Source organism: Rathayibacter sp. AY1C4, assembly GCF_002932195.1.
GTDB lineage: Bacteria > Actinomycetota > Actinomycetes > Actinomycetales > Microbacteriaceae > Rathayibacter.
This window is the reverse complement of sequence record NZ_PSWE01000003.1, coordinates 1-115343: the sequence shown is the minus strand read 5'-3', so window position 1 is coordinate 115343 and position 115343 is coordinate 1. Positions and strand designations below refer to the sequence as shown.

Here is a 115343-nt window from a genome sequence, read left to right as displayed (position 1 = left end):
CTGCCGCCGCAGATGCTGCGCCCGCTGGTCGACCTGGCGCAGCGTGCAGGGGACACGCTGCCGAAGATCGCGGCGGTCGTCGACGTCCGCGGACGCGACTTCTTCGAGGACCTCGGCGACATCGTCCGCGAGCTGCGCGCCGGGGTCGACCTCCGAGTGGTGTTCCTCGAGGCCACCGACGCCGCGCTCGTCCGCCGCTTCGAGCAGGTGCGCCGTCCGCACCCGCTGCAGGGCCGGGGGACCCTCCTCGACGGCATCTCCGCCGAGCGGACGCGCCTCGCTCAGCTGCGGGAGTCGGCCGACATCGTCATCGATACCTCGGACCTCAACATCCACCAGCTGGCCACCAGCATCACCGAGCGCTTCGCCGAGGCCGGCCGCGCGGGCCTCCAGGTCACGGTGATGAGCTTCGGCTTCAAGTACGGGCTGCCGACGGACGCCGACATGGTGGCCGACGCGCGGTTCCTGCCGAACCCGTACTGGATCCCGGAGCTGCGTCCGCACACGGGTCTCGACGAAGAGGTGAGAGACTACGTGCTGGCCCAGCAGGGCGCCGAGGAGTTCATCGACTCCTACTCCCGGGCCCTGCGCCCCGTGCTCGACGGCTACCAGCGCGAGAACAAGCGCCACGCGACCATCGCGATCGGCTGCACGGGAGGCAAGCACCGCTCCGTCGCGGTCGCGGGCCGTGTCGCGGCCCGTCTGGCCGAGCTGCCGGGCGTCGCCGTCAACGTGGCGCACCGCGACCTCGGCCGAGAATGATCCCCGCGCGCTCAGCCGCGCACCCGACGTAAGGAAGACTCCGTGGCCCTCACCGCAGACGTCAAGGGCGAACTGGTCGCGATCGTCTCGCGCAAGAACACCGTCCGTGCCGCCGAACTGGCGACCATCCTCCGCTTCTCCGGAGGACTGCACATCATCTCCAACCGCCTCGCGGTCGAGGTCGAGCTCGATTCCGCCCCGCTCGCGACCCGCGTGCGCCGCGACCTCGCCGAGCTGTACGGCGTCCGCAGCGAGGGCAGCATCGTCTCGGCCGGCGGATCCCGGAGGACCACGAGCTGGCTGGTGCGCGTCGTCGAGGGCGGGGACACCCTCGCCCGGCAGACCGGCCTCCTCGACCAGCGGGGCCGGCCCGTCCGCGGCCTGCCCAACCGCCTCACGACCGGCTCCCGCGAGGAGCTCGCCGCCCTGTGGCGCGGCGCCTTCCTCGCCCAGGGCTCGCTGACCGACCCGGGCCGCTCCGCGGCGCTCGAGATCATCTGCCCCGGCAACGAGGCGGCCATGGCGATCGTCGGAGCCGCCGGACGCCTGGGAGTCCAGGCCAAGTCCCGCGAGGTGCGCGGCGTCCACCGGGTCGTCATCCGCGACGGCGAGAGCATCAGCGCGATGCTCACCCTGATGGGCGCGACCGCGACCGTCGCGAGCTGGGAGGAGCTGCGCCAGCGCCGCGAGGTGCGGGCGACCGCGAACCGCCTCGTCAACTTCGACGACGCGAACCTCCGCCGCTCCGCCCAGGCCGCCGTCGCGGCGTGCGCCCGCGTCGAGCGCGCGATGGAGATCCTGGGCGACGACATCCCCGAGCACCTTCGCTACGCCGGGCGCCTTCGCCTCGCGCACCGCGACGCGAGCCTCGACGAGCTCGGCCACCACGCCGATCCGCCGATGACGAAGGACGCCGTCGCCGGCCGCATCCGCCGCCTCCTCGCGATGGCCGACAAGCGCGCGTCCGACCTCGACATCCCGGGCACCGACGCGAACCTCCCGGCCGAGCTGCAGGACCTGTAGGCCCGGCCGCACGGCGCGCCCCGCCCGGCGAACGCTGAGTGTCTCCTGGTCGAACAACGCAAGCCCTCCGAATGCGGAGGGGCCCCCTCGCTAGACTGATCGGGTCGCTCAGGACACTCCCGGCCCTCCTCCTCCGCCTCGCGGAGGACGCCGAGACGCCGGCGGGTCGCACGGGAGCGACGACCACGAACAGGAGATCGCACATGGCTGACTACACGCTCGCCGAACTGCCCTACGACTACTCGGCCCTCGAGCCGAACATCAGTGGGCGGATCATGGAGCTCCACCACGACAAGCACCACGCGACGTACGTGGCCGGGGCGAACACCGCCCTCGCCTCGCTGCAGGAGGCTCGCGACAGCGAGAACCTCGCGAACGTGAACAAGCTCCAGAAGGACCTCGCCTTCAACCTCGCCGGTCACGTGAACCACACCGTGTTCTGGAACAACCTCTCGCCGGACGGCGGCGACAAGCCCGTCGGCGAGCTCGCCGCGGCCATCGACGACAACTTCGGGTCGTTCGACAAGTTCCGCGCCCACTTCACCGCCTCGGCCCTCGGCATCCAGGGCTCCGGCTGGTCGATCCTCGCCTGGGACTCGCTCGGCGAGAAGCTCATCATCGAGCAGCTCTACGACCACCAGGGCAACCTCGCCGCGGCGACCGTCCCGGTCCTCCTCCTCGACATGTGGGAGCACGCCTTCTACCTCGACTACGTCAACGTGAAGGCCGACTACGTCAAGGCGTTCTGGAACATCGTGAACTGGGCCGACGTCTCCGCGCGCTTCGAGAAGGCCCGCGAGAAGACTTCGGGCCTGCTGCTACTGTCGTAGCGATCTCGGCGTCCCGGGCCCCGTGTCCGGGACGCCCTGTCGTCGGCTTCCACCCCTCCACTGCACCGTCGAGGTGCCTTTCCTCACCAGGAGATATCTGTGTCCGTCAAGATCGGCATCAACGGCTTCGGCCGTATCGGCCGTAACTTCTTCCGTGCAGCCCTCGCCAAGGGCAGCGACCTCGAGATCGTCGCGGTCAACGACCTCACCGACAACAAGGCCCTCGCGCACCTCCTGAAGTACGACTCCATCACGGGCCGCCTCGACGCGACCGTCGAGCTCGACGGCGACCGCATCGTCGTCAACGGCAAGCCGATCATCGTCCTCGAGGAGCGCGACCCCGCGAACCTCCCCTGGGGCGAGCTGGGAGTCGACGTCGTCATCGAGTCGACCGGCCGCTTCACCAAGTCGGAGGACGCGCGCAAGCACATCACCGCGGGTGCCAAGAAGGTCATCGTCTCCGCTCCCGCCACCGGCAGCGACGTCGCGACCCTGGTCCTCGGCGTGAACGAGAACACCTACGACCCCGCGACGCACGACATCATCTCGAACGCGTCCTGCACCACGAACTGCCTCGCGCCGCTCGCCAAGGTGCTGCTCGACAACTTCGGCATCGAGCGCGGCCTGATGACCACGGTCCACGCGTACACCGCCGACCAGAACCTCCAGGACGGCCCGCACAGCGACCTGCGTCGCGCCCGCGCCGCCGCCGTCAACATCATCCCGACCTCGACCGGTGCCGCCAAGGCGCTCGGCCTGGTCATCCCGGAGCTCGTCGGCAAGCTCGACGGCTACGCCCTCCGCGTCCCGGTCCCGACCGGCTCGATCACCGACCTCACCGTCGAGCTGACCAAGCCCGCCACCGTCGAGGAGATCAACGCGGCGTACAAGGCGGCCTCCGAGGGAGACCTCAAGGGCATCCTCAAGTACACCGAGGACCCGATCGTCTCGAGCGACATCGTGACCGACCCGCACTCGTCGATCTTCGACGCGGGCCTCACGAAGGTCATCGGCAGCCAGGTCAAGGTCGCCTCCTGGTACGACAACGAGTGGGGCTACTCCAACCGCCTCGTCGACGTCACCGAGTTCGTCGCCGGCAAGCTCTAAGGGCTGCGCGCAGTGACGCTCCGCACTCTGGACTCACTGGGCTCCCTCGCAGGCAAGCGCGTCGTCGTCCGCTGCGATCTGAACGTCCCCCTGAAGGACGGAACGATCACGGACGACGGCCGCGTGCGCGCGTCGGTGCCCACGCTCCAGCGTCTGGTCTCCGAGGGCGCCCGAGTCGTGGTCGTGAGCCACCTCGGGCGCCCCGAGGGGAAGCCCGAGGCGAAGTACAGCCTCGCTCCCGTCGCCGCCCGCCTCGGCGAGCTGCTCGACGCTCCGGTGGCCTTCGCCGAGGACACCGTCGGGGAGGCGGCCTCGGCCGCCGTCGACGCCCTCGAGGACGGCCAGGTCGTCGTCCTCGAGAACCTCCGGTTCAACGCCGGCGAGACGAGCAAGGACGAAGCCGAGCGCCGCACCTTCGCCGAGAAGCTGGCCGTCTACGGCGACGCCTTCGTCTCCGACGGGTTCGGCGTCGTGCACCGCAAGCAGGCGAGCGTCTACGAGCTCGCCGAGCTTCTCCCCAGCGCCGCCGGCACGCTGATCGCGGCCGAGCTCGAGGTGCTGGAGCGGCTCACCGAGAAGCCCGAGCGCCCCTACGCGGTCGTCCTCGGCGGCTCGAAGGTCTCGGACAAGCTCGGCGTGATCGAGCACCTGCTGCCGAAGGTCGACTCGATCCTCATCGGCGGCGGAATGCTGTTCACCTTCCTCAAGGCCCAGGGCCACGAGGTCGGCGCCAGCCTGCTGGAGGCGGACCAGGTCGACACCGTGCTCGGCTACCTCGCGAAGGCGAAGGAGCTGGGCGTGGAGATCGTCCTGCCGACGGACGTCGTCGTGGCGTCGGAGTTCGGCCCCGACGCCGAGCACCAGGTCGCCTCGGCCGACGCAATCGAGGGCACGCCCTTCGGTGAGAAGGGCCTCGGCCTGGACATCGGACCGGACACCGCCGCGCACTTCGCCGAGATCATCGCGGCGTCCGAGACGGTGTTCTGGAACGGCCCCATGGGCGTCTTCGAGCTCGAGCCGTTCGCGGCGGGCACCAAGACCGTCGCGCAGGCGCTCACCGAGGTCGACGGCCTCAGCGTCGTCGGCGGAGGCGACTCCGCCGCGGCCGTCCGCGCCCTCGGGTTCCGCGACGACCAGTTCGGCCACATCTCGACGGGAGGCGGAGCGAGCCTCGAATTCCTCGAGGGCAAGCGCCTCCCCGGACTGGAGGTCCTCGGATGGTAGACACCGCCGCCCGCACCCCGCTCATCGCCGGCAACTGGAAGATGAACCTGGACCACCTCCAGGCCATCGCCTTCGTGCAGAAGCTGGCGTGGAGCCTCAAGGACGCCGACCACGACTTCGACGGTGTCGAGGTCGCGGTGTTCCCGCCCTTCACGGACCTCCGGCCCGTGCAGATCCTCGTCGACTCGGACAAGCTGCCGCTCAAGTACGGCGCGCAGGACGTCTCGAAGTTCGACAGCGGCGCCTACACCGGTGAGATCTCGGGCCAGTTCCTGAAGCAGCTCGACTGCGACTACGTGATCGTCGGCCACTCGGAGCGTCGCACGCTCCACGGCGAGACGGACGCGGACATCGCCGCCAAGTCGGCCGCGGCCGTCAATCACGGCGTCGCTCCGATCATCTGCGTCGGCGAGACCGCGGAGGACCTCGAGAAGCACGGCCCGTCGGCTGTGCCGGTCGCCCAGCTGAAGGAGGCCCTCACCGGCCTCCCCGCGGACGCCGACCTCGTCGTCGCCTACGAGCCGGTCTGGGCCATCGGCTCCGGACAGGCCGCGACGCCCGAGCAGGCCCAGCAGGTCTGCAAGGCGCTCCGCGGAGTCGTCGCCGACGTCCTCGGCGCCGACACCGCCGCGAAGACCCGCATCCTCTACGGCGGCTCCGTGAAGTCCGGAAACATCGCCGGCTTCATGCGCGAGCCCGACGTCGACGGAGCACTCGTCGGAGGCGCCAGCCTCCAGGTCGACGAGTTCGCGGCGATCGCGCGATTCCGGAACCACGTCGGGGTCTGAGCTGCTGCGACGAGAGGGCGGGCCCATCGGGCCCGCCCTCTCGTCGTCCACGCCGCTCCCCGCGCGGCTTGGCGCGGTCGGCTTCGCGACGGGGCGCGGTTCCGAGAGCGGGATGCGTTCGGCTACGGAGATCCGCTGGGACGCGGATCGCCGGTTCGCCTCGCTTCGTCCACGCCGCTCCCCGCGCGGCGTGGCGCGGTCGGCTTCGCGACGGGGCGCGGTTCCGAGAGCGGGATGCGTTCGGCTACGGAGATCCGCTGGGACGCGGATCGCCGGTTCGCCTCGGAGATCCCACACCGGCTTCGCGCGTTGGCCGGTCCGGGGCTGTCGGCTCGTCGCGGGGTGTCGTCCGAGAGCGTGGCGCGTTCGGCTCGATCGATCCGCTGGTACGTGGATCACAGGCTCGCGGTCCGGCGACTGAAGAGGTTGTCGAGGGCACCGCGACGAGGCCACCCGCTCCGCCCCTCGACGGACACTCGTATACATCGCCCCGAACACGGGACGACGCATTCCTCGCGGATTCGCAGGCGCCGTTATACTCGTCGGGGCGCGCAACGCGCCAGAACTTCGAAAGGTACCGCGTGGACATCCTCCAGGTCGTGCTCCAGGTCATCCTGGGCATCACGAGCCTCCTGCTCACCATGCTGATCCTGCTCCACAAGGGGCGCGGCGGCGGACTGTCCGACATGTTCGGGGGCGGAGTCACCTCCAACCTCGGCGCGTCGGGCGTCGCCGAGCGCAACCTCAACCGCATCACCGTGATCCTGGGCGTCGTCTGGCTGGCCTGCATCGTGGTGCTCGGACTCATCACCAAGTTCACCACCGGAGCATAGGGGTACTCGCAATGGCATCAGGCGGCAGTGCAATCCGCGGTTCGCGCGTCGGCGCAGGACCCATGGGCGAGCAGGACCGGGGCTTCCACGCGGAGCGCGTCGCGGTCTCCTACTGGGACGCTCTCGGCAACGAGACGGTGCGCCACTTCTCGGCGGCCCTCCCCGAGGACGAGATCCCCGAGGTGATCGACTCGCCGCAGTCCGGTCTCCCCGCGGGCCGCGACCGGGCGAACCCGCCGCAGGTCGCGAAGACCGAGCCCTACAAGACGCACCTCGCCTACGTGAAGGAGCGCCGCACCGAGGCCGAGGCGGCTCAGCTCCTCGAGGAGGCGCTGCAGCAGTTGCGCGCCCGACGAGGCACCGCGACCCCGTCCTGATCCTCACCGGACGACGAACGACGGAAGGCCCGCCCCCTCGGGGGACGGGCCTTCCGTCGTTTCCGGACCGGGCTCAGTAGCTCGGAGCGATGAGCGACTCGGGGACCTCAGCCGCTGCCTCCTGGTCGACGAAGAACACCGTGCGCTTGCGACCGAACGCGCCTGACGCGGGCACCTCGTTCGTGCTGGCACCCGCGAGCGCGAGGCCCAGGGCTGAGGCCTTGTCGGCGCCGGCGAGCACCATCCAGATGCGGTCCGACTGGTTGATCAGCGGCAGCGTGAGGGTGAGGCGCTCGGGCGGCGGCTTCGGAGAGTTGCGGACGGCGAGGACGCCGGGCGTCGTGGAGCGGATCGCGGAGCGCTCGGGGAACAGCGACGCGATGTGCCCGTCCGGCCCGACGCCGAGGAAGGTGATGTCGAAGCGCGGGTAGTCGCGCCCCTCGGAGGCGTGCTCGCGCAGCTCCGCGTCGTAGGCAGCGGCGGCGCCGTCGAGGTCCAGGCCCTCGTCCGAGGCCGGGTAGGAGTGCACGTTCGCCGCCGGCACATCGAGGACGCTGAAGAGGTCCCCGGCCTGGACGTCGTTGCGGTCCTCGTGGCCGCGGGGCACCCAGCGCTCGTCGCCCCACCAGAAGTGCACGCGCGACCAGTCCACGTTGCCGGCGGCGGAGGAGGAGCCGATCTCCTTGAGCGTGGCGGCTCCCATCGTCCCTCCGGTGAGCACGACGTTCGCCGAACCCAAGTCGTCGAGGACGTCGATCGTCTTGGTGAGGAACCGGGCGGCGACCGAGCCGGCGAGGGTCTGCTTGTCGCGGTGGACCAGCACGCGGCGTTCGGTGGTCATCTCAGGGGACTCCTTCGGGTTCGGGTGCCGATCGGCGGGGTTCGGCTCCGTGTCGGGAAGCTCTGAGGTGCGGGCGCCCTGGACGGGCGCCCACACCTCAGGAGGCGCTGCGGGCCTCGGCCTTCTCAGTGAGCATGTCGACCCCGCGCGAGATCACTTCACCGTACAGGTCATCCGGGTCGAGCCGGCGCAGCTCCTCCGCCAGGCAGTCCCGGAGGCTGCGGCGGGGGAGCGAGATGTCGTGGACCGGCTGATCGGGCTGCGTGAGCGTCGCGACGTTGGGCACCGAGCGCTCGAGCTCGATCACTCCGGAGTCGCGGATGAGCCGCACGCCGTGGATCCCGCTGGACCCGGTGGCGCTGATCGTGAGCTCGTGGTCGACGGGGATGTCGAGCTCGAGCTGCAGCCAGGCGGCGAGCAGGATCGTCGAGGGCGAGTCGGGCGCGCCCGAGACCTCGACGGCCGTGATCGGCTCGTAGGGCGGCTGGTCGAGCACGGCGGCGAGCTGCGCGCGCCAGAGGGTGAGGCGGGTCCAGGCGAAGTCGGTGTCGCCGGGGGCGTAGGTGGAGGCGAGGTGGTGCAGCGCCTCCGCCGGGTTCGACTGGGCCGACGCGTCGGTGATCCGCCGGGTGGCGATCCGGCCGATCGGGGACGCGGAGGCGTTGTCCGGAGCGCTGTTCGGCCACCAGGCCACGACGGGGGCGTCGGGGAGGAGGAGGCCCGTGACCAGGCTCTCCTCGTCCTCGGCCGCGTCCCCGTAGGGACGGAGCACGACGACCTCGCTCGCGCCGGCGTCGCCTCCGACCCGGATCTGCGCGTCGACCCGCGCCGTCGCGTCGACCGGGACCGTGGTGGTGCCGTCGTCCTTCGAGACCACGATGACGCGCATCGGGTGCTCGCGGGACGCGTCGTTCGCGGCTTCGATGGCCTCCTCCTCGTGACCCCGGGAGGTCGCGATGATGAGGGTGAGGACGCGGCCGAGGGCGACGGCGCCGCCCTCCTCGCGGATCTTGACGAGGGTCTTCGAGACCTCGCTCGTCGTGGTGTCGGGCAGATCGACGATCATGGACGCCTCCAGGTGCGGCCGTCGCGGGCGAGGAGCTCGTCGGCGGAATCGGGGCCCCATGTTCCGGGGCGGTACTGCTCGGGCTGGCCCTGCGTGGCCCAGAACTCCTCGATCGGGTCGAGGATCTTCCAGGACAGCTCGACCTCCTCGTGCCGGGGGAAGAGCGGCGGCTCGCCCAGGAGGACGTCGAGGATGAGGCGCTCGTAGGCCTCGGGACTCGCCTCGGTGAACGCGTGGCCGTAGCCGAAGTCCATCGTCACGTCGCGCACCTGCATGCCGGCGCCGGGCACCTTCGAGCCGAAGCGCATGGTGACGCCCTCGTCGGGCTGGACCCGGATGACGAGCGCGTTCTGGCCCAGCGACGTGGTCTGGCTCTCGGCGAAGAGCTGCTTCGGTGCCCGCTTGAACACGACCGCGATCTCGGTGACGCGGCGGCCGAGGCGCTTGCCGGCCCGCAGGTAGAACGGCACGCCGGCCCAGCGTCGGGTGCCGATGTCCAGGCGCATGGCGGCGTAGGTCTCGGTGGTCGAGGTGGGGCTCATGCCGTCCTCCTCGAGGAAGCCGAGCACCTTCTCGCCGCCCTGCCAGCCGCCGGCGTACTGCCCGCGGGCGGTAGAAGTGGAGAGGTCGGCGGGGAGGCGGACGGCCGCGAGGACCTTCTCCTTCTCCGCACGGAGGTCGGCCGCGTCGAACGAGATCGGCTCCTCCATGGCGGTCAGGGCGAGCAGCTGCAGCAGGTGGTTCTGGATGACGTCGCGCGCCGCTCCGATGCCGTCGTAGTAGCCCGCGCGCCCGCCCACGCCGATGTCCTCGGCCATGGTGATCTGCACGTGGTCGACGTAGTTCGAGTTCCAGAGCGGCTCGTACATCATGTTGGCGAAGCGGAGGGCCAGGATGTTCTGGACCGTCTCCTTGCCGAGGTAGTGGTCGATCCGGAAGACGGAGTCGGGCGGGAAGACCGACTCGACGACGTCGTTCAGCTCGCGAGCCGTCTTCAGGTCGCTGCCGAACGGCTTCTCGATGACGACGCGGCGCCACTGGCCGTCCTTCTGCTCGGCGAGGCCGGAGCTGCGCAGCTGCTCGGTGACCTGCGGGAAGGACTTCGGGGGGATCGAGAGATAGAAGGCGAAGTTGCCGTTCGTGCCGCGCTCGCGGTCGAGGTCGTCGACGGTCGTCTTCAGGCGGGCGAACGCCTCGGGGTCGTCGAACTCGCCCTGCACGAACCGGATGCCCTGCGCGAGCTGCGCCCAGACCTCCTCGTGGAACTCGGTGCGGGCGTGCTTCTTCACGGAGTCGTGGACGACCTGCTCGAAGTCCTGGTCGTCCCAGTCGCGCCGGGCGAATCCGACGAGGGCGAAGCCGGGAGGCAGGAGGCCGCGGTTGGCGAGATCGTAGACCGCGGGCATGAGCTTCTTGCGGGAGAGGTCGCCGGTCACGCCGAAGATGACGAGGCCGCTGGGCCCGGCGATCCGGTTCAACCGGCGGTCGAAGCTCAACCTCAGCGGGTTGAACTCGGGGGTGATGTCCACAGACATGTGCAGTGTCCTTCTGTGTGCCGGTGGGACCGGCGCACTGCTATCGGTGAGGGAGGGGGAGGAGCGGGCGGGCCCGGCTGCTGCCCCGGGAAGTGGTCGCGGGACGACCGCGGGCACGCCGCCGCGCGCTCGAGAGCGCAGCGGCGGCGTGCCCGTCGGATCAGGTGTTGAGGGCCTCGAAGAGCGCCTCGAGGTCGGCCTCGGGGTCGGTCAGCGTGAGGGTCAGCACCGGCCGGCCGTGCTCGGCGAGCACGCTCGCGTCGCCGGCGGCCTGCGCCAGGATGAGCTGGCCGAAGGTGAACGGGCTGTCCGGGATCTCGAGGTCCACGTCGGAGCGCTCGGTGATCTGGAGGAACACGCCGGTCGGCGCCCCGCCCTTGTGGTACTGCCCGGTCGAGTGCAGGAAGCGCGGGCCCCACCCGAAGGTGACGGGGCGCTGAGCCTGCGCGGCGAGGAGGTCGCGCACGCCCTCGAGCTGCGGGAGTGCGAGGCGGTCGACGTACGCCTGGATCGAGACGTAGCCGCCGTCGCCCAGCTGCGCGAGGAGGCGGTCGACAGCGGCGGCGACGGTCGAGACGCCCTCGGTGACGCTGCTGCTGCCGGTGACCTCGATGCCCGCGTCGCTGAACGCGGGCGCCTCGGGCTCGGGGCGCTTCTCGAGCAGGGCCCGGGTCGCGACCTTCGCCGACTCGACGTCGGGCTGGTCGAACGGGTTGATGCCCAGGAGGCGACCCGCGACGGCGACGGCGTACTCCCACGTCAGCATCTGAGCGCCGAGCGAGCCGGAGAGGAGGATCTCGCCCTCGTGGCGGTCGCGCGGGAACAGGTGCAGCGCCGTGGCGTCCTCGACCAGGCGGACGACCTGCACGTCGGGCAGGTCCTCCGAGAGCTCGGGGGCCAGCGTGCCGAGGACGACGGGGAGGATGCCCGTGCCGTCCTTGCCGGTGGACTCGGCGATGAGCTGCTCCGCCCAGTCGGCGAAGCCGACGATGTCGGTCCCGTCGGCGACGATCGCGAGCTTGTCGCGGCGCGGGCTGGTCGCGGCGATCGCCGCTCCGAGGATCAGGCCCGGGTTCTCGGGGGAGTCCACGGCGAGCCCGAGGGAGGCCTCGGCCGCCTCGTCGAGGAGGGCCTCGATGTCGGCGCCGGCGAGCCCGGACGGCACGAGGCCGAACGCGGAGAGCGCCGAGAAGCGCCCGCCGATGTTCGGGTCGGCGTTGAACACGCGGTAGCCGGCCTCGCGGGAGGAGGTGTCCAGGGGCGAGCCCGGGTCGGTCACGATGACGATGCGGTCGAGCGGATCGATGCCCGCCTCCGTGAACGCCCTCTCGTAGGCCTTCTTCTGGCTCGCGGTCTCGACGGTCGAGCCGGACTTCGAGGAGATGACGACCGCGGTCGACGCGAGCCGATCGTTCAGGGCCGCGAGCACCTGGCCGGGCGCCGTCGAGTCGAGCACGGTGAGCTCGACGCCGGCGGTGCGGGTGATGACCTCGGGCGCGAGCGAGGAGCCGCCCATGCCGCCGAGGACGATGTGGTCGACGCCCTTGGCCTGGAACTCCTCGCGCAGAGCGAGGATCTGGGGGATCAGGGGGCGGGAGACGGTGGTCGACTCGGTCCACCCGAGGCGCTTGGCCGCCTCCTCCTCCGCCGCGGCGCCCCACAGGGTGGGGACCTGGGCGGTGATGCCGGACGCGACCTCGTCGGCGACGAGCTCCGGGACGACGCGGTCGACGGCCTTCTCGGCGTCTCCGCTGACGTGGATCTGGATGGCCATGATCAGGCCTGCGCCTTCGCGCCCTCGAGCGCCGCGGTGACGGTGTCGAGCAGCTCGTTCCAGGAGACGATGAACTTCTCCACGCCCTCCTTCTCGAGCAGCTCGGTGACGTCGGCGTACGAGACGCCCTGCGCCGCGACGGCGTCGAGGACGGCGTTCGCGTCGGCGTACGAGCCCGTGACGGTGTCGCCGGTGATGACGCCGTGGTCGAAGGTCGCCTCGAGGGTCTTCTCGGGCATCGTGTTGACCACGCCGGCCGCGACGAGCTCGGTCACGTAGAGGGTGTCGGGGAGGTCGGTCGACTTGACGCCGGTCGAGGCCCAGAGGGGGCGCTGGCGGTTGGCGCCGGACTCCTGGAGCAGCAGGGCGCGCTCGGTGGCGAACGCCTCGACGAAGACCTCGTAGGCCAGCTGCGCGTTGGCGACGCCGGACTTGCTCTTGAGGGCGCGGGCCTCGTCGGTGCCGACGGCCTCGAGGCGCTTATCGATCTCGGTGTCGACGCGCGAGACGAAGAACGAGGCGACGGAGTGGATGGTCGACAGGTCGATGCCGGCGTCCTTGGCCTTCTCGAGGCCGGCCAGGTACGCGTTGATGACGGCGCGGTAGCGGGCGAGCGAGAAGATCAGGGTGACGTTCACCGAGATGCCGGAGCCGATGACCTCCGTGATGGCCTCGAGGCCCTCGACGGTCGCGGGGATCTTGATCATCGCGTTGGGGCGGTCGACCTTGGCCCAGAGGGCCTTGGCCTGCTCGATGGTGCCCTGGGCGTCGTGCGCCAGGCCGGGCTCGACCTCGATCGACACGCGGCCGTCGTAGCCGTTGGTCGCGTCGTAGATCGGGCGGAAGATGTCGGACGCCGCGGCGACGTCGTCGGTGGTGATCTCGAAGACGGCGTCGGTCACCGAGGTGCCGGCGGAGGCGAGCTCGCGCACCTGGGCGTCGTAGGACTCGCCGTTGGTCAGAGCCGCGGCGAAGATCGTGGGGTTCGTGGTGACTCCGACGACGTTCTTCTCCTCGATGAGCTTCTGCAGCCCTCCGGTGGAGATGCGCGAGCGGGAGAGGTCGTCGAGCCAGATGCTGACGCCGGCGGCGGAGAGCTCTGCGGTGGGGGTGTTCTCGGTCATGTCTCTTCTTCTTCTGCGTAGGTGGTGCGTGGTGTGAGGGGGAGCCGCTGCTCCGACGGCGAAGGCCGCGTCCGTGGTGGACGCGGCCTTCGGGTCAGGAGGCTGCGAGCGACTCCTTGGCGGCGGACAGTGCCGCCTCGGTGGTGATCCCGAACTCGCGGAACAGGGTCTTGTAGTCGGCCGAGGCGCCGAAGTGCTCGATCGAGACGGAGCGGCCGGCGTCGCCGACGTACTTCTGCCAGCCCAGGCTCAGGCCGGCCTCGATCGAGACGCGCGCCTTCACCGAGGAGGGCAGGACCTTCTCGCGGTACTCGGCGTCCTGCTCCTCGAACCACTCGAGGGACGGAGCCGAGACGACGCGGGCGTTGACGCCCTCGCTCCTCAGGGCCGCGCGCGCCTCGACGGCGATCTGGACCTCGGAGCCGGTCGCGATGAAGATCACGTCCGGGGTGCCGCCCGGCGCCTCGGCCAGGATGTAGGCACCGCGGGCGACGTTCGCGGCGGAGGCGAAGGTCTCGCCCTCCGCGTCGCCCTCGCCGCGCTCGAACACCGGGATGTTCTGACGGGTGAGCGCGAGGCCGGCGGGGCCCTCGCGGCGCTCGAGGATGGTCTTCCAGGCGTAGGCGACCTCGTTCGCGTCGCCGGGGCGGACGACGTCCAGGCCCGGGATCGCGCGGAGGGTCGACAGCTGCTCGACCGGCTGATGCGTCGGGCCGTCCTCGCCGAGCGCCACGGAGTCGTGGGTCCAGACGTAGATGGCCGGCGCCTTCATGAGCGCGGCGAGACGGACCGCCGGGCGCATGTAGTCGGAGAAGATCAGGAAGGTGCCGCCGAAGGGGCGGGTGTTGCCGTGCAGGACGATCCCGTTGAGGATCGCGCCCATGGCGTGCTCGCGGATGCCGAAGTGCAGCACGCGGCCGCCCTTCTTCCCGGTCCACTCGTGGGTCGAGAACTCCGTCGGGACGAAGGAGCCGGCTCCCTCGATCGTCGTGTTGTTCGACTCGGCGAGGTCGGCGGAGCCGCCCCACAGCTCGGGGATCACGCCGGCGAGGGCGTTGATGACCTTGCCGGACGCGGCGCGGGTCGAGACCTCCTTGCCGGGCTCGAAGACGGGGAGCGCCTCCTGGACGCCCTCGGGCAGCTCGCCCGAGAGGACCCGGTCGAGCAGCTCCTTCTTCTCGGGGTTCGCGGACGCCCAGGCGGCGAGCTGCTCGTCCCACTCGGCGTGCTGGGCCTGGCCGCGCTCGACGGCCTTGCGGGTGTGCTCGATGACCTCGTCGGCGACGTCGAAGGTCTTCTCGGGGTCGAAGCCGAGCACCTCCTTGAGTCCGCGGAGCTCGTCGGCGCCCAGGGCGGAGCCGTGGATCTTGCCGGTGTTCTGCTTCTTCGGCGACGGCCAGCCGATGATGGTGCGCAGGATGATGAGCGACGGCTTGTCGGTCTCGCCCTTCGCGGCCTCGATCGCGGCGTGCAGCTCGGCGACGTCCTCGTGGTACTCGCCGGTCTTCTTCCAGTCGACGACCTGGACCTGCCAGTCGTAGGCCTCGTAGCGCGCCTTGACGTCCTCGGTGAAGGCGATGTTGGTGTCGTCCTCGATCGAGATCTGGTTGGAGTCGTAGATGACGACCAGGTTGCCGAGCTTCTGGTGGCCGGCCAGGGAGGAGGCCTCGCTGGTGACGCCCTCCTGCAGGTCGCCGTCGCCGGCGATCACGTAGACGAAGTGGTCGAACGGGGAGGTGCCCGCGGCGGCCTCCGGGTCGAACAGGTCGCGCTCGAAGCGCGAGGCGTAGGCGAAGCCCACGGCGGAGGCGAGGCCCTGGCCGAGCGGTCCGGTGGTGATCTCGACGCCGTCGGTGTGGCCGTACTCCGGGTGGCCCGGGGTCTTCGAGCCCCAGGTGCGCAGCGCCTTGAGGTCGTCGAGCTCGAGTCCGTAGCCGCCCAGGTAGAACTGGACGTACTGCGTCAGCGAGGAGTGGCCGACCGACAGGATGAACCGGTCGCGGCCGATCCAGGTCGCGTCGGACGGATCGCGGCGCATGACCTTCTGGAACAGGAGGTAGGCGGCGGGCGCGAGGCTCATGGCGGTTCCGGGATGGCCGTTGCCGACCTTCTCGACCGCATCCGCGGCGAGAACCCTCGCCGTGTCGACTGCCTTCTCGTCAATGGATTCCCATTGCAGTTCTGACACTTGGTACTGACCCTTCTCGAGACGTGGGGCAGACGGGGACCGTCCGCCCTCTCGCATGGTGGAGCACGCCGCATGACGACTTCGACACGATGCTCCGGCGACGGCCCTCTCGGCCCCGTGCCGACGATCGTCGGGCGGGCTCGGGTGCGTGCCGGGCGCTCTGGCGAGCAGTCCCGAGTATACGGAGGGGGGTGCGCCGCCGACCGGGGGTTGCGTGGTCGCATATGTCTGCGTCCGATTGGACAAGCGTGCACGCCGGGCCCGGCTCCCGGACGGGCGCATTACACTCGTTCGGGATCATCGAATCGTTAGAGGAGCAATGGACGCAGTCGTGGAGACCACCGCCGTCGAGCGGGACGGGGCGTCGCCGACGACCCTCTCGCGCAAGGTGAAGGCCTTCGTCGCTCTGACGAAGCCGCGCGTGATCGAGCTGCTCCTCGTGGTGACCGCTCCGACGATGATCCTGGCGCAGGGCGGGATCCCGAACCTGCTGCTGGTCCTCAACGTCCTGATCGGCGGCGCTCTGAGCGCCGGGTCCGCGGGCGCGTTCAACTGCTACTTCGACCGCGACATCGACCGGATCATGAACCGGACGAAGAACCGGCCGCTCGTGACCGGGGAGATCTCGGACCGGGCCGCGCTCGTCTTCGCGACCACGATCGGCGTCCTGTCGATCGTCTGGCTCGGCCTCACGGCCAACTGGCTCTCCGCGGGCCTCTCGCTCGCCGCGATCCTGATCTACGTCGTGTTCTACACGCTCTTCCTCAAGCGCCGGACGCCGCAGAACATCGTGTGGGGCGGCATCGCGGGCTGCATGCCTGTGCTGATCGGCTGGGCGGCGGTCACCGGCTCGCTCGACTGGGCCCCCGTCATCCTCTTCTCCGTCATCTTCCTCTGGACGCCGCCGCACTACTGGCCGCTGTCGATGAAGTACCGGGACGACTACCAGGCCGCCGGCGTGCCGATGCTGGCCGTCGTGCGCGGGCGCACGATCGTCGGGCTCCAGGTCATCCTCTACGCCTGGGCCACCGTCGCCTGCTCGCTCCTGCTGATCCCCGTCGCCGGAATGGGGGTGCTCTACACGGTGGTCGCGCTCGGCAGCGGAGTCTGGTTCATCGCCGAGACGCACCGCCTCTACAGCCTCGCGATCCGCCACGAGCACGTCTCGCCGATGCGGGTGTTCCACGGGTCCATCGGATACCTCACCCTGCTCTTCCTCGCCGTCGGCATCGACCCGCTGCTCCCCTTCTGATGGTGACGCCGTTCTCCTTGCTCGCCGAGCGGGTGACCCTGGGTCCGCGCGCACTGCGCTGGGGGACCACCGCGGCGCTCGTCGCGAGCATCCTGATCATCTTCTTCGGGGGCGTCGTCCGGCTGACCGGCTCTGGCCTCGGCTGCCCCACCTGGCCGGCGTGCGAGCCGGGCTCGCTCACCTCGACCCCCGAGCTCGGGATCCACGGCTTCATCGAGTTCACGAACCGCGCGTTCACCGGCGTCCTCGTGGTCGCGGTGGGCTGGGCGATCACGGCCGCGCGCCTGCAGAAGCCGCGCGACCGCACCATGACCCGGCTCGCTTGGTCGCAGTTTTGGCTCGTCGTCGCGAACGCCCTCGCGGGCGGCGCGACCGTGCACTCGGGCCTCAACCCGTACATCGTGGCCGGGCACTTCGTTCTCGCCATCGCCCTCCTCACCACCACCGCACTGACGTGGCACCGCGCCCACCGCTCGCAGTCCGTGGCCTTCGAGCCCGACCGCGCGACGCGGGCGCTCAGCATCGGGCTCGTCGGCCTGACGCTCCTCGTGATCCTCGTGGGGACCCTCGTGACGGGGACCGGCCCGCACGCCGGCGACTCCGCGGAGGTGCCCCGCATGCAGTTCCACTGGGAGAGCGTGACCGTCGTCCACGGCGTGCTCGGCACGGCGGTGCTCGTCGTGGGCGCCGCGCTGCTCCTGCGCCTGTCGCGGGCGGCGGGCTCGGAGCTCGCCCGGCGGCGCGTGATCGCCTTCCTCGTGGTCGTCGTGCTGCAGGCGCTGGTCGGGGTCGCGCAGTCGCTCACCGCGCTGCCCGAGACGCTCGTCGCGGTGCACCTCCTCGGCTCGGCGCTCATCTGGGTCGGCGCGGTCCGCGTGCTGCTCGACGTGAACCCGAGGCTGTTCACCGTGCGCGCCCAGCGCCGGGACGCCGCCCAGGAGCTCCAGCCCGCCGCCTGACCGCGGGCTCCGGCTCGGCGGAGAGCAGGTGCCGCCGGAGGCGCAGGAGCACGCGGGGGAGCGCCCGCAGCGGGAGGTCGGCCGCGATCGCGCGGGCGAGAGGGCCGAATGCCCGTGCGGGTCCGGCCGGCAGGCGGGCGCCCACCAGTGCGGTCACGAGTCGGGCGGGGATCGGGGTCGATGCGTTGTTCGTCATGGCGGAACCGAATCACGGACCACCGACACCGGTATGGCCATGCCCGTGTGGAGGTGCGCCGCCGGCGCCCGGCCGACACCCAGGTGCGGAGGTTCCGCTGAACGGCGGACGCCGGTAGAATGAGAAGCTGGTCACGGTTCGACGCACCCTGCGCACGTGATCCGCACACGGCCCGATGGAGCGCCGACGCACACCTCCGGAATCCAGGGACGCACATCATCCGCTCCGCGCATCAGATCGATCGCGCGACCGGCCGGAGAGCACCCGCGGGCCACCCCCGGGGGAATGACTCCGGGACCCGACCGGTTAGCAGTGGGTAGGAAACGAGGTACACATGTCAGACATCCTGATCGACCGCCCCGAGCTCGAGAGCCTGGGCGTCTACGAGTTCGGCTGGTCCGACTCGGACTCCGCCGGAGCCTCCGCGCGACGCGGCATCTCGCCCGAGGTCGTCTCCGACATCTCCGCGCTCAAGAACGAGCCCGCCTGGATGCGCGACCGCCGCATGAAGGCCCTGAAGCTCTTCGAGCGCAAGCCCATGCCGACGTGGGGCGCCGACCTGTCGGACATCGACTTCGACAACATCAAGTACTTCGTCCGCTCCACCGAGAAGCAGGCGCAGACCTGGGACGACCTCCCGGACGACATCAAGAACACGTACGAGAAGCTCGGCATCCCGGAGGCGGAGCGCCAGCGCCTCGTCGGCGGCGTCGCGGCCCAGTACGAGTCCGAGGTCGTCTACCACCAGATCCGCGAGGACCTGGAGGAGCAGGGCGTCATCTTCATGGACACCGACACGGCGCTGCGCGAGCACCCCGAGATCTTCGAGGAGTACTTCGGCACCGTCATCCCCGCGGGCGACAACAAGTTCGCGGCGCTGAACACCGCGGTCTGGTCCGGCGGCTCCTTCGTGTACGTCCCCAAGGGCGTCCACGTGGACATCCCGCTGCAGGCCTACTTCCGGATCAACACCGAGAACATGGGCCAGTTCGAGCGGACCCTGATCATCGCGGACGAGGACAGCTACGTCCACTACATCGAGGGCTGCACGGCTCCGATCTACAAGTCGGACTCGCTGCACTCGGCCGTGGTCGAGATCATCGTGAAGAAGAACGCCCGCGTGCGCTACACGACGATCCAGAACTGGTCGAACAACGTCTACAACCTCGTCACCAAGCGCGCGATCGCGCACGAGGGCGCGACGATGGAGTGGATCGACGGCAACATCGGCTCCAAGGTCACGATGAAGTACCCGTCGATTTTCCTGGTCGGCGAGCACGCCAAGGGCGAGACCCTCTCCGTCGCGTTCGCGGGCCCCGGCCAGCACCAGGACGCCGGCGCGAAGATGGTCCACATGGCGCCGTACACGCAGTCGTCGATCGTCTCGAAGTCGATCGCCCGCGGCGGCGGTCGCGCCGGATACCGAGGCGAGGTCCGGGTGGACGCGAACGCGCACCACTCGGCGAACACCGTGCGCTGCGACGCCCTCCTGGTCGACACCATCTCGCGCTCCGACACCTACCCGGCGATCGACATCCGTGTCGACGACGTGCAGCTCGGCCACGAGGCGACGGTGTCGAAGGTCAGCGAGGAGCAGCTCTTCTACCTGATGTCGCGCGGCCTGCCGGAGGACGAGGCGATGGCCATGATCGTCCGCGGCTTCATCGAGCCGATCGCGCGCGAGCTGCCCATGGAGTACGCCCTCGAGCTGAACAAGCTCATCGAGATGGGGATGGAGGGCAGCGTCGGTTGACGCCCGCCTCCCCCCTCGAAGGGGCGCCCGGACGGGGCGCCCCGCACCCATCGAAAGGAACCACCGCCAGATGACGGTCCCCACGAGCGCCGCGACCCCCGAGATCGACGGCGCGGCCGCCGCTGAGCGCCTGGGCATCAGCGCCCACTCCGACGGGGCGTTCACGCCCGTGCAGACGCGCTCCGAGCGCTTCGCGTCGGCCGACGTCGAGGCCTTCGAGGCCGTCACCGGCCGCGAGATCGCCTGGAAGCTGACGCCCGTCGCCCGCCTCGGCGATCTGATCGACGGCGCGCTCGACGGCTCGCCCGCCCCCCTCGAGCACGCGGCGGTGGACGGTGTGGACGTCTCGTGGGTCGGCCGCGACGACCAGCGGATCGGCACCGCCGGCCTCCCCGAGGACCGCGCCGCCGCGAACGCCTGGTCGAGCTTCGAGAAGGCCCTCGCCGTCCGCGTGACGGGCGAGGACGAGAAGGTCGCCACCCTCGTCCGCTCGGGCCTCGGCTCCGCACCCCGCGCCGCGCACACGATCATCGAGGCGGCGCCCTACGCCCGCGCCGTCGTCGTGCTGCAGAACGAGGGGGAGGCCTCCCTCGCGGAGAACGTGGAGATCCTCGTCGGCGAGGGCGCGCAGCTCACCGTCGTCACCGTGCAGGAGTGGGCGGATGACGCCCGGCACCTGGCCAACCACTTCGTGCGGGTCGGACGCGACGCGAAGGTGAAGCACATCGTGGTCACCCTCGGCGGCTCCATCGTCCGGGTGAACCCCTCGGCGCACCTCGTCGAGCGCGGAGCGGACGGCGAGCTCTTCGGCCTGTACTTCGCCGACGGCGGCCAGCACCTCGAGCAGCAGGTGTACGTCGACCACGACGCCCCCGACACCCGCAGCCGCGTGACCTACAAGGGCGCGCTGCAGGGCGAGGGCGCGCGCACCGTCTGGATCGGCGACGTCCTGATCCGCAACAGCGCCACCGGCACCGACAGCTACGAGCAGAACCGCAACCTGGTCCTCTCGGACGGCACGCGCGCCGACTCCATTCCGAACCTCGAGATCGAGACCGGTGACATCGCCGGAGCGGGGCACGCCTCGGCGACCGGCCGCTTCGACGACGAGCAGCTCTTCTACCTGCAGTCCCGCGGGATCCGCGAGGACGAGGCGCGACGCCTGGTCGTGCGCGGGTTCCTCAGCGAGATCGTGCAGCAGATCAAGGTCGCCGAGCTCGAGGACCGCCTGCAGCTCGCGATCGAGGCGGAGCTCGCCGGCAGCGCCGGCCAGACCGGCTCCTCCCGCGGAGCGGCGGTCAGCGCATGAGCAACGCCGCGATGATCTGCTCGGTCTCCGAGCTGATCCCCAACCAGGCCATGCGGGTCGAGGTCGACGGAGTCGCGATCGCGGTCGTGCAGGACTCCGCCGGCGAGATCCACGCCATCGGCGACACCTGCACCCACGGCGAGATCTCGCTCTCCGAGGGCTTCGTCGAGGGCGACAGCCTCGAGTGCTGGGCGCACGGCTCCCAGTTCTCCCTCCGCACCGGCACCCCGCTGAACCTCCCGGCCTACGAGCCGGTCCCCGTCTTCGTCGTCGAGATCATCGACGGCGACGTCTACATCGACCCGACCGTCACGAAGGAAGTCTGAATGTCCGTTCTCCAGATCAGCGATCTCCACGTCAGTGTCGAGACCGAGCAGGGGACCAAGCAGATCCTCCGCGGTGTCGATCTCACCATCAACCAGGGTGAGATCCACGCGATCATGGGCCCCAACGGGTCCGGCAAGTCCACCCTCGCGTACACGATCGCGGGACACCCCAAGTACCACGTCGACGGCGGCTCGATCACCCTCGACGGCGTCGAGGTCCTCGACATGTCCGTCGACGAGCGCGCCCGCGCGGGCCTCTTCCTCGCCATGCAGTACCCGGTCGAGATCCCCGGTGTGACCAACACCAACTTCCTCCGCACCGCCAAGACCGCGATCGCCGGAGAGGCGCCCGCGATCCGCACGTGGACGAAGGACGTCAAGTCGGCGATGGCGAACCTCCGCATGGACTCGTCCTTCGCGGCGCGCAACGTCAACGAGGGCTTCTCGGGCGGCGAGAAGAAGCGCAACGAGATCCTCCAGCTCGAGCTGCTCGCCCCGCAGTTCGCCGTCCTCGACGAGACCGACTCCGGCCTCGACGTCGACGCGCTCAAGATCGTGTCGGAGGGAGTCAACCGCGCCCACCAGAGCACGGGTCTCGGCGTGCTGCTGATCACGCACTACACGCGGATCCTGCGCTACATCCAGCCCGACTTCGTCCACGTCTTCGTCGCCGGCCGCGTCGCCGAGCAGGGCGGCAAGGAGCTCGCCACCCGGCTCGAGGACGAGGGCTACGACCGCTTCCTGACCTCGGCGACGGTCTGATCATGGCGGTCACCACTCTCGAGCCGAAGCTCTTCGACCAGGTCGAGGAAGCCCTCAAGGACGTCATGGACCCCGAGCTCGGGGTCAACGTGGTCGACCTGGGACTCATCTACGACCTGGGCTGGGACGACGAGAACGACGCCCTCGTCATCCACATGACCCTCACCTCGGCGGGCTGCCCGCTGACCGACGTGCTCGAGGAGCAGACCGCCGAGTCGCTCGACGGCATCGTCGAGGCGTTCCGGATCAACTGGGTCTGGATGCCGCCGTGGGGTCCCGACCGGATCACCGAGGACGGGCGCGACATGATGCGCGCACTCGGCTTCTCGATCTAGCCGCTGCACACCGACGCCGAAGGGCCGGGAGGAGTCGTCCTCCCGGCCCCCCCGGCGTTCCTGTCGTCTTCAGCCTGTCGCAGTCCGTCGTGGAGTCGGAACGGCCGGGCGGGACGGCTCCGGAGTCCGGGGCCGTCGTCGTCCCCGCCGGTCGAGTCGGTGGAGGTGCCCACCGAGGTCGAGCAGGAGGACCGGGCGGCTCGACCTCTGCCGGACGCCCGAAGGGCCGGGAGGAATCGTCCTCCCGGCCCTTCGGCGTCCGTGCGACCGCTCAGCGCGAGCGTCGCGAGAGCATCGCCCAGGTGGTGGGGAGCAGCGCGGCAGCGACCAGCGCCTTGAGCGCGTCGCCGACCAGGAAGGGCACGAGTCCCGCGGAGAGGACGGAGCCGAGGTCGGCTGGCAGCCCCAGCGAGGCGAGGGCGGCGGCCAGCCAGGGCAAGCCGACGAGGTAGATGGTGGCGGTGCCGGCGAGGAAGGTCACCAGCGTGCCGAGGACGCGACGGTCCCACTGCCGCTGGGCGAGCCACCCGGTGACGATCGACGCGAGGACGAAGCCGACGATGTAGCCGCCGGTGGGACCCGCGAGGACCGCCCAGCCGTGCGAGCCCTCGGTGAAGACCGGGGCGCCGAGAGCGCCGACGAGCGCGTACACGAGCATGGACAGCGCGCCGCGGAGTGCGCCGAGCGTCGTGCCGACCAGAAGGACCGCGAAGGTCTGGCCCGTGAAGGGGACCGGCCACATCGGGATGAACAGCTGCGCCATCGCTGCGGTGAGACCCGCACCCGCGAGCACCAGCAGGGCGTCGGTCGCGACGGAGCGAGTGACGAGCCGGTCGGCGAGGACCGGGCGCGGGAGGGCGGAAGAGGAAGGGGACATGGGTGATCTCCGAGAGTCCTGGTCGCCCGAGAGCGAGGAGCGAGCGCGTCCGCGGTGAGCGGACGTGGATCCGCCCCGCGGCTCAGGAAATATACTAGGGGGCTGCCGCATCGCGGCCCCTTGCCCCACTCCTCCCGAACCGAACGCCATTTCTTGGCGGGAACGGACAGCACTGTGCTCAGCGTGCACGACCTCGAACTCCGAGTCGGCGCCCGACTCCTGATGGAGAACGTCTCCTTCCGGGTGGGCGACGGCGACAAGGTCGGCCTCGTCGGCCGCAACGGGGCGGGGAAGACGACGCTGACCAAGGTCCTCGCGGGCGACCTCATCGCCTCGAAGGGCACGGTCGACCGCGGCGGCGAGATCGGCTACCTCCCTCAGGACCCGCGCTCCGGCGACCCGGAGGAGCTCGCGCGCACCCGCATCCTCGACGCCCGCGGGCTGGGGCAGCTGGTGCTCGGCATGCAGGAGGCGACGGTCGCGATGTCGAGCAGCGACACCTCCGTGAGCGAGGCCGGCATGAAGAAGTACGGCAACCTCACGGATCGCTTCCTCTCCCTGGGCGGATACGCGGCTGAGGCGGAGGCCGCGTCGATCGCGAGCAACCTCAACCTCCCCGACCGGATCCTCGACCAGCCGCTCAAGACGCTCTCCGGTGGCCAGCGGCGCCGCATCGAGCTCGCGCGCATCCTCTTCTCCGACGCGAGCACGCTGATCCTCGACGAGCCGACGAACCACCTCGACGCCGACTCCGTCGTCTGGCTCCGCGAGTTCCTCAAGAACTACCGCGGCGGCTTCATCGTGATCAGCCACGACATCGACCTGGTCGGCGAGACCGTGAACCGCGTCTTCTACCTCGACGCCAACCGCCAGGTCATCGACGTCTACAACATGAACTGGAAGAACTACCAGCGCCAGCGCGCCGCCGACGAGGAGCGCCGCAAGAAGGAGCGGGTCAACGTCGAGAAAAAGGCCGGCGCCCTCCAGCTGCAGGCCGCGAAGTTCGGCGCGAAGGCCTCGAAGGCCGCAGCGGCGCACCAGATGGTCGCGCGTGCCGAGCGCATGCTCAGCGGGCTCGAGGAGGTCCGCGCGGTCGACCGCGTCGCGAAGCTCCGGTTCCCGACCCCGTCCGCCTGCGGTCGCACCCCTCTGCAGGCTCAGAACCTGTCGAAGAGCTACGGCTCGCTCGAGATCTTCACCGCCGTCGACCTCGCGATCGACCGCGGCTCCAAGGTCGTCATCCTGGGGCTCAACGGAGCGGGCAAGACGACGCTCCTGCGCATCCTGGGCGGCGTGGACCAGCCCGACACCGGAGTGATCGAGGCCGGGCACGGCCTCCGGATCGGCTACTACGCGCAGGAGCACGAGACGATCGACGTCAAGCGCTCGGTGCTCGAGAACATGGTCTCCTCCAGCCCGAACCTCACCGAGACCGAGGCGCGCCGGGTCCTCGGCTCGTTCCTGTTCACCGGGGACGACTCGCACAAGCCGGCCGGGGTCCTCTCCGGCGGAGAGAAGACCCGTCTCGCCCTGGCGATGATCGTGGTCTCGGGCGCGAACGTGCTCCTGCTCGACGAGCCCACCAACAACCTCGACCCCGCGAGCCGCGAGGAGATCCTCGACGCGCTCGCGCACTACGAGGGCGCGGTCGTCCTGGTCAGCCACGACGAGGGAGCCGTCGAGGCGCTGAACCCCGAGCGCGTCCTGATCATGCCGGAGGGCACCGAGGACCACTGGGCGGCCGACTACCTCGACCTGATCACGCTCGCCTAGCGGGCGTCGAGCAGCTCGTCCTCGACCTCGGAGTCGCTGCGGCCGCGGCGTCGACGGCGCTCCTCGCGCCGCTCCTCGGCCGCCACGACCTCGGGGTCGTCGGCGTTGCGGATGCGGTACTCGTGGCGGATCGCCCAGCCGAGCCCGCCGAAGCCCATGACGGCGAACAGCACCCACTGGACGGCGTAGCTGATGTGCAGGCCCTCGTCGGCGACCGGCTTGATCGCGGCCAGCGGGGGAGCGTCGACCGGCGCCGGCGCCTCGGCGACCAGCAGGCCGTACGCCGAGGTCCGCAGGGGCTCGTCCAGCTGCGCCGACAGGTCGTCGAGCTGGATCGTGGCGATCTGTCCGGCCGGTGCGGAGCGTCCGTCGATCCGTCCCTCCGCGGGCTTCAGGCGGGCGACGACGGTCACCTCCCCCTCGGGCGGCGCGGGGATCGCGTCGGGGGAGTCCTGGGTCGAGCCGACGGGGACCCAGCCGCGGTCGACGACGAACACGCTGCCGTCGTCGAGCCGCAGCGGCGTCAGGACCTCGAAGCCGGGGTTGCCGTTGTAGGGCCGGTTGCGGACGAGGGTCTGCCCCTGCGTCTCGTAGACGCCGGTGATCTCGACCGGGCGGTACTCGAGGGCGTCGTCCCACGTGGAGTCGGCGGGGAGCAGCCCGTCGAGCGCCACCGGGTCGGCGGTCCAGTTCGCCGTGACCAGCCGGTTGGTCGAGGCGGCCTGGTCGAGCCGCGCGACCTGCCAGCGCGAGAGCAGCACGCAGGCGACGGCGAAGACGATCGCGAGAGCGAGGTAGCCGAACCAGCGTCGCGAGAAGACGAAGCGCCAGGAGGGACGGGGCGCGTCGCCGCTCATCGTTCCGCTCCGCGATCGACCGTGTAGAGCGGCTTCACCTCGAGCGGGAAGTCGCGGGCGAGGAGGAACTCGCGCAGGAACTCCCGGTGCTCGCCGCAGGCCAGCCAGGTCTTCCGACGGTCCTCCGCGTGGATCCTCGGGTTCCGCCACTCGATCGCGAATGTCGCCGTCCGCGGGCAGCCCGCTCGGGAGCAGGCGTGCGCGTCGGGGACCCGGCCGAGCGGGATCACGGCCGGTCTCCCCGCGGGTCGCCGCCCTCGGGGCCGGTCGGCGCCTCGGAGTCGGGGGCGGGGGGCGGCGGGACCGGCCGGGAGAGGACGATCGCACCCGGCCGCTCGACGTTGCCGCGCTCGCCCGCACTGCCGACGTTGGCCAGCACGACGGCGAAGTAGGGCAGGACCACGGCGCCGATGGCGAAGAACAGCAGCCACCAGCCGTGGGCGAAGAGCAGGCAGATGACGCAGAGCATCCTGATGCCCATGGCGATCGAGTACTTGATCGCGCGGGAGCGCCGCTCGGCGCTCGGCGACGGCGGTAGGGAGGTGAGTGTCTCGCGTGGTTTCACAGCTCTGCAAGCCTACGTCGCGGCGGGCGGGTGCAGGCCGGGAGGGCCTCATCCCGGAATCTGTTGCGCGACGCGCCTCTAGGATGTACGGGTCGCCCGGCGCCGCACGAGCGCCGGCAGGAGGGACACCATGACCACGCCGCGCACCGTCCTCGTCACCGGGGGCAACCGGGGGATCGGCTTCGCCATCGCCCAGGAGTTCGTGGCCGCCGGTCACCGGGTCGCCGTGACCGCGCGCTCGGGCTCCGGTCCGGAGGGCTCCCTCACCGTCGTCGCGGACGTGACCGACGCCGCCTCCATCGACGCCGCGTTCACGCAGGTCGAGGCCGAGCTGGGCCCGGTCGAGATCCTGGTGGCGAACGCGGGCATCACCCGCGACACCCTGCTGCTGCGCATGACGGAGGAGGACTTCACGTCCGTCGTCGACACGAACCTCACCGGGGCGTTCCGCGTCGTCAAGCGCGCATCGAAGGGGATGCTCAAGCAGCGCTTCGGCCGCGTCGTCCTCATCTCCAGCGTGGTCGGCCTCTACGGGTCGCCGGGCCAGATCAACTACTCCTCGTCGAAGGCCGCCCTCGTGGGCTTCGCCCGCTCGCTGACCCGCGAGCTCGGCGCCCGCAACATCACCGCCAATGTCGTCGCTCCCGGCTTCATCGAGACCGACATGACCGCGGAGCTCTCGCCGGAGCAGCAGGCGGAGTACCGGAAGAGCATCCCGCTCGCCCGCTACGGCACCGCTGCCGAGGTCGCGAAGGTCACGCGCTGGCTGGCCGGCGACGAGGCGGCGTACATCTCGGGTGCCGTGATCCCGGTCGACGGCGGCCTCGGGATGGGCCACTGACCGATAAGCCTTGGGCTTATATCCGACGGATATAAGCTCTAGGCTTATGCGATGACCTCCTCCGATGTCGTCGCCGTGCTCCTGGACCTGGTGACCTCCCGCTCCCTCGTCGACCGCGCGGGTGCTCAGCGCGAGATCGAGCGGGGCTTCGCCGAGGTGGAGGCCGCGGTCCCGGCGATCCAGCCCCTGCACCCGACGGTCGGCGACGAGTTCCAGGCGATCTACCCCTCCGTCCACGCCGCGCTCCGGGCGACGCTGCAGGCGCGCCTCTCGCTCCCGGCCGGCGTCGACTGCCGCGCGGGCATCGGCCTGGGCGAGGTGCGGGTGGTCGGGTCGGGGATCGCCGGGGACCTCGAGGACGGGTCCGGCTGGTGGCGCGCGCGCGAGGCCATCGATCGCGCCCATGCGCTCGAGGACGGTGCCGTGCCCACGGCCCGCGGATGGTTCGTCGCCGGGGACGCCGACGGGGACTCCGGCGAGGCGGCCGTCAACGCCTACCTCCTCTCCCGCGACGCGCTGGTCGGAGCGCTCAGCGCGCGCGATCGCCGACTCGTGCTGGGGAGCCTGCGCGGAGCGTCGCAGAAGGAGCTGGGCGAGCAGGAGTCGATCTCGCAGCCCGCCGTCTCGCAGGCGCTGCGGCGCGCGGGAGCGGGCGCCCTCCTCGCCGGCGCGCGCCTGCTGGAGGAGACGTGCTGACGGCGCTGCTGCTCGCCGTGATCGGCCTCGGCGACCTCGCGCGCACGCACCTCCGCCGCCGTGGGGCCCTCCTCGCGATCCCCGTGCTCGCCGCCGCAGCCGTGACCGCAGCGCTCCTCGCCGGAGCCCCGCCGCTCGGTGCGGCGATCGTCGTCGTCCTGGCCGGAGCCTGGCTGCTGACGACCACGACCGTCGAGAACGCGCGGCCGCCCGGGGGTCTGCGTCCGGCCGTCGCCCTCGTCGCGGCGGTCCTGGTGCTGACCGCTGTCGACCGCGCCGTCGGCATCCCGACGGGGCCGCTCGCGCCGACCATCGTCGCGAGCACGCTCCCTCCGATCGAGCAGCTCGCTCTGGCGGTCGGAGCCGGGCTCTTCCTGCTGGAGAGCGGCAACGTGATCGTGCGGGCGGCACTGTTCCGCGAGCTCCCGCAGGCCGAGCCCGCGCCGCGTCCGCGCTGGAGCGAGCGGTTCGCGCGTCGGGAGCCGGCCGACGCCCGCCTGCCGGACCTCCAGGGCGGGCGCACGATCGGACCGCTGGAGCGGCTGCTGATCGCCGGCCTCACGCTCGCCGGAGCGATCGGCCTCGCCGGTGCCGTGCTCGCGGCCAAGGGGATCGTGCGCTTCCCCGAGATCTCCCGCGACGGCGGCAGCGGCGAGAAGGCGGAGTACTTCCTGGTGGGCTCGCTCGTCAGCTGGGCGCTGGCGCTCGGCTGCGCCGGACTCGTCGCGATCGCGGGCCGCTGACCTTCCTGAGGCCGGGGGAGGCGGGCCTCAGCCGCGGAGGCCGAGGACAGGCAGCAGCTGCGACAGGTCGAGGCCGCCGACGACGAGGTCGGCGCGCTCGCGCACCAGGGGCTTGGCGTTGAAGGCGACCGCGAGGGAGGCGACCGCCATCATCCCCAGGTCATTCGCACCGTCGCCGACGGCGATCGTGCGCTGCGGCGGGACGCCCGAGACCGCCGCCCACTCGCGGAGCGCCTCCGCCTTGGCCGCGGCGTCGATGACCGCCCCGTCGACCGCTCCGGTCAGCAGGCCGTCCCCGCAGCAGAGGCGGTTGGCCCGGACGAAGTCGAGGCCGAGCGCACCGGCGACCGGGTCGAGGACCTCGTGGAACCCTCCGGACACCACACCGACGCGGCCGCCGGCGGCGTGGACGCCGGCCACGAGCTCGGCGGCGCCGGGCGTGACGCGGACGCCCGAGCTCACACCGGGGAGCACCGACTCCGGGACCCCGGCGAGAGTGGCGACCCGCTCGCGGAGGCTCTCGCCGAAGTCGAGCTCGCCGCGCATCGCCCGCTCCGTGACGGCGGCGACGCGCTCCTCGGAGCCGGCGTGCACCGCGAGGAGCTCGATCACCTCGTCCTGGAGGAGGGTGGAGTCCGCGTCGAGGACGACGAGGAAGCGGGCAGGCGTCGCAGGACGCTCACTCATGGGCCGGTCCGATCGGTCGGGTGGGCGCGCCGGGGCGCAGAGCTCGACCCGCGGGGGTGCTACGGGTGGACGACGACGCCCTTGCCGACGACGGTGATGCCCGACTCGGTGACGGTGAACCCGCGCTCGCGATCGCGGTCGTGGTCCACGCCGACTCGAGCACCGGGCTCGACGACGACGTCCTTGTCGAGGATAGCGCGGACGACCAGCGCGTCCGGGCCGATGCGGACCTTGTCGAAGACCACCGAGTCGGTGACCGTCGCGTTCGACTCGATGACCGTCCAGGGCCCGACGACGCTGCGCTCGATGTGCGCGCCCGAGATCACGGTGCCGAGCGAGACGACCGAGTCGACCGTCGATCCCATGTTGCCCTTGCCGTCGCGGACGATCTTGGCCGGAGGGGAGTTCAGCTGCGACGAGAAGATCGGCCACTGCTGGTTGTAGAGGTTGAAGACCGGCAGCGCCGAGATGAGGTCCTGGTGGGCCTCGAAGAAGGAGTCGATGGTGCCGACGTCCCGCCAGTAGTAGCGGTCGCGGTCGGTCGAGCCGGGGACGTCGTTGAGCTTGAGGTCGTAGACGCCGGCCTCGCCGCGCGCGACGAAGTCCGGGATGATGTCGCCGCCCATGTCGTGGTCCGACGTGGAGGACTCGCCGTCGCGGATGACCGCGTCGATCAGGGCGTCCGCGTCGAAGACGTAGTTGCCCATGGAGGCGAGGACCTCGTGCGGGGAGTCGGCCAGGCCGACGGCGTCCTTGGGCTTCTCGAGGAACTCGGAGATCATCGTCGGGACGATGCCGTCGCCCGCCTCGTCACCGGCGAGCTGGATGACGCCGAACTGGTCCGCGAGCTCGATCGGCTGGCGGATGGCCGCGACGGTCGCCTTCGCACCGGACGTGATGTGCGCGTCGATCATCTGCGAGAAGTCCATGCGGTAGACGTGGTCGGCGCCGACCACGACGACGATGTCGGGCTTCTCGTCGCGGATCAGGTTGAGGCTCTGCAGGATCGCGTCGGCCGAGCCGCTGAACCAGCGCTTGCCCAGGCGCTGCTGCGCGGGGACCGAGGCGACGTAGGAGTTCAGGAGCCCGGAGAGGCGCCAGGTCTGCGAGACGTGGCGGTCGAGCGAGTGCGACTTGTACTGCGTCAGCACGACGATCTGGGTGAGACCGGAGTTGATCAGGTTGGACAGCGCGAAGTCGATCAGCCGGTACTGCCCGCCGAACGGCACCGCGGGCTTGGCCCGGTCCGCCGTGAGGGGCATGAGGCGCTTTCCCTCGCCGCCGGCGAGGACGATGCCGAAGATCTTCTTTGACTGCATGGCACCACAGTAGGGGCTCGGGCTTCCCCGTGGACCCCGGCTGTCGCCGGGGGAGCGCCCTGTACTACGGTTCGGGGGTGCGAGTCGATCTGCTGACCAAGGAATACCCGCCCGAGGTGTACGGGGGAGCCGGTGTCCACGTGGCCGAGCTCACCAAGGCGCTGCGCAGCGACCTGGAGGTCGTGGTGCGCTGCTTCGGCGCGCCGCGCGAGGAGGAGGGCACGTTCGCGTACTCCGTCCCCGCGGAGCTCGCCGAGGCGAACGGCGCGCTGCAGACCCTCGGGGTCGACCTGCAGATCGCGCAGGACGCGGCGGGGGCCGACCTGGTCCACTCCCACACCTGGTACGCCAACGCCGCGGGGCGTCTCGCCCAGCTCCTGCACGGCATCCCGCACGTGGTCTCGGCGCACAGCCTCGAGCCGCTGCGTCCGTGGAAGGCCGAGCAGCTCGGCGGCGGCTACCGCGTCTCGAGCTGGATCGAGCGGGAGGCGTACGAGAACGCCGACGCCGTGATCGCGGTGTCCGGCGGCATGCGCGAGGACATCCTCCGCTCCTACCCGGCCCTGGACCCGGCGAAGGTCCACGTGGTCTACAACGGCATCGACCTCGACGCCTGGCACCCGGTCGAGGACGAGGCCGTCCTCGCCGAGCTGGGCATCGACCCCTCGCGCCCCTCCGTGGTCTTCGTCGGCCGCATCACCCGGCAGAAGGGCCTGCCCTACCTGCTCCGCGCCGCGGCGACCCTGCCTCCCGAGGTGCAGCTCGTGCTCTGCGCGGGCGCCCCCGACACCCCCGAGATCATGGCCGAGGTCACCTCCCTCGTCCGCAGCCTCCAGGAGGAGCGCACCGGCGTCGTCTGGATCGACCGGCACCTGCCGCGCCACCAGCTCTCCGCGGTCCTGACGAACGCGACCACGTTCGTCTGCCCCTCGATCTACGAGCCCCTCGGCATCGTCAACCTCGAGGCGATGGCCTGCGGTGCGGCGGTCGTCGGGACGGCGACCGGCGGCATCCCGGAGGTCGTCGACGACGGCGTGACCGGCCGTCTCGTCCCGATCGAGCAGGTCACCGACGGCACCGGCACCCCCGTGGACCCGGAGCGCTACGTCGCCGACCTGGCCGCCGCCCTCGCCGAGGTCGTCGCCGACCCGGAGACGGCGAAGCGGATGGGCGCCGCGGGCCGCGAGCGCGCGCAGAGCCACTTCAGCTGGACGCAGATCGCGCGGGACACCCGGGCGATCTACGACTCGCTCGTCTGAGCCTCCCGGCCGCCTCCTTTAGAATGGCTCCCATGCCCAGCGTTGTCTCGTTCGTCGATGTGTCCTTCGTCCGGAACGGCAAGCGGATCCTCGACCACGTGTCGTGGGACGTGGCCGAGGACGAGCGCTGGGTGATCCTCGGCCCCAACGGGGCGGGCAAGACCTCGATCCTGCAGATCGCCGCCGCGCAGAACTACCCCTCGACCGGTGCCGCGCACCTGCTCGAGGAGACCCTCGGCCGGGTCGACGTGTTCGAGCTGCGCCCGCGCATCGGCTACGCCTCGACCGCAATGGCGCGCCGCCTCCCGGCCGGCGAGAGCGTGCTCGACGTCGTGATGACCGCCGCCTACGCCGTCACCGGCCGCTGGAACGAGGGCTACGACGCGATCGACGAGCGCCGCGCCCGCCGCGTGCTGTCCGAGTGGAAGCTCGAGCACCTCGCCGAGCGCACCTTCGGGACGCTCTCGGACGGCGAGCAGAAGCGCGTCCAGATCGCCCGCGCGATCATGACCGACCCCGAGCTGCTCCTGCTCGACGAGCCGGCCGCGAGCCTCGACCTCGGCGCCCGCGAGGAGCTCGTCCAGCTGCTGGGCGGCTTCGCGAAGGACCCGGCGTCGCCCGCGATCGTGATGGTGACCCACCACGTCGAGGAGATCCCCGACGGCTTCACCCACGCCCTGCTCCTCCGCGACGGAGCGGTGGTGGCGGCGGGCCCGCTGGCCGAGTCCCTGACCGAGGCGACGCTCGCCGAGACCTTCGGGCTCGACATCGCTCTCACCCGCGAGAACGGGCGCTTCTCGGCCCGCGCCCGCGGCTGACCCCGGCTGCGGGGTCCGGGCGCGGCGCGACTTCTGCGCGCGCTGCCGGTCTGGTATTCTCGGTAGCTGGTTCGGGCCCGTTCGCGGTGCGCCCGCCCTCATCCACCCGTTCCCGTCGACGACAGGTGCGGTTCAGGACCATCGACGACAGGACACGACCATGAAGACCGACATCCACCCCGAGTACTCCGCGATCGTCTTCCGCGACCTCGCGTCCGGTGAGACCTTCCTCACCCGCTCGACCGCGAAGAGCAGCAAGACGATCGAGCTCGACGGCGTGACCTACCCCGTCATCGACGTCGAGATCTCCTCCGCCTCGCACCCGTTCTACACGGGCAAGCAGCGCATCATGGACTCGGCCGGCCGCGTCGAGAAGTTCAACAGCCGCTACAAGAACTTCGGCAAGTAGCACTCCTCGAAGGGCCCTCGACCGCACGGTCGGGGGCCCTTCGTCGTTCCCGCGGGGCGGTCCTCAGTAGCGGTAGAAGCCCTCTCCGGTGGCCGTTCCGAGGCGGCCGCGATCGAGGTACTCCGTCTTCAGGTGGGCGGCGAACGCCTGGGAGGCCTCGTCCGGGGCCGCGGCGGCGATGTTGTAGGCGGTCCGCAGACCGACGACGTCGAAGATCTGGAAGGGTCCGAGAGGGGCGCCGGTGCCGATCCTCCAGGTCTTGTCGATGGTCTCGTGGTCGGCGTAGCCGCCCATGAGCAGACCCGACGCGGCGTTGAGGAGCGGCACCAGCAGCGAGTTCAGGACGTAGCCGGCCTTCTCCTTCTGCAGCCTGATGGGCTCGAGGCCGCTGGAGACGGCGAACTCCACGACGGCGTCGACCACGGCGGGGTCCGTGTCCGCCGTCCCCATGATCTCGGCCGTGTTCTGCGCCCAGACGTGGTTGGCGTAGTGCAGCGCGAGGAACCGGTCGGGTCGGCCGGTCGAGGCCTTCAGGTCGCTGGGGAGCAGCGTGGACGAGTTGGTCGCGAAGACCGTGCGCTCGGGAGCGAGCGCACCCAGGCGGCCGTACAGCTCCTGCTTCAGGCCCAGGTCCTCGGGGACGGCCTCGATCACGAGGTCGGCGTCGGCGACAGCCTCCGCGAGGTCGGAGGTGAGGCGGAGGGAGTCGAGCGCCTCCTGCGGTCCGCCGGCGACGCCGCCAGGCACCGACTCGTAGACGCCCGCGAGACCGCGGAGCCGCTCGCGCGCCGACTCGAGGACGTCGTCGGAGAGGTCGTAGACGGTGACGGCGAAGCCGTGGAAGGACGACTGGAAGGCGATCTGGGAGCCGAGCACTCCGCTGCCGAGGACGGTGACCGTGCGGATCGTGGGCATGACTTCTCCTTGCGAGAGAGGGGAGGGGGAACACGTGCTCACCCGATCCCACAGCGCCGCGGTCCGCGGAGCGAGGGCTTGCGCCGACGGGCGGGCCGTGGCCGTCGGGGAGCCGGCGCGGTAGCGTCCCGGCATGGTGTCCTTCGCCGACAAGCCGATCCTGCCGTTCACGACTCCTGAAGAGTGGGACGCCTACCTCCGCGGCGAGCCCGACCCGGACGGAGTCCGGCTGAAGCTGCGGAAGAAGGCCGCCGTCGATCCGGGGATCACCTACGCCGAGGCGCTCGACATCGCGCTCTGCCACGGCTGGATCGACGGTCAGGCGGGAGCCTTCGACGAGCAGTTCAAGCTCCAGGCCTTCACCCCGCGGCGTCGCGCGAGCCCGTGGTCCAAGGTCAACCGCGATCATGTCGCACGGCTGCTGGCGGAGGGTCGGATGCTGCCGGGCGGGCTGGCCGAGGTCGAGCGGGCACGTGCCGACGGGCGCTGGGACGCGGCCTACCGGCAGCGCGATGCGGAGGTGCCGGACGACTTCCAGCGGGCGCTCGACGCGGATCCGCAGGCGCTGGCCTTCTTCGCGACCGTCGGCGGGCAGAGGCGCTTCGCGTTCCTCTTCCGCCTCTCGCAGCTGAAGCGGGCGGCGACGCGGGAGCGGCGGATCGCGGAGTACGTGGCGCTCCTGCGCGAGGGGCGCACGCTGACCTGAGGGGTCAGTGGCGGACCGGCCAGCCCCCGTCGGCGACGAAGGACTCGTCGCGGACGCGGCGCATGTACTCCTGGAAGGACTCGGCCTGGGTGCGGCACCAGTCGACCTGGAGCGCGTGCAGGGCCTCCGCGCCGACTCCGAGCTCGTCCGCGAAGGCGCGGCCCAGCGCCTGGGCGACGCGGCCCGCCGCGATCGCGTCCGCGCCCGCGTCGTGCGCCTCGGTGAGGGCGACGCCGTAGTGCTCGGCGGCGAGGGTCAGGGTGCGCTTGCCCTTGCGGTAGCGGTCCACCGCCTTGTCGATCACGAGCGGATCGACGACGGGGCTCGGGTCGAGCAGCACGGGCACGCCCCAGCGGCGCGCCTCGTGGGCGAGAAGTGAGAGGTCGTAGGGGGCGTTGTAGACGACGACCGGGATGCCGCGGGCGAGGAGCGAGCGCAGCGCCTCGGAGATCTCGGCCACGACCTCGCCGGCGGGGCGGCCGTGCGCGCGGGCGTGTTCGGTGCTGATCCCGTGGACGGCGGAGGCGCCGGCCGGGATCTCGACCCCGGGATCGGCGAGCCAGGTCGTGCCCTCGATCGGCTCGCCCGCCGCGTCGATCACGCCGACGTGCGCGGTGACGATGCGGCTCGTGCGGACGTCGATGCCGGTGGTCTCGAGGTCGAACACGGCCAGCAGGTCGAACCACCGCGCCCCTTCGGAGGGGACGAGCTCCTGCTCGGCGTCGTCGAACAGCATCGGCTCGGTCTGCGTCTCGGTCGTTCCGGTGGTGCTCACGCCGACAGCCTAAAGGGGGCCTCCGACATCGGCCGGAGGCCCCTCGGCGTGCTGCCGGGTCAGCGGGCCTCGTGCGCCTTGGCGACGTGGAGCCAGAAGAAGCCCTGCGTGCCGAGCGTCATCGTCAGCGTGCCGTCGTCCGAGAATCCGGGGAAGCGGCCGCCGCCGAACAGGTCGCTCAGCGTCGATCCGGGATTCTCCGGGTCGGTGATCGTGACCGAGACCGGGTTGTGGTTGAAGCTGAAGACGCAGAGCACCTCCTCGGGCTGGTCGCCCATCTCGGAGCCCGAGCCGGCGTAGTCCCGCACGAAGGCGAGCACCGACTCGTGGTCCGTCTCGAGGACGCGCATCGACCCGAGGCCGAACGCCGGGTGGCCGCGGCGCACGTGCAGGACGTTCCGCATCCAGTGCAGCAGGGAGCGGGACTGCGCCAGCTGCGCCTCCACGTTGACCTGGTTGTAGTGGTAGACGAGCGACTGGACGATCGGCTGCACGAGCTTGCCGGGGTCGGCGGCCGAGAAGCCGGCGTTGCGGTCGGGCGTCCACTGCATCGGCGTGCGCGACGCGTCGCGGTCGTTGAGCCAGATGTTGTCGCCCATGCCGATCTCGTCGCCGTAGTACAGGAACGGGCTGCCGGCGAGGGAGAAGAGCAGGGCGTTGATCAGCTCGAGCTCGGCACGCGAGTTGTCCAGCAGCGGCGCGAGCCTGCGGCGGATGCCGATGTTCGAGCGCATCCGCGGGTCGTAGGCGTACCAGCCGTACATGGCCTGGCGGTACTCCTCGGACACCATCTCGAGCGTGAGCTCGTCGTGGTTGCGGAGGAACACGCCCCAGGCGGCGCCGCTGGGGATGTCGAACGTCTCGGAGAGCACCTTCTTCAGCTCGTTCGCCGTCTGCGCGCGGAGGGAGTAGAAGATGCGCGGCATGACCGGGAAGTCGAACGCCATGTGGCACTCGGGCTCCTCCTCCGTGCCGAAGAACGCGGCGACCTCTCGCGGCCACTGGTTCGCCTCGGCGATCAGGATGCGGCCGGGGTAGTCGCGGTCGACCATGGTGCGGAGGTTCTTGATGAACTCGTGGGTGGGCGGCTCGCCCTCTCCGTTGCCCTCGTCGGACTCGTAGAGGTAGGGGATCGCGTCGAGCCGGATGCCGTCGACGCCGAGGTCGAGCCAGAACTTGACCACGTCGTGGATCGCCTCGTGCACGGCGGGGTTCTCGAAGTTGAGGTCCGGCTGGTGGGAGAAGAAGCGGTGGAAGTAGAACTGGCGGCGCTCGGCGTCGAAGGCCCAGTTCGAGTCCTCGGTGTCGACGAAGATGATGCGGATGTCCGGCCACTTGTCGTCGGTGTCGTTCCAGACGTAGAAGTCGCCGTAGGGGCCCTCGGGGTCGGACCGGGACTGCTGGAACCACTCGTGCTGGTCGCTGGTGTGGTTGAGCGGGAAGTCCATCACGATGCGCATGTTGCGCTCGTGGGCCTTCCGGACGAGGTCGCGGAAGTCCTCCATCGTGCCGAACTCGGGGAGGATCGCCTTGAAGTCGGAGACGTCGTAGCCGCCGTCGCGCAGAGGCGACATGTAGAACGGCGGGAGCCAGAGGGCGTCGATCCCGAGCCACTGCAGGTAGTCGAGCTTGGAGGCGAGCCCGTTGATGTCGCCGGCGCCGTCGCCGTTGGAGTCGTAGTACGACCGGATCATCACCTCGTAGAACACCGCCCGGCGGTACCACTGGGGGTCGAGTGCGAGTCCGGGGAGTTGGATCGGCGACGTGAAGCTCACGGTGCTCCTTCTGCTGCTGCCTGAGCGGATGACCGTCTCGCGAGACGGGTGGGCGGTGCGCCGTGTTGCGAGCGCGTGATCATGCTCCCGGCTCGGATCGAGGCCACGCAAGGCGTTGCGGCCAGATCTTCGACGGGCTTTCCCTACGATAAGGAACGCGATGACCACTCCCTCCCCCTACGCCTCCGATCTCGGCCGTGTCCCCGTCCGCGAGGCCGCGGTGGACGTCGCCGGATCCCGCACCGCCTACTGGACCTACGGCGCTCCGGACGCCTCGAGCGTCCTCGTGCTGGTGCACGGGTTCCGCGGCGAGCACCACGGCCTCGAGCCCGTCGTCGCCCGTCTGCTCGCCGGGGGAGCGGACGTGCGGGTCGTCGCTCCCGACCTGCCCGGCTTCGGCGCCTCGACCCCCATGACGCGCCTGCCGCACGACGTGGACGGCTACGCCTCCTGGCTCGGCTCCTTCCTCGACGCGCTGGGGCTCCGCGGTGAGGCGGCCGTCCTCGGCCACTCCTTCGGCTCGATCGTCGCGGCCGCGGCCGTCGCGGACGGGCTGCCCGCTCCGCTCCTGGTGCTGGTCAACCCGATCGGCGCGCCCGCCCTGCAGGGTCCCCGCGGCGTCCTGACCAGGCTCGCCGTCCTCTACTACCGGCTCGGCGCGCTCCTGCCGGGGCCCCTCGGACGCCGCCTGCTCAGCGACCCGTTGATCGTGCGGGTGATGAGCCTGGCGATGGTGAAGACGAAGGAGCCGGCGCTGCGACGCTTCGTGCACGACCAGCACGACCGCTACTTCAGCGCCTTCGCCTCCCGCGACACGGTCCTCGAGGCGTTCCGCGCCTCCGTCTCGCACGACGTCGGCGAGTACGCCTCCCGGATCGGCGTGCCGACCCAGCTGATCGCCGCGGCGCAGGACGACATCACTCCGCTCCCGGCGCAGTACCGCCTGCTCGAGAGGCTGCCGCACGCCCGCCTGCACGTCATCGACGGAGTCGGCCACCTGATCCACTACGAGACGCCGGACGAGGCCGCCGCCGTGCTGCGGACGGCCCTCGAGGAGGGGATCGACCGATGAGGATCGTCGTCGACTGCCGGTACACCCGGCTCGAGCGGCACGACGGGATCAGCCGCTACACCGCGGAGCTCGTCCGCGAGCTCGCGAAGCTGCACGACGTGACCATGCTGATCAGCGACCGCCGCCAGCTCGCGATGCTCCCGTCGCTCCCGTGGGAGCGCGTGACCGGGCCGACCAGCCCGTTCGAGCCGTTCGTCGCGCTGCTGGTGAACCGGCTGCGGCCCGACGTGGTCTTCTCGCCGATGCAGACCATGGGCTCGCTCGGCCGCCGCTACCGGCTCGTCCTGACCGTGCACGACCTCATCTACTACCGCCACCGCACTCCGCCGCGCGACCTGGCCGCTCCCGTGCGCGCGCTCTGGCGGCTCTACCACCTCGCCTGGTGGCCGCAGCGGAGGCTCCTCCAGCGCGCCGACGCGGTCGTCACCGTTTCGGAGACGACCCGCGACCTGATCCGCTCCCACCGCCTCACCACCCGGCCGGTGGTCGTCGTCCCGAACGCGGCGACCGAGCCCGACGAGGCGAGCGCCGCTCTGGCGGGATCGCTGCCCGACCGGTCGGCCGCGCGCTCGCTCGTCTACATGGGCTCGTTCATGCCCTACAAGAACGTCGAGACGCTCGCGCGCGCGATGCGGCTGCTGCCCGACTACGAGCTGCACCTGATGAGTCGGGCGAGCGACGAGACCGTCGAGACGCTCCGGGCCCTGGCGCCGACCGCGAAGCTGGTGTTCCACCAGGGGGCGCCGGACGCGGAGTACCGCGCGGTGCTCGCGCGGGCGACCGCTCTCGTGACGGCGAGCAGGGACGAGGGCTTCGGGATCCCGCTGGTCGAGGCGATGGCGCTCGGGACGCCGGTCGTGGTGAGCGACATCCCGATCTTCCGCGAGATCGCCCAGGACGCCGCCGTGTACGTCGACCCGTCGAGCGCGAAGGGCATCGCGGACGGTGTGCGGTCGCTCGAGGACGGCGCCGTGTGGCGGACGCACTCGGCCCGGGCGAGGGAGCGGGCCGCGGCCTTCTCCTGGCGCGACTCCGCCCGGGTGCTCTTCGGGCTCCTGCACGACCTCGGCCGGCGCTGACGCGGTCCGGCGACCGGACCGCCTCCGGGAGGCGGGCCGTCAGGCTCCCGGGGCCGGGCTGAGCACGTCGTCGAGGTCGACGTCCGCCACGACCACGTCGCCGGAGTCGTCGACGCCGACGATGCGCAGTGCCCCGTCGACGATCGCGAAGTCGTGCCGGGAGCCGTTGCCGACCGAGACGCCGTGCACGGGGAGGTCCTCGCTGCTGAGCGCGCGGATCAGGCTGCCGATGACCGCACCGTGCGTGGCGACGACGACGGACGCGTCGGGGAAGCGCTCGGCCACCTCGAGCAGCGCGGCGGTCGCCCGCTCGACGACCTCGGCGCGGGTCTCGCAGCCGGGGATCGGCGCGCGCTCGATGCCTCCGGGGAAGCGCTCGGCGAGCTCGGGACCGGTCATCCCCTCCGCCTCGCCGTAGGCGCGCTCGGCCAGGCCCGGCACCGCCAGCGGCTCGTCGAGGCCGAGACCGCGCGCGATGATCGCTCCGGTGTCGAAGGCGCGCTGCAGCGGACTGGCGACCACCGCGTCGAAGCGCCGGTCGGCGAGCAGCCGCGCCGCCGCCCGCGCCTGGGCGCGCCCGGTCGCGTTGAGCGGGATGTCGCTCCTGCCCTGGATGCGCCGGGCGGCGTTCCAGTCGGTCTGGCCGTGGCGGACGAGGGTGAGCTGGGTCACAGGGGCCTCTCGGGAGGTCGGGTGCGGAGCGGGCGGGAGCTCAGAGGGCGGCTTTGCGGCGCGCGGGCAGGCGCTCGGCGAGCTCGCGGAGCACCTCGCTGGTGCCGCCGTCGATCTTGATGCTTGCCCGCGAGTCGCCCTTGGTGGTGCCGCGGTTGACGATCACGATCGGCATCCGGGCGCGTCGGGCGATCTCGAGGAAGCGGATGCCGGAGTTGACCACGAGCGACGAGCCGGCGACGAGCAGGGCGTCGGCGCCCGCGACGATGGCGCGCGCCTCCTCGAACCGCTCGGTCGGGATGAACTCGCCGAAGAAGACGATGTCCGGCTTCAGGATCCCGCCGCAGACCGTGCACTCGGGGACGGTCATCGCCGAGACGTCGTGGACCTCGGCGTCGCCGTCGGGGTTGAGGGAGGAGACGTCGGGGTCGTCGAGCCAGGGGTTGAGCGCCTCGATCCGCTCGGCCACCGCGTCGCGGGCGAAGTACTGGCCGCAGGTCATGCAGCGCACACGGTCCGCCGAGCCGTGCAGATCCACCACGCGGCGCGAACCGGCTCGGACGTGCAGGCCGTCGACGTTCTGCGTGACGACGCCCGTGAGCAGGCCGCGCTCCTCGAGCCGGGCCAGGGCCCGGTGGCCGTCGTTGGGGCGCGTGCTGGTGAAGCGGCGCCAGCCGAGCTGGCTGCCGGCCCAGTACCGGCGGCGGTAGTCGGGATCGGCGACGAACTGGGAGTAGGTCATCGGGCTGCGCACCGGTGCCCCGGCTCCGCGGTAGTCGGGGATGCCCGAGTCGGTGCTCATGCCCGCGCCGGTGACGGCGGCGATGCGGCGCCCGCTGAGGAGTTCGACGGCCTGCTCGACCGCGAGCGCCTCGGGGCCCTCGGCGACCGGTGTCGGACTCGACTCCATCCGCGCCTCCTTCGAGGGCCGTTCGAGCGGCCCCTGGACGAGTTTAGTCCGCGCCGTGCCCTAGATTGCCGGGATGCCGATCGTGCACATCACCGACCTCGACCACCCGCTCCTCGCCGACTACCACCGCCTCACCGACGTGGCGCTGCGGCGGGTGCTGGAGCCGGAGGGCGGTCTGTACATCGCCGAGTCGGCCAAGGTGATCGAGCGGGCGCTCGACGCCGGGCACCGTCCCCGCTCGGTCCTGGTGCAGGAGAAGCGGCTGCCGGACGCGGCCGGGGTGCTCGAGCGTCATTCCGAGGTGCCGGTCTTCGTGGCGCCGGATCCGCTGATCGAGGAGCTGACCGGGTTCCACCTCCACCGCGGAGCGCTCGCCTCGATGCACCGTCCGCCGCTGCGGCCGATGGCCGAGCTGCTGGAGGGCGCGCGCCTCGTCGTGATCCTGGAGGACCTGGTCGACCACACCAACGTCGGCGCCGTCTTCCGCGCCGCGGCCGGCATGGGCGCGGACGCGGTTCTCGTGACGCCGCGCTGCGCGGACCCCCTGTACCGTCGCAGCGTCCGGGTGAGCATGGGCACGGTCCTGCAGGTGCCGTGGACGCGCACCCCTGAGTGGGCACCGGCTCGCCGCGCTCTGGAGGAGGCCGGGTTCTCGGTCGCCGCGCTGGCGCTCGCTCCGGACGCGGTGCCGCTCGACGAGTACGCGGCGGCTCGCCCCGAGCGCGTCGCGATCGTCCTGGGCGCCGAGGGGGACGGCCTCAGCCGCGCGGCGCTGGACGCATCGGACACCGTCGTCACCATCCCGATGCTGCACGGCGTCGACTCGCTCAACGTGGCCTCGGCGAGCGCCGTCGCACTGTGGGCGCTGACCCGCGGGCGCTGACCGCCCGGCTCCGGCGCTCGGCGGCCCCGCGGTGACCTGCTGCTGACGCTCCCGCCGCTGGATCGGGGTCGGTGCCGCGCGTCACCCGCCGCGTCCGACGACGGGGCGGCGTCCGGGACGGGTGAGAGGCCCGCCCGTACGATGACGGGGTGACCTCCCCGACCCGATCCGACGACGCCCTCGACCTGTTCGGGGAGCCCGCCGCGCCGGAGCCGCGACCGCGTCGACGGCGCGGGGCGGTCGTCGCCGGTCTCGTCGCCGCGACCGTGCTGGTCGGTGGAGGCGGTGCCTACGCGACCAACGCGGCGACCGCGGAGCTGCCGACGGCGAGCGCCGTCGCGGTGGACCCCGTCTCGAGCACCGTCGACGCGCCCGCTCCGGCCTGGCCGGCCTACGGCTCCGGCGCCGTGGCGGCCGTGGGCATCGACGGGACGGAGGAGGACGGGCTGCTCGCCCGCTACGGCTCCACCGGAACCGTGCCGACGGGGAGCATCGCCAAGGTCGTCACCGCTCTCGTCGTCCTCGCGGCGAAGCCGATCGCAGAGGGGACGGACGGGGAGACCATCACCTTCACGAGCGCGGACGTGCAGTACTACAACGACACCCTGGCCGAGAACGGCTCGAACGCTCCGGTCACCGCGGGTCTGCAGCTGACCGAGCGGGAGGCGCTGACCGCCATGATGCTCCCGTCCGCGAACAACTACGCGAAGTCCCTCGCGATCTGGGCGTACGGCTCGGAGGACGCCTTCCTCGCCGCGGCGCGCGGCTGGCTCGACGGGCAGGGGCTCGAGCGGACCTCCCTCGCCGACACCAGCGGGCTCTCGCCGGCGACGGTCAGCACGACGGCCGAGATGGTGCGCCTGGGCGAGCTGCTGATCGCGGACCCGGTGCTCGCTCCGATCGTCGCGACGCCGACCGCGGTCATCCCGGGGGTCGGCGAGGTCGACAACACCAACTCGATCCTCGGCCGCTCGGGAGTGGACGGGATCAAGACGGGGACGACCGACGAGGCGGGCTCGTGCCTGCTGTTCTCGCTCGACGCGACCGTCGAGGGCCGGCCGGTCACCCTGGTCGGCGTGGTGGTGGGCGCGCGCACGCATCCGCAGCTCGCCGCGGACGTGCTGACCCTCGTGCCGACCGTCGAGGCGGGCTTCCGGACCGTCCCGCTGACCGTCGAGGGCCAGGACTACGGCACCCTCACGAGCGCCTGGGGGGAGACGGCGACGGCCGAGACCGCGGAGGCGCGGTCCGTGCTGGTGTGGGGTGCGGTCTCGACGTCGACCACGGTCGCCCTCGATCCGCTCGAGACCGTCGCCGACGGCGAGCGCGTGGGGACCGCGACCGTCGACGTCAACGGCACCCCGTACGAGCTTCCCCTCGTCGCCGACGGGTCGATCGAGGACCCGGGCTTCGCCTGGCGCCTCGGCCACCCGGCCGAGCTGTTCGGCTGAGCGCGGGGCGAGCCGCCGCCTCCCGGGAGCGGATCAGGCCAGGGGATCCGCGGCCCGGTCGCCGACGATCCGCACGCCGGCGGTCGCGATGTCCTCGGCGACCTCCTCCGGCGTCGCGTTGCCCGGCACGACCGAGCCCGGCTCCGAGGCCCCGGGATCGGTGCTCCAGCGCTCGGCGGAGGGCCGCTTGGCGGTGATGAAGTCGCCGGAGGACTGGTGGCGGACTCGGCGCAGCACCCACGGCACGAGGTACTCCCGCGCCCACTGGATGTCCTCCGTGCGGGCGGCACGCCAGGTGCGGGCGTGCAGCGGCTCCGGGGCGAGGGGGCGCAGGTCGTTCTCGACGTTCAGCGACTCGAGGACCATGCGCGCGACCTCGTGGTGGCCGTGCGGGTTGAGGTGCAGGCGGTCCGGCGCCCACATCCGCACGTCCTGGATCTCCTGGAGGGACCACTGGTCGGCGACGATGCAGTCGTACCGCTTGGCCAGCGCCCGCAGGTTCTCGTTGTAGATCGCGACCTTCCCGCGGATCCGCCCGAACACGGGGGAGAAGCCCACATCCACTCCGGTGAAGAGGACGACGGTCGCCCCGTCGGAGCGGAGCCGGGCGAGGCCCGACTCGAAGCGGGACGCGATGTCGTCGGGGTCGGTCCCCGGGCGGATGACGTCGTTCCCGCCCGCGGAGATGGTGATGAGGTCGGGGCGCAGCTCCAGGGCGGGCTCGACCTGCTCATCGACGATCTGCTGCAGGAGGCGGCCGCGGACCGCCAGGTTGGCGTAGGCGAAGTCCTCGTTCTGGCTGCCCAGGACCTCCGCCACGCGGTCCGCCCAGCCGCGGTGCCCGCCGGGGCTGCCGGGCTCGGGATCGCCGATCCCCTCGGTGAAGGAGTCGCCCAGGGCGACGTAGCGGGACCACGGATGACGCTGCTCGACCATCCCTCCATCATGCTCCGCACCCGGCCGCCGGTGGCACGGCGCGACACGCCGTGCGCCTCCCGGCGGGCCGCGGAGACCGAGCCGCTGTCGGAGGCGTCGGCTAGATTCGGTCCACGTGAACAGTCCCTCGAGCTTCGGTCATCAGGTCGGCACCTCCGCCGCTGAGCACCTGTCCCCGTCGTTCCCGGGCAGGGCGCCGTGGGGTACCGCGAACAAGCTCCGCGCCTGGCAGGCGGAGGCGCTCGAGGCCTACTTCCAGCACGAGCCGCGCGACTTCCTGGCCGCCGCGACCCCGGGCGCGGGCAAGACCACCTTCGCGCTGCGGCTGGCCGCCGAGCTGCTGCACAACCGCACGGTCGACCGGATCACCGTGGTCGCGCCGACGGAGCACCTCAAGCGCCAGTGGGCCGAGGCCGCGCACCGCGTCGGCATCCGCCTGGACCCGACCTTCACCAACCGCATGGGCCGCCACGCCCGCCACTACCACGGCGTCGCCGTCACCTACGCGCAGGTCGCCGTCCGCGCCGAGCTCCACCGCGAGCTCACCCTGTCCGGGCGCACCCTCGTCATCCTCGACGAGGTGCACCACGCCGGCGACGCGCTCAGCTGGGGCGACGCGGTGCGCGAGGCCTTCGAGCCCGCCGTCCGCCGGCTCTCGCTGACCGGGACGCCGTTCCGCTCGGACACGGCAGCGATCCCGTTCGTCAGCTACCTGCCGGACGAGGAGGGCATCCGCACCTCGCTCACCGACTACGCCTACGGCTACGGCCGCGCGCTCGCGGACGGCGTCGTCCGGCCGGTGCTGTTCATGGTCTACGCCGGGCAGATGTGCTGGAAGTCGAAGGCCGGCGACGAGATGGAGGCGCGGCTCGGCGAGGGCAACACCAAGGACATCACCTCGCAGGCCTGGCGGACCGCGCTGGACCCGAAGGGCGACTGGATCCCCTCTGTCCTCCGCGCCGCGAACACCCGCCTCACCGAGGTGCGGCGCGCCGTGCCCGACGCCGGCGGCCTGGTCATCGCGACCGACCACTACACCGCGCGCGCCTACGCCGCGATGCTCCGCGAGATCAGCGGCGAGACCGTCACCGTCGTGCTCTCCGACGAGAAGGAGGCGAGCGACCGGATCGAGGAGTTCGCGAAGGACACCAGTCGCTGGATGGTCGCGGTCCGCATGGTCTCCGAGGGCGTCGACGTGCCGAGGCTCGCCGTCGGCGTCTACGCGACATCGGCGTCGACTCCTCTGTTCTTCGCCCAGGCGATCGGCCGCTTCGTGCGCGCGCGGCGCCGCGGCGAGACCGCCTCGGTGTTCCTCCCGAACGTGCCCGGCCTGCTCGCGCTGGCGGGCTCGATGGAGCTGCAGCGCGATCACGCCCTCGACCGCAGGACCTCCGACGACGAGGAGTACCCCGAGGCCGACCTGATGGCCGACGCCGAGCGCAGCGACAAGGCGTCCTCCGATCTCCTGGAGGAGGGCCGCTTCGAGTCGATCGGCTCGGCCGCCACCTTCGACCGCGTCGTCTACGAGGGCGCCGAGTTCGGGATGGAGGTCGAGGTCGAGAGCGAGGAGGAGCTCGACTTCATCGGCCTGCCGGGGCTCCTCGAGCCCGACCAGGTGCGGGAGCTCCTCCAGCACCGGCAGCAGCGGCAGGCCAAGCGCGCCGGCAGCCGCGCGGGGGCGGCGGCCCCGGCCGAGCCGGTGAGCGAGATCCCGGCACCGCTCTACCGCACGCTCAAGGAGCAGCGCAGCCTGCTCAACTCCCTGGTCGGCCTGTGGGCACGGGGGACGGGCGAGTCGCACGGCCAGGTGCACACCGAGCTGCGCCGGCTCTGCGGCGGACCCGCGGTGGCGCAGGCGAGCGTGACCCAGCTGCAGGCGCGGATCGACCTCCTGCGGCGCAGGCTCGGCTCGCACTGATCGCGGTGCGGCGCCCCGGTCCGTGGCGACGTGGCCCTGACGACGGGGCCGATCGCTGCTCCCGCCCAGCCCGGCCGGCCCCTCCGCGTGGGCCGGACAGCCCCTCCGGCGCGTTCTAGCCGATGCACCCGGCGCGGCGCCAGCCCTCCCCGGCGGACCGGGCGCGACCGTACTGTTCGAGCGTGACCCGCCGGAACGACCTGCCCGCTCACGCGCCCGCAGGACGAACCGGACGGCGGTTCCGGCCGCCGGTCGTGACCACCGGAGGAGGACCGCGCGATGAGCGCTGACCGTCAGGGGAATGCTCGAGACACGCTCGCTAAGCTGAGCAGTCGGTCCGTCGCGGAAGTGACGGACCATCACCCCCGACGTCGGGCATCCGCAGACCGCACATCGGCGTCTCCCGGACTGCCCGAGAACAATCCCCTGAGGAGTCTCGTGGAGACCTGGCCCGGAACCGCCTACCCGTTGGGCGCGACGTTCGACGGAAGCGGCACGAACTTCGCCCTGTTCAGCGAGATCGCCGAGCGCGTCGAGCTGTGCCTCTTCGAGGAGGACGGCACCGAGACGCGCGTCGAGATCCAGGAGTCGGACGCCTACGTCTGGCACTGCTACCTCCCGCAGGTCCAGCCGGGCCAGCGCTACGGCTTCCGCATCCACGGACCGTACGACCCCGATGCCGGCCACCGCTGCAACCCGAACAAGCTGCTGCTGGACCCCTACGCGAAGGCGATCTCGGGGGAGATCGACTGGGACCAGTCCCTCTTCTCGTACACCTTCGGCGACCCGGACTCGACGAACGACGAGGACTCGGCGCCGCACATGATGATGGGCGTCGTCATCAACCCCTTCTTCGACTGGGCCGGTGACCGCCGCCCGCGCACCTCCTACGACAGCACCGTGATCTACGAGGCGCACGTGAAGGGGCTCACCAAGACGCACCCCGACGTGCCGGAGGAGCTCCGCGGCACCTACGCCGGAGTCGCCCACCCCGCGGTGATCGACCACCTCAAGCACCTGGGCGTCTCGGCGATCGAGCTCATGCCCGTGCACCAGTTCGTGAACGACTCCACGCTGATGGACAAGGGCCTCTCGAACTACTGGGGCTACAACACGATCGGCTTCTTCGCACCGCAGAACACCTACTCCTCCACGGGCGACCAGGGCCAGCAGGTCCAGGAGTTCAAGAGCATGGTGAAGGCGCTCCACGCGGCCGGCATCGAGGTCATCCTCGACGTGGTCTACAACCACACGGCGGAGGGCAACCACCTCGGCCCCACCCTGTCGTTCCGCGGCATCGACAACGAGGCCTACTACCGCCTCGTCGACGACGACAAGCGCTACTACATGGACTACACCGGCACCGGGAACACCCTGAACGTGCGCCACCCGCACTCGCTCCAGCTCATCATGGACTCGCTGCGCTACTGGGTGACGGAGATGCGCGTCGACGGCTTCCGCTTCGACCTCGCCTCGGCGCTGGCACGCGAGTTCTACGACGTCGACCGGCTCTCCACCTTCTTCGAGCTCGTCCAGCAGGACCCGGTGGTCTCGCAGGTGAAGCTGATCGCCGAGCCGTGGGACGTCGGGCCCGGCGGCTACCAGGTGGGAAACTTCCCGCCCCAGTGGACGGAGTGGAACGGCAAGTACCGCGACACGGTCCGCGACTTCTGGCGCGGCGAGCCGTCGACGCTGGGGGAGTTCGCCTCGCGCCTCACCGGCTCGGCCGACCTCTACGCGCACTCGGGCCGCTACCCGGTCGCCTCGATCAACTTCGTCACGGCGCACGACGGCTTCACCCTCCGGGACCTGGTCTCGTACAACGAGAAGCACAACGACGCCAACGGCGAGGACGGCAACGACGGGGAGTCGCACAACCGCTCCTGGAACCACGGAGTGGAGGGGCCCACGGACGACCCGCGGGTGCTCGCGCTCCGAGCGCGCCAGCAGCGGAACTTCCTCGCGACGATGCTGATCTCCCAGGGCGTCCCGATGATCCTCCACGGCGACGAGCTGGGCCGGACCCAGAACGGCAACAACAACACCTACGCCCAGGACAGCGAGCTGACCTGGATCGACTGGGCCCACGCCGACCGGCCGCTGCTCGAGTTCACCGCGGCGCTCATCCGCCTGCGCGCCGAGCACCCGACCTTCCGACGCATGCGCTTCTTCGACGGCCGCCCCGTGCTGCGCGGCGACGGCGAGCCCCTGCCCGACATCGTCTGGTTCACCGCCGCCGGCACCGAGATGTCCCCGTCCGACTGGGACTCCGGCCTCGGCCGATCGGTGGGTATCTACCTCAACGGCAACGGGATCCGCGAGCGCGACCAGCGCGGGCGCCCCGTCACCGACGACAGCTTCCTCCTGTACTTCAACGCCGACGACGTCGACGTCGAGTTCGCGATCCCGAGCGACGAGTACGCGCTCGAGTGGAGCGTCCTCGTCGACACCGCCGGCGCCGAGGCGGACTCGATCCCGCGTCCGGCGGGGGCGATGCTCACCGTCCAGGCGAAGTCGCTCGTCATCCTCCAGGAGCACAGCACCCCCGAGCCCGAGGTCGACCACTCGGTCGCCGCCTCGCTCGCGTCCCTGGCCGCCACCTCGGCGATCCCGATCGTCTCCTCGACCGGACCCACCAGCCCCCACGCCGAGTCGACCGACTCCGCGACCGCACCCTCGACAGGAGCCTGACGTGCGTCTGCCCGCCTCCACCTACCGCCTCCAGATCCGGTCGGCGTTCGACCTCGACGACGCCGCCCGGGTCGCCGACTACGTGCGCGCGCTCGGAGCGGACTGGCTGTACTTCTCGCCGCTGCTGAAGGCCGAGCCCGGCTCGGACCACGGCTACGACGTGGTGGACCACACCGAGGTCGATCCCGACCGCGGTGGCGCGGCCGGCCTGGCGAACGCCGCGGCCGCGGCGCGGGCGGAGGGCCTCGGCGTCCTCATCGACATCGTCCCCAACCACATGGGCGTCGCGACCCCGAGCGAGAACTCGTGGTGGTGGGACCTGCTGAGGAACGGGAAGTCCTCCCGCTACGCCACCGCCTTCGACATCGACTGGGAGGCGGGGGGCGGGAAGCTGCGCGTGCCGATCCTCGGCGACGGTGCGAGCGAGGGCGACAGCGACAGCGAGCTCGACGCGCTCGAGGTCGTCGGCGACGAGCTGCACTACTACGAGAACCGCCTGCCGATCGCGCCCGGCACCGCCGAGCCCGGCGACTCCGGCCGCACGGTGCACGAGCGCCAGAGCTACGAGCTCGTGAACTGGCGCCGCGCCGACGCCGAGCTGAACTACCGCCGCTTCTTCGCGGTGAACACCCTCGCCGCCATCACGGTCGAGCGGCCCGAGGTGTTCGACGCCTCGCACGCCGAGATCGTCCGCTGGTTCACCGAGGGGCTCGCTGACGGCCTGCGCGTCGACCACCCGGACGGCCTGGCCGACCCGGGCGGATACCTCGACGACCTGGCCCGCGCGATCGGCGGCGCCCCGGTCTGGGTCGAGAAGATCCTCGAGGGCGACGAGGAGCTCCCGCCGCACTGGGCGACCGTCGGCACCACGGGCTACGACGCCCTGGCCGACGTCGACCGCATCCTGGTCGACCCCGACGCCCGCCCCGTGCTGGAGGGCCTCGACGCCGAGCTCACGGGGAAGGGCGCCCCGCTGCAGTGGGCCGACCTCATCCACGACACCAAGCGCGGCATCGCGGACGGGATCCTCCGCTCCGAGGTCCTGCGGCTGGCCCGCCTGATCCCCGGCATCGAGGGAGCGGACGACGCGCTGGCGGAGCTCCTGGCGACCTACCCGGTCTACCGCAGCTACCTCCCCTACGGAGCGGAGCACCTCGAGCACGCCCGCGTCGACGCCGTGCGCCGCCGTCCCGAGATCCGCGCGACCATCGACGAGGTCGCCGCGGCGCTCGGCGAGACCGGCACTCCGGTGTCCGTGCGCTTCCAGCAGACCTCCGGCATGGTGATGGCGAAGGGCGTCGAGGACACGGCGTTCTACCGCTTCAGCCGCCTCACCTCGCTGAACGAGGTCGGAGCGGACCCGGACGAGTTCGCGATCGACCTGGTCGAGTTCCACCGCCGCCAGGCCGTGCGCCAGGCCTCGTTCCCCGCCTCGCTCACCACGCTCTCGACCCACGACACGAAGCGCGGCGAGGACACCCGTGCCCGCATCACCGCACTGGCCGAGGACCCGGAGGCGTGGGCGGCGACGCTCCGCGAGCTCCACGACCTCGTCGGCTTCGGCGACGGCCCGATCGAGCACCTGCTCTGGGAGGCCCTCGTGGGGACCTGGCCCGCGAGCCGCGAGCGCCTGCACGCCTACGCCGAGAAGGCGTCGCGCGAGGCCGACGACTCGACGCACTGGACCGCTCCTGACGAGCAGTTCGAGAAGCGGATGCACGCGGCGATCGACGCGGCGTACGACGAGCCCGCCGTCCGCCGGCTGGTCGAGCAGACCGTCGAGCGGGTGTCTGCCGCCGGCTGGTCGAACGGCCTCGCCGCGAAGCTCGTGCAGATCACCGCCCCGGGCATCCCGGACGTCTACCAGGGCAGCGAGCTCTGGGAGACCTCCCTCGTCGACCCGGACAACCGCCGCGAGGTCGACTTCGGGCAGCGTCGAGCGCTGCTGGAGCGGATCGACGGCGGCTGGAAGCCCGCGATCGACGCCGAGGGAGCCGCGAAGCTCCTCGTCACCTCACGCGCCCTCCGGCTCCGCCGCGACCGCCCCGAGCTGTTCACCCGCTACGCCGCCGTCCCCGCGATCGGGCCCGCCGCCGAGCACGCGATCGCTTTCGACCGCGGCGGCGCGCTGACCGTCGCGACCAGGCTCCCCGAGGGCCTCGCCGCTTCGGGCGGGTGGAACGGCACGGTCGTGGTCCTGCCCGGGCACCCGATGGAGGACATCCTCACCGGCCGCACCTTCGCGGGAGGAGTGACTCCGGTCGCCGAGATCCTCGCCGACTACCCCGTGGCACTGCTCGCCCCGGTCTCCTGACCGGTTCCGCCACCGCACCGCAGACCGATACGACCCCTCCTGGAGACAGCAGTGATCAGCACGACTCCCTACCGCTACGCACTCCCGACGACCGGTCCCGAGCGGTTCGACGTCTGGGCCCCCGAGGCCTCGACGGTCGAGCTCCTTCTCGGTGACGACTCGTCGCTGACGATGACCCGCCACGGAGACGACGGATGGTGGCGGGCGCCCGCGTCGGCCCCGGCCACCGGCGAGGTCGACTACGGGTACCGGGTGGACGGCAGCGGTCCGCTGCCGGACCCCCGCTCGCTTCGCCAGCCGAAGGGCGTGCACGAGCTCTCGCGCACGTTCGACCCCTCGGCGCACGAGTGGGGCGACTCCGCCTGGACCGGGCGCGAGCTCGCCGGCGCCGTCATCTACGAGCTGCACCTCGGCACGTTCACACCCGAGGGCACCCTGGACGCGGCGGCGGAGCGCTTCGAGCACCTGCGCTCGATCGGCGTGGACTTCATCGAGCTGCTGCCGGTCAACGCGGTGAACGGAACGCACAACTGGGGCTACGACGGCGTCCTCTGGTACGCCGTGCACGAGCCGTACGGCGGACCCGAGGCGTACCAGCGCTTCGTGGACGCCGCCCACCGTGCCGGCCTCGGCGTGGTCCAGGACGTCGTCTACAACCACCTCGGCCCGAGCGGCAACTACCTGCCGGAGTTCGGCCCGTACCTCAAGAACGAGAAGGCCAACACCTGGGGCAGCTCGATCAACCTGGACGGCGAGGGTTCGGACACCGTCCGCGGGTACATCATCGACAACGCTCTGATGTGGCTGCGCGACTACCACGTCGACGCCCTGCGCCTGGACGCGGTCCACGCCCTCTCGGACGAGCGGGCCGTGCACGTGCTCGAGGAGATGGCGAGCGAGGTGGCCGTGCTGTCGGCCCACGTCGGGCGCCCTCTGACGCTGATCGCCGAGTCCGACCTCAACGACCCGGCGCTGATCACTCCGCGGGAGGCGCACGGCTACGGGCTCGACGCGCAGTGGAGCGACGACTTCCACCACGCGGTCCACGTCGCGCTGACCGGGGAGACCACGGGCTACTACGAGGACTTCGCGCCGCTCGGCGCCCTCGCGAAGGTGCTGACGCGGGGCTTCTTCCACGACGGCACCCTCTCGACCTTCCGCGGCCGCCACCACGGCCGTCCGGTGGACACCGAGCACATGCCGACCTGGCGCCTGGTGGTCTGCAGCCAGAACCACGACCAGATCGGCAACCGGGCGGTCGGCGACCGTCTGACGGCGACCCTCGACGAGGGGCGCCTCGCGATCGCCGCGGCTCTGACGCTGCTGGGCCCTTTCACTCCCATGCTGTTCATGGGCGAGGAGTGGGCGGCGTCGACACCGTGGCAGTTCTTCACCTCGCACCCGGAGAAGGATCTGGGCGAGGCGACGGCGAAGGGCCGCATCGAGGAGTTCGCGAAGATGGGCTGGGATCCGGAGGTCGTGCCCGACCCGCAGGACCCGGAGACGTTCCTGCGCTCGCGGCTCGACTGGTCCGAGGTCGGGGAGGGGCGTCACGCCCGCACCCTCGAGGTGTACCGCGAGCTGGCGGCGATCCGCCGCCGCTACCCCGAGCTGACGGACCCGCGCTTCGGGTCGCTCCGCGTGGAGTTCGACGAGGAGGCCCGCTGGCTGACTCTCGGCCGCTGTCGGGTGACCGTGGCGATCAACGTCGGCGAGTCCGCCGCCCGCATCGCCCTGCCGGAGGTGGCGGAGACGCTGCTCGGCGTCGGGGAGTACGCGGTGCAGCCCGGGGACACCGAGGTGGATCTCGGCGCCTCCTCGCTGCTGGTGACGCTGAGCGCCTGAGCGCCTGAGCGCCTGAGCTCCGTGGCGGCCGGCTGATCAGGTGGCCGGCCGCCGATGTCCTGAACGGCCGCCTGGGGCCCGAGCGCTCAGAGCGTGACCGCGGCGTACTCCGTCGCGGTCACGACCCGCACTCCCTCGTCGTGGACGAGCAGGAGCGCGCGGAGGGGGATGGCCCGCTTGTGGCACGCCGCCGCCAGGTGACGGGCGAGGACCCGATCGGTCTCGCCGAGGAAGGCGCGCCCGGGACGTTCCAGGGCGAAGGCGAGCGAGCCCACGTCCTGGTGCGCCACGGCCTTGGCGAGGGTGGCGACGATCCGCTCGGTCTTCTCCTCGTCGGGGTGCACGGGGAGTCCGTCCACCGGGTAGAGGATCGGCAGCTGCACGCCGTCGCGGTCGAGGAAGATCGGCCACAGCGCCCGGCGGTAGGCCGGTCCGATCAGCGAGGAGACGCGCTCGCGCAGCTCGCGGTCGTTCAGGAGCGGCGCATCGAGGTGCGGAGCGGGAGCGGCGTGGTCGAGAGTGGTCATGGTGTCGCTTTCTCGTGGGGCGAGCGGGCAGTGCCGCTGAGGGGTCATCGAAAGTTGCGGGAGGTGGTGCGAGCGCCGACCGTGAGGGTCTCGAACCTGTCGGCGAGGAGGTTCGTCACCCCCTCGTCGGAGCGCTCGAGGATCCCCCTGACCAGCAGGGCGGGTGCCTCGCGGGCCACGCGGCGGTAGCGGTTCCATACTCCGACGGAGCAGATCACGTTGAGGATCCCGTGCTCGTCCTCGAGGTTGAGGAAGGTCACTCCACCGGCTGTGGAGGGACGTTGGCGGTGGATCACGACCCCGCCGACCTCGATCCGGGTCCCCGAGGGGATGGCGGGGAGATCGGCCGAGGAGCGGGCGCCGCGGCGAGCGAGTCCCTCGCGGAGGTGGCGCAGCGGATGGTCGTCGGGCGAGATGCCGGTGGCCCAGAAGTCGAAGACCACGCGCTCCTGAGGGGAGAGCATCGGCAGGAGCGGGGGCTGCACGACGACCGTGGAACCGGCGAGGAACTCCTCGCGGTCGCCTGCGGCGGTGCCGGCCTCCCAGAGCGCCTGCCGACGCTGCAGACCGAGCGAGTCGAAGGCGCCCGCGGCGCCGAGGGCCTCCAGCTGAGCCGCGGTCGTGCCGACCCGACGCGAGAGGTCGGCCATGCTCGCGTAGGGTCCGCCGCGTTCGCGCTCGGCGACGATGTGCTCGGCGAGCGCGGTGCCGATGCCCTTCACCCCTGCCAGCCCGAGCCGGATCACGAAGCCGCTGTCGCGCCTGTGGTCGTCCGTGTGGAAGTGCTCGGTGCGGTCGAACAGCCCCGTGGGCGGCTGATCGGCGCGGAGGCAGTCGTCGCTCCCGTAGGCGGCACCGCCCCTCCGGCGTGCGGGGGTGTCCTCCTTCGCCTCGAGCCCGGGAGGCGCCAGCGAGCGGTTGACGTCGGGCGAGACGACCTCCACTCCGTGACGCCGGGCATCGGCGACCAGGGTGTGCGGGGCGTAGAAGCCCATGGGCTGCGCCCGCAGCAGCGCGGCGGTGAACGCAGCGGGGTAGTGCAGGCGGAGCCAGGCGCTCGCGTAGACCAGCAGGGCGAAGCTGATCGCATGGCTCTCGGCGAAGCCGAAGTTCGCGAAGGCCTGGATCCGGAGGTAGATGTCGTCCGCGACCTCGCCCGTGATGCCGTTGCGGGCCATCCCCTGGTAGAGCCGCTCGCGGAGGGTCTCGATCTTCTCGGTCCCGCGCTTGGACCCCATCGCCCGGCGCAGCAGGTCGGCGTCCTCCGCGTTGCAGTCGCCGACGGCCACGGCCACCTGCATGAGCTGCTCCTGGAAGAGCGGCACGCCGAGGGTGCGCTTGAGCGGCGTCACGAGGAGGGGGTGCTGGTACGTCACCGGCTCCTCGCCGAGCTTGCGGCGGATGTAGGGGTGGACCGCACCGCCCTGGATGGGGCCGGGGCGGATGAGCGCGACCTCGATCACCAGATCGTAGAAGCGGCGAGGCTGCAGCCGGGGGAGGGTGCCCATCTGCGCCCTGCTCTCGACCTGGAACACCCCGATGGAATCGGCGCGGCAGAGCTGGTCGTAGACGCCCTTCTCCTCCCGGGGGAGGGTGGAGAGGTCCCACTTCTCGCCGACGTGCTCGGCGACGAGGTCGAACGTGTACTGCAGGGCGGCGAGCATCCCGAGCCCGAGGAGGTCGAACTTGACCAGGCCCATCCAGGCGCAGTCGTCCTTGTCCCACTGCAGGACGGTGCGGTCCTCCATCCGAGCGGGCTCGATCGGGCAGACCTCGCCCACGGGCCGGTCTGTCAGCACCATGCCGCCGGAGTGGATGCCCAGGTGCCGGGGCGTGCCCAGCACCCGGGTGGTCAGGGCGACCACGTCCTCGGGGATGTCGTGGTCGGTGCTCTCGGTGACGGACCCCCACCGCTCGACCTGCTTCGACCAGCCGTCCTGCTGCCCGGCGCTGTATCCGAGGGCCTTGGCCATGTCGCGCACGGCGAACTTGGGCCGGTAGGTGATGACGTTGGCGACCTGGGCCGCGTTCAGACGTCCGTACTTCCGGTAGACGTACTGGATCACCTCCTCGCGTCGCTCCGAGTCGAAGTCGACGTCGATGTCGGGCTCCTCGTCGCGGATGCTGGAGAGGAACCGCTCGAACGGCAGGTCGTAGAAGATCGAGTCGACCGCCGTGATGCCCAGGACGTAGCAGACCGCCGAGTTGGCGGCCGAGCCGCGTCCCTGGCAGAGGATGCCGTTCCGCTTGGCGTAGTGGACGATGTCGTGGACGATCAGGAAGTAGCCCGGGAAGTCCTTCTGCTCGATCACCGCGAGCTCCTTCTCGAGGCGCGCGAGGACGTCGGCGTCGGCGCGGGGGTACTTGGCCGGCACGGCCTCGCGCACGAGCGCGCGCAGCCAGCTCATCGAGGTGTGCCCCTCGGGGACCTCCTGGCGCGGCAGCCGGGGCCGGACTCGGCCGAGCTCGAAGGCGATCTCGTCGGCGACGCGCACCGTGTTCTTCACGGAGCCGGGGTAGCGGCCGAAGCGCTCGGCCATCTCGGCGCCGGAGCGCAGGTGGGCGCCGCCCGCTGCGGGGAGCCAGCCGTCCATCTCGTCGAGGCTCCGGCGTGCTCTGACCGCGGCGAGGGCCGTCTGGAGGGGGCGCTCCTCCGGCCGGGCGTAGTGCACGTTCCCGGTGGCGACCGTCCGCAGCCGGAGCTTCTCGGCGATCGCCGCCAGCTGGTCGTTGGCGCGCGAGGCGAGGGGATCCCCGTGGTCGTACAGCTCCACGAGGACGTTGGCGGGACCGAAGAGCCGGACGAGCTCGCGGACCTCCCGCTCGGCCGCGGCCACTCCTGAGGCGGCGAGCGCTTGACGGACCGCTCCCTTGCGGCAGCCCGTCAGCACGATCCAGTGGCCGTCGGCGGCGCGCGCGAGCTCCTCGAGGTCGTAGCTCGGCTTGCCCTTCTCGGCTCCGGCGAGCTGGGCGGTGGTGATCGCACGGGCGAGGCGGTGGTAGCCCTCCTCGCGGCGCGCGAGGACGAGCAGGTGGGTCCCCTCCGGATCGGCGACCCCGTTCTGAGGCGAGGTGAGCCCGATCGAGAGCTCGGCTCCGAAGGCCGTGCGGACGGCGTGCCCCTGCGCGGCCTCGGCCATCCTCACGATGCCGTAGAGGCCGTCGTGGTCGGTGAGCGCGAGAGTGTCGATGCCGAGCCGGACCGCTTCCTCGACCAGCTGCTCCGGCTTGCTCGCCCCGTCGAGGAAGCTGAAGTGGGAGTGGGCGTGCAGCTCGGCGTAGGGCACCGGATGAGCCGGCGGCCGGACGTCGTCCCCTGCCACGTAGGCGGGGCGCTTGTGCGACCAGGCCGGACTGTCGCCGCCGTCGCCCCGGACGACGGTGCCGTCGGCGCGCTTGCCGCTGGAGAGGCGGCGCTCGAACTCCGACCAGGGGATCGGCGGGTTGTTCCAGCCCATCGGGGCTCCTTCGATGCTCGTTCGCGGTGGTGGAGGGATGCTCCGGTTCAGTCGTAGCGGGCCTCGGCTGCCCAGACCCCGTCGAGGCAGAGCAGCAGCCAGGCGACACCGGCGGCGTCGACCACCTGGAAGCGGTCGTAGCGGACGGCGGTGCTCGGATCCCACCAGCGCTCGTCGATCGGCCAGGGACCCGCCCATCCGGCGAGGGGCTCCAGGCGTGCCTGAGAGGTCCCGGGGGTGAAGTAGGCGGGCACGGAGCTGAGGGCGCCGCGCTCGTCGACCGCGACGGGTTCGCCCCTCGGTCCGCGGACGAGCACGGCCGCGGGCTCCGCGAAGACCGTCGGCGGGAGGGGCGGCGGCAGGGAGCCGGGCCAGGGCAGGGTCCTCGGCCGTGCGTCGCCCCGCTCCCGGTCGCCCCAGGGGATCAGGTGCTGGCGGTCGCGGAGGGATCGACCCCCTCCGATCGACGCGGTCATCACGGCCTCGTGCCCGAGCATGCTCTGCACGCGGCTCAGCCCGTGGTGGACGCGCTCCTCCGGAGCGGTGCCCCAGAGACCCTGCTCGTGGTTGCCGATCGCGTCGACCGCCTCGGGCTCGACGCACAGCCGCGAGATCGGCGCTCCGAGACCGGTGTCGATCTCCCCGCTGCCCTGCAGCTGCCAGCGGACCCGGTCGAGCACGTCGCCCGGGGTGAACCATCTCGGGTGCAGCCAGCTCCGGGAGGAGACCTCACCGCGCTCGCTGACGACCTCGATGCGGATGGCGGTCGCGACCAGCTGTGCGCGGGTGAGCCCGGCGACGAACTCCTCCGCGGGGACGCGGAAGGCGAAGGCGGCCTGGTCGATGCGGTCCAGAGGGGGCTCGAACTCCATCGCCCGGTCGAGACGCTCCGGCGGGAGCCGGGGCACCACCGTCTCCGACTCCGCACCGGCGGCGAGGAGGTGCGCGTGGGCGCCCTCCGGTCCGAACCGGGCGGCGACGTCCTCGCGAGGGAGGGCGGCGAAGGCGCCGAGGGTGCGGACGCCGAGTCTGCGCAGGAGCGCCACCAGGTCGTCCCCCCGGCGGGGAACACGGGCAGGGGCTGCGACGGACTCGGTCTCGAGGGCGTCGAGCGGGAGAGGAGCGAGGAAGCCTGCCGCTGCTCCTGGGGGCACGACGGCGACGGGGCGGCCGGAGTGCTTCGCGGCGAGCTCGGAGGCGAAGAGCCCGTCGGCGATCCCGATGCGGGCGTCGGGGAGACCCAGCTCGGCCAGCCGCTGCAGGATCGCCTCGGCCGCGCTCTGCTCGCTCCCGTAGTAGCGGCGCGGACCGCGGGCGCGGATCGCGCACAGACCGGGCCGGATCAGCTGGACGCCCGGGGTGATCTCCTCGAGCGCCTGGATGAGCGGCTCGAACGCCCGGTGGTCGAGCACCGGGTCGTACGGGAGGACGGCGAGACCCGTGCAACGGGACTGCGCCTCGCGCACGCGCATGCCCCGCCGGACCCCCTCCGCCCGGGCAGCGGGGGAGGAGGCGAAGACCAGGCTCTTCTCCGTGAGGGCCAGGGGGTGCTCGTCGCCGAGGCCGGCGTCGGCGGCGGCCGCGAGGAGGGGCCAGTCGGGGCACCAGACGAGGATCGTCCGCCGCAGCTCGGGTGCGCTCGCCATCTCAGACCGCCCGCTCGTGCAGGCGGCCGTGCTCGACCCGGGAGCCGAAGGCGCTCTCGACGCCGGGCATGCTCATCCGCACCGTGCGCACCCGGGTGCCGGCCCGGCCGACCACATCGACCATCGCCTCCCGGGAGCGCAGGTAGCCGTGGCCGTCGCCGAGCCCCTCCCAGCGGCTGCTGCGGATGCTGAGCCGCGCCTCGGCCTGGGGCCACTCGCCGAGGACCACGAGCGCGGCACCCCGCTGGCGCAGTCGTGCTCCCAGACGCGAGACGTCGGCCGAGGAGACGGAGGCGGGCGGACGGGTGAGCACGACGGTCAGCACATCGACCAGAGCGGCGGTGACGGTGAGCCAGTGCTCGGCCGGTGCGGGCACGAGCACCAGACGCTCGAGGTCGATCCCCATGCCGGCCGCGGCCTCGGCCCCGAACTCCGGGACGCCCACCACGCCGCACCACGAGCCCTCGGCGGACGGGCCGGCGAGCAGCCCCATCGCCAGACTCATCGAGCCCTCCACCGAGTAGGCGGCACCCTGCTTGAGCGAGCCGCCCGGGAGCACGGAGGAGAAGGCCGGCAGGGTGGCGAGGCTCCTGGTCTCGAGAGTGGTCGCCTGCATGTCCCGGATGCGGGACTGCAGCTCCTTCACCGACGCGAGCTGCCGCAGAAGGGGCTCTGCGGCCTCGGCCGTCTCCGCGGAGACGAGGGGTGAAGGGGGGCTCATCTGCCCATGTTCGAACATGTGTTCGAGTATGTCAATCGCCACCGACATCCACCGGCGAGCCGCTCGGACCCTTCCGCGACCGCCCGGCGAGGCGCACTGAGGAGGAGGTAACAGACGTCCCGGGCAGTCTCGCATCCGCCCCCGACATTCCCGTCCGGGGGCGTTCTCCGCCGGGTCTCGGCGAGGGAGGGCCTCCTACCGCGCCTCTAGCATGGAGCCATGTCCGACGCCCTGCCCGACCCCGCCGACTCCGACGCCACCGCCCCGGCCGCGCCGCGCAGAAGGACCCTCGTGGTCAAGATGGGGTCCAGCTCGGTCACCAAGCAGTCGGGTCCGGATCCCGTTCTCCTGGCCAGCGCGCTCGAGAGCGCCTTCGCCGCCCGCGCGCTGGGCTGGGACGTCGTGCTGGTCTCCTCCGGCGCCGTCTCCTCGGGTCGGGCGCTCTTCGCCCGCTCGCAGGAGGAGCCGATCAGCGCCCGCCTGGCGGCAGCGGTGGGCCAGACCGTCCTGATGGGCTTCTACCGCTCGGTGGCCGAGCTCTCGGGCGCCCTGATCGCGCAGATCCTCATCGGCGAGTCCGACCTCGCCTCTCCCCGGCAGATGGCACACGTCGCCGAGGCGATCCGCCACGCCCTCGACGCCGGAGTCGTGCCCGTGGTCAACGGCAACGACACGATCGACTCCGCCGGCTCGGACAACGACGGCGTCGCCGGCGGATTGGCGATGCTCCTCGGCGCGGACCTGCTGCTGCTGCTCACCGACGTCCCCGGCGTCTTCGCCGGCAGCATCGCCGAGGGCGTGCACCTCGAGGAGCTGGGCATCTCGGAGCTGCGCCGCATCGGCGTGCAGAAGGGCGGTACCGGCCGAGGGGGCATCCGCTCCAAGCTGCGGGCCGCCGAGCTCGCCGCGCACAACGGCGTCTCGACCAGGATCGCCGGGGCGCGCACCCCCGAGGTCATCCTGGGCGCCCTGGGAGGGCCGGGCCCGGGCACCCTCGTCCGCGCCGTGCACGCGCATCCGCCCGTGGAGCAGCGCTGGATCTCCGGAGTGGCCACCGGCCGCGGCCGCGTCGAGATCAACCTCGAGGCCGAGCGGAGCATCGGAGCCGGCTCGAGCCTGTTCGCCTCGGGCATCAAGCGCGTCTCCGGCGAGTTCGGCGGCGGCGACGTGATCGAGGTGCGCGCCCTCAGCGGAGAGCTCCTCGCGCGCGGCGTCTCCCGCGTCTCCTCGCGTCTGCTGACCCTGGTCCGCGCACTCCGGGTCGACGAGATCGCTCGCGTCTTCGTGGCGGTCCTCGGGCATGCCGCCACGACGGCGCCGTCGGCGAGTCCGGAGGGGGAGGAGAGGCCGCAGCTGACCCGCGCTCTGGAGTACGCGCGCACTCTCTCCTCCGAGCACGCGCGGGCCGTCGCGATGGAGATCGTCTCCCTCTTCCCTGCCGAGAGCATCTCGGCCCTGCTGGGACAGGGCGCGGGGGAGGGCGAGCTCGTCGAGCGCTACACCCGCCTCGTCCGCACCCTCGCCATCGTGGAGAACGAGAACCTGGCCGTCTTCCGCTCCTGACCGCCGGTGGCGCGCCACGTCTCAGTGCATTTCGCGCCTTCGCGTCATGATCGCCGTTCTCCGGTGTCTTCCTGGTGATGGCGCCGCTCCTGGGCGCCCCCGACGGAACGGATCATCGATGAGCGTCCCCACTTCCACAGCCGGCCACTTCCGCGAGTCCGACATCACGCCCGAGAGCTTCGAGATCGAGCGGCTCGAGCGGCGGCTCGCCCTGCTCGAGGCCTCGATCGCCCAGGGGGAGCGGGCACTGCTGGGCCGGGTCGACCCGAGCACCGGAGATCCCCTCCCAGGCGCCTGCGGGGGGCACCGAGCCCAGCTGGTCAGCAACCTGACGACGGAGCGGGCCCTCGCCGACCGCATCCGGGAGATGCTCGCCGCTCGGAGCTGACGGGGTGCGTACGGCACCATGGGGCCATGGTCACCATCACCGTCGCCGGTCTCGCCCAGCACTTCCACCCCGCCGAGCGGGGCACCGTCCGCCTCGAGATCCGGCGCGAGTCGCGATCCCGACCCCAGGCGCTCGCCGAGGTCACCGCCCTGCACGCGCGGGTCCGTGAGGAGGCGGCCGCCGAGCAGGCGTCCGGCGCCGCCACCTGGTGGTCCTCCGATCAGATCTCGGTCTCCTCGATCCGCCGGTACATCAAGGACTCGGACGTCACGCAGCTGTTCCATGTCGCGGCCGCCGGGGTCCGGGTGAAGTACCGGGACTTCGCGGCTCTCGGGCGCTGGGTCGGCTCGATCTCGGAGGTGCCGGGGATCCAGATCTCGGGGGTCGACTGGGACGTGACGGCGGCGCGACGGGCGGGCATCGAGCGCGAGGTCCGCACCGCTGCCGTGCGCGACGCGCGCGAGCGGGCCGAGGCCTATGCGGCGGCCCTCGGCCTGACCGAGGTGCGGGTGCTGACCCTCTTCGAGCCGGGACTGCGGCCGCACACGCGCATCGAGGGCGGCTCGGCGATGATGAGCCGCGCCAAGGCGTTCTCCTCTCCTGAGGAGCCGTTGGCCCTCAAGCCGGAGGACATCGAGGTCACCGCCTCGGTCTCCGCCGACTTCGAGGCGCACTGACGCGAAGACGCGACCGGGCGACCGGTTCCGCTGCGGACGGAGAGCGCATGCCTGCACCTGCGACCCGCTGATCGTCTGCATGGCGACCCCGAGAGTCGCCCCGAGGCGACCGACCATCGGCTCCACGACGACCCCTCTCCGCCCCGATCAGCGGGCACGCGACCACCATACGTGTATTGAGGACTCCTCGGGAGCGCTGTCGCGGTTCGGCGTCCGCCGTGCACACCACCCGGGAATAGCGGGGGACCCCCGGGCGCTGAGGCAGGCATGGTCTCGCGCATCGGCTTCCTCTCCTTCGGCCACTACCAGTCCGTCCCCGGGTCTCAGACCCGCTCGGCTCGCGACGTCCTCCTCCAGACGATCGAGCTCGCGGAGGCGGCGGAGGAGATCGGCATCGACGGCGCCTACGTCCGCGTGCACCACTTCGCGCCGCAGCTCGCCTCGCCGTTCCCGCTGCTGGCGGCGATCGCCGCGCGCACCCGCCGCATCGAGATCGGCACCGGGGTCATCGACATGCGCTACGAGAACCCGCTCTACATGGCGGAGGAGGCGGCCGCCACCGACCTGATCTCCGACGGCCGGCTCGAGCTCGGGGTCAGCCGGGGATCGCCCGAGACCGCCCTGCGCGGGTCCGAGGTGTTCGGCTTCGTCCCCCCGGAGGGGATGACCGACGCCGACCTCGCCCGGCAGAAGGTGCGCATCCTCCGGGAGGCGCTCGCCGGGGCGCCGGTCGCGCAGTCCGATCCTGCGATGACGCGCCAGTCGCTCCCGCTCTCGATCGAGCCGCGCTCGCCCGGCCTCGAGGACCGGATCTGGTGGGGTGCCGGCAGCTTCGCGACCGCGCGCTGGGCGGCCGAGCAGGGCATGAACCTGCAGTCGTCGACCCTGCTCCTGGAGGAGGAGGGCGTGCCCTTCGACGAGCTGCAGGCCCGCCAGATCCGCGAGTACCGCGCCGCGTGGAGCGAGGCGGGCTGGGAGCGCACCCCGCGCGTCTCCGTGTCGCGCAGCGTCCTTCCGATCACGACCGATCTCGACCGGCTGTACTTCGGCGGCCGCGGCGAGCAGGACCAGGTCGCCACCCTCGAGGGCGTCCGCGCCCGATTCGGCCGCAGCTACACGGGCGAGCCAGACGCCGTCGCCGCCGAGCTCGCTGCGGACGCCGCCGTGCAGGAGGCGGACACGCTGCTGCTCACCGTTCCCAACCAGCTCGGGGTCGAGTACAACGCGCGGCTCCTGCGCACTGTCGTGGAATCGATCGCTCCGGCTCTCGGCTGGTCGCCGGCGACAGCAGGCGTCTGACGCCGAGGCACGGTCTGTGCAGGAGGGCCCTGCGGTGCAGGAGCGCCCGTCCGCTGCAGAAGCGCCCGTCCGATGCAGCAGACGCCCCGTCTCCTCGTGAGGAGCCGGGGCGTCTGCACTCTCCGCCCACAGCATCCCTCCCGCCGGCGCGAGGAGGGGACGGTGCCGGGAACGACGGAACCCCCCGCCTCTCCGAGGAGAGACGAGGGGTTCCGATCAGTGTGTCCGAGGGGGGACTTGAACCCCCACGCCCTATACGGGCACTAGCACCTCAAGCTAGCGCGTCTGCCATTTCCGCCACCCGGACGAGTGTTTCCTTCGACCTGCGTTTCCGCGGCCGAAGAAGACATTAGCACGGTTCCGGAGCCTCTCACGCCACCTCGCGGCCCACCGGCCTCCGCGCGCCGTCGAGCCCGCGCCGGTACCGTTGCCCGCATGTCCGACAGCATCGACAGCGCGCCCGTGACCGACAGCACCCTCGACGAGACGGCGCTCATCGCGCGCGATCTCATCCGCTTCGACACCAGCAACTACGGCGACGGGAAGGCGGAGCCGGAGCGCCCGGCCGCGGAGTACGTCGCGGCGAAGCTGCGCGACCTCGGCCTCGAGCCGGAGCTGATCGACTCCGACCCGGGACGCACGAGCGTCGTGGCGCGGGTCGCCGGGGAGGACCGCGAGCGCGGCGCCCTCGTCGTCCACGGGCACCTCGACGTGGTGCCCGCCATCGCCGACAACTGGAGCGTCGACCCGTTCGGCGGCGAGATCAAGGACGGCATGCTCTGGGGCCGCGGCGCGGTCGACATGAAGAACATGGACGCGATGATCCTCGCCTCGCTCGGCGACATCCTCCGCGAGGGGCGGCGCCCCTCCCGCGACCTCGTCATCGCCTTCTTCGCCGACGAGGAGGCTGGCGGCGTGCGGGGATCGGGATTCCTGGCCCGTGAGCGGCCCGAGCTGTTCGCCGGAGCGACCGAGGCGATCAGCGAGGTCGGCGGCTACTCGATCGAGCTGGCCGGCAAGCGCGCCTACCTCGTGCAGACGGGCGAGAAGGCGCTGATGTGGCTGACCCTCCGCGCGCACGGCACGGCGGGGCACGGCTCGCAGATCAACTCCGAGAACGCCGTCACCCGGCTGGCGCAGGCGATCGCCCGCATCGGCAGCGAGGAGTGGCCCACGCGCCTCACCGACACCACGCGCGAGCTGCTCGACGAGGTCGCCCGCCTGCTCGGCCACGACCCCCAGCGCAGCACTCCGGAGGAGCTGGCACTCGCCACCGGCACCGCCTCGCGCTTCATCGCCGCGACGCTGCGCACCACCGCCAATCCGTCGATGCTGTCTGCCGGCTACAAGGCCAACGTCATCCCGGACACCGCGGAGGCCACCATCGACGTGCGCGTCCTCCCCGGCGAGGAGGATTCGGTGCTCGAGCGGCTGAAGGTCCTCGCGGGCGAGCACGTCGAGATCCTCGTCCAGCACCGCGACATCGGACTCGAGGTGCCCTTCGCCGGCCCCCTCGTCGAGAGCATGGCCGCCTCGATCCGCCGGTTCGATCCGGGCGCCGAGGTCCTCCCGTACCTGCTCTCCGGAGGCACCGACAACAAGGCGCTCTCGACGCTCGGCATCACCGGATACGGGTTCGCGCCGCTCCAGCTGCCGTCGTCCCTGGACTTCCCGGCGCTGTTCCACGGGGTCGACGAGCGCGTTCCACTGGACGCACTAGTGTTTGGCAGGAAGGTCCTGACCGATCTCCTGCTGAGCTCCTGACGGCGCCGCGGACGGGGTCAGCACCGACCGATCCCGACCGACTGCTGGCCGACGACGCCCCAGCCCTCCTCGAAAGTGACGCATGGGCCTGCTCGACGCGCTGATCCTGGGACTCGTCCAGGGTCTGACCGAATTCCTCCCCATCTCCTCCAGCGCCCACCTCCGGATCGTCAGCGAGCTGCTGCCCGGTCTCGGCGGCCGCGACACCGGAGCCGCGTTCACCGCGATCACGCAGCTGGGCACCGAGACCGCCGTCATCATCTACTTCTGGCGCGACATCGTGCGGATCGTGTCGCACTGGGCGCGCTCCCTCGTCGGCCGGATCCCGCGCTCGGACCCGGACGCCCGCATGGGCTGGCTCATCATCCTGGGCAGCCTTCCGATCATCGTCCTCGGCCTCGTCTTCCAGGACGCGATCGAGACGACCCTCCGCTCCCTGTGGGTGGTGGCCACCACCCTCATCCTCTTCGGCATCCTGCTCGGCATCGCCGACGCGGTCGGCGCGAAGAAGCGCCGCCTGCGCGACCTGGGCGTCCGCGACGGCCTGATCTTCGGAGGCGCGCAGGCACTCGCCCTGATCCCCGGCGTCTCGCGCTCGGGAGGCACCATCACCGCGGGCCTCTTCCTCGGCTACGAGCGCAAGGCGGCGGCGCGCTACTCCTTCCTCCTCGCGATCCCCGCGGTGTTCGGCAGCGGTCTCTACCAGCTGTACAAGAGCATCAGCGACCCGGTCGTGCTCCCGAACCAGGTCCAGGTCGGCGGGCTCGAGACCCTCGTGGCGACCATCGTCGCGTTCGTGGTCGGCTTCGTCGTGATCGCGTTCTTCATGAGCTACATCTCCCGCCGCAGCTTCCTCCCGTTCGTCGTGTACCGCATCGTCCTCGGCGTCGTCCTCATGGTCGCGCTCGCCACCGGCCTGATCGCCGCCTAGATGCGCGCCTGGACCGCCGCCGACGTCCCCGCCCTGCCCGGCCGGGGGAGCGCACCGCGCCTGCACGACACCGCGACCGCCGGCCCCGTCGAGCTCGACGCGCCCAGCGGAGTCGCGAGCCTCTACGTCTGCGGCATCACGCCCTACGACGCCACCCACCTCGGGCACGCGTCGACCTACCTCGCCTTCGACACGGTCCAGCGCGTCTGGCTCGACGCGGGCTACACGGTCGAGTACGCCCAGAACGTGACCGACGTCGACGACCCGCTGCTCGAGCGTGCGACGGCCACCGGTGTCGACTGGCGCGACCTCGCCGAGGAGCAGGTCGAGCTGTTCCGCGGCGACATGGCCTCCCTGCGCGTCCTGCCTCCGCAGCACTACGTCGGAGTCACCGAGACCGTGGATCCCATCGCGGAGGCGGTCGCCCGCCTGGAGCGCGACGGCGTCGCCTACCGCGTCGCTGCTCCGGACGCGGCGGAGGAGGGCGCGAGCGACCTCTACTACGACATCGCCGCGGCCGAGAGCGCCGTCTGGCACCTGGGCAGCGAGAGCCGGCTCGACGCGGAGTCGATGGCCCGCTTCTCGGCGCTGCGCGGGGGCGACCCGGAGCGCGCCGGCAAGCGCGACCCCCTCGATCCGCTGCTCTGGCGGGCCGAGCGCGCCGGCGAGCCCGCCTGGGACGCCGAGGTCGGCCGCGGCCGTCCGGGCTGGCACATCGAGTGCTCGGTGATCGCCCTCGACCGGCTCGGACCCGAGTTCACCCTGCAGGGCGGCGGGAGCGACCTGGTCTTCCCGCACCACGAGTTCAGCGCCGGCCACGCCGCGTCGCTGTCCGGCCGTCCTCTGGCCCGCGCCTACGCGCACGCCGGGATGGTCGCCTACCAGGGCGAGAAGATGAGCAAGTCGCTCGGGAACCTGGTGCTGGTCTCACGTCTGCGGAGCGAGGGCGCGGACCCGCGGGCGATCCGCCTCGCGCTCCTCGCGCACCACTACCGCTCCGACTGGGAGTGGCTGCCCGAGGACCTGCCGTCGGCCGAGGCGCGCCTGGCGCGCTGGGAGGCGGCCCTCGCCGCCGTCGGACCGCGCTCGGCGCTCGAGGTGCTGGCGCAGCTGCGCGAGGCGCTGGCCGACGACCTCGGCACTCCGGCCGCCCTCGCCGTCGTCGACGCCGCACTGACCGAGGGCGTGGACGACCCGTCGCTCCTGCGCGACGCGGTCGACGCCCTGCTCGGGGTGCGCCCGGCCTGAACCCCGTCAGGCTCGAGTCCCGTCAGGCTCGAGTCCCGTCGTGGGCGAGTCCCGTCAGGGCGGCCGGGAGCGGTCCCGTGATCGACGACCGTCTCGGACGAGCGGGCGCCGGCGGAGGCTACGGGCGCCAGGGCTCCTCGCCGGAGCGGCCGTCGCCGCGGCGGCGCAGGTAGCGCTCGAACTCCTGGGCGATCGCCTCGCCGCTCGCCTCGGGCGAGTCGACGGTGTCGCGCGCCTGCTCGAGCTGGGCGATGTACGACGCCATCTCCTCGTCCTCGGCGGCGAGGGCGTCGATGCCGCGCTCCCACTCCTCCGCCTCCTCGACGAGGTCGCCGCGGGGGATCGCCAGGCCGACGACCTCCTCGAGCTTCTCGAGCAGCGCCAGCATCGCCTTGGGCGAGGGCGCGTTGTGCACGTAGTGCGGGACGGAGGCCCAGATCGAGACGGCGGGGATGCCGACCTTCTGTGCGGCCTCGCCGATCACGCTGAGGATGCCGACCGGCCCCTCGTAGCTGGAGCGCTCGAGCTCGAACGAGCTCCGCAGCTCCGCGTTCTCGCTCGAGGCGAAGATGGAGATCGGCCGGGTGTGCGGGACGTCGGCGAGCATCGCGCCGAGGAAGACGACGGCGGAGATGTCTATCGCGAGCATGGCGTCGACGACCTCGGCCGCGAAGCTCTTCCAGCTGCGCGAGGGCTCGGTGCCGATCATGAGGTACAGCGCGCTCTCGGCGTCGACCGAGGTGTCGGCCGGGCCGAAGATCTGGGTGCCGGGCCAGGCGAGGTTGCGGCGGCCGTCCTCGCCGATCGAGAGCATGGGGCGGGTGTACTGGAAGTCGTAGTACTGCTCGGCGTCGACGGCGAAGAGGGGCACGTACTCCCCGGCGTCCTTGACCAGCCGCAGCGCGCCGCTGGCGGCGTCCCCGGCGTCGTTCCAGCCCTCGAAGGCCACGACCAGGACGTTCCCCGTGATCACGTTCATAGGCAGGATCTCCGCGTTCGGCTCGATGTGCGGGGAGCGCACACCGCGCCTGTCCCTCCGTCCAGGATAGGACCGCCCCCGGCCCCGCCCGTCCCGTCCGGCGGGATCGGCCGCGCTGTTCGCTCTCGGCCCGCGGCCGGGGAGGGGCGCGGCCCTGCCGGTACCATGGTCGCTCGTGACTCCCGAGACCTCCGCCCGGCCGCTGTCCTCCGAGCCGCTCGGAGGAGCGTCCGCCCCCGCCGCCGTCCTCTGGGACATGGACGGGACGCTCGTCGACACCGAGCCGTACTGGATGGCGTCGGAGCACGCGCTCGTCTCCTCCTTCGGCGGAGTGTGGACCCACGAGGACGCGATGGGACTCGTCGGCTCGGGCCTGCCCGCCGCCGCCCGCATCCTGCAGGGCAAGGGCGTCGACCTCTCCGTCGACGCGATCATCGACCGGATGACCGACGAGGTCGTCGACCAGCTGGCCGTGAGCATCCCGTGGCGACCGGGCGCGCTCGAGCTGCTGCGCGCGGTGTCCGAGGCGGGAGTGCCGCAGGCGCTGGTCACGATGTCGATCTCGCGGATGGCGGCGGCCGTCGTGGACCGGATCCCGTTCCCCGCCTTCGCCGCCGTCGTCAGCGGCGACATGGTCGAGCGCAGCAAGCCTCACCCCGAGGCGTACCTCCTCGCCGCGAGCACCCTCGGTGTCGACATCGCCGCCTGCGTCGCGATCGAGGACTCCCTCACGGGCCTCGGCGCGGCCGTCGCCTCCGGAGCCGCGTCGATCGGCGTCCCGCACCAGCTGGAGCTCGACCCCGCCGGCCCCTACGCCCTCTGGCCCACTCTCGCGGGCCGCACCGTCGCGGACCTCGCGACGGTGTCCTCCGAGCACCGCGGCTCCGGCCCGGCCACGACCGAGACGGAGGCCCGCCGATGACCGGTGAGGCACTGCAGCATTCCGGACCCTTCCGCGCGGGAGACCGCGTCCAGCTGACGGGACCCAAGGGGCGGATGAACACCATCACGCTCGTTCCCGGCAAGGTGTTCCACACGCACCGGGGCGGCATCGAGCACGACACGGTGATCGGGCTGCCCGACGGCTCGGTGGTGACCAACACCGTCGGCGTCGAGCACCTCGCGCTGCGCCCTCTCCTCGCCGACTTCGTGATGTCGATGCCCCGCGGCGCGGCGATCGTGTACCCGAAGGACGCGGCCCAGATCCTCGCCCTCGCCGACGTCTTCCCCGGCGCCCGCGTGGTCGAGGCCGGTGTCGGCTCCGGCGCGCTCTCGCTCTGGCTGCTGCGGGCGGTGGGTCCGACCGGCCGGCTGTCGTCGTTCGAGCGGCGCGAGGAGTTCGCGGATGTCGCACGGGCGAACATCGAGACCTTCCTCGGCTACACGCCCGACAACTGGAGCGTCACCGTCGGCGACCTCGTCGAGGCGCTGCCCGGCACGGTCCCGTCCGGCGAGGCCGACCGCGTCGTGCTCGACATGCTCGCGCCCTGGGAGTGCCTCGACGTCGCCGCCGAGGCTCTCACGCCCGGGGGAGTGCTCCTCTGCTACGTGGCCACCGTCACGCAGCTCTCGCGGACGGCGGAGGCGATCCGCGCCTCGGGCCTGTTCACGAACCCGTCGTCGAACGAGACCATGGTCCGCGGCTGGCACGTCGAGGGCCTCGCGGTCCGGCCGGACCACCGGATGATCGGCCACACCGGCTTCCTCATCACCGCTCGCCGGCTCGCTCCGGACACCGTGCTCCCCGAGCTCAAGCGTCGCCCGTCGAAGACGGACTTCAGCGACGAGGACGTGGAGGCCTGGACCCCCGGCGCGCTCGGCGAGCGCGCCGTGAGCCCCAAGAGCCTCCGCAAGCGGGTCCGCGAGTCCGCCACCAGCGCCGAGCTCTCCCGGGCCCGCGGGTTCGGCGAGGAGACCGCGGAGCCCGACGACGAGGGCATCCTCTAAGCTGTTCCCGGCCTCCGGGCCGTCTCCACCTCGGGCGTCACCGCTCCCCTTCTCTCGAATCGAGGACCCGTGCGCAGGACCACCGCGCTCATCGCCGGCATCGGCATCGTCGCCGCTCTCACCGGATGCACCGCGTCCTCCTCGCAGGCGGACTGCGACGCTCCGTTCTCCTCCGGCGACTCCTCGGCGGCGGTCAGCGCCACGGGCGACTTCGGAGCGAAGCCGGACGTCAGCGTCCCGACGCCGCTGAAGGCGGATGGCACGCAGGTCAGCACCCTCATCGAGGGCTCGGGCGCACCGCTCGAGAAGGGCCAGCTCGTCACCATCGACTACACCCTGGTCAACGGCGCGGACGGCACGGTCCTCGAGACCTCGCCTTACGACGGGTCGAGCACCGCCCGCTTCGGCGTCGGCGGAGCCGGGCTCGTCGGCCTGAACGAGGGCCTCCTCTGCACGCAGGTCGGCTCGCGCGTCGCCATCGCGATCGCCCCCGAGGACGGCTTCGGCCAGTCCTCGTCGCAGCTCGGCATCTCGGAGGACGACACGCTCGTGCTCGTCGCGGACGTCCGTGAGGCCTCGCTGGCCCGCGCGAACGGCGCCGCCCAGCCCGCGCCCGACGGCTTCCCGACGGTGACGCTCGGCGACGACGGACGCCCGGGGCTCGCGAAGCCCTCCGGTGACGCGCCGACCGACCTCCGCATCGCCCAGCTCAAAAAGGGCGACGGCGACGTCGTCGCCGAGGGCGACCAGGTCGTCGTGGCCTACACAGGCTGGCAGTGGAGCGACGGGAAGGTGTTCGACTCCAGCTGGGAGAAGGGCGCTCCCGCCGTCTTCACGGCCGCCGACGGCTCGACCACCCAGGGCGGAGTCATCGCCGGATTCGCCGACGCCCTCATCGGCCAGCCCGTCGGATCCCAGGTCATCGCGGTCATCCCGCCGGACCAGGGCTACGGCGACCAGGGCTCCCCTCAGGGCGGGATCCCCGGCGGCGCGACGCTGATCTTCGTCGCCGACATCCTCGGAAAGGTCTGACCGGGCCCGGCCCTAGACTGGAGGGCGTGCCTTCCGACGCCCCGTCCTCGAGCCGCGTCCCGGCCGAGGAGCGTCTGTTCAACCTCGTGCTCGCGCTCGTCGCGGCCGAGAACGGACTGACGAAGGCCGACGTCCTCTCCACGGTGCAGGGCTACCGGCAGCGGGTGGGCCGGGGCGACCGGACCTCGCTTGAGCGCCAGTTCGAGCGCGACAAGGACGACCTGCGCGAGCTGGGCATCCCGATCGAGACGGTCGACGCCCCGGGCGACCCGGGCAACACCCAGACCGTCCGGTACCGCATCGCGAAGCGCAGCTACGACCTCCCGGCCGACCTGACCTTCGACCCGGAGGAGCTCGCGCTGCTCCGCCTGGCCGGGGCGGTCTGGCGCGAGGGGACGCTCTCGGCGGAGTCGCGGCGCGCGCTGATCAAGCTGCGCTCGATCGGGGTCGAGTCCGTCGACCCCGTCATCGGCATCAGCCCCTCGATCCGGGTCCGCGAGGCCTCGTTCGAGCCGCTCAACGCTGCGCTCGACCGCGGCCAGGTCGTCCGCTTCCCCTATCTGAAGCCCGGCGGCGAGGAGCCGCGCGTGCGCACCGTGCAGCCCCGCGCCCTGGTGAACCACCAGGGGCGCTGGCACCTCCACGGCTGGGACGAGGGCGCCGAGGGCACGCGGACCTTCCTCCTGTCGCGGATCGTCGGGCCGGTCGCGTCCACCGGCCGCACCGCGCCTCTCGTGGAGGGGGACCACGCGGCGACCGCTCTCGCCCAGCTCGACGAGATCCTGCAGCGCAACAGCGCGCTCCTGCGCGTCGCCCCCGACTCCGACGCCGCCCTCCGTCTCGGCGGGCGTGCCGAGGCCGAGGGCGAGGGCCAGGGCCTGCTGCGCCTGCACTACACCGACCCGGACGTGCTCGCGGACGAGCTCGCCGGTCACGGTCCCGAGGTGCGGTTGCTCGAGCCGGAGGAGCTCCGCCGCCGCGTCCTCGACCGCCTCCGCCGCACCCTGGACGACCATGGAGGGGATCCCCGTGGCTAGACCCCGCTCCCTGCAGGCGCGCGACCGCCTGGCCGTCCTCCTCTCCCTCGTTCCCTACCTGCTCGACCGGGGCCGCGTCTCCGTCGCCGAGGTCGCCGCGCACTTCGAGATCCCGGAGGAGGAGGTGCGCCGCGCGGTGCGCCTCATCGCCGTCTCGGGCATCCCCGGCGAGACCGCGCAGTACCAGGCGAACGACCTCTTCGACATCGGCTGGGACGACTTCGAGGAGAACGACCACGTCGTCCTCACCCACCAGGTCGCGATCGACGACTCGCCGAGGTTCTCGGCGCGGGAGGCCGCCGCCCTCATCGCCGGCATGCAGTACCTCGCAGCGCTGCCCGAGAACCAGGGCAACGACCGGATCGCCTCGCTGATGGGGAAGCTCGCACGCGGCGCCTCCTCGGCCCCGAGCGCGGTCGCGGTCTCGCGCGGCACGGGCGCGGACAGCGCTGTGGCGCTCCTGCGGACAGCGATGGGCTCGGCGACGCAGGTCGCTTTCGACTACCGCAGCGCCCGCGGCGAGACCGAGTCCCGGCTCGTCGACCCCTTCGTGCTCGAATCGGTCGATCGGGACTGGTACCTGCGCGGATGGGACCACCTCCGCGAGGGCGTCAGGACGTTCCGGGTCGACAGGATGCGCTCCCTCCGCGACACGGGGACGCCGATCGTCCGGCGCCGCAACGAGGTGACCCTCTCGGAACGGCTCTTCGAGGCCTCCGCCTCCGATCTCGTCGTGGACCTGCGCGTCGCCCCCAGCGCCGTCGTGCTGCTGGGCGACTACGCGGCCGACGCCGAGTTCCCCGATCCCGTGCCGGGGGAGGAGGACCACGGTGTCCTCGTCCGTCTCCGCGTCGCCCATCTGGAGGGATTGACGCGCCTGGTGGCGTCGTTGGCGGGTCTCGTCACCGTGGTGGCACCCCCCGAGGCGCGCACCGCGGTCGCGCTCTGGGCGGCCTCCGCGCTCGCCGCGAACGAGGGGGAGCCGTCGTGACCTGGTGGTCGTGGATCCTGATCTGGCTCGGCCTCGCGCTGGGCGCTCTGGCGATGCTGGTCCTCTTCGCCCTCTCCTACTGGCGCAAGGGGAAGGTGCTCCTCGGACAGCTGTCCGAGGTCACCGCGAAACTCGAGACACTGAGTCCTGGAATGACGGACGACCTGCCGCCCCGGCCGTCCTCGTCGCTGTTCGCCGATCGCGACGACGTGAGGCGTGCGCACGAGGGCCGGCGTGACGCACGTCGCGACAGGATCGATCTCCGCCGGTCAGAACGGGTCGAACAGGGTAAGCTCCTCGTACACCGCAACCGACAAGTGAAGTGAGTCTGCAATGTTCGCTGGCCTCCAGGGGTGGCACCTCCTCATCATCCTCGCCGTGATCCTCCTCCTGTTCGGTGCGCCCAAGCTCCCGCAGCTGGCCCGCAGTGTCGGGCAGTCGATGCGGATCTTCAAGAGCGAGGTCAAGACCATGAAGGACGAGGACGGCACCGAGCGCCGTGAGTCGACCGAGGGGACCACCGGCACCGTCGCCGGATCCACCGGCACGACCACCGGCACCGGCACCACCACGCCGCCCGAGTCCCCGCTCAAGTAATGACGTCCGTGGCACCGAAGAAGCCACGGACGAAGCGGACGAAGAACCCCGACGGGCGCATGTCGCTCGGGGCGCACCTCGTCGAGCTTCGCAACAGGCTCTTCAAGTCGGCGATCGCGATCGTCATCGCGTGCGTCGCGGGGTGGTTCGTCTCGGAGTGGGTCTTCGAGGCCCTCAAAGCTCCGATCTCCGAGGTGGCCTCCACCCAGGGCAAGGAGGCGATCCTCAACTTCCCGACGATCGCCGGTGCCTTCGACCTGCGGCTGCAGATCGCCATCACGGTGGGCATCGTCCTGGCAAGCCCGGTCTGGCTGTATCAGATCTGGGCGTTCCTCGTCCCGGGCCTGACCCGCAAGGAGATGCGGTACGGCCTCGGCTTCATCCTCACCGCCATCCCGCTGTTCTTCGCGGGCTGCGCGGCCGGCTGGTTCGTGTTCCCGCACATCGTGGAGCTCCTGACGAGCTTCACCGGCAGCAACGCGGCGAGCTTCCTCGACGCCAAGATCTACTACGAGTTCGTTCTCAAGCTCGTGCTGGTCGTCGGCATCGCCTTCGTGCTGCCCGTCTTCCTGGTGCTCCTCAACTTCCTCGGCATCCTCCCCGGCATGCTGATCCTCAAGTCGTGGCGCATCGCGATCATGGCGATCGTGCTCTTCACGGCGATCGCGACCCCCGCGGCCGACCCGATCTCGATGTTCCTCCTGGCCATCCCGATCATCTTCCTGTTCTTCCTCGCCTGCGGGATCGCGATCCTGCACGACCGGCGCGCCGCCAAGCGCCAGCTGGTGTTCGACGGCAGCCCCTCCGACCTGCCCGCGTGACCGGACCGTCTCCCGCCGAGCGGTTCGCCGCGTTCCGGACGCGCCAGGGCCACGCGAGGGTCGAGGCGTTCCGCTCGACCCTCGCGTTCGACCTCGACCCCTTCCAGTACGAGGCCTGCAGCGCGCTCGACGACGGCCACAGCGTCCTCGTCGCCGCGCCCACCGGCGCCGGCAAGACCGCGGTGGCCGAGTTCGCGATCCACCTGGCCATGCAGGACCCGACGGCCAAGGTCTTCTACACGACGCCGATGAAGGCGCTGAGCAACCAGAAGTTCCAGGAGTTCGTCGAGGACTACGGAGCCTCCGAGGTCGGCCTGCTGACCGGCGACTCGAACGTCAACGCGCGCGCCCGCATCGTCGTGATGACGACCGAGGTGCTGCGCAACATGCTGTACGCCGACTCGGACCTCCTGCGCGACCTCGCCTACGTCGTGATGGACGAGGTGCACTACCTCGCCGACCGCTTCCGCGGCGCCGTCTGGGAGGAGGTCATCATCCACCTCCCGCAGCGCGTGCGGCTGGTCTCGCTCAGCGCGACCGTGTCGAACGCCGAGGAGTTCGGCGACTGGCTCCAGACCGTCCGGGGCGAGACCGAGGTCATCGTCTCCGAGGAGCGGCCCGTCCCGCTCGACCAGCACGTCCTGGTGGGCGGCAAGCTGGTCGATCTCTTCGACTCCTCCGGTCGGGCGGCGACGAACCGGGTGAACCCCGAGCTCGCCCGCATGGCCCAGGGCGGCTCCCGGGTCGAGCGCGGCGGCAGGGGCGGCCGCAACGGCCGAGGCGGTCGCGGCCGCTACCCGGAGCAGCGCACCGAGGAGCTCGTGCTGCGCTCGGAGGTCGTCGAGATCCTCCGCGGCAAGAACCTCCTCCCCGCGATCTTCTTCGTCTTCAGCCGTGCGGGCTGCGACCAGGCCGTGCGCCAGGTGCTGCGGTCGGGCGTGCGCCTCACCGAGCGCCACGAGCGCGACGAGATCCGCGCGATCGTCGAGGAGCGGTGCCGGACGATCCGCGACGAGGACCTCGCGGTGCTCGGCTACTGGGAGTGGCTCGACGGACTCCAGCGGGGCGTCGCCGCGCACCACGCCGGGATGCTCCCCGCCTTCAAGGAGGTCGTCGAGGAGCTGTTCCTGCGCCGGCTCGTGCGCGTGGTCTTCGCGACCGAGACGCTCGCGCTCGGCATCAACATGCCGGCCCGCACGGTCGTCCTCGAGAAGCTCGAGAAGTTCAACGGCGAGGCGCGCGTCCCGATCACACCGGGGGAGTACACCCAGCTCACCGGCCGGGCGGGCCGACGCGGCATCGACGTCGAGGGCCACTCGGTGATCCAGTGGCGCGGCGGGATGGACCCTCAGGCGGTCGCGTCCCTCGCCTCCCGGCGGACCTACCCGCTCAACTCCAGCTTCCGCCCCAGCTACAACATGGCCGCGAACCTGATCGAGCAGTTCGGGCGGGTGCGCACGCGCGAGATCCTCGAGTCGTCGTTCGCGCAGTTCCAGGCCGACCGGTCCGTCGTCGATCTCGCCCGCCGGGTCCGCCAGCAGGAGGAGTCGATGGCGGGCTACGTCACGGCGATGCAGTGCCACCTGGGCGACTTCGAGCAGTACGCGGCGATCCGCCGTGAGATCGGCGACCTCGAGCGCCGGGGCGCGGTGCGCGGCGAGTCGGCCTCCCACGCCGAGCGCGAGAAGCGCCAGGGACAGCTCACGAGCCTGCGGCGTCGGATGAAGGCGCACCCGTGCCACGCCTGCTCCGACCGCGAGCAGCACGCGCGCTGGGCCGAGCGCTGGTGGAAGCTGCGCCGCGAGACCGACGAGATCGAGCGCCAGATCCGCTCGCGCACCGGCGCCGTCGCCCGCATCTTCGACCACATCACGGACGTGCTGCTCGAGCTCGGCTACTTCCGCCGGGACGAGGTCGGCGAGCTCTCGCTGACGCCCAACGGTCGCACGCTCCGCCGGATCTACGGGGAGCGGGACCTGCTCGTCGCCGAGTGCCTCCGGAAGCAGGCGTGGACGGAGCTCGATCCGGCCGGCCTCGCGGCGATGGCGTGCTGCCTGGTCTTCGAGCCGCGACGCGAGGAGGGGACGCTCGGCGAGCAGTTCCTGCCCCGCGGCGCGTTCCCCGAGGCGCTGGAGAGGACCCAGCTTCTGTGGGCCCGGCTCGACGACGTCGAGCGGGAGCACCGCCTGCCGGGCAGCAACCCGATCTCGACGAGCCTGGCGCTGTCGATGAACATGTGGGCCAAGGGCATGCCGCTCGACATGGTGCTCCGCGAGTCCGACATGGCCGCCGGCGACTTCGTGCGCTGGGCGAAGCAGACCATCGACCTCCTCGACCAGCTCTCCGTCGTCGCCGAGGGCAAGGTCGGCCGCGCGGCCCGGACCGCCCTCGACCTGGTCCGCCGCGGCATCGTCGCGTACTCGACGGTCGCATGACGCCGATCGCTCCTCCGCCCGACGGGCGGACCGTTCCGCTGTGGGTGGCGCTGCCCCTCGCCGCCCTCGGCGGCGCCGTGCTCGACCGCGGCTTCCCCGACTCCGACGTCTGGCCGCTGGCGATCGTGGGCGCCGCGGCGATCCTGTTCGCGCTGGGGGGGCGCGGCTTCTGGAGCGGAAGCCTCGTCGGCCTCGTCGGCGGAGCGGTCTTCTGGGGCGTCCACATCGAGTGGCTGACCCTCTACCTCGGCCCGGTCCCGTGGGCGGCCCTCGCCGGCCTGCAGGCGATCTTCTTCGCGCTCTCCGCGGGGCTGATGGCGGTCGTCTCCACGCGCGGCCACCGCGTCTGGACGGGACCGCTCGGCCGGATGGTCGGCCTCCCCGCCCTCCTGGCGGCGCTCTGGATCGGGCGCGAGTCGATCACCAGCGTCTGGCCCTACGGCGGCTTCGCCTGGGGCCGCCTCGCGATCTCGCAGTCCCTCGGCCCGCTCGCCGGTCTCGCGGCGTGGATCGGCTTCGCCGGCCTCGGCTTCGTGGTGGCGTTCCTCGCGGCCGTGCTCGCGCAGGCCGTCCGCGAGATGTCCGTCCCGGCCTTCTCTCGCGTCAGCGCTCTCGCGGGCTTCGCGATCGTGGCGCTGGTGTTCCCCGCCTGGCCGGCGCCGACGGAGGGCACGACCCGGATCGCCGCCGTCCAGGGCGACTCCGATGCGGGCCTGTTCTCGCAGAGCTACCGCGGGCAGATCCTCGAGGACCACACCTCGGCGACGCTGCCGATCCTCGATCAGGACGTCGACATGGTGGTGTGGCCCGAGAACGGCGTCGACATCGATCCGACCCGGAACGCCCAGTCGGCCGCCGTCCTCGACTACCTCAGCCGGACGATGGACGCGCCGTTCGTCGTGGGCACGATCACGAACCCCTCGGACGACGTCTTCTACAACAGCTCGCTGCTCTGGAAGGCGGGGGAGGGGGCGACGCAGGTCTACGACAAGGTGCATCCCGTCCCGTTCGCCGAGTACATGCCGGACCGGGCGTTCTGGCGGATGTTCGCTCCGGACCTGGTCGACCTGGTGAGCCGCGACTACTCGATCGGCACCCGTCCCAACGTCTTCGACGTGAACGGCGTCCTCGCAGGCATCGCGATCTGCTTCGACATCTCGGACGACGCGCTGACGAACGCGATGGTCGACGGGGGAGCCCAGGTCATCCTCGGGCAGACCAACAACGCCGACTTCGGCCGGACCGACGAGAGCGTCCAGCAGCTCGCGATCGCTCGCCTGCGGGCCATCGAGACCGGGCGCAGCGTGGTCAACATCTCGACCGTCGGGACGAGTGCGATCATCGGGCCGGACGGCGCGACGATCGACTCCCTGACATGGTTCGAGCCGGGTGCCATGGTGGACGAGGTCCCCCTCAGCTCCACCACGACCCCGGCTCTGGTGTGGGCGCGAGACCTCGGCTGGTACTTCCTGGCCGCCGGTCTCATCCGCATGGTCTCGTTCGTCCTCAGGACGCGCGAGCCGCGACGCCGTTCCCGCTGACCGGCGCTACGCGCCGATCTTGTGCTCGCCGCGCCTGGCGCGCAGATAGGCGAGCCGCTCCTCGAGCAGCTCCTCCAGCTCCGCGCGGGTCCGACGCTCGAGCAGCATGTCCCAGTGGGTGCGCGGAGCCTTCTGCTCGCCCTTGTCCACGACGACCGGCTTCGAGTCCACCATCAGAGTGGCCTCGTGACCGCAGGAGCGGCACTCCCAGGTCTCCGGTGCTTCCGCATCGGCCGAGAACACCATGTCGGTGTCGTGGCCGCAGTTCGCGCAGTGGTACTCGTACGTCGATCGCGGGGAGAAGACGACGCCTTCTTCGCTCTGCAGGCTCTGGGATCCGAGCCGCATTCCTCGCAAGCTTCGATCTGCCATTGTGTGGTCTCCTCTCGCTGTGCTTCCCCAGTGTCAACGTCGTACCTGGAGGTGGTCTTCCCGTCCCTGCCATTGCCAGAGAATCCTCAGGTCGGAGGCGTATTCCGCGGTTCCTGAGGGCGTGGCTGACGGGCGCTGAGGAAGGCGTCGACGGCCGCTCGGGCGAGGTCGGTGCGGTCGGTCACGAGCCCGTCCATCCCGAGCGCGAGGAGCTGCTCCATCCGCTCCGGATCGTCGATGGTCCAGAGGTGGATCTCGCAGCCGGTCACCCGCAGCCGGGCGAGGATCCGCGGCTCGGCGACGCGGAGGCCGAGCGCGCGCTCGGGCACCTGGAGCGCGTCGATGCCGCGGAGAGCGAGACGCACGGGGAGGGCGGCGCCGAGGTGGGCGGCGAACAGGGCGACGACGAAGCGGACCGCCGACGCCGAGGTCGCGGCGCCGGGAAGACGGCGGAGGGCCGCTGCTCGACGGATCTCGGAGAACGAGGTGATCAGGACGCGCTCCGCGGCGGCGGCGCCGGACACCGCCGCGACGACCGGGTCGATCGCGTCCCGCGACTTCACGTCGATGTTGAAGCGCGCGCGGGGGAGTGCGGCGAGGGCCTGCTCGAGAGAGGCGAGCCGGGCGCCGCCCGCCAGTCGGAGGTCGGCGAGCTCCTCCCACCGGGTGGCGGCGACGACGTGGCGGCGGCCGGAGCGGTCGATCACCTCGGCGTCGTGGACGAGCACGGCGACCCCGTCGAGGGACGCGCGCGCGTCCGTCTCGAGGAGGTCCGCACCCGCGGCGAGGGCGCGCTCGAAGGCGGCGAGCGTGTTGCCCTCGGCCGGCGGGCCGAATCCACGATGCGCGATCACCCGGGGCATCGGCCCGCTCAGGACGAGGGGTGGCTCGGAGGCGCGCATCGCGGACCGGGTCCGCGGCTCAGGCGGCCGGCGGCGGGGGAGTGGGCGCGGTGTCCGGGGTTCCGTCGGTCGTCGCGGCCGCCAAGGGGGCGGACGTGTCGGATCCGGGCTCGACAGGAGTGGAGCCGACGGACCCGGATGCGGCAGGCGCGGAAGCCGCAGGCGCCGACGGGGGTGCCGCGTCCTGCGGGCGGACCGCCGGGGCGGACTGGCCGCGCTGGCCGAGCGCTCCTCCGATGCCCTTCAGCGCCTCGGTGAGCTCGCTCGGGATGACCCAGAGCTTGTTCGCGCTGCCCTCGGCGATCTTGGGGAGCGTCTGGAGGTACTGGTAGGCGAGGAGCTCGCTGTCGGGGCGGCCCTCGTGGATGGCGTGGAAGACGGTGGTGATCGCCTTGGCCTCACCCTCGGCGCGCAGGACCGCCGCCTTCGCCTGGCCCTCCGCCGCGAGGATCGCGGCCTGGCGCTGACCCTCGGCGTTCAGGATCTGGGACTGCTTGGTGCCCTCGGCGGTGAGGATCACGGCTCGACGGTCGCGCTCGGCGCGCATCTGCTTCTCCATCGAGTCCTGGATGGAGAGGGGCGGGTCGATGGCCTTGAGCTCCACGCGTCCGACGCGGATGCCCCACTTGCCGGTGGCCTCGTCGAGGACGATGCGCAGCTGCCCGTTGATGTTGTCGCGGGAGGTCAGCGCCTCCTCGAGGTTCAGGCCGCCGACGACGTTGCGCAGCGTGGTGGTGGTCAGCTGCTCGACCGCACCGAGGTAGTTGGCGATCTCGTAGGTCGCCGCCCGGGCGTCCGTCACCTGGAAGTAGACGACCGTGTCGATCGAGACGACGAGGTTGTCCTCCGTGATCACGGGCTGGGGCGGGAACGAGACGACCTGCTCGCGCAGATCGATCAGCGGGCGGACCCGGTCGATGAACGGCACGACGAGATTGAGGCCCGGCAGCAGGGTCTTGTGGTACTTGCCGAGGCGCTCCACGACCCCGGCGGTGGCCTGGGGGATGATGCGGACCGCTCGGAAGAGGACGACCAGGGCGAAGAGGACGACGGCGGCGACGACGACGATCGTCGCGACGGAGGACGGTGTCACGGTGTGCTCCTTTCGGCGGGGACGACGACCGCGGTCGCGCCCTCGATGGCGGTGACGACGACTCTCTCGCCGACTCCGAGTGTGCGGTCCTCGACGAGCGGGGACAGGCGGACGGTCCAGGTCTCGCCGTTGGCGAGCTTGACCTGGCCGGCTCCGGGGCCGGCGAGGACGACGCTGCCGGAGAGCCCGAGGAGAGCGTCCGCTCCGCTGGGGGTGGGATCGCCGCCCCGTTTCAGCAGCCGCAGCAGCGGCGGCCGGACGGTGAACAGCAGGAGGGCGGCGAGGACGGCCGCGACGGGGACCTGGACCCAGAAGGGAGCCCCGACCAGCCCGGTCAGCAGTCCGCCTATGCTGCCGACGGCGAGCATCAGGAACGTGAACTCGAGAGTGATCATCTCGACGATCACGAAGATGAGAATCAGCGCGAGCCAGAGGATCCACGCGTACTGGGTGACAGCGTCCATGCTGTGTGCTCCTTCCCCTCGACGAGCATTCCCAGGCTATCAACGCCCCCCGGACGAGGGCTGGGAGAGGAGGTGCGACGACGATCTCGAGGCCCTTGGTAGACTCCTCCGTCGGGCTGTGGCCCGTCATCGTGCCCGATCCGGTCTCCGAGCCGGCGTTCTGGAGGAATACCCGTGTCCAATCCCCTCGCCCCCGGCTCCTTCGACGGCAAGCGCGCTCTCGTCACCGGGTCGTCCCGCGGCATCGGCGCCGACACGGTCCGCTACCTGGCCGAGGCCGGAGCCCGCGTCGTCGTCAACTACCGCTCGAAGGCGCCGCGCGCCGACAAGCTCGTCGCGCAGATCGTCGAGGCCGGCGGCACCGCCATCGCCGTCGGCGCCGATCTCACCGACGCCGACTCGCGCGCCGAGCTCTTCTCCCGCATCGAGAAGGAGTACGGAGGACTGGACGTGCTCGTCCTGAACGCCTCCGGCGGCATGGAGAGCAACATGGGGGAGGACTACGCGATGGTCCTGAACCGCGACTCGCAGGTCGCCGTGCTCGACGCGGCGCTGCCGCTGCTCTCCGAGGGCTCCCGTGTCGTGTTCGTCACGAGCCACCAGGCGCACTTCATCCGGACCACGCCCACGATGCCCGAGTACGAGCCCGTCGCGCTCTCCAAGCGCGCCGGCGAGGACGCCCTGCGCGAGCGGATCGGTGAGCTCGCCGAGCGCGGGATCGAGTTCGTCGTCGTCTCGGGCGACATGATCGAGGGCACCATCACCGCGACCCTGCTGGAGCGCGCGAACCCGGGCGCGATCAGCTCGCGTCGCGAGTCGGCCGGCAAGCTCTACAACGTGCAGGAGTTCGCGGCCGAGGTCGCTCTGGCGGCCGTCGAGCCGATCCCCGCGGACAACACCCGCCTCGTCGGCGACATCTCCGACTTCGCCTGATCCTCTCCAGGGGCTGACGCCGGCGCACGGGTCTGGGCTCCTCGACGGATGGCCCCGGTGGACGGCAATGGACCGGCATCGGGGGAGTCCGACGCCGTCGTGGGCGCAGTCCGTTTGTCGCCGGATGCCGGGCGGCGTGAGCATCCTTCTCGTGCCGTCGCGGTGATGGTGAACCGGCGGGAGCGCTCGCAGGAAAGCTGACGCGCGTTGCGGCGGGCGCCCGGGAGGATCGAGGCGACGGCCGCGTCCGCGGCACGATGACCGTCGATCCGCGGTTGCGGCTGGTCACGCGCTTCGACACTCCGACCGAGACGTGCTGGTACGAGGACGTCGAGGCGTGGGTGGAGCATTCGCCGATCCGCTGATGACGTTCCGGACCGTCGGGCGGCCTCAATCCCGGTCCGTCCGGCCCTTCCGCCGTTATCCGATAATGCACATTATGTCAGTTCGACCGAAGTCCCGTTCTGCAGGGATGGCGATCGGCTCCCCTCAACGCTCCTGCGACAGCACGTCATCGATCGCCGCCGCGCTCCGATGGCAGACCGGGCGCTTCGACGGTGAGGCCTCGGATCACCGCGGCGACGACCAGGCGCTGCGTGAGTTCGGCGCTGGTGTCCACGGGCCACTGGCTCACCGACCCGACGTGCGCCGCGACGACCGCCTTCGCCAGGACGGCGGACTCGACGGCGGGGACGCGGCCGTGCGCGGCGGCGAGGGCGGCGAAGCGCTCGCCCAGCTCGCGCGAGACGCGGTCGTCGTCGATCATCATCCGCTCGGCGAACTCCGGGTCCGCGGCAGCGCGTGCCAGGAGCACCGACCGCAGGGAGAACCACTCGCGGCTGGACGGGAGCGCGTCGAGGAGGGAGCGTACGGCGCCGTCGAGGGTCGCCGCGCGGTGCTCCTCCTGCAGCTGGACGTCGAGGGCCTCCTGCAGGCTCCCCCACACTCTCGCGGTCTGCTCCTCGTGGAGTGCGAGGAAGAGCTGGTCGACACCGGCGAAGTTCGAGTAGAACGCGCCGCGGGTGAAGCCCGCCTGCGCGCAGATGTCCTCGACGCGCTGGCCGATGGTGCCCGTGCTCTCGAAGAGCTCGGCGGCCGCGGCGAGGAGACGTCGTCGCGTCTCGCTCCTCCGCCGGACCGGAGCCTGCTCGCCTGTGACCACGCCCCCAGCCTATTCGGATCCTTGCGCTGGATGGGCCTTTTCAGTACGTTTCGTTTCCAATGCATACCGTATCGAGAACTGGAACGCCCGAACCTCGACGGCGACGGTCCCGGTGGCTGTCGACCGCGACCGTCGTGCTCATCGGGGCGGTCCTCGCCTGGCTGAACCGGGTGGAGTGGTGGGGGTGGCTCGTCGTCGCGGCGGCCGCGGTCCTGATCGCGGCCGTCTCGAGGAGCTGGCGGCACCGGCACTGGATGCTGCGCACGGCGGCCTGGGTCGCGTCCGCAGGGCTCGTCGGAGCCGTCGCCCTCGCCGCGGGTCCTCTCCCGGCGACGCAGACGCTCGCCGGTCCGCACACCGCCCCGGTCACGACCCGGCAGGGCGACGTCGTCGGTGTGCACGACGCCGCGGCCGGGGTCGACGCCTTCGCGGGGATCCCCTACGCCGCTCCCCCGGTCGGCCCGCTGCGCTGGGAGGCGCCCCGCCCGGCCCCGCAGCGGTCGGCGACCCTCGTGGCCGACGACTTCGGCCCCTCCGCCGTTCAGCCGGAGCCGACGTTCCTCTCCCGAGCGGCGACCCGCGTGCTCGACCTGCCGCTGGAGGAGACGCTCCTCGGCGGGTACGCGACGGACGAGGACAGCCTCCGCCTGAACATCTGGACGCCGGCCGGCGGGGCGGGCGACTCCAGCCCGGTCCTCGTCTACCTCCACGGCGGCGCGTTCGTCTCGGGGTCCGGCGCCCTCCCCGCCTACGACGGCGCGGCGCTCGCCTCCCGGGGCGCGGTGGTCGTCACCGTCGCCTACCGTCTGGGCGTCCTCGGTTTCCTCGCCGGTGATGTGCTCGGCGGCGGCACCCCGGGAAATCAGGGACTGCTCGACCAGGTCGCCGCTCTGCAGTGGGTGCAGGACAACATCGCCGCTTTCGGCGGGGACCCGGGGCGGGTGACGGCCGCCGGCCAGTCCGCCGGCTCCGGCAGCGCCTGCATCCTCGGGGCCTCGCCCCTCGCGGCCGGCCTCCTCCACGGGATCATCGGGGAGAGCGGAGGATGCCTGGGGTCGGCGGGAGACCGCGAGGCCGGCGACCTCTACGACGACGCCGCCACCGCACGGGAGGCGGCTGCGCGCCTGAGCGAGGCGCTCGGCGGGGCGAGCCTGGCCGAGATGAGGGCCCTGCCGGCCGAGCGCATCGTCTCGGCCGCCGCGGACCTCTCGCAGCACTGGTGGCCCTCGATCGACGGCGTCGTCCTCCCCGACACGCCGCTCGCCGTCTACAAGGCCGGTCGGCAGAACGACGTCCCCCTCCTGCTCGGCAGCAACTCCGACGAGACCTCGCTCGATCTGCTGGGAGGCGTCGACTCGGATCCGGACGCCTACGAGCAGGAGGTGCGCCGGGAGCACGGAGACGACGCGGACCGATTCCTCGCGCTGTACCCGGGTGCCGTCGAGGATCAGGTCGTCGACTCCCGGCTGCGCGCCGGCAGTGACCGGACGATGACCGCCCCGATGCGGCTCTGGGCGCTGACGGCCGCCCGGACCGGGCGGGCGGGCGTCCACGCCTACATCTTCACGCGCACTCCCCCGGAGAGCGGACTCGAGCGGTTCGGCGCGTACCACGGCGCCGAGGTGATGTACGCGTACGGGAACCTCGGGGCGGACGGCGACGCCGACTACACGGACGTCGACCGCCGGCTCGAGCAGGAGATGACCGCGCGCTGGCTCGCATTCATCTCCCACGGCGATCCGGACGCCGCCGGCCGCGAGCGGTGGCCGGCCGTCCAGGAGGATCCGGACAGCGTGCTCGAGTTCGGCGACGTCGTCCGGGTCGCCGGGCGCCCGTCCCCCGACGCGGTCGACTTCTGGCTCGAGGGGACGGGCTGACGCGGGGGCGCTCCTCGCGGCGGAACCCTCCGGTCAGCGGGGAGCCTCCACTCAGAGCTGCCCGACGAGGTGCGCCTGCCGGCCGTCGCGCGCGAAGACCGGGATGACGGCCAGCGGCGCGTCGGCGACGATCCACTGCCCGCCCACGTGCTCGGCGCCCGTCGAGAGCTCCGTCCACCGCGCCCCGGCGGGCAGGTAGACCCGTCGGGAGACGGCTCCGGCGTGCGTGACCGGAGCCACCAGCAGGTCCGAGCCGAAGAGGTACTGGTCGGCCAGATCCCAGGCCTCCGGGTCCCCCGGGAACTCGTGGAACACCGCGCGCAGCACCGGCTGGCCCAGCTCGTGCGCCTCCCGCATCGCCTCGCGCGTGTACGGGCGCAGGGTCTCGCGCAGATGCAGCAGGCGGGTGAGGATCGGCGTGGCCTCCTCGCCGAAGCTCCACACCTCGTTCGCGGCTCCGGTCGCGGCGCGGCGGCTCCCGTCGGCGGCCGTGACCGGGGCCGACGGCGCGCGGTCGCCGTGAAGGCGCATCACCGGGCTGAACGCGCCGAACTGGAACCAGCGCACGAGGAGCTCACGGAACTCCGGATCCGACGGGTCTCCCCCGGCGAAGCCTCCGATGTCGGTCGTGAACCACGGGATCCCCGCGACGCCCATGTGGATGCCGGCCGTGATCTGGTGGCGCAGGTCCGCGAAGGTCGAGTGGATGTCGCCCGACCACACGAGCGCGCCGTAGCGCTGGCTGCCCGCCCACGCGGTGCGGACGAGGTTCACGATCGCGGTCTCCCCGCCCTCGCTCTGCCCCTCGAAGAATCCGCGGGAGAACGCCTGCGGGTAGAGGTTGCCGACCTGGACGGCGGGGCCGGCGGCGTAGCGGTAGTTGTCGAAGTCGTAGACGCCGTACTCGGGCTCGGCCTCGTCGAGCCAGAAGAGCCGGATCCCGTGCTCGCCGTAGTTGCGCCGGCACGCCTCCCAGACGAACCTCCGGGCGGCGGGGCTCGTCGCGTCGTAGAACGCGCTCGGACCCTCGAACTGCATGTGCAGGTCCAGGCCCCGCTCGGCCTTGACGAGGAGGTTCCCCTTCTTCATCGCGATGTAGTTCTCGGACTCGACCGACACCTGCGGCCAGACCGAGACCATCAGCTCGATCCCGAGCTCGCGCAGCTCGGCGACCATGGCGGACGGATCCGGCCAGAACTCCTCCTCGAAGCGGAAGTCGCCCATGTGCGGCCAGTGGAAGAAGTCGGCCACGATCACGTCCATCGGCAGGCCGCGGCGCCGGTGCTCGCGGGCGACCTCGAGCAGCTGCTCCTGGTTCCAGTAGCGCAGCTTGCACTGCCAGAAGCCGAGGCCGTGCTCGGGCATCATCGGGACGTGCCCGGTCGCGTCGGCGTAGGCCCGGGTGATGTCGGCCGGGGTCTCCCCCGCGGTCACCCAGTAGTCGAGCTGCTGGGAGGACTCGGCGGACCACTCCGTGCGGTTGGCCGCGAAGGTCGCGCGGCCGATCGCGGGGTTGTGCCAGAGGAAGCCGTAGCCGCGGCTCGACAGCACGAACGGGACGCTCGACTGGGAGTTGCGGTGCGCGAGCTCGAGCGTGCAGCCCTTCAGGTCGAGGATGTCCTGCTGGTACTGCCCCATCCCGTACAGCTTCTCGTCGGGGGACGTCTCGAACAGCGCGGTCAGCCGGAAGTCGCCGCCCAGGTGCGGACGCTGCTCGCGGGCGCGCAGCTTGAGCGCTCCCCCGCTCCCGAGCTCCCGGAAGAGCAGCTCCCCCCGACGGTCGTAGAAGGAGAGGGAGCAGGAGAGCTCGTGGTAGCCGGTCTGGTACCCGTAGCCCTCCTGCTGCTCGAGGACGACGGTGATGCCGCCGGCGCGCAGCGTCGCCCGCGGTCCCTCGATCGAGACCTCCGGCGCGCGGCGCTCGGGGGCGATCAGCGCCCAGTCGGTGTCGAGGACCTCCCCGGACCGGCGGGCGCGGACCCGGACGCTGTCCCTCCCCCACGGCTCGACGACGACGGTCTCGCCGTCGCCGCGCCAGACGAGGCGGTCCCCCTCGAGCGCGAACGCGTCGGTGTCCATGTGCTCCTGCTTCCGCGAGTCGGGCACGGCGCTCAGTCCTTGACCGCGCCGGCGGTGACCCCGGCGGCGACGTAGCGCTGGGCCACGATCAGCAGCACGGCGGCCGGGATGGAGGCGATCACGGCGGTCGCCATGATCCCGTTCCAGTTGGTGGTGGTCGATCCGATGTAGCGGTAGAGGCCGAGGGTGAACGGCACGATGCTGTTGCCCGAGGTGAGCGAGTTCGCGTTGAGGAAGTCGGCCCAGGCGAACAGGAACGAGAACAGGCCCGCGGTCACGATCGAGTTCCGGCTCAGCGGGATGACGATCGAGACGAAGGAGCGCCAGTTGCTCGCACCGTCGATCCGCGCAGCCTCGATCAGCTCGTCGGGGATGCCGAGCATGAAGGCCCGGAGGATGATCACCGCGAACGGCACGGAGGCGGTCGCGTCGGCGAGGATCAGGCCCGGATAGGTGTTGAGCAGCCCCAGCGCGTTGTAGATCGCGAACAGCGCGGTGACCAGGACGATCCCGGGGATCATCTGGGCGAGGAGGAACACGAACATCACGACGCCGGTCCCCCGCACCCGGAACTTCGCCATCGCGAAAGCGGCGGGCAGAGCGATCGCCAGGGTCAGGATCACGCAGCCGATCGAGATCACGAGGCTCGTGATGAGGTTCGGCAGCTGCGTCGAGAACGCCTGCACGTACCCGTCGAGCGTCGGGTCGCCGGGGAACAGGCTCGGCGGGGTCTGGATCAGGTTCTGCGGCTTGGTCAGCGAGACGTTGACCATCCAGTAGAGCGGGAAGAGGAGGAAGCCGCAGAGCACGATCGCGATGACCACGTCGATCCCGCGGCGCAGCCCTGTGGTGTGCCGGTTCATCCGAGGTCCTCCTTGCGCTGGGCGCGGATGTAGATCACGCCGAAGACGAGGGCGACGATCACGAGGATCTGGCCGGCCGCCGCTCCGACTCCGAACTGCAGGTCGGTGAAGGACTGCTCGTAGGCCCACGTCGCCAGGGTGTGCGAGCTGTTGGCCGGGCCTCCCTTGGTGAGGATCCAGATGACGTCGAACACCTTGATCGTGTAGACGAGGCCGAGGAGGAGCGTGACGGAGGTCACCGGTCGCAGCAGCGGCCAGGTGATGCTCCAGAAGGACCGCCAGCGCGAGGCGCCGTCCAGTGCCGCGGCCTCGTAGAGGCTCTCGGGGATGCCCTGCAGGCCTCCGTGCAGCAGCACCATGTTGAACGGGATGCCCAGCCAGATGTTGGCGATGATGACCGCCCACAGCGAGACGGACGGATCGGTCAGCCAGCCGACCGGCGTGCCGAGCGCGGCGTTCAGGATGCCGAACTGCTGGTCGAAGATCCAGCGCCAGGCCGTCGCCGAGACGATCAGCGGCAGGAGCCACGGCAGCAGGATGAGGGAGCGGAACGTCGCCGAGAGCGGGAACCGGCGGCTGAAGAACAGCGCCAGGGCCATGCCGATCGTGAACTGGCCCACCAGCGAGACCACGGTGAAGACCACGGTGTGCCAGGCGATGCTCGCGAAGATCGGATCGGTGACGACCGTGACGTAGTTGTCGAAGCCGACGAAGGGGGCGATCCCGGTCACGAAGGACGACGGTCCGAAGTCCTGGAGGCTGAGGACGACGCCGCGGATGATCGGGTAGACGAAGAAGACGGCGAGGAAGATCACCACGGGCGCCATGAAGGCGGCGGCGGCGAGGCGGAGGTGGGAGCGGGGTCGGCGGCGGGCGGGCGGCCTGGTGGCCGCCCCGCCCGCGACCGGCGCCGTGAGCACGGCGGGGTCGGTCATGCGGCCGCTACTTCAGGCTCGCCGCGGCGTCGTCGAGGGCCGCCTGCGGCGTCTTCGAGCCGGTCAGCGACTCCTGGATCGCGGTCCAGAGCGCCTTCGAGGTGTCCGGGTAGGCGACGCCGAGGTCGCTGGTGCGTCCCTGCGCGACCGAGATGGCCTCGACCCACGGCTGGAGCGCGGGGTCCTCGGTCGCCTGCTCGGCGGCCGCGTCGGCGTACGGCATGATGTACGACTGGCCGGCCGCCCAGGCCTTCAGGCTGTCGGGCTGGATGACGCACTGCGCGAACTCCGTGGCGAGGGTCTGCTTCGCGGCGTCGGAGGCGACCACCTCGACGAACTCGCCGCCGAGCGGGCTCGGTGCCGCTCCCCCGTCCTTCGCCGGGATCGGCACGACGCCGTAGTCGATGCCCGCCTCGTCGAGGGCGGAGAGCTGCCAGGTGCCGTTGACCATCATCCCGAGCTTGCCCGCGAGGAACTGGTCGCGGACGTCCTGCTGGTTGGCGTTGACGTTCGCCTGCGAGGCCGAGCCGCTCTTCACCAGGTCGGTCCAGAGCGCGAGCGCCGAGACGGCGTCGTCGGAGGAGATGTCCTCGAGGGTCGCACCGGAGCCCCAGAAGAAGGGCAGGAACTGGAAGGTGCCCTCCTCGGTGCCGACCGCGGAGAAGCCGAGCCCGGTGACGTCGCCCGCGGTGAGGGCCTTCGCGGCGGTGGTCAGCTCGTCCCAGGTCGTCGGCGGAGTGACGCCGGCTGCCTCGAAGAGCGCCTTGTTGTAGAAGAGCGCGAGGGTGTTCGAGCCGATCGACGAGCCGTAGGTCTTCCCGTCCAGCTGGCCGGCGGCGAGCACGTTCGGGAGGACGTCGCTGGTGTCGAGCCCGGAGGCGGCGTTGTCGACGAGCAGGCCGGTGTCGGCGAACTTCGCGACGTTGGGGTTGTCGAGGACGACCAGGTTCGGCGTGGTCTTCGACGCGGCCGACTGCAGGAGCTTGGTGGTGAGGTCGGGGTCGGAGGTGCGCTCGAGGGTGATCCCGGTCGAGGCCTCGCAGCCGGCCAGGAGCTGGCCGTAGGGGGAGGACGCGTCGTACTGGGTGAAGCTGTCCCAGAGGGTGAGCGACTTCGACGAGTCGTCGCCCGCTCCCTGTGCGCTGCACGCGCTGAGGGCGACTCCGGCGATGAGGACGAGGGAGGCGGCGCCTGCGGCTCGTCGGATGCTGTTCTTCACGGTATTCCTCTCTGAATACGGTCGGAACGAGCGGAGCGCTCGCGCCGGGAAGACCCTCCGGGGGCGCCCGCTGGGGCGGTCCGTCCGGAAGTCGTGGCGAGCCTAACCGAGTCGGAGAACCGGTTCAATAGATTTCGGAGAACCGGTTCACCGATCGCCCGGGGAACGCTCCGGACGACCCGGCGACGTCAGCCGCGCGCCCGCCGCCACGAGGGGACGACGCCCCGGCTGGTGCCCGGCGAGAAGGGCGCGGTGGTGCCGAGGTCCACGACCACCGCGGGCAGCAGCTCCGTCACTCCCGGAGTCGCGGTGCCGGCGAGCTCGTCGAGCACCAGGTCGACCGCCCGCGAGACCATCTCGTCGCCGGGCAGGTCCACCACGGTGACCGGCTGGTCGGCGTGCCGCATCACCGCCTCCGGGGCGATGGTCATGATCGAGCAGTCCTCCGGGACGCGCAGGCCCAGGCCGCTGAGGCGCTGCAGGAACGGCTCGAGCACGCCCGGCCCGTGAGTGACCACGGCGCTGAGGCCGGGGAGCTGCTCCTGCGCCTGCTCGAACCAGTCGTCGACGTCGTCGGTGCTGGGGATGACGGCGCCCCGCACGCCGCGCAGGCGGCACTGGTCGAGGAAGCCCTCGCGGAACCGCAGGGCGAAGGCGTAGCCGCTCTCGTAGGCGTCGGGGCCCATCCCGAGGACCGCGATCTCGACGTGCCCGAGGTCGGCGAGGTGGTCGACGGCGACCCGCGCCGCGCCGTCGAAGTCGAGGTCGATCGCGCTGAACGGGCTGCCCTCGCCCGGGTAGCCGACCAGCGCGGTCGGCAGGCCGATGCTCGCGAGGACCGGCAGCCGGGGGTCGTCCCGGCGGATGTCCATCACGACGAGCGCATCGGCGAGGACGTCGCGCGCGAGCTCCCCCTCGCCCGTGCCCATCATCAGCAGGTCGAAGCCGCGGGCGCGGGCCGCGTACATCGCCGCCCGCACGAAGCGCATGAAGACGTCGACATCGGTCTGCCGCGACTCCGGATCGACGGAGGCGAAGAAGCCGAGGATGTTCGTGCGCCGCAGCGCCAGGGCCCGCGCCATCGGGTCGGGCCGGTAGCCGAGCCGCTCCACGCTCGCGAGCACGCGCAGGCGGGTCGCCTCCGGGAGCTTCTTGTTGCCGGAGAGCACGTAGGACACCGTGCTGCGGGCCACCCCCGCATCGGCCGCGACGTCGCGAATGGTCACCATGGGCTCAGCGTAGTGAGGGCGCGGCGACGGGAGGGCCCGCCGGCGACCCCCTCGACCGGTGGGCAGCAGCGTGCATACCAGGGCGGTCCGGCCGTCCCGCCGTGGGTGGAGAGCCGTCCGCCGCGAGCCGCGCGACGGCGCCGACGGACGCAGGCCGCGGACGAGCAGTCGGTCACGGTTGCGCGCGGGTCCGACGGGCACGTACGGTCGACCCGTACCTCGTCGCGAGCCGCGACGTCGGTGCGGCCGCTATACCGGCCGATCCAGCGGCTCGCGGTCACGGGGGCTCCCCGCACGGAAGACGGACTCTTGCGCTCCAGCACCGGTACTGCGTCCACGACGCAGCAGCTGCTCTCGCACTGACGTCCCCCGTGCCCGCCCCTCAGGGGCGAGCCGTTGCTCCCTCGGAGTCCGGTGGTCGTCGTGCGCCGACACCGACCCCTGGAGCACCGTGCCCTCCACTTCCCGCACCACCCCGCCCGCCGTCGTCCTCCACGACTGCACGTTCGCCTGGCCCGACGGCTCCGTCGTCCTCGACCGCGTCACCGCTGCGTTCGGACGCGGGCGCACCGGTCTCGTCGGCGCGAACGGCGCCGGCAAGTCGACCCTCGTCCGCCTCGTCACCGGCGGCCTCTCCCCCACCGCCGGGAGCGTCTCGACGACGGGACCCGTCGACCTGCTGCCCCAGCGCCTCCGGCGAGGGCCCGACGACACCGTCGCCGATCTCCTCGGGATCCGGCATCGCCTGGACGCTCTGCACGCGATCCTCCGCGGCGACGCGGATCCGCGGCACTTCGAGATGCTCGCGGACGACTGGGACCTCGAGGCCCGAGCGCTCGCCGCACTCGGCGACGCCGGTCTCGACCTGGAGGAGGCGGACCTGCTGCGGCCGGTCGCGACCCTCTCCGGAGGGCAGGCCGTACTCACGGCCGTGACCGGCGTCCGGCTGCGCGGTCGGCCGATCGCCGTGCTCGACGAGCCGACGAACGACCTCGACCGGCGCTCCCGAGGGCTTCTGCTCGACCTGGTCGACCGGTGGCGCGGGACGCTCGTGCTCGTCAGCCACGACCGGGAGCTGCTCGAGCACGTCGACGAGATCGCGGAGCTGCGCGACGGGGCGGTCCGCACCTCCGGCGGGACGTTCTCGGCGTTCGAGGAGCGGCTCGCCCTCGAGCAGGCGGCCGCGGAGCGCGATCTGCGCGACGCCGACCGGCTTCTCCGCGCCGAGCGGCGGCAGCGCATCGAGGCCGAGACGACCATCGCCCGCCGCGCGCGGGCGGGGGCGCGATCGGCGGAGTCGATGCCCGCGATCCTCGCGAACGCGCGGAGAGGACGAGCCGAGGCGACCGCGGGACGGCTGCGCTCCGGGCACGGGGCCGCGGAGGCGCGGGCGCGCGAGCAGGTCGACGCAGCGTCGCGAGCAGTCCGGGACGACGACCGGGTCCGCCTCGACCTGCCGGACCCCGGGGTCGCGGCCGGGCGCCGGCTGGCGGAGGTGACGGTGCGCGGCCGGACGACGGTGCTCCAGGGGCCGGAGCGGATCGCCGTGGTCGGCGCGAACGGGACGGGGAAGACGACCCTGCTCGAGCACCTCGTCGGGGCGCCGGGTGCGCGGGAGCATCCGCTCGCCGGCACCACGGCCCGAGCGCTGACGGAGCGGGTCGGCTGGCTCCCCCAGCGCCGCGAGGGACTCCTCGACGAGGAGGCCACCGTGCGGGAGCACGTCTCCCGGGCCGCGCCGGATCGTCCTGCGGTCGAGCTGCGGAACGCCCTCGCGCGGCTCCTGGTGCGCGGCGACGTGGTCGATCGGAGGATCGCGTCGCTCTCGGGCGGCGAGCGGTTCCGCGTCGCGCTCGCCGGGCTCGTGCTGGCGCAGCCGGCTCCGCAGCTGCTCGTGCTCGACGAGCCGACGAACGACCTCGATCTCGCCACGACCGACCACCTCGTCGACGTTCTCGCCGCCTGGCGGGGCGGCCTGGTCGTCGTCAGCCACGACGAGGCGTTCCTCGACCGGCTCGGACTCCACTCCCGAGTGGTGCTCGACGCGGAGTGACGGCTGGTCCCCCGGCCCCCGGCGGTTCTGGCCTCGACCGGGCCCCTGCCGCCGGGGAGACTGTCCGGGCCCCTCCCGCCCTCAGCGAACGGACCGACGTGCTCACCGGACTCAGCGCCTTCCCCCTCACACCGCTCCGCGACGACAGCATCGACGAGCGGTCGTTCGCCGCTCTCGTCGAGCGGCTCGCGCGGGCGGGAGTCGACTCGATCGGCGCCCTGGGCTCGACCGGCTCGGCTCCGTACCTGGACCGCGGCGAGCGCCGGCGCGCCGCCGAGATCGCCGTCCGCGGCGCCGGCCCGGTGCCGGTCGTGGTCGGGATCGGGGCGCTGCGCACCTCGCAGGTGCTGGCGCTCGCCGAGGACGCGCAGAGCGCCGGAGCGAGCGCGGTGCTCCTGGCGCCGCTCGGCTACCAGCCGCTGACGGACGAGGACGTGCTGGGGCTCTACGAAGACGTGACGGCTCAGCTCTCGGTGCCGCTCGTCGTGTACGACAACCCCGGGACGACGCGCTTCTCCTTCTCCGACGACCTCTACGGGGCCGTCGCCCGGCTGCCGCAGGTCGCCTCCCTCAAGATCCCCGGCGTGCCGGAGGGACCGGGCGCCGCGGCGGCGCGCGTCAGCGAGATCCGGGCGCGGGTGCCGGAGGGGGTCACCGTCGGGGTCTCGGGGGACGCCGCGGGTGCGCGCGGGCTGCTCGGCGGCTGCGACGCCTGGTACTCGGTGATCGGCGGCATCTTCCCGCGGACGGCGCTGTCGATCGCCCGGGCGGCGCAGTCGGGCGATGAGGCGGCCGCGATCGCGGGATCGGCACGCCTGCAGCCCGTCTGGGACCTCTTCGCGGAGCACGGCGGCAGCTACCGCGTGGTCGCAGCGATGGCGGAGCAGCTCGGTCTCGCCGAGGCGCGCTGCCTCCCGCGTCCGGTCCGCGGGCTCGGTGCACGGGCGCGGGCCCGGGTCGCGGAGGTCCTGGCGGAGCTGGGGCCTGTGCTGGAGTGATGCTCGGGCGGGTCGACGGGAGGACGGCTCGGACGGCGTGGTCGTTCCGGACAGCTGGAGGGGCGGGCCGGGGATGTCCCCGACCCGCCCCTCCGGCGGAGCACGCGACCTCAGCAGGCCTTGGACGCGCGGTAGGTGTTGCGTCCCGCCGCCACGAACAGCGCGTCGAGGACTCGGGCCTTGCCCGGCGCCACGGAGTAGCAGCTGCCGTCGAAGTCGGCGATGATGTCGGCCTTGCGCTCGACCGTGCTCGACCCGCAGTTGCGGAAGACGAGAGCGCGCTGGCGCAGGACGCCCTCGGGTCCGAGGGTGGCGCCGGTGGCCACCTCCTGGGCTCCGCACGCGTAGTTCCCGGCGCTCACGTACTGTCCGTTCGCGACCTCGGCCGCGGAGGCGGGCGTCGCGACAGCGACGACGCCGACGGAGGCGATGGCGCCCGTGAGGGCGAGGGTGGCAAGAGTTCGTCGAAGAGTCATGGTCGTTTCTCCTTCTGCTTCTCGGTCCCTTCACGCTGGCACCGGTCCGCCGACGAGCGCGAGGAACCTGGGAGCCTTCACCCCGGGGGGCCAGACCGGTGCGGGGAAGTGCTCCCGAACGGGGCGAAAGGGTCGGAACCGGCGGGGCGGACGATCAGGAACGGGCCTCTCCTTCGCCTCCTGAGCGCCTCGATCCGCCGCCGATGCGGTCGCCGAGCCGCCGACCGTTCCGTCCGTGCGGCGTCGTCCCTCCGCCGTCCCGCGACTGGCGCGCATCGACGGGTCGTCCGGCCGGTCCTCCGGCTAGCGTTGCAGGCACACCCCCCGCCGACCCGGACCGCTCCGCCGACCTCGTCGGTTCGCGGTCCCTGCACGAGGAGCCCCCGTGTCCCCCGACGATTCAGCAGTACCCCCCTCTCGAACTCCCGGCCTCCGGCGGCGCGCCGTCATCGGCGGCGCCCTCACGGGTGCTCTCGCTCTGGGCGCGGCGACGCTCCCGGCCGCCTCCGCCTCCGCCTCCCCCGTGCCCGGCCTGCCCGGGGAGAGGACCCGCACGATCAACGTGAGGACGAAGAACCGCGGCGTGCTCTACGACGTCCTCACGGTCTCGATCGCGGGCGACCTCGCGCGGATCTTCGTGCCGCAGACGGTGAAGCCGCGGCAGGCCGCGGCGGTACCGGTGATCTGGTTCATCCACTCCGCGCAGGCCGACCACACCTCGCTGTCCAGCGTCTTCGCGTACCCGGCCGAGCTCGCCGTCGAGCGGGGCGCCATCGCGATCTGCCAGACGCTCGGCGGAACGATCTGGACCAACGACACCGCGCAGAAGCACCAGCGGAACGGCTACGCCTACCTCTCCGGCCAGTTCCCGATCGCCGCCAGCTACCTCTGGGCGATGTCGGCCGGCGGCGCGCTCGCCTGCGAGGACTACGGCGCGCGGGTCTTCCCCGGCATCAACGGCGTCTACCTGGTCAACGGCGTCTACGACCTCCGCGACACCCACGACCGCACGACGCGGGGCCGCTTCTCGATCGGCGGTGCCTTCGGCGGCAGCACCGCTCAGATCGACTCCCACAACCCGAAGCGGCTGCCCGCCTCCGCCTGGGCCGGCGCGAACATCCGCGCGGTGGTGTCCGACACGGCCCACCCGGACCCGAGCGTGCCGCCGGCACTGCACGGGCTCGCCCTCGTGAAGAAGGCGACGGCCACGGCCAGGGAGGCGACCGTCCGGACGCACGCGCTCGGCCACAACGCACCGTCGTGGGTGAACCAGGACGGCATCGACGCGATCTTCCGCTGGCACGCCGGGCTGGCCGCCGCGCCGGCGCCGTCGGCGACGCCGACCCCGACGAAGACCCCCGTCGTCCGCCCGTCCACCGCGGGCCGCTGGGACTTCGACCAGGCGGACGCCCCGTACGCGGGAGAGCCGGGGTCCCCGTTCCGACCCCGCTGAGCGGTCCGGACGCGACGGCGTCCCTCGGGATGCGCTGACCGTCACGGGCCCGCGGCGGGAGCGCTCGGCCGCAGTGAGACCGGGCCTACGTCCCCTCCGCGGAGCTCCGCGGCGCCCTCTTCCGGACAGGGCCGCTAAAGGACATTGTCAGCGGCGGGACGGCCGTGCCACGGTTCGAGGACGGCCGATGAGGGCCGTCCCGATCGAAGGCAGCACATGCGCTCCAGCACCGTCCCTCGTCCGCCCGCCGTCCAGGACGGCACGTCGCAGCCGCGGGATCCAGGAGCGGCGCGGCGGCTCCGGCGGGGTCTGCTCGGGTTGACCGCGGCCGTCGCGCTCCTCGTCGGCACCGCCGTTCCTCTCGCGGCGGTCGCCGCTCCGTCCGCCCCTGTCCTCGGGGTGGCGGCCTGGGGAAGCGGCACCGACGGGAAGACCACGGTCCCGGCCGGGGTCGAGGGCGTCCTCTCCCTCGCCGCGGGCCGGACCCACAGCCTCGCCGCGAAAGGCGACGGCGGGGTCGTCGCCTGGGGCCGCGGGTCGTACGGGCAGACCAGCGTCCCCGACGGTCTCACGGGGGTCGTCGCGGTCTCCGCCGGCGACTACAGCAGCCATGCGCTGAAGAGCGACGGGACCGTCGTCTCCTGGGGCTACGACGGCGACGGGCAGGTGTCGAGGAGTGCCGCGCTGACCGGGATCGTCGCGATCTCGTCCTCCCGCGACAACAGCCTCGCGCTCGGCAACGACGGCACCGTCACGTCGTGGGGCAGCAACGGGCTGGGCGAGGGCCTGGTCCCGGCCGGCCTCGGAGGCGTCACGGCCATCGCCGCGGGCCAGCGCCACAGCCTCGCCGTGTCCGGCGGGAGGGTGGTCGCCTGGGGCTGGGACCTCTACGGGCAGACCGACGTCCCCGCGGGGCTCGAGGGCGTGGTGGCCGTCGCGGCGGGAGAGACCCACAGCCTCGCGCTGAAGGAGGACGGCACCGTCGTCGCCTGGGGCGCGAGCTCCGACTCGGTCGTCGTCGACTACGGCCAGACCACGGTGCCGGAAGGCCTGTCCGGGGTCGTGGCGATCGCCGCCGCGTCCGACTACAGCCTCGCGCTGAAGGGCGACGGCACGATCGTCGGCTGGGGCCGGAGCTCGGCCGGGCAGCTGCAGTCACCCGCCGGCCTCGCCGGCACGACGGCTCTCGCAGCCGGACCCGATCACGTGCTCGCCCGGGGCCCGCGTCCGGTCCTGACGGCGGATGCTCCTCCCGCGTCCGGGCCGCTCGGAGCGGCCGCCTCGTACACCTTCGCGGCCGACCGCCCCGCCTCGTTCGCGATCGCCTCCGGCTCACTCCCCGACGGCCTGACCCTCAGCGCGTCCGGGCTCCTCTCCGGCACGCCGACGACCGCGGGCACGTCCACCTTCGCCGTCTCCGCGCGGAACCCCTTCGGCGCTACCGTCGGGGCCCCGCACACGTTCGCCGTGGCGGAGACGACGGTCGCGCCGACCCTGGCCGGCGACCCGCCCGCCGCGACGGTGGGCACCCCGTACGACTTCGACTACAGCGTGACGGGCACACCGGCGCCGACGGTCTCGCTCGTCTCCGGAACGCTCCCCGCCGGCCTGAGCCTCGATGATCGTGGCGGCCTGACCGGGACGCCGACCGCCGACGGACGCTCCACCTTCACCCTGCGGGCCTCGAACGCTGCGGGGAGCGCGGAGACCACCAGCACCGTCGTCGTCTCCCCCGCCGCCGTTGCACCGGCGATCTCCGGCACCCCCGGGCCGGGCGTCGTCGGCACCCCCTACGACTTCGGCTACACCGTCTCCGGCTTCCCCGCGCCGTCGGTGGCCGTCTCCTCCGGTGCGCTCCCGTCCGGCCTCACCCTGACTCCGGCCGGGCGCCTGACCGGGACTCCGTCCGCGCCGGGCACCTTCACGTTCACGCTGGCGGCCCGCGCCGGCACCGCCTCCGCGGAGACCACCATCACCGTCACCGTCTCGTCGCCGACGGTCGCGCCGACCCTCTCCGGGACGGTCGCGGCCGGCGTCGTCGGCTCGGCCTACGACTTCCGCTACGCGGTGAGCGGCACGCCCGCTCCGTCGGTCTCCCTGGTCTCCGGCGCACTGCCCGCCGGACTCACCCTCGACGCGACCGGGCGCCTCTCCGGGACGCCGACCACGGCCGGGACCACCACCTTCAGCATCCAGGCCGCGAACTCGGCGGGCACGGCTCGGGCGACGAGCACGCTGACGGTCTCGCCGAAGCAGGTCGCGACGAAGGCCGATCTGCGCGTCGACCTCTCCGGGCCGGCCTCGGCGGTGAAGGGGAGGACGCTCACCTACACCCTCATCACGACGAACGCCGGTCCGGCCGCCTCGGCGTCGGTCGTCTCGCAGGTCGTCCTGCCCGCGGGTGTGCAGTTCGTCTCGGCGACCGGCTCGTACACCAGGGTCGGGAACGTCGTGGTGTTCCAGCGGGCCGGCCTGGCGGACGGGCGGACCGTGTCGGAGAAGATCACGGTGAGGGCGGCCGTCTCGGGCACGGCGACCGCGCTGGCGGCGGCGTTCTCGACGAAGACGCCCGACCCGTCCATCCGCAGCAACGCGGACACGGCGAGCACGACGATCCGCTGACCGCGGGAGCGTGACGGCGGGCGGTCCCTCGAGGGCCGCCCGCCGTTCTCGGTGCGGGAGCGTCGAGGTCCGCCGCGTCCGCGCCTCGTCTTCGACCGCTAGCCGGCCTGAGGGCGGTAGAAGCGCACGACCGGGAGGGCAGCCGTCGGCGCCTCGCGCACGACGATCTCGAGGCGCTGGATCAGGGCCGGGACGGTCGGCGTGGTCTCGAGCCGGCACTCGAGCTCTCCGTCGCGGCCCGGCAGGAGGAAGGCCGCCTGCGCCGCGGAGGCGCTCCAGAGCAGCCGCTCCACCAGCGGCCTCGAGGTCGGGTCCTCGGCGAGCCCGCCGATCTCCGCGATCGCCGTGGCGAGGCGGCGGGCGCGCACGTCGGCCGGCACATCGCTCAGCAGGTTGGGGCTGAACAGGGCGCCGCTGCCCGCCTCCCCCGCCCGGGTGAGGTCTCCCGCGACGATCGCGGCCTCGACGGCGGCGGCCGCGGCGAGCGTCGACGGGAGGAGGGTGATGGTCCGCGCCGGAGGAGCGGTGTCCTCGAGGGCGGCGCGGAGCAGTCCCGTCGCGGCGGCGGCGAGCTTCGCCCCGTTCGCGGTCGCGAAGACCACGGCCCCCAGGCCCGACTCCAGATGCCAGCGCATGTTCGACGACCAGCCCGGCAGGCCGCCGGAGTGGTGGGCGATCCCGCCGAAGCGGACGTCGTGCTCGACGACGAGGCCGAACCCGTAGGCGGAGCCGTCGAGCGTGCTCTCGACGGCGCGAGGGCTCAGCGCGGGGACCGGCGTCCAGCCGCGCTGCATCTCGCGGCGGGAGGCGCGGCTCAGCACCGGGTCGTCGTCCGCGCCGTCCTCGCCCTCGAACGCGGAGGAGAGCCAGCCGCTCCAGCGGGCGATGTCGCCGACCGTGCTGAACATGCTCGCGGCGCAGGCGCCCGCTCCGGTGCCGGTGACGGGGCGGGGCACCCAGGTCGCTCCGTCGTCGAAGGTGCTGAAGCCGGCCGCGAGGTCGGTGCCGTCGGGGTAGTCGCCGCTGTCGTAGCGCGTGTCGTGGAGGCCGAGCGGCTCGAGGATCGTCCGCGTCGCGAAGGACGGGAAGTCCTCCCCGGTCACGTTCTCGACGAGCACGCCGAGCAGCCAGAAGCCGATGTTGGAGTACTGGTAGACCTCACCCGGCCGCTCCGTGAAGGTCAGCCCGCGGCCGACGACCTCGAGGAACTCCTCCCGCGTCAGAGCCATGACGTCGTCGGCCCAGCCGTTGTCCTCCGGGAGACCCGAGCAGTTGCTGAGGAGCATCCTGACCGTCACGAACAGCGGCCGGCCCGCGGAGTCGAGCGGGTCGGTGAACTCCGGCACGTGGTCGGCGACGCGGTCGTCGAGGCGGAGCAGCCCGCGGTCGCGCAGGATCAGCACCGCCGCCGCCTCGAAGCTCTTCGACATGGAGGCGATGCGGTGCACGGTCCCGGGCCCGGGAGCGTCGCCGTCGAGGCGGTGCTCGCCGCGGCCGTGGTGGACGAGCAGCCCGCTGCGGTCGAACAGGGCCCAGCTCAGCGAGGGGGCCGGCGGCGCCTCCTCGTCGAACCACCGGGCCAGCCGGTCCTGGAGCGGCGGGGAGAGGAGCGTCGGCCGAGGGAGCGTCATGCCCTCATCCTCCCGCACGCGGCACAGGCCGCCGCGGTCCCGCGGGTCACCGCGGGAGGACGCCGTCGGGGCTCAGCCAGTCCGGGCGGCTCCCCTCGACCGCGTCCAGGGCGTCCTCCTGCGTGCCGGTCGCTGTTCTCCGCGGCGACGATGATCCGGTCGTCGACGGGAGCGGAGGGACCCGCCGTGCATCCGGCGAGCATCCCGATCAGCAGCACTCCCCCGGCGATGCGCGCCCCTCTCGAACCCGTCCGCCCGCTGTCGAGCGTCGCGGCGACGGCCGCTCCGGCGGGCTGACGGGTCCCGGCGAGAGCCCGAGCGACCGCCGGCACCTGCGAGCCGGACGAGGAACTTCTCAGGTCCTCTTGCGTGTCGGAGGCGCGGGAACCTAGTTTTGTCGAACCGGTTCGAAGCACTGTTGCTCCGACCCCGGACCGACGCCCGGCGTCGTCCGGCCGGCTGTCCCCACAGAAAGTGACCAGCGTGACAACGATGTCCTCCCCGAGGCGCGGCACCCGCTCCCTCGCCCTCGCGCTGAGTGCCGCGACACTCGCCGCCCTCGCCGTCGCTCTCCCGAGCGCCGAGTCCGCCTCCGCGGCCGACACCTCCGTCCCCGCCGACGCGCTCATCCTCCAGTACGACTTCGAGCAGGGGCAGGTGTCCGGATCCACGGTCGCCGACCTCTCGTCGAAGAAGCTCGACGGCACCGTCGTCAACAGCGCGAGAGCGACGTACGTCGCGGGTCGGAAGGCCGGTACGACCGCGATCGACCTTCCCGGGGGCGCGGCGGAGTCGACCTCCGCGCCGTACCTGACCGTGCCGAACGGGCTCTTCCAGGGCGTGACGCAGACCACCGTCTCCGCCTGGACGAAGTGGTCCGGCACCGGAGGCTTCCAGTGGCTGTGGTGCCTGGGCATCAGCCCCGACGCCGCGTCGGCCTTCGCTCCGTCGTTCGACGGCGGCAGCGCCCGCGCGATCATCAAGCAGCTGAAGGACGGCGGCGAGACCGGAGTCTCCAGCTCCTCGCCGCTGCAGAAGGACCAGTGGGTCAACGTCACCGCGACGATGGACGGCACGACCGTGACCCTGTACCTCAACGGTCTGCAGGTCGCGACGGCTCCCGCCTCCGTCGACCTCGCGAAGCAGCTCTACTCCGCCTCCGCCTCCAAGAGCGGCAACATCGGCCGGGCGCTCTGGAACGTGCACCCCTACTTCGACGGAGCGATCGACGACTTCCGCGTCTACAACCGGGCTCTGACCGCCGCTCAGGTCCGGGGTCTGGCGGGCGACGCCGCGCCGGCCGTCACCGGCGTTCTCTCGACGAGCGTCGCGGTCACCACCGGCATCGGCGTCGCGCCGGCCCTGCCGGGGGTCCCCGCCACCTACTCCGACGGCGTGAACCGCGACGCCCCGGTCACCTGGGAGAGCGTCCCCGCCTCCGCGTACGCGAAGCGCGGCACCTTCACCGTGAAGGGCACCGTCACCGGCCTCGGCACCGCGGTCACGGCGACCGTCACGGTGCGCGCACTCGACGAGATGACCATCGACCTCGGCGCGAGCACCGGGGAGTTCATGGGCGGCGCGTCCGGCACCCTCTACGGGGTCTACGGCGAGGGCCTCCCCTCCGACAACCTCCTCGAGGGGATCGACCTGCGCACGGTCTCGACCAAGGCGCAGGACGGGCCGCAGCATCCGGGCGCGGACGCGCTGAGCGTCGCTAAGGCCGTCGCCGACACCTCGGACGGCGACACCTACATCTACATGACGGACATCTACCGCGGCTTCCCCTACGAGTGGCCGGGCAGCACTCCCCAGGAGAAGCTGGCCGACTACCAGGCGAAGATCGCCACGCAGGTCGACCAGGTGCTCGCGCTCCCTGAGGAGTACCAGGACAACATCGTGTTCGTGCCGTTCAACGAGCCCGAGGGCAACATGTTCGGCAACGGGAAGTGGAGCTACAACGGGAAGAGCTGGCTGGAGGACCCGACCGCGTTCTTCGCGGCCTGGGACAGCACCTACGCGCTGATCCGCGACAGGATGCCCGACGCCCGCATCGCCGGACCGAACACCAGCGTCCTCTACGACCAGGTCCGCGGGTTCATGACCCACACGCTCGAGCAGGACACCGTCCCCGACGTGATGACCTGGCACGAGCTGAGCGCCCCGGGTGAGATCCGCACCAACGTCGACCGCTTCCGGGCCTGGGAGGACGAGCTGTACGCGGGCACGTCCTACGCCGGGAAGCACCTGCCGGTGAACCTCAACGAGTACGCCTTCAACTACCACACCTCCGTGCCCGGCCAGATGGTCCAGTGGATCAGCGCGCTCGAGGACAAGAAGGTCGACGGCGACATCGCCTACTGGAACATCGACGGCAACCTCTCCGACTCCGCGGTGCAGGCCAACCGCGCCAACGGCCAGTGGTGGCTCCTCAACGCCTACGCCTCGATGACCGGCGACACCGTCGCGGTCACGCCGCCCAAGCCCGGCCAGAGCTACACCCTCCAGGGCGTCGCGACCCTCGACACCGCGGCCAAGCAGGCGAGAGCCCTCTTCGGAGGCGTCGGCGGCTCGCAGAAGGTCGCGTTCGAGCGCATCCCGGCCGCCACCTTCGGCTCGAAGGTCCACGTGGAGGTCAGCGAGATCCGCTGGACCGGCCAGGTCGGCGACTCGGGAGCCCCGCAGACGGTCAAGGAGTTCGACGCGTCCGTCGTGGACGGCGCCCTCTCGCTGGACTTCGGCGGATCCCTCCCCGCGCTCGACGTCGACTCCGCCTACGAGGTCGTCCTGACCCCGGGCGCCAACGCGTCGTCGCCGTCCGCCTCACCCGTCGACTTCCGCCAGAAGTACGAGGCCGAGGACGCCCGCTACACCGGATCGCGGAACCTCAACGGACCCGAGGGCTCGCCGACCAACGTCGGCGGCTTCTACACCTCGGGCGGACGCAACGTCGGCGGGATCCGCACCGGCGGCGACCTGAAGCTCGACTTCGCGGTCACCGTCCCGAAGGACGGCGAGTACGACCTCAGCGTCTTCGCCAACTCCCTCAACACCTACGCCGCCAACGCCCAGCAGGGTCCGATCAACGCGTTCCTGAGCGTCGACGGCGCTGCGGAGCAGGAGATCCTCCTTCCGCTGGCCTACAAGTTCGTGGTCTGGGACCACGCGGACACCAAGGTGAAGCTGGCCGCCGGCACCCACACGATCTCGCTCGCCGCGAAGAACCTCGCCGGCACGAAGTCGACCGTGGGCGACGCGATCGTCGACAAGATCGAGCTCTCCCTCCCCAGCGCGGCCGCCGCGACCTCGATCCACGAGGCCGAGACCGGCACGCTCGACAACGGAGCGACGGCCGACTACTCCCGCGCCGGCGTCTCCGGCTCGGGCACGGCGAAGCTCACCAGCGGCGCCTCCACCACCGTCTGGGGCTACTCCGCGAAGGACGCGCCGTCCTCCGTGACCGTGGACACCCTGGGCGGCGGCACCGGCGACCTCTACGTGAACGATGTGAAGGTCGGGCCGGTGGGCGCGAGCTCGACCCGTCAGGTCTTCCTCTCGGGCGGCGTGAACAAGATCGAGGTCGTCGGCACGAGCGGCACGCTCCTCGTCGATCGGATCGTCATCGGAGCGAGCGCGAACCCGCCCGCGACGACGAGCTATGAGGCGGAGGCGGCCACGATCACCGGCCCCGCCACGGTCCGCGACCTGTCCTTCGCGTCGGGCGGCAAGGCCGTCGGGAACATCGGGGGCGGACGCGACGGCGACTCGACCCTGACCTTCGGCGACGTGAAGGCCGAGCAGGACGGGACGTACGCGCTCACGCTGCGCTACTCCAACGAGGAGCAGTCCCCCGCGACGCACTACAACCCCGACCCGCTCGCCCGCCACGCGGACATCACGGTCAACGGAGTGACGCAGCGCGTGCTCTTCCCGCACACGTTCCACCAGAACCAGCTGTGGGACCTGAGCGTGCCGGTCACGCTCAGGAAGGGCTCGAACACCATCGCGATCACCTCGAAGGAGCTCCCGGGCTTCGACGGGACGACCTACCTCTCCGACACCTTCCCCGGCGTCCTGCTCACCTCGCAGTACGCGCCCAACATCGACAGGATCTCGGTCACGCCCTTCGTCGGGCGGACCACGGGCCTGACGGTGAGCGGCACGGCGGCCTCGCGCTGCACCGCGGGGAAGGTCACGATCACGGGGACGGCGACCAACACCAGCGCGGTCGCCGCTGACGTCACGATCGGCTCGGCCTGGGGCACGAAGACCTTCACCGGGGTCGCTCCCGGCAAGACGGTCTCAGCCGCCTTCAGCACCCGCGCTGCGAGCGTCGGAGCCGGCGCTCTCGACGTGCGGATCGCGGGGACGGTCGACGGCGCTGCGGCGAGCGGATCCACGGCACCGGCCTACGGTGCGGCGCGCTGCGGCTGATCCGTCCAGAACGCCCTGACGCGGCCGGGCACCTCGTGCGCCCGGCCGCGTCGGCGTGTCGTCGGGACCGGAGGTTCCCCGACGGGGATGAGCGCGCCGTGGACGAGCAGAGCGCCGGAGCCGCAGCGTCCGGTCCTCGCTCCGGGGACGCGGCGCCCGAGTTGCGTGCGCCGCGCCGCACTGCCACTCTCGACACGGTTCGAGCGGGGGTGGAGATGGCCACGATCGGAGACGTCGCGAAAGCGGCAGGGGTCTCTCGCAGCACGGTGTCGTACGTCCTCTCCGGCAAGCGCAGCATCTCCCCCGAGACGCGCAAGCGCATCGAGGACGCGATCGCCGAGCTCGACTTCACGGTCAACGCCGGAGCACGGGCGCTCGCGACGCGCCGCACCATGGCGCTGGGCCTGCTCGTCCACTTCGACCCGGACGAGTTCGCGCCCGCGATGGTCGAGTACGTCCTCCCCATCACGGCCCGCGCCCGCGAGCTCGGCTACGACGTGCTGCTGGCCACCGAAGCCGACGGGGCGGCTGCCGTCCGCCGGCTCACGCGCTCCGGCCAGGTCGACGGACTGATCCTCCTGAGCGTCGCGGACGACGACGACCGGCTGCCCGTCCTGCGCGCCTCGCGGCGGCCCGGTGCCGCCCTCGGCGTGCCCGCGGACGCCTCCGGGGTGGACGTCTTCGACCTCGACTTCGGCGACGCGGCCCGCCTGCTGATCGAGCACCTGGGCGCCCTCGGGCATCGGAGCATCGGTCTCGTCACCCCTCCTGAGCGCGTCTTCGACCGCGGAGGGACCTACGGGCTCCGGTTCCGCGAGTCGGCTCTCGAGACCGCCGGTCGGCTCGGGATCGAGCTGGTGCTGCGCCCGGCCGCCACCGCCGCCGACGCCGTCGAGCCGATGGTCACGGCGTTCCTCGACGACAACCCCGGTCTCACGGCGCTGGTCGTCCACAGCGACCGGACCATCGCGATGCTTCCCGCGATCCTGGGCCGACGCGCTGTCGCCGTGCCCGGGCAGCTGTCCGTCGTGAGCCTGTACTCGGCCGAGTTCGCCCGCGACTTCTCGCTCCCCTACAGCTACGTCGAGACGGGTGCCGCCGAGCTCGGCGCGCACCTGGTCGACACGCTCGTCGAGCGGATCGAGCAGCCGTCCCGCGGCGAGGAGCCGTCGATCCGCCTCCTGCCCGCGCGTCTCGTCGACCGCGGGAGCGCCCGCGCGGTCTGAGGACCGCTCCGGAGCCCCCGAGGCCCGGTCAGAATCGCGAGGCGACCTCGTAGAGGACCTCGTCGTCGCCCGCGTAGACGCCGTCGCGCCGCGGCCAGTGCGCGATCACGTCCGTGAAGCCGAGCTCCTCCGCCCGGCCGGCCATGTCCTCGAACCGGGCGACGCTCTCGAGGGAGTAGTCGCCCCCGGAGTCGAGCGAGAGGTGGCGCTCGACGGTGCGCGGGTCGCGCCCGGCCGCCTCGAGCGCCGCGTCGAGCCGCCGGGAGAGGGACGCGACCGCCCGCCACCACTCCTCGCTCGACACTCCCTCCGGGCCGGTGGTGACCCAGCCCTGCCCGCGATCGGCGACGAGCGCGAGGCCCTTCGGCCCGTTCGCGGCGAGGACGAACGGGACGCGGGGGCTCTGCACGGGCTCGCCCACCATGCGCGCCGAGCGGGCGGTGAACCACTCCCCCTCGAGGTCCACTCCGCCCGAGCCGGGCTCCTCGAAGCGCAGCAGCGCGTCGAGGGCTGTGACGAACTCGGTGAAGCGCTCGTGCCGCTGCCGGGGCGAGTAGTCGGGCTGCCCGAGCACGCGCGCGTCGAAGCCCGTGCCGCCCGAGCCGACCCCGAGGATGGTCCGACCGCCCGAGATCTCGTCCAGCGTCGCGATCTCCTTCGCGAACGGCACCGGGTGGCGGAAGTTCGGGGAGGCCACGAACGTGCCCAGGCGGAGCGTCTCGGTCACCATCGCGGCAGCGGTGAGGGTGGGGACGGTCGCGTGCCACGGCTGGTCGGCGAGGGAGCGCCAGGAGAGGTGGTCGTAGGTCCACGCGTGGTCGAAGCCCAGGCCCTCGGCCGACTGCCACTTCCGGCGGGCCTCGGCCCACGGGTCCTGCGGGAGGATGACGATGCCGTGTCGCATCGTCCGAGTGTACGAGCGCCGTCGGGTCAGAGCGCGGCGGGCGGCACCGGGGGCGGATCGGGCACCTCGTCCACGACCGAGCGCGGGACCATCAGGGTCGGCATCCGCACGCGCAGGCGCAGCGGTTCCCGCTCCGACGCGCCGAGCAGCTCGCGGGCGGCGCTCCGCACCTGCCGGGCGAGCGCCGGGTGCACGGCCCCCGGATCCTCGAACGCGGAGACCAGCTCGCGCAGCACTCGGGTGGTGCTCCGCGGGTCGCCGTCCTGCCTGGGCATCGGATCGGCCCCTCACTCTCGGCACGGCCGTCAGGGTCCCGGCGGTGCAGCGGATGTCTCGCGCCGACGGTAGGGCCGGGGACGGCGCCGTGGCACTGAGGTTGACAAAGGGAGGACCCGGCGGATCGCGGTGCGCGGGGTGCGATCCGGGCGAGGGCGGTCCTGCTGGGGATCGACGGCCACCGCCGGGAGAACCCGCTTCCCACGATCGCGCCCGTCCGGTCGCGGCTACTCTCGGGGCGTGATCACGACGACGGAGCGGGTGGACGACTGGGTCGAGGGCTGGTGCCGGGCACGCGGCGTGCAGCGCGTCCGCGAGGACGGGGCCTGGCTGGTCGATGTCGGAGCGGAGTCGCGCACGCGGGAGCGGATCCTGGTCGATCCGTCGCCCTCCGCGCTACAGGCGGGCGCCGAGCGGGTGGCCGGGCCCCAGGAGTGGCTGACGGTCATCGGCCTGGGCGACGACGCCCGCCTCGCGCCCGCCGCCGGGCTGGAGCTCGTCGCGGGCGACGAGAGCCTGATGGCGGCGCTCCTCGGCCCGGGCCGCACCGCCGAGGGTGCCCTGCTCGCGGGAGCCGTGCTCGAGGCCGCCGACGGAGTGGCGAGCGTCCGGCTGCTGGTCGACGGAGTCGTCGCCGCTCAGGGCACCGCCGCCGTGCACGGGACGGTCGCGGTCCTGGACCGGATCGAGACCGATGCGCGGTTCCGCCGACGCGGGCTGGGACGGCGGGTCGTCGACGCCCTCACCGCCTGGGCCCGGTCCGAGGGTGCACGGAGCGGTCTCCTCGTCGCCAGCACGGACGGCCGCGCCCTCTACCTCACCCTCGGCTGGGAGGTGGTCGCGCCGGTGCGCATCTGGCGCGGGGCCGCACTCCGAGATCCGGGACAGGGCTGCGCGGCCGCCGGGCGATGATCCCCCGCCGTACGGCCCTCCGGGAGCGCACGTCCGCCTGAGTACGGAATCCCGCGCAGCGCATACAGGCGGCGGAGAACGGCGGAGCAGCCGTGAAGCGGCCGCCCGCCGATCTGTATTCAGCCGATAACACCACCCTCGAAAGAGGGACGCCCGCTATCGCTCACACGGCCTTGTCCGAGAAGCGGATCATCCCCTTCTCGGACTCGTGTCACCGCCCTCGGGTCGTCAGCCGAGAGCGCCCTTCTCGGCCGAGTAGAGCTGCTTCACCTGCTCCGCGGTCAGCGCCCGGTCCCACACCCGCAGTCGGGCGAGGGAGCCGGCGAAGCGGTTGATCATCGTGCCGTCCCGGCCGACCGCTCCGACCACGAAGTCGCCCGGAGCCGCGTTGAGGCCGTCGGGGTAGACGTAGGGGTTCTTGGCGTAGGTCGCGCCGAGCTTGTCGGTGTACACCGGGTACGCGGTGGCGGCGCCGTCGAGGTACGAGACCGCGACTGCGCCGTCGTACGTCCCGACGTGCAGCTGCCACACGCCGCGCGTGATGCGGCGGGGCTCCACCGAGTAGTCGCGCGAGTACGGGTAGCCGGGCGTCGGCCCGCCGAGCTTCGAGACGTGCATGCACACGCGCTCCCAGCCGCCGTACTCGGGGAGGTTGTTGAACAGCGCATAGGAGCGCAGCGGCCCGACCGTCGACTCCTCCCAGACGCCCGCGATGCAGGCGCCGTCCGCGTCGGAGTTGAGCACCCACACCGCGATCGTCACCTGGCCGGTCGAGGCGCCCAGGTTGAGCGGGCCGACCTCGTCCTTGGGGACGACCAGGTGGTCCGTCGTCCCGTTGAGGGCGACTCCGGTGCCGAACGGCGTGGCGACGGCGCGGGCGGAGGAGCCCGCGCCCTGCCGGAGCGCCGGAGCGCCCGCGACGGCCGAGGCGAAGGGGGCGGCGCTCTCGGCGAAGGACCACTCCGCGATCGGCGTGGGCACGGTGACCGTGGGGACCGGAGCGGCGTCGCCGACCACGAACGCGTCGAGGATCAGGTTGGTGCCGCTCGAGGCCGGGTTGCGGCCGCTCCCGCGGCGGATGGTCACCGTGTGCGGCCCGGCCGCGAGCTGTCCGCTGCTCCAGACCGTCTGCTTCGACCGCGTCGCGGCGCTGTAGCGGTCGACGGACGCGACCTTGACTCCGTCGAGCTCGACCTCGTTGATGCCGGACGAGCCGGTGAGGCGGCTGATCCAGCTCACGCTGGTACCCGTGAAGGCGAGGGTGGCGGAGGCGCCCGCGGTGGTCGAGTAGGCGATGCTGCCGCCGCTGTCCGTGCTCGCCTTCAACGTCGACCAGGTGCCGGTCGTGACGATCGGGGCGGCGCCGTTCTCGTAGGTGCCCGCTCCGGGCAGCGTCGTCGCCGGCGGAGGCGTCGCGTCGCCGACCACGAAGGAGTCGAGCAGCAGGTTGGTCCCGGTCGAGGCCGGATTGCGGCCGCTCCCCCGGCGGATCGTCAGCGTGTGCGGCCCGGCGGCGAGCTGTCCGCTGCTCCACACCGTCTGCTTCGAGCGGGTGGACGCGCTGTAGCGGTCGACGGAGGCGACCTTCACACCGTCGAGCTCGACGTCGTTGATCCCGGAGGACGACGTGAGTCGGCTGATCCAGGCGATGCTCGTGCCGGTGAAGGCGAGCGTCGCGGAGGCGCCGGAGCTGGTCGAGTAGGCGATGCTCCCGCCGCTGTCCGCGGTGGCCTTCAGCGTCGTCCAGGTGCCGGTGGTGACGATCTGCGCGGCGCCGTTCTCGTAGGTGCCCGCGCCGGGCAGCGTGGACACGGGTGGCGTCTCGGGCTCGGGCTCCGTCTGCGGCACGGGGCCCTCGGTGATCCAGCGCTGGAAGGTGTCGAGCATCTCCTTGTTGGTGAAGCTCGGGACCTTGTGCCCGTCGGTGCCCTCCCCCGGGTGGGTGCGGACCGTCGCCTCCTTCGCCAGGGGCAGGGCCGCGGCGTGGAGGGCGGCGCCGTGCAGGGCGAACGGCACGACCTTGTCGTCGGGCGATCCGGTGATCCTCAGCCGCGCACCGCGCCACACCGACGCGGGCAGCCGCGCCGGGTTGGTGGCGGCGATGGCCGCGGCGTCGGCGTACTCGGGGCCGATCCGGTCCGGTTCGCTCGCCGCCCGCTCCTCCATGTCGTAGGAGCTGTTGCAGAGGTACGCGCCCCGGATGTTCGGCACCATCCGCTTCCCGTAGGCCCAGGTCAGAAGCGGCCCGCCCCCGGAGTCGGAGCGGAGGAGGCTCGCGTCGATCCGCCATACCGACGAGGCCCAGGCGACGACAGCGGCCTGGATCTCGATCGCCCGCGGGCTCGACCAGATGCTGCCGCCGTAGGTCGGGCAGATGCTGACGATGCCGCGGTCCACGGCGAGGTCGGCCGAGTACGCGAAGGCGCTCGAGAGCGCCGTGTGGGTGCCGTTGCGGGCGTGGTAGTACCAGAGCATCGATGCGCCCCTGGTCTGCGACGGAGGCGTCGCGTGCGGCACGAACAGGCGCGCCCGGTCCCCCGCGACGACGACGTCGATGATCTCGTAGCGCTTCCCGCCCGTCTTCGACGTGGCGGTGGACAGGCGCGAGACCTCGCCGGGCAGTCGGGGCACCGCTGTGAGGTCGCCGGCCGCGAGGGCCGGCGTCGCGAAGGCGATCGCGCCCGCGCCGGCGACGGATCCGGCGAGGATCGTGCGGCGGGAGAGAGCGGAGAGGGCCTTGACGCCCGATCGGGAGCCGGTGCGGGAGGAGTCGGCGGAGTCGCCGACGGCAGTGTCCTGAGGAGTCACGGAAGAGAGAGCCTTTCCGATCGTCACCGTTCCGGGTACACCGATCGAAAGAGGAGGAGAAGGCGTTCAGTGAACGAGCGGCAGCGCTCGCGCTACTGGTGCGGATCACCTTCTCCTCGAGAAGGAAAGGGAAGCCGGATCAGGCTAACAGAGGGGATGAGAAGGGGTTCAGTATTTCTACCCACCGTTTCATCAACCGGAGAAGAAGGAATCGCTTATCCGGCCGCTTATCGTCCCTTTTCCGGTGACACGACGCGTGCTGGACACCGCCGTCTGGCAGGATGCCCCCGTGTCGGAGACGGGTCGGCTGCAGCGGGGCGGCGCCCTCCCCGTGCTCCTCGTGTTCCTCCGCCTCGGGCTGACCTCGTTCGGCGGGCCGATCGCGCACCTCGGCTACTTCCGCGAGGAGTTCGTGGTGCGCCGCGGCTGGCTGACCGATCGCGCGTACGCCGACCTCGTCGCGCTGTGCCAGTTCCTCCCCGGACCCGCGTCCAGCCAGGTCGGGATGGCGGTCGGCCTGCAGCGCGCGGGACTCGCCGGACTGGTCGCCGCGTGGTGCGGATTCACGCTCCCCTCGGCGATCGCCCTGGTCCTCGTCGCCGGGCTCGTCGCCGGTGCGGGCGACGTCGCCTCCGCCGGCTGGCTCCTGGGCCTCCAGGCGGCGGCGGCCGCGGTCGTCGCGCAGGCCGTGCTCGGGATGGCGCGCTCGCTCGCACCGGACCGCCGCCGCGCGACGATCGCCGGCGCAGCGGCTGTCGCCGTCCTCCTCGCCCCGGAGCCCGCGCTGCAGGTGGCGGTGATCGCGGCGGCGGGCCTGGCCGGCGTCCTGTGGCTGCGCGGCGAGGAGGCGGCTCCGGACGAGGGCCCGGTCTTCGCGGTCCGGATCCCGACGGCGCTCGCGGTCTCGGCCCTCGCCCTCTGGGGGCTCCTCCTGGCCGGCCTCCCCCTGCTCGCCGCTCTCACCGGCGAGGGAGCGGCGGGTCTCGGCTCCGTCTTCTACCGCGCGGGCGCTCTGGTGTTCGGGGGCGGCCACGTCGTGCTGCCTCTGCTGGAGGCGCAGACGGTCGGCGCCGGCACGGTCGGGCAGAGCGAGTTCCTGGCCGGATACGGGGCGGCGCAGGCGGTGCCCGGCCCGCTCTTCACCTTCTCCGCGTTCCTCGGCGCGGTGGGCGCGGGGACGCCGGACGGTGTCGCGGGGGCGGCGATCGCGCTGGTCGCGATCTTCCTGCCGGGCGCTCTGCTCGTGGTCGGCGTGCTCCCGTTCTGGCAGCGGCTGCGGCACCTGCCGGTCGCGCAGCGGGCGCTGGCCGGCGTGAACGCCGGCGTGGTGGGACTGCTCGGCGCCGCCCTCTACGACCCGGTGCTGACCGAGGGCATCGGCTCGACCGGCGCTCTGACGCTCGCGATCGGCGCGTTCGTGGCGCTGACGCGCTGGACCGTGCCCCCGTGGATCGTCGTCCTCGTCGCCGCGGGCCTCGGCGCCCTGCTCCTCTGACTCCCTCCGGGGACGACGATCCGGACCAGCCCTGGCAGTCTGGACGCATGAGGGCTCGGGGGACGACAGCGGCAGTGGCGACGACGGCAGCGGCGGGGCTCCTGCTGCTGGGCGGGTGCACCGCCGGCGGCGGGGCCGAGGCGGGCGCCACGGCGTCCGCGCCCGCCTCGCGGACGCCGAGACCCGCCATCACCGACCTGATCACTCCGAGCCCGACCCCCTCCGCTCCGGCGACCGCCGAGCCGGTCGGAACCGTCGTCGACGCCGGGCCGGTCGGCGAGGGAGTCCCCGCCACCGTCTCGGGCACCGGCCCGGCCGACGTGTCGTTCCAGCGGCAGGGCGAGTTCGCGGTCGTCCTGAGCCTGGACTGCTCGGCCTGCACCGGCACGGCGATCGTCACCGCCGCGGGCCGGATGACGCCCTTCGGCGAGGCCGCCGCCCCGATGACGGGGTCGTTCCTGACCGGGATCTTCCGCGACGACCCCGTCGAGCAGCAGGTGATCGTCCGAGCCGACGGGCCGTGGACGCTCGGCCTGCAGAGCTGGAACGACCTCGCGACGGTGAGCGGTGCGCAGTCCGGCACCGGCCCGGCCGTCCTGTTCTTCTCCGACGACGTCCCGCGCGTGACGGTCGACTACACGCCCGCGGGTCCGGACGACTCGTTCTCCGGCCGCGTGTTCACGACCTCCGATCAGCCGCAGCTGTTCGGCGACTCCGTCGCCTTCTCCGAGGTGTTCGAGGCCGACCTCCCCGGCGTCATGGCCGTCCAGACCGAGGGGACCTGGACCGTCACGCCGACGCCCTGACCCGGGGTCGCGTCGCGCCGGCCGCGGAGACGGGGAACGGGAGCCCGTCGGCCCAGACGCGCTGCACGCGGAGCGACGCGTCGAGCAGGACGACGTCGGCGCGGTACCCGGGCGCTAGCAGGCCGAGGTCGCGCCGGCCGAGCACGCGGGCTGGAACGGCGGTGAGGGCGGCGACGGACGCCTGCAGCCCGAGCCGGCCGGGCCCGACGGCCCGCCGCAGGGCCTCCTCCTGCGTGAGCGTGGACCCGGCGAGCACAGCGGTGCCCGCGAGCCGGGCGACTCCGCCGAGCACCTCGACGTCGAGCGGGCCGAGGCGGTGCGCTCCGTCGCCCGCCCCGGCCGCCGCCATCGCGTCGGTGACGAGCGCGATCCGCCCGGGAGCCGCCGCGAACGCGAGCCGCACCACCTCGACGTCCACGTGCCGGCCGTCGAGGATCAGCTCGAGCGCGACCCGCTCGTCTCCCAGGGCCACCGGGATCGGGCCCGGGGAGCGGTGGCCGATCCCGGGCATGGCGTTGAACGCGTGCGTGACCAGCCGGGCTCCGCGGTCGAACGCGGCCCGCGCCTGGTCGGCGTCCGCCTCGGTGTGGCCCACCGCGACCACCGTGCCGGCGCCGGCGAGCCGCTCCACCGCGGCGAGGGCTCCCGGCAGCTCGGGCGCGAGCGTGATCTGCGCGAGGCGTCCGCGGGCGGCGTCCAGCAGCCGGCCGACCGCGCCGGAGGAGGGGTGCACGAGAGCCGCGGGGTCGTGCGCTCCCCTGCGCGAGGGCGCGAGGAACGGGCCCTCGAGGTGCGCGCCGAGCACGAGCGGGTCGGTGGCCGCGAGGGCCGAGACCGCGTCCAGAGAGGACTCCAGCTGCTCCAGCGGCGCCGAGACCAGGCTGACCAGCGAGCGCGTGGTGCCACGGGAGCGGTGCAGCGCGAGGCCCGCGCGGATCGCCTCCGCTCCTCCGTCGAAGCCGTGACCGCCCCCTCCGTGCACGTGGAGGTCGAGGAAGCCCGGGACAGCGGTGAGGCCCCGCGCGTCGTGCAGCTGCGCCCCCTCCGCCTGCGCCTGCCAGCCGGTGCCGGTGCCGGTCGCCGTGATCGCGCCGTCCCGCGCGCGGAGCCAGTGGTCCTCCACCGTCCCGGCCGCGTCGACCTTCCGTGCGCTGTGGATGATCAGCGCGGCGTGCGCCATGCGGTCCCCTCCTGGGTGTCGGTTCCGGATCGTCGGGGACTCCGCCCCTCCCGACGATGGCACAGCCCCTGCCGGTCGAGCCGGTCCGACACCGATCACTGCGCCACCCGAACGCATTCCGCGCCTCCGCGTCACGAACAGGGACCTCGCGCGTCTCCTGTGCATGCCTCCCCTGGACACCCGAACCCC

At 72.1% G+C, this 115343-nt stretch carries 98 protein-coding genes and 1 tRNA gene (1 of these 99 running past the window's edge); 59 read left to right on the top strand and 40 right to left on the bottom strand.

Features of this window, described 5'->3' with window-relative positions; translation table 11 throughout:
- From rapZ to C5C99_RS02530, 8 genes are all read left to right on the top strand, one after another.
- Positions 1-762 carry the 3' portion of an RNase adapter RapZ gene (gene rapZ, locus C5C99_RS02565; RefSeq protein ID WP_097166020.1) on the top strand. It extends 114 nt beyond the left edge of the window, so the window shows 762 of its 876 coding nt (coding positions 115-876); its start codon lies beyond the left edge, outside the window; the stop codon is at positions 760-762.
- A 42-nt stretch (positions 763-804) separates the two neighbouring features.
- Positions 805-1785: a DNA-binding protein WhiA gene (whiA, locus tag C5C99_RS02560; protein ID WP_104221905.1), complete on the top strand. Its 981-nt coding sequence runs from the start codon at positions 805-807 to the stop codon at positions 1783-1785.
- 203 nt (positions 1786-1988) lie between these two features.
- Complete coding sequence (locus C5C99_RS02555) at positions 1989-2615, top strand: superoxide dismutase (protein ID WP_104221907.1); 627 nt, start codon at positions 1989-1991, stop codon at positions 2613-2615.
- Positions 2616-2714: 99 nt separating this feature from the next.
- Positions 2715-3722 (top strand): type I glyceraldehyde-3-phosphate dehydrogenase, encoded by a 1008-nt coding sequence (gene gap, locus C5C99_RS02550; RefSeq protein WP_104221909.1) that lies wholly within the window; start codon positions 2715-2717, stop codon positions 3720-3722.
- A 12-nt stretch (positions 3723-3734) separates the two neighbouring features.
- Complete coding sequence (locus tag C5C99_RS02545; RefSeq protein ID WP_104339551.1) at positions 3735-4946, top strand: phosphoglycerate kinase; 1212 nt, start codon at positions 3735-3737, stop codon at positions 4944-4946.
- Positions 4940-5734: a triose-phosphate isomerase gene (gene tpiA, locus C5C99_RS02540; protein WP_104221913.1), complete on the top strand. Its 795-nt coding sequence runs from the start codon at positions 4940-4942 to the stop codon at positions 5732-5734. Before C5C99_RS02545 ends, tpiA begins: the two co-directional genes overlap by 7 nt.
- 581 nt (positions 5735-6315) lie before the next feature.
- Positions 6316-6567, top strand: coding sequence for a preprotein translocase subunit SecG (secG, locus tag C5C99_RS02535; RefSeq protein ID WP_104221915.1), 252 nt, complete (start codon positions 6316-6318; stop codon positions 6565-6567).
- 11 nt (positions 6568-6578) lie between these two features.
- Complete coding sequence (locus C5C99_RS02530) at positions 6579-6944, top strand: RNA polymerase-binding protein RbpA (protein WP_055791968.1); 366 nt, start codon at positions 6579-6581, stop codon at positions 6942-6944.
- 73 nt (positions 6945-7017) lie between these two features.
- Here the strand turns inward: C5C99_RS02530 and pgl are convergent, their stop codons facing one another.
- The 6 genes from pgl to tkt form a co-directional block, all read right to left on the bottom strand.
- Positions 7018-7785: a 6-phosphogluconolactonase gene (gene pgl, locus C5C99_RS02525; RefSeq protein ID WP_104221917.1), complete on the bottom strand. Its 768-nt coding sequence runs from the start codon at positions 7783-7785 to the stop codon at positions 7018-7020.
- A 97-nt stretch (positions 7786-7882) separates the two neighbouring features.
- Positions 7883-8851 carry a glucose-6-phosphate dehydrogenase assembly protein OpcA gene (locus C5C99_RS02520; RefSeq protein ID WP_104232638.1) on the bottom strand — a complete coding sequence of 323 codons (969 nt, stop codon included), beginning with the start codon at positions 8849-8851 and terminating at the stop codon, positions 7883-7885.
- Complete coding sequence (gene zwf / locus C5C99_RS02515; RefSeq protein WP_104225293.1) at positions 8848-10386, bottom strand: glucose-6-phosphate dehydrogenase; 1539 nt, start codon at positions 10384-10386, stop codon at positions 8848-8850. The genes C5C99_RS02520 and zwf overlap by 4 nt, the downstream gene beginning before the upstream one ends.
- Before the next feature lie 160 nt (positions 10387-10546).
- Positions 10547-12160, bottom strand: a complete 1614-nt coding sequence (locus C5C99_RS02510; RefSeq protein ID WP_104287909.1) for a glucose-6-phosphate isomerase — start codon at positions 12158-12160, stop codon at positions 10547-10549.
- Positions 12161-12162: 2 nt separating this feature from the next.
- Positions 12163-13284 carry a transaldolase gene (gene tal, locus C5C99_RS02505; RefSeq protein WP_104221924.1) on the bottom strand — a complete coding sequence of 374 codons (1122 nt, stop codon included), beginning with the start codon at positions 13282-13284 and terminating at the stop codon, positions 12163-12165.
- Positions 13285-13378: 94 nt separating this feature from the next.
- A complete protein-coding gene (gene tkt, locus C5C99_RS02500) occupies positions 13379-15472 on the bottom strand; it encodes a transketolase (RefSeq protein WP_104339550.1) in 2094 nt (697 codons plus the stop codon).
- Between the two features lie 319 nt (positions 15473-15791).
- Here tkt and C5C99_RS02495 point away from each other — a divergent pair, with 319 nt between their 5' ends.
- The 7 genes from C5C99_RS02495 (at position 15792) to C5C99_RS02465 (ending at position 22364) form a co-directional block, all read left to right on the top strand.
- Positions 15792-16724, top strand: a complete 933-nt coding sequence (locus tag C5C99_RS02495) for a heme o synthase (RefSeq protein ID WP_104221928.1) — start codon at positions 15792-15794, stop codon at positions 16722-16724.
- Positions 16724-17683, top strand: a complete 960-nt coding sequence (locus tag C5C99_RS02490; protein ID WP_104250364.1) for a heme A synthase — start codon at positions 16724-16726, stop codon at positions 17681-17683. Before C5C99_RS02495 ends, C5C99_RS02490 begins: the two co-directional genes overlap by 1 nt.
- A 530-nt stretch (positions 17684-18213) precedes the next feature.
- Positions 18214-19632 carry a Fe-S cluster assembly protein SufB gene (sufB, locus tag C5C99_RS02485; protein ID WP_104221933.1) on the top strand — a complete coding sequence of 473 codons (1419 nt, stop codon included), beginning with the start codon at positions 18214-18216 and terminating at the stop codon, positions 19630-19632.
- Between the two features lie 70 nt (positions 19633-19702).
- Positions 19703-20941, top strand: coding sequence for a Fe-S cluster assembly protein SufD (sufD, locus tag C5C99_RS02480; RefSeq protein ID WP_104260743.1), 1239 nt, complete (start codon positions 19703-19705; stop codon positions 20939-20941).
- Positions 20938-21267 (top strand): non-heme iron oxygenase ferredoxin subunit, encoded by a 330-nt coding sequence (locus C5C99_RS02475; protein ID WP_077222834.1) that lies wholly within the window; start codon positions 20938-20940, stop codon positions 21265-21267. Before sufD ends, C5C99_RS02475 begins: the two co-directional genes overlap by 4 nt.
- Positions 21268-22029 (top strand): Fe-S cluster assembly ATPase SufC, encoded by a 762-nt coding sequence (gene sufC / locus C5C99_RS02470; protein WP_104221937.1) that lies wholly within the window; start codon positions 21268-21270, stop codon positions 22027-22029. It abuts the gene before it with no gap.
- 2 nt (positions 22030-22031) lie between these two features.
- Positions 22032-22364, top strand: a complete 333-nt coding sequence (locus C5C99_RS02465) for a metal-sulfur cluster assembly factor (protein WP_104221939.1) — start codon at positions 22032-22034, stop codon at positions 22362-22364.
- A 271-nt stretch (positions 22365-22635) separates the two neighbouring features.
- Here C5C99_RS02465 and C5C99_RS02460 read toward each other — a convergent pair whose 3' ends face one another.
- Complete coding sequence (locus tag C5C99_RS02460; RefSeq protein WP_104232632.1) at positions 22636-23241, bottom strand: biotin transporter BioY; 606 nt, start codon at positions 23239-23241, stop codon at positions 22636-22638.
- Positions 23242-23415: 174 nt separating this feature from the next.
- Here C5C99_RS02460 and C5C99_RS02455 point away from each other — a divergent pair, with 174 nt between their 5' ends.
- On the top strand, positions 23416-25014 hold the full coding sequence (locus C5C99_RS02455; RefSeq protein WP_104260744.1) for an ABC-F family ATP-binding cassette domain-containing protein: 1599 nt from the start codon (positions 23416-23418) through the stop codon (positions 25012-25014).
- Here the strand turns inward: C5C99_RS02455 and C5C99_RS02450 are convergent.
- From C5C99_RS02450 to C5C99_RS02440, 3 genes are read right to left on the bottom strand one after another with little or no spacing between them, the layout of a single operon-like run.
- Positions 25011-25871 (bottom strand): SURF1 family protein, encoded by an 861-nt coding sequence (locus C5C99_RS02450; protein ID WP_104339549.1) that lies wholly within the window; start codon positions 25869-25871, stop codon positions 25011-25013. The two genes, C5C99_RS02455 and C5C99_RS02450, sit on opposite strands and share 4 nt — an antisense overlap.
- Positions 25868-26101: a hypothetical protein gene (locus tag C5C99_RS02445; protein WP_104221947.1), complete on the bottom strand. Its 234-nt coding sequence runs from the start codon at positions 26099-26101 to the stop codon at positions 25868-25870. Before C5C99_RS02445 ends, C5C99_RS02450 begins: the two co-directional genes overlap by 4 nt.
- On the bottom strand, positions 26098-26436 hold the full coding sequence (locus tag C5C99_RS02440) for a DUF3099 domain-containing protein (protein WP_104221949.1): 339 nt from the start codon (positions 26434-26436) through the stop codon (positions 26098-26100). Before C5C99_RS02440 ends, C5C99_RS02445 begins: the two co-directional genes overlap by 4 nt.
- A 130-nt stretch (positions 26437-26566) precedes the next feature.
- On the opposite strand from C5C99_RS02440, the gene C5C99_RS02435 reads away from it, so the two are divergent.
- The 3 genes from C5C99_RS02435 to C5C99_RS02425 are packed head-to-tail and all read left to right on the top strand — an operon-like array spanning position 26567 to position 28716.
- The gene (locus C5C99_RS02435) at positions 26567-27277 is read left to right on the top strand and encodes a beta-ketoacyl-ACP reductase (protein WP_104225284.1); all 711 of its coding nucleotides are present in this window, start codon (positions 26567-26569) and stop codon (positions 27275-27277) included.
- A 51-nt stretch (positions 27278-27328) separates the two neighbouring features.
- Positions 27329-27973, top strand: a complete 645-nt coding sequence (locus C5C99_RS02430; RefSeq protein WP_104221954.1) for a SatD family protein — start codon at positions 27329-27331, stop codon at positions 27971-27973.
- Positions 27967-28716, top strand: a complete 750-nt coding sequence (locus C5C99_RS02425) for a hypothetical protein (RefSeq protein WP_104339548.1) — start codon at positions 27967-27969, stop codon at positions 28714-28716. Before C5C99_RS02430 ends, C5C99_RS02425 begins: the two co-directional genes overlap by 7 nt.
- A 27-nt stretch (positions 28717-28743) precedes the next feature.
- Here C5C99_RS02425 and serB read toward each other — a convergent pair whose 3' ends face one another.
- Positions 28744-29403, bottom strand: coding sequence for a phosphoserine phosphatase SerB (serB, locus tag C5C99_RS02420; RefSeq protein ID WP_104339547.1), 660 nt, complete (start codon positions 29401-29403; stop codon positions 28744-28746).
- Between the two features lie 59 nt (positions 29404-29462).
- Positions 29463-30722 carry a glucose-1-phosphate adenylyltransferase gene (locus C5C99_RS02415; protein ID WP_104221960.1) on the bottom strand — a complete coding sequence of 420 codons (1260 nt, stop codon included), beginning with the start codon at positions 30720-30722 and terminating at the stop codon, positions 29463-29465.
- Positions 30723-30799: 77 nt separating this feature from the next.
- Here C5C99_RS02415 and glgA point away from each other — a divergent pair, with 77 nt between their 5' ends.
- From glgA to C5C99_RS02400, 3 genes are all read left to right on the top strand, one after another.
- Entirely contained in the window at positions 30800-31981 is a 1182-nt protein-coding gene (gene glgA, locus C5C99_RS02410; protein ID WP_104225282.1) for a glycogen synthase, read from the top strand.
- 32 nt (positions 31982-32013) lie between these two features.
- Positions 32014-32799 carry an ABC transporter ATP-binding protein gene (locus C5C99_RS02405; RefSeq protein WP_104221964.1) on the top strand — a complete coding sequence of 262 codons (786 nt, stop codon included), beginning with the start codon at positions 32014-32016 and terminating at the stop codon, positions 32797-32799.
- A 160-nt stretch (positions 32800-32959) separates the two neighbouring features.
- Positions 32960-33208: a type B 50S ribosomal protein L31 gene (locus C5C99_RS02400; protein ID WP_068253003.1), complete on the top strand. Its 249-nt coding sequence runs from the start codon at positions 32960-32962 to the stop codon at positions 33206-33208.
- 63 nt (positions 33209-33271) lie between these two features.
- On the opposite strand, the gene C5C99_RS02395 is transcribed toward C5C99_RS02400, so the two are convergent.
- Positions 33272-34123 (bottom strand): 3-hydroxyacyl-CoA dehydrogenase, encoded by an 852-nt coding sequence (locus C5C99_RS02395; RefSeq protein WP_104287902.1) that lies wholly within the window; start codon positions 34121-34123, stop codon positions 33272-33274.
- 133 nt (positions 34124-34256) lie between these two features.
- Here C5C99_RS02395 and C5C99_RS02390 point away from each other — a divergent pair, with 133 nt between their 5' ends.
- Positions 34257-34829 carry a YdeI family protein gene (locus tag C5C99_RS02390; protein ID WP_104221968.1) on the top strand — a complete coding sequence of 191 codons (573 nt, stop codon included), beginning with the start codon at positions 34257-34259 and terminating at the stop codon, positions 34827-34829.
- 4 nt (positions 34830-34833) lie between these two features.
- On the opposite strand, the gene C5C99_RS02385 is transcribed toward C5C99_RS02390, so the two are convergent.
- Both C5C99_RS02385 and treS read right to left on the bottom strand, forming a co-directional pair.
- Positions 34834-35565 carry a 3'-5' exonuclease gene (locus tag C5C99_RS02385; RefSeq protein ID WP_104222136.1) on the bottom strand — a complete coding sequence of 244 codons (732 nt, stop codon included), beginning with the start codon at positions 35563-35565 and terminating at the stop codon, positions 34834-34836.
- Between the two features lie 98 nt (positions 35566-35663).
- Positions 35664-37379 (bottom strand): maltose alpha-D-glucosyltransferase, encoded by a 1716-nt coding sequence (treS, locus tag C5C99_RS02380; protein WP_104221970.1) that lies wholly within the window; start codon positions 37377-37379, stop codon positions 35664-35666.
- A gap of 160 nt (positions 37380-37539) precedes the next feature.
- Between treS and C5C99_RS02375 the strand changes: the two genes are divergently transcribed.
- Positions 37540-38451: an alpha/beta fold hydrolase gene (locus tag C5C99_RS02375; RefSeq protein ID WP_104221972.1), complete on the top strand. Its 912-nt coding sequence runs from the start codon at positions 37540-37542 to the stop codon at positions 38449-38451.
- Positions 38448-39530 carry a glycosyltransferase family 1 protein gene (locus tag C5C99_RS02370; protein ID WP_104339546.1) on the top strand — a complete coding sequence of 361 codons (1083 nt, stop codon included), beginning with the start codon at positions 38448-38450 and terminating at the stop codon, positions 39528-39530. Before C5C99_RS02375 ends, C5C99_RS02370 begins: the two co-directional genes overlap by 4 nt.
- A gap of 39 nt (positions 39531-39569) precedes the next feature.
- Here the strand turns inward: C5C99_RS02370 and C5C99_RS02365 are convergent, their stop codons facing one another.
- Entirely contained in the window at positions 39570-40202 is a 633-nt protein-coding gene (locus tag C5C99_RS02365) for a histidine phosphatase family protein (RefSeq protein WP_104232621.1), read from the bottom strand.
- A gap of 40 nt (positions 40203-40242) precedes the next feature.
- Positions 40243-41112 (bottom strand): Sir2 family NAD-dependent protein deacetylase, encoded by an 870-nt coding sequence (locus C5C99_RS02360; RefSeq protein WP_104339545.1) that lies wholly within the window; start codon positions 41110-41112, stop codon positions 40243-40245.
- 73 nt (positions 41113-41185) lie between these two features.
- Between C5C99_RS02360 and C5C99_RS02355 the strand changes: the two genes are divergently transcribed.
- Positions 41186-41995, top strand: coding sequence for an RNA methyltransferase (locus C5C99_RS02355; RefSeq protein WP_104225277.1), 810 nt, complete (start codon positions 41186-41188; stop codon positions 41993-41995).
- A 149-nt stretch (positions 41996-42144) separates the two neighbouring features.
- Positions 42145-43446 (top strand): D-alanyl-D-alanine carboxypeptidase family protein, encoded by a 1302-nt coding sequence (locus tag C5C99_RS02350; RefSeq protein ID WP_104339544.1) that lies wholly within the window; start codon positions 42145-42147, stop codon positions 43444-43446.
- Positions 43447-43479: 33 nt separating this feature from the next.
- Here the strand turns inward: C5C99_RS02350 and C5C99_RS02345 are convergent, their stop codons facing one another.
- Entirely contained in the window at positions 43480-44382 is a 903-nt protein-coding gene (locus C5C99_RS02345; protein WP_104267332.1) for an SGNH/GDSL hydrolase family protein, read from the bottom strand.
- Between the two features lie 115 nt (positions 44383-44497).
- On the opposite strand from C5C99_RS02345, the gene C5C99_RS02340 reads away from it, so the two are divergent.
- The 4 genes from C5C99_RS02340 to treZ all read left to right on the top strand — a co-directional run bounded on the left by C5C99_RS02340 (position 44498) and on the right by treZ (position 53150).
- Positions 44498-46300, top strand: a complete 1803-nt coding sequence (locus C5C99_RS02340; protein WP_104339543.1) for a DEAD/DEAH box helicase — start codon at positions 44498-44500, stop codon at positions 46298-46300.
- A gap of 438 nt (positions 46301-46738) precedes the next feature.
- Positions 46739-48991 (top strand): glycogen debranching protein GlgX, encoded by a 2253-nt coding sequence (gene glgX, locus C5C99_RS02335; RefSeq protein WP_104237465.1) that lies wholly within the window; start codon positions 46739-46741, stop codon positions 48989-48991.
- 1 nt (position 48992) lies between these two features.
- Positions 48993-51305, top strand: coding sequence for a malto-oligosyltrehalose synthase (gene treY / locus C5C99_RS02330; RefSeq protein WP_104339542.1), 2313 nt, complete (start codon positions 48993-48995; stop codon positions 51303-51305).
- Positions 51306-51356: 51 nt separating this feature from the next.
- Positions 51357-53150 carry a malto-oligosyltrehalose trehalohydrolase gene (gene treZ, locus C5C99_RS02325; protein WP_258063607.1) on the top strand — a complete coding sequence of 598 codons (1794 nt, stop codon included), beginning with the start codon at positions 51357-51359 and terminating at the stop codon, positions 53148-53150.
- A gap of 86 nt (positions 53151-53236) precedes the next feature.
- On the opposite strand, the gene C5C99_RS02320 is transcribed toward treZ, so the two are convergent.
- Genes C5C99_RS02320 through C5C99_RS02305 form a run of 4 tightly spaced genes read right to left on the bottom strand, consistent with a single transcriptional unit; the run spans position 53237 to position 59502 of the window.
- Positions 53237-53677: a hypothetical protein gene (locus tag C5C99_RS02320; protein ID WP_104221992.1), complete on the bottom strand. Its 441-nt coding sequence runs from the start codon at positions 53675-53677 to the stop codon at positions 53237-53239.
- A 44-nt stretch (positions 53678-53721) separates the two neighbouring features.
- Entirely contained in the window at positions 53722-57135 is a 3414-nt protein-coding gene (locus tag C5C99_RS02315) for an error-prone DNA polymerase (protein ID WP_104339541.1), read from the bottom strand.
- A 47-nt stretch (positions 57136-57182) separates the two neighbouring features.
- Positions 57183-58781 carry a DNA polymerase Y family protein gene (locus C5C99_RS02310; protein WP_104339540.1) on the bottom strand — a complete coding sequence of 533 codons (1599 nt, stop codon included), beginning with the start codon at positions 58779-58781 and terminating at the stop codon, positions 57183-57185.
- 1 nt (position 58782) lies between these two features.
- Entirely contained in the window at positions 58783-59502 is a 720-nt protein-coding gene (locus C5C99_RS02305) for a hypothetical protein (RefSeq protein WP_104225270.1), read from the bottom strand.
- 219 nt (positions 59503-59721) lie between these two features.
- On the opposite strand from C5C99_RS02305, the gene proB reads away from it, so the two are divergent.
- The 4 genes from proB (at position 59722) to C5C99_RS02285 (ending at position 63429) form a co-directional block, all read left to right on the top strand.
- Positions 59722-61065, top strand: coding sequence for a glutamate 5-kinase (gene proB / locus C5C99_RS02300; RefSeq protein WP_104222000.1), 1344 nt, complete (start codon positions 59722-59724; stop codon positions 61063-61065).
- A gap of 118 nt (positions 61066-61183) precedes the next feature.
- Positions 61184-61453, top strand: coding sequence for a hypothetical protein (locus C5C99_RS02295; protein WP_104222002.1), 270 nt, complete (start codon positions 61184-61186; stop codon positions 61451-61453).
- Between the two features lie 26 nt (positions 61454-61479).
- A complete protein-coding gene (locus tag C5C99_RS02290) occupies positions 61480-62130 on the top strand; it encodes an SIMPL domain-containing protein (RefSeq protein ID WP_104225267.1) in 651 nt (216 codons plus the stop codon).
- A gap of 267 nt (positions 62131-62397) precedes the next feature.
- Positions 62398-63429 (top strand): LLM class flavin-dependent oxidoreductase, encoded by a 1032-nt coding sequence (locus C5C99_RS02285; RefSeq protein WP_104246820.1) that lies wholly within the window; start codon positions 62398-62400, stop codon positions 63427-63429.
- A gap of 222 nt (positions 63430-63651) precedes the next feature.
- On the opposite strand, the gene C5C99_RS02280 is transcribed toward C5C99_RS02285, so the two are convergent.
- Positions 63652-63736, bottom strand: a tRNA-Leu gene (locus C5C99_RS02280).
- Between the two features lie 128 nt (positions 63737-63864).
- Here C5C99_RS02280 and C5C99_RS02275 point away from each other — a divergent pair.
- From C5C99_RS02275 to mshC, 3 genes are all read left to right on the top strand, one after another.
- Positions 63865-65193, top strand: coding sequence for a M20/M25/M40 family metallo-hydrolase (locus C5C99_RS02275; RefSeq protein WP_181027105.1), 1329 nt, complete (start codon positions 63865-63867; stop codon positions 65191-65193).
- A gap of 82 nt (positions 65194-65275) precedes the next feature.
- Positions 65276-66124, top strand: a complete 849-nt coding sequence (locus C5C99_RS02270; RefSeq protein WP_104222008.1) for an undecaprenyl-diphosphate phosphatase — start codon at positions 65276-65278, stop codon at positions 66122-66124.
- The gene (gene mshC, locus C5C99_RS02265) at positions 66125-67372 is read left to right on the top strand and encodes a cysteine--1-D-myo-inosityl 2-amino-2-deoxy-alpha-D-glucopyranoside ligase (protein ID WP_104246821.1); all 1248 of its coding nucleotides are present in this window, start codon (positions 66125-66127) and stop codon (positions 67370-67372) included.
- Between the two features lie 118 nt (positions 67373-67490).
- Here mshC and C5C99_RS02260 read toward each other — a convergent pair whose 3' ends face one another.
- Complete coding sequence (locus tag C5C99_RS02260; protein WP_104246850.1) at positions 67491-68351, bottom strand: proteasome assembly chaperone family protein; 861 nt, start codon at positions 68349-68351, stop codon at positions 67491-67493.
- A 175-nt stretch (positions 68352-68526) separates the two neighbouring features.
- Between C5C99_RS02260 and C5C99_RS02255 the strand changes: the two genes are divergently transcribed.
- From C5C99_RS02255 to lnt, 10 genes are all read left to right on the top strand, one after another.
- Positions 68527-69273, top strand: coding sequence for an HAD family phosphatase (locus tag C5C99_RS02255; protein ID WP_258059236.1), 747 nt, complete (start codon positions 68527-68529; stop codon positions 69271-69273).
- Positions 69270-70298: a tRNA (adenine-N1)-methyltransferase gene (locus C5C99_RS02250; protein WP_104222012.1), complete on the top strand. Its 1029-nt coding sequence runs from the start codon at positions 69270-69272 to the stop codon at positions 70296-70298. The genes C5C99_RS02255 and C5C99_RS02250 overlap by 4 nt, the downstream gene beginning before the upstream one ends.
- Before the next feature lie 69 nt (positions 70299-70367).
- Complete coding sequence (locus C5C99_RS02245) at positions 70368-71330, top strand: FKBP-type peptidyl-prolyl cis-trans isomerase (protein ID WP_104222014.1); 963 nt, start codon at positions 70368-70370, stop codon at positions 71328-71330.
- A 26-nt stretch (positions 71331-71356) separates the two neighbouring features.
- A complete protein-coding gene (locus C5C99_RS02240) occupies positions 71357-72367 on the top strand; it encodes a YafY family protein (RefSeq protein WP_104339539.1) in 1011 nt (336 codons plus the stop codon).
- The gene (locus C5C99_RS02235) at positions 72360-73358 is read left to right on the top strand and encodes a YafY family protein (RefSeq protein ID WP_258059235.1); all 999 of its coding nucleotides are present in this window, start codon (positions 72360-72362) and stop codon (positions 73356-73358) included. The genes C5C99_RS02240 and C5C99_RS02235 overlap by 8 nt, the downstream gene beginning before the upstream one ends.
- Complete coding sequence (locus C5C99_RS02230; protein ID WP_104222020.1) at positions 73355-73684, top strand: hypothetical protein; 330 nt, start codon at positions 73355-73357, stop codon at positions 73682-73684. Before C5C99_RS02235 ends, C5C99_RS02230 begins: the two co-directional genes overlap by 4 nt.
- A 7-nt stretch (positions 73685-73691) precedes the next feature.
- On the top strand, positions 73692-73955 hold the full coding sequence (tatA, locus tag C5C99_RS02225) for a Sec-independent protein translocase subunit TatA (protein ID WP_104222022.1): 264 nt from the start codon (positions 73692-73694) through the stop codon (positions 73953-73955).
- Positions 73955-74776 (top strand): twin-arginine translocase subunit TatC, encoded by an 822-nt coding sequence (tatC, locus tag C5C99_RS02220; protein ID WP_374952911.1) that lies wholly within the window; start codon positions 73955-73957, stop codon positions 74774-74776. Before tatA ends, tatC begins: the two co-directional genes overlap by 1 nt.
- Positions 74773-77211 carry an RNA helicase gene (locus C5C99_RS02215; protein WP_104222026.1) on the top strand — a complete coding sequence of 813 codons (2439 nt, stop codon included), beginning with the start codon at positions 74773-74775 and terminating at the stop codon, positions 77209-77211. The genes tatC and C5C99_RS02215 overlap by 4 nt, the downstream gene beginning before the upstream one ends.
- Positions 77208-78752: an apolipoprotein N-acyltransferase gene (gene lnt / locus C5C99_RS02210; RefSeq protein WP_104339538.1), complete on the top strand. Its 1545-nt coding sequence runs from the start codon at positions 77208-77210 to the stop codon at positions 78750-78752. The genes C5C99_RS02215 and lnt overlap by 4 nt, the downstream gene beginning before the upstream one ends.
- 6 nt (positions 78753-78758) lie before the next feature.
- Here lnt and C5C99_RS02205 read toward each other — a convergent pair whose 3' ends face one another.
- The 4 genes from C5C99_RS02205 to C5C99_RS02190 all read right to left on the bottom strand — a co-directional run bounded on the left by C5C99_RS02205 (position 78759) and on the right by C5C99_RS02190 (position 81583).
- The gene (locus C5C99_RS02205; RefSeq protein WP_068207052.1) at positions 78759-79124 is read right to left on the bottom strand and encodes an RNA polymerase-binding protein RbpA; all 366 of its coding nucleotides are present in this window, start codon (positions 79122-79124) and stop codon (positions 78759-78761) included.
- An 86-nt stretch (positions 79125-79210) separates the two neighbouring features.
- Complete coding sequence (locus C5C99_RS02200) at positions 79211-79987, bottom strand: glycerophosphodiester phosphodiesterase family protein (protein WP_258063606.1); 777 nt, start codon at positions 79985-79987, stop codon at positions 79211-79213.
- 58 nt (positions 79988-80045) lie between these two features.
- Positions 80046-81095 carry an SPFH domain-containing protein gene (locus C5C99_RS02195; protein WP_374953723.1) on the bottom strand — a complete coding sequence of 350 codons (1050 nt, stop codon included), beginning with the start codon at positions 81093-81095 and terminating at the stop codon, positions 80046-80048.
- A 20-nt stretch (positions 81096-81115) separates the two neighbouring features.
- Positions 81116-81583, bottom strand: coding sequence for an NfeD family protein (locus C5C99_RS02190; protein WP_104222034.1), 468 nt, complete (start codon positions 81581-81583; stop codon positions 81116-81118).
- A 174-nt stretch (positions 81584-81757) separates the two neighbouring features.
- Here C5C99_RS02190 and C5C99_RS02185 point away from each other — a divergent pair, with 174 nt between their 5' ends.
- Positions 81758-82516: an SDR family oxidoreductase gene (locus C5C99_RS02185; protein WP_104222036.1), complete on the top strand. Its 759-nt coding sequence runs from the start codon at positions 81758-81760 to the stop codon at positions 82514-82516.
- A gap of 511 nt (positions 82517-83027) precedes the next feature.
- Here C5C99_RS02185 and C5C99_RS02180 read toward each other — a convergent pair.
- Entirely contained in the window at positions 83028-83678 is a 651-nt protein-coding gene (locus tag C5C99_RS02180) for a TetR/AcrR family transcriptional regulator (RefSeq protein ID WP_104309147.1), read from the bottom strand.
- A 134-nt stretch (positions 83679-83812) separates the two neighbouring features.
- Between C5C99_RS02180 and C5C99_RS02175 the strand changes: the two genes are divergently transcribed.
- Positions 83813-85555: a carboxylesterase/lipase family protein gene (locus C5C99_RS02175; protein WP_104339535.1), complete on the top strand. Its 1743-nt coding sequence runs from the start codon at positions 83813-83815 to the stop codon at positions 85553-85555.
- Between the two features lie 51 nt (positions 85556-85606).
- Here the strand turns inward: C5C99_RS02175 and C5C99_RS02170 are convergent, their stop codons facing one another.
- The 5 genes from C5C99_RS02170 to C5C99_RS02150 form a co-directional block, all read right to left on the bottom strand.
- A complete protein-coding gene (locus C5C99_RS02170; RefSeq protein ID WP_104339560.1) occupies positions 85607-87634 on the bottom strand; it encodes a TIM-barrel domain-containing protein in 2028 nt (675 codons plus the stop codon).
- Positions 87635-87666: 32 nt separating this feature from the next.
- Positions 87667-88497 (bottom strand): carbohydrate ABC transporter permease, encoded by an 831-nt coding sequence (locus tag C5C99_RS02165; RefSeq protein WP_104222044.1) that lies wholly within the window; start codon positions 88495-88497, stop codon positions 87667-87669.
- Entirely contained in the window at positions 88494-89432 is a 939-nt protein-coding gene (locus C5C99_RS02160; RefSeq protein WP_104339534.1) for a carbohydrate ABC transporter permease, read from the bottom strand. Before C5C99_RS02160 ends, C5C99_RS02165 begins: the two co-directional genes overlap by 4 nt.
- Before the next feature lie 7 nt (positions 89433-89439).
- A complete protein-coding gene (locus C5C99_RS02155; protein ID WP_104232593.1) occupies positions 89440-90651 on the bottom strand; it encodes an extracellular solute-binding protein in 1212 nt (403 codons plus the stop codon).
- A gap of 188 nt (positions 90652-90839) precedes the next feature.
- Positions 90840-91880: a LacI family DNA-binding transcriptional regulator gene (locus tag C5C99_RS02150; protein ID WP_104222050.1), complete on the bottom strand. Its 1041-nt coding sequence runs from the start codon at positions 91878-91880 to the stop codon at positions 90840-90842.
- A gap of 451 nt (positions 91881-92331) precedes the next feature.
- Here C5C99_RS02150 and C5C99_RS02145 point away from each other — a divergent pair, with 451 nt between their 5' ends.
- Positions 92332-93933, top strand: a complete 1602-nt coding sequence (locus tag C5C99_RS02145; RefSeq protein ID WP_104268661.1) for an ABC-F family ATP-binding cassette domain-containing protein — start codon at positions 92332-92334, stop codon at positions 93931-93933.
- A gap of 98 nt (positions 93934-94031) precedes the next feature.
- On the top strand, positions 94032-94931 hold the full coding sequence (locus tag C5C99_RS02140) for a dihydrodipicolinate synthase family protein (protein WP_104222054.1): 900 nt from the start codon (positions 94032-94034) through the stop codon (positions 94929-94931).
- Between the two features lie 110 nt (positions 94932-95041).
- Here the strand turns inward: C5C99_RS02140 and C5C99_RS02135 are convergent, their stop codons facing one another.
- Entirely contained in the window at positions 95042-95407 is a 366-nt protein-coding gene (locus C5C99_RS02135; protein WP_104222056.1) for a hypothetical protein, read from the bottom strand.
- A 385-nt stretch (positions 95408-95792) separates the two neighbouring features.
- On the opposite strand from C5C99_RS02135, the gene C5C99_RS02130 reads away from it, so the two are divergent.
- Positions 95793-96860 carry a hypothetical protein gene (locus C5C99_RS02130; RefSeq protein ID WP_104246834.1) on the top strand — a complete coding sequence of 356 codons (1068 nt, stop codon included), beginning with the start codon at positions 95793-95795 and terminating at the stop codon, positions 96858-96860.
- A gap of 216 nt (positions 96861-97076) precedes the next feature.
- Positions 97077-99482 (top strand): putative Ig domain-containing protein, encoded by a 2406-nt coding sequence (locus C5C99_RS02125; protein ID WP_104339533.1) that lies wholly within the window; start codon positions 97077-97079, stop codon positions 99480-99482.
- Between the two features lie 98 nt (positions 99483-99580).
- Here C5C99_RS02125 and C5C99_RS02120 read toward each other — a convergent pair whose 3' ends face one another.
- Entirely contained in the window at positions 99581-101113 is a 1533-nt protein-coding gene (locus tag C5C99_RS02120; RefSeq protein ID WP_104339532.1) for a serine hydrolase, read from the bottom strand.
- A 492-nt stretch (positions 101114-101605) separates the two neighbouring features.
- On the opposite strand from C5C99_RS02120, the gene C5C99_RS02115 reads away from it, so the two are divergent.
- Entirely contained in the window at positions 101606-105547 is a 3942-nt protein-coding gene (locus C5C99_RS02115) for a LamG-like jellyroll fold domain-containing protein (protein WP_104339531.1), read from the top strand.
- 215 nt (positions 105548-105762) lie between these two features.
- Positions 105763-106773, top strand: a complete 1011-nt coding sequence (locus C5C99_RS02110; protein ID WP_104246852.1) for a LacI family DNA-binding transcriptional regulator — start codon at positions 105763-105765, stop codon at positions 106771-106773.
- 28 nt (positions 106774-106801) lie between these two features.
- Here the strand turns inward: C5C99_RS02110 and C5C99_RS02105 are convergent, their stop codons facing one another.
- Both C5C99_RS02105 and C5C99_RS02100 read right to left on the bottom strand, forming a co-directional pair.
- Positions 106802-107677 carry an LLM class flavin-dependent oxidoreductase gene (locus C5C99_RS02105; RefSeq protein ID WP_104339530.1) on the bottom strand — a complete coding sequence of 292 codons (876 nt, stop codon included), beginning with the start codon at positions 107675-107677 and terminating at the stop codon, positions 106802-106804.
- A 26-nt stretch (positions 107678-107703) separates the two neighbouring features.
- Positions 107704-107952, bottom strand: coding sequence for a hypothetical protein (locus C5C99_RS02100; protein ID WP_146076891.1), 249 nt, complete (start codon positions 107950-107952; stop codon positions 107704-107706).
- A gap of 241 nt (positions 107953-108193) precedes the next feature.
- Here C5C99_RS02100 and C5C99_RS17305 point away from each other — a divergent pair, with 241 nt between their 5' ends.
- The gene (locus C5C99_RS17305) at positions 108194-108865 is read left to right on the top strand and encodes a GNAT family N-acetyltransferase (protein WP_219813599.1); all 672 of its coding nucleotides are present in this window, start codon (positions 108194-108196) and stop codon (positions 108863-108865) included.
- Positions 108866-109093: 228 nt separating this feature from the next.
- Here the strand turns inward: C5C99_RS17305 and C5C99_RS02090 are convergent, their stop codons facing one another.
- Positions 109094-111673: a LamG-like jellyroll fold domain-containing protein gene (locus C5C99_RS02090; protein ID WP_104225244.1), complete on the bottom strand. Its 2580-nt coding sequence runs from the start codon at positions 111671-111673 to the stop codon at positions 109094-109096.
- A 289-nt stretch (positions 111674-111962) separates the two neighbouring features.
- Here C5C99_RS02090 and chrA point away from each other — a divergent pair, with 289 nt between their 5' ends.
- Together chrA and C5C99_RS02080 are read left to right on the top strand one after the other, a co-directional pair.
- Positions 111963-113168, top strand: a complete 1206-nt coding sequence (gene chrA / locus C5C99_RS02085; RefSeq protein WP_258063604.1) for a chromate efflux transporter — start codon at positions 111963-111965, stop codon at positions 113166-113168.
- A 74-nt stretch (positions 113169-113242) separates the two neighbouring features.
- Positions 113243-113974 (top strand): hypothetical protein, encoded by a 732-nt coding sequence (locus tag C5C99_RS02080; RefSeq protein WP_104225243.1) that lies wholly within the window; start codon positions 113243-113245, stop codon positions 113972-113974.
- Here the strand turns inward: C5C99_RS02080 and C5C99_RS02075 are convergent.
- Positions 113958-115154, bottom strand: coding sequence for an N-acetylglucosamine-6-phosphate deacetylase (locus C5C99_RS02075; protein WP_104339529.1), 1197 nt, complete (start codon positions 115152-115154; stop codon positions 113958-113960). The two genes, C5C99_RS02080 and C5C99_RS02075, sit on opposite strands and share 17 nt — an antisense overlap.
- Positions 115155-115343: the final 189 nt, after the last annotated feature.

Bases quoted from the DNA above. Each gene is read 5' to 3' on its own strand.
- C5C99_RS02390 (WP_104221968.1), top strand. From the start codon at position 34,257: ATGGTGTCCTTCGCCGACAAGCCGATCCTGCCGTTCACGACTCCTGAA.
- C5C99_RS02460 (WP_104232632.1), bottom strand. From the start codon at position 23,241: ATGTCCCCTTCCTCTTCCGCCCTCCCGCGCCCGGTCCTCGCCGACCGG.
- C5C99_RS02120 (WP_104339532.1), bottom strand. From the start codon at position 101,113: ATGACGCTCCCTCGGCCGACGCTCCTCTCCCCGCCGCTCCAGGACCGG.
- C5C99_RS02275 (WP_181027105.1), top strand. From the start codon at position 63,865: ATGTCCGACAGCATCGACAGCGCGCCCGTGACCGACAGCACCCTCGAC.
- tatC (WP_374952911.1), top strand. From the start codon at position 73,955: ATGACGTCCGTGGCACCGAAGAAGCCACGGACGAAGCGGACGAAGAAC.
- mshC (WP_104246821.1), top strand. From the start codon at position 66,125: ATGCGCGCCTGGACCGCCGCCGACGTCCCCGCCCTGCCCGGCCGGGGG.
- pgl (WP_104221917.1), bottom strand. From the start codon at position 7,785: ATGACCACCGAACGCCGCGTGCTGGTCCACCGCGACAAGCAGACCCTC.
- C5C99_RS02450 (WP_104339549.1), bottom strand. From the start codon at position 25,871: ATGAGCGGCGACGCGCCCCGTCCCTCCTGGCGCTTCGTCTTCTCGCGA.
- C5C99_RS02190 (WP_104222034.1), bottom strand. From the start codon at position 81,583: ATGGACGCTGTCACCCAGTACGCGTGGATCCTCTGGCTCGCGCTGATT.
- sufD (WP_104260743.1), top strand. From the start codon at position 19,703: ATGACGGTCCCCACGAGCGCCGCGACCCCCGAGATCGACGGCGCGGCC.
- C5C99_RS02430 (WP_104221954.1), top strand. From the start codon at position 27,329: ATGACCTCCTCCGATGTCGTCGCCGTGCTCCTGGACCTGGTGACCTCC.
- C5C99_RS02170 (WP_104339560.1), bottom strand. From the start codon at position 87,634: ATGGACACCGACGCGTTCGCGCTCGAGGGGGACCGCCTCGTCTGGCGC.
- C5C99_RS02415 (WP_104221960.1), bottom strand. From the start codon at position 30,722: ATGCAGTCAAAGAAGATCTTCGGCATCGTCCTCGCCGGCGGCGAGGGA.
- C5C99_RS02295 (WP_104222002.1), top strand. From the start codon at position 61,184: ATGAGCGTCCCCACTTCCACAGCCGGCCACTTCCGCGAGTCCGACATC.
- C5C99_RS02115 (WP_104339531.1), top strand. From the start codon at position 101,606: ATGTCCTCCCCGAGGCGCGGCACCCGCTCCCTCGCCCTCGCGCTGAGT.
- C5C99_RS02305 (WP_104225270.1), bottom strand. From the start codon at position 59,502: ATGAGCCCCCCTTCACCCCTCGTCTCCGCGGAGACGGCCGAGGCCGCA.
- C5C99_RS02405 (WP_104221964.1), top strand. From the start codon at position 32,014: ATGCCCAGCGTTGTCTCGTTCGTCGATGTGTCCTTCGTCCGGAACGGC.
- C5C99_RS02310 (WP_104339540.1), bottom strand. From the start codon at position 58,781: ATGGCGAGCGCACCCGAGCTGCGGCGGACGATCCTCGTCTGGTGCCCC.
- C5C99_RS02360 (WP_104339545.1), bottom strand. From the start codon at position 41,112: ATGGAGTCGAGTCCGACACCGGTCGCCGAGGGCCCCGAGGCGCTCGCG.
- C5C99_RS02150 (WP_104222050.1), bottom strand. From the start codon at position 91,880: ATGGTGACCATTCGCGACGTCGCGGCCGATGCGGGGGTGGCCCGCAGC.
- serB (WP_104339547.1), bottom strand. From the start codon at position 29,403: ATGAGTGAGCGTCCTGCGACGCCTGCCCGCTTCCTCGTCGTCCTCGAC.
- C5C99_RS02320 (WP_104221992.1), bottom strand. From the start codon at position 53,677: ATGACCACTCTCGACCACGCCGCTCCCGCTCCGCACCTCGATGCGCCG.
- C5C99_RS02205 (WP_068207052.1), bottom strand. From the start codon at position 79,124: ATGGCAGATCGAAGCTTGCGAGGAATGCGGCTCGGATCCCAGAGCCTG.
- C5C99_RS02355 (WP_104225277.1), top strand. From the start codon at position 41,186: ATGCCGATCGTGCACATCACCGACCTCGACCACCCGCTCCTCGCCGAC.
- C5C99_RS02520 (WP_104232638.1), bottom strand. From the start codon at position 8,851: ATGATCGTCGATCTGCCCGACACCACGACGAGCGAGGTCTCGAAGACC.
- C5C99_RS02370 (WP_104339546.1), top strand. From the start codon at position 38,448: ATGAGGATCGTCGTCGACTGCCGGTACACCCGGCTCGAGCGGCACGAC.
- C5C99_RS02530 (WP_055791968.1), top strand. From the start codon at position 6,579: ATGGCATCAGGCGGCAGTGCAATCCGCGGTTCGCGCGTCGGCGCAGGA.
- C5C99_RS02100 (WP_146076891.1), bottom strand. From the start codon at position 107,952: ATGCCCAGGCAGGACGGCGACCCGCGGAGCACCACCCGAGTGCTGCGC.
- C5C99_RS02105 (WP_104339530.1), bottom strand. From the start codon at position 107,677: ATGCGACACGGCATCGTCATCCTCCCGCAGGACCCGTGGGCCGAGGCC.
- C5C99_RS02270 (WP_104222008.1), top strand. From the start codon at position 65,276: ATGGGCCTGCTCGACGCGCTGATCCTGGGACTCGTCCAGGGTCTGACC.
- C5C99_RS02075 (WP_104339529.1), bottom strand. From the start codon at position 115,154: ATGGCGCACGCCGCGCTGATCATCCACAGCGCACGGAAGGTCGACGCG.
- C5C99_RS02250 (WP_104222012.1), top strand. From the start codon at position 69,270: ATGACCGGTGAGGCACTGCAGCATTCCGGACCCTTCCGCGCGGGAGAC.
- C5C99_RS02555 (WP_104221907.1), top strand. From the start codon at position 1,989: ATGGCTGACTACACGCTCGCCGAACTGCCCTACGACTACTCGGCCCTC.
- sufC (WP_104221937.1), top strand. From the start codon at position 21,268: ATGTCCGTTCTCCAGATCAGCGATCTCCACGTCAGTGTCGAGACCGAG.
- C5C99_RS02165 (WP_104222044.1), bottom strand. From the start codon at position 88,497: ATGAACCGGCACACCACAGGGCTGCGCCGCGGGATCGACGTGGTCATC.
- C5C99_RS02200 (WP_258063606.1), bottom strand. From the start codon at position 79,987: ATGCCCCGGGTGATCGCGCATCGTGGATTCGGCCCGCCGGCCGAGGGC.
- C5C99_RS02290 (WP_104225267.1), top strand. From the start codon at position 61,480: ATGGTCACCATCACCGTCGCCGGTCTCGCCCAGCACTTCCACCCCGCC.
- C5C99_RS02110 (WP_104246852.1), top strand. From the start codon at position 105,763: ATGGCCACGATCGGAGACGTCGCGAAAGCGGCAGGGGTCTCTCGCAGC.
- C5C99_RS02135 (WP_104222056.1), bottom strand. From the start codon at position 95,407: ATGACTCTTCGACGAACTCTTGCCACCCTCGCCCTCACGGGCGCCATC.
- C5C99_RS02395 (WP_104287902.1), bottom strand. From the start codon at position 34,123: ATGCCCACGATCCGCACGGTCACCGTCCTCGGCAGCGGAGTGCTCGGC.
- C5C99_RS02125 (WP_104339533.1), top strand. From the start codon at position 97,077: ATGCGCTCCAGCACCGTCCCTCGTCCGCCCGCCGTCCAGGACGGCACG.
- C5C99_RS02285 (WP_104246820.1), top strand. From the start codon at position 62,398: ATGGTCTCGCGCATCGGCTTCCTCTCCTTCGGCCACTACCAGTCCGTC.
- proB (WP_104222000.1), top strand. From the start codon at position 59,722: ATGTCCGACGCCCTGCCCGACCCCGCCGACTCCGACGCCACCGCCCCG.
- C5C99_RS02400 (WP_068253003.1), top strand. From the start codon at position 32,960: ATGAAGACCGACATCCACCCCGAGTACTCCGCGATCGTCTTCCGCGAC.
- C5C99_RS02510 (WP_104287909.1), bottom strand. From the start codon at position 12,160: ATGGCCATCCAGATCCACGTCAGCGGAGACGCCGAGAAGGCCGTCGAC.
- lnt (WP_104339538.1), top strand. From the start codon at position 77,208: ATGACGCCGATCGCTCCTCCGCCCGACGGGCGGACCGTTCCGCTGTGG.
- C5C99_RS02490 (WP_104250364.1), top strand. From the start codon at position 16,724: ATGGTGACGCCGTTCTCCTTGCTCGCCGAGCGGGTGACCCTGGGTCCG.
- C5C99_RS02375 (WP_104221972.1), top strand. From the start codon at position 37,540: ATGACCACTCCCTCCCCCTACGCCTCCGATCTCGGCCGTGTCCCCGTC.
- C5C99_RS02465 (WP_104221939.1), top strand. From the start codon at position 22,032: ATGGCGGTCACCACTCTCGAGCCGAAGCTCTTCGACCAGGTCGAGGAA.
- zwf (WP_104225293.1), bottom strand. From the start codon at position 10,386: ATGTCTGTGGACATCACCCCCGAGTTCAACCCGCTGAGGTTGAGCTTC.
- C5C99_RS02385 (WP_104222136.1), bottom strand. From the start codon at position 35,565: ATGCTGTTCGACGACGCCGAGCAGGAGCTCGTCCCCTCCGAAGGGGCG.
- tatA (WP_104222022.1), top strand. From the start codon at position 73,692: ATGTTCGCTGGCCTCCAGGGGTGGCACCTCCTCATCATCCTCGCCGTG.
- sufB (WP_104221933.1), top strand. From the start codon at position 18,214: ATGTCAGACATCCTGATCGACCGCCCCGAGCTCGAGAGCCTGGGCGTC.
- C5C99_RS02345 (WP_104267332.1), bottom strand. From the start codon at position 44,382: ATGGTCGAGCAGCGTCATCCGTGGTCCCGCTACGTCGCCCTGGGCGAC.
- tal (WP_104221924.1), bottom strand. From the start codon at position 13,284: ATGACCGAGAACACCCCCACCGCAGAGCTCTCCGCCGCCGGCGTCAGC.
- C5C99_RS02495 (WP_104221928.1), top strand. From the start codon at position 15,792: ATGGACGCAGTCGTGGAGACCACCGCCGTCGAGCGGGACGGGGCGTCG.
- C5C99_RS02315 (WP_104339541.1), bottom strand. From the start codon at position 57,135: ATGGGCTGGAACAACCCGCCGATCCCCTGGTCGGAGTTCGAGCGCCGC.
- C5C99_RS02160 (WP_104339534.1), bottom strand. From the start codon at position 89,432: ATGACCGACCCCGCCGTGCTCACGGCGCCGGTCGCGGGCGGGGCGGCC.
- C5C99_RS02435 (WP_104225284.1), top strand. From the start codon at position 26,567: ATGACCACGCCGCGCACCGTCCTCGTCACCGGGGGCAACCGGGGGATC.
- C5C99_RS02475 (WP_077222834.1), top strand. From the start codon at position 20,938: ATGAGCAACGCCGCGATGATCTGCTCGGTCTCCGAGCTGATCCCCAAC.
- tpiA (WP_104221913.1), top strand. From the start codon at position 4,940: ATGGTAGACACCGCCGCCCGCACCCCGCTCATCGCCGGCAACTGGAAG.
- C5C99_RS02260 (WP_104246850.1), bottom strand. From the start codon at position 68,351: ATGAACGTGATCACGGGGAACGTCCTGGTCGTGGCCTTCGAGGGCTGG.